Annotated in this window: 82 protein-coding genes and 1 other annotated feature (2 of these 83 cut by a window edge); of the genes, 15 read left to right on the forward strand and 67 right to left on the reverse strand. The window is 45.7% G+C overall.

What is annotated here, in order from left to right; all coding sequences use genetic code 11:
- The 7 genes from CS562_RS32545 to CS562_RS06505 form a co-directional block, all read right to left on the reverse strand.
- On the reverse strand, positions 1-3,733 hold the 5' portion of the coding sequence (locus CS562_RS32545; protein WP_125477241.1) for a discoidin domain-containing protein. It extends 575 nt beyond the left edge of the window; 3,733 of the gene's 4,308 nt are visible here — the first part of the coding sequence; it begins with the start codon at positions 3,731-3,733; its stop codon lies off the left edge, out of view.
- Positions 3,734-3,855: 122 nt separating this feature from the next.
- Positions 3,856-5,265, reverse strand: coding sequence for a glycosyl hydrolase family 28 protein (locus tag CS562_RS06480; RefSeq protein WP_257219404.1), 1,410 nt, complete (start codon positions 5,263-5,265; stop codon positions 3,856-3,858).
- 118 nt (positions 5,266-5,383) lie between these two features.
- Positions 5,384-6,943 (reverse strand): ABC transporter substrate-binding protein, encoded by a 1,560-nt coding sequence (locus CS562_RS06485; RefSeq protein WP_246318143.1) that lies wholly within the window; start codon positions 6,941-6,943, stop codon positions 5,384-5,386.
- A gap of 90 nt (positions 6,944-7,033) precedes the next feature.
- Positions 7,034-7,948, reverse strand: a complete 915-nt coding sequence (locus tag CS562_RS06490) for a carbohydrate ABC transporter permease (protein WP_076288329.1) — start codon at positions 7,946-7,948, stop codon at positions 7,034-7,036.
- A 26-nt stretch (positions 7,949-7,974) separates the two neighbouring features.
- Positions 7,975-8,937, reverse strand: a complete 963-nt coding sequence (locus CS562_RS06495) for an ABC transporter permease (protein ID WP_246318142.1) — start codon at positions 8,935-8,937, stop codon at positions 7,975-7,977.
- Between the two features lie 144 nt (positions 8,938-9,081).
- A complete protein-coding gene (locus CS562_RS06500; protein ID WP_076288328.1) occupies positions 9,082-10,848 on the reverse strand; it encodes a sensor histidine kinase in 1,767 nt (588 codons plus the stop codon).
- Positions 10,845-12,353 carry a response regulator gene (locus tag CS562_RS06505; protein WP_180287048.1) on the reverse strand — a complete coding sequence of 503 codons (1,509 nt, stop codon included), beginning with the start codon at positions 12,351-12,353 and terminating at the stop codon, positions 10,845-10,847. The genes CS562_RS06500 and CS562_RS06505 overlap by 4 nt, the downstream gene beginning before the upstream one ends.
- Positions 12,354-12,625: 272 nt before the next feature.
- On the opposite strand from CS562_RS06505, the gene CS562_RS06510 reads away from it, so the two are divergent.
- Positions 12,626-13,606, forward strand: a complete 981-nt coding sequence (locus CS562_RS06510) for an alpha/beta fold hydrolase (protein ID WP_257219405.1) — start codon at positions 12,626-12,628, stop codon at positions 13,604-13,606.
- 93 nt (positions 13,607-13,699) lie between these two features.
- Here the strand turns inward: CS562_RS06510 and CS562_RS06515 are convergent, their stop codons facing one another.
- The 3 genes from CS562_RS06515 to CS562_RS06525 form a co-directional block, all read right to left on the reverse strand.
- Entirely contained in the window at positions 13,700-14,353 is a 654-nt protein-coding gene (locus CS562_RS06515) for a serine/threonine-protein kinase (RefSeq protein WP_099854442.1), read from the reverse strand.
- 273 nt (positions 14,354-14,626) lie between these two features.
- A complete protein-coding gene (locus CS562_RS06520) occupies positions 14,627-16,108 on the reverse strand; it encodes a DHA2 family efflux MFS transporter permease subunit (protein WP_076288859.1) in 1,482 nt (493 codons plus the stop codon).
- Positions 16,109-16,171: 63 nt separating this feature from the next.
- Positions 16,172-16,759, reverse strand: a complete 588-nt coding sequence (locus tag CS562_RS06525) for a TetR/AcrR family transcriptional regulator (RefSeq protein WP_099854444.1) — start codon at positions 16,757-16,759, stop codon at positions 16,172-16,174.
- Positions 16,760-17,001: 242 nt separating this feature from the next.
- Between CS562_RS06525 and CS562_RS06530 the strand changes: the two genes are divergently transcribed.
- Positions 17,002-17,931, forward strand: a complete 930-nt coding sequence (locus CS562_RS06530; RefSeq protein ID WP_180287049.1) for a LysR family transcriptional regulator — start codon at positions 17,002-17,004, stop codon at positions 17,929-17,931.
- A 43-nt stretch (positions 17,932-17,974) separates the two neighbouring features.
- Here the strand turns inward: CS562_RS06530 and CS562_RS06535 are convergent, their stop codons facing one another.
- The 8 genes from CS562_RS06535 to CS562_RS06570 all read right to left on the reverse strand — a co-directional run bounded on the left by CS562_RS06535 (position 17,975) and on the right by CS562_RS06570 (position 27,317).
- Positions 17,975-18,739: an SDR family NAD(P)-dependent oxidoreductase gene (locus tag CS562_RS06535; protein WP_099854448.1), complete on the reverse strand. Its 765-nt coding sequence runs from the start codon at positions 18,737-18,739 to the stop codon at positions 17,975-17,977.
- A 58-nt stretch (positions 18,740-18,797) separates the two neighbouring features.
- The gene (locus tag CS562_RS06540) at positions 18,798-20,504 is read right to left on the reverse strand and encodes a M28 family metallopeptidase (RefSeq protein WP_099854450.1); all 1,707 of its coding nucleotides are present in this window, start codon (positions 20,502-20,504) and stop codon (positions 18,798-18,800) included.
- On the reverse strand, positions 20,497-21,750 hold the full coding sequence (locus tag CS562_RS06545; RefSeq protein WP_099854452.1) for a M20 metallopeptidase family protein: 1,254 nt from the start codon (positions 21,748-21,750) through the stop codon (positions 20,497-20,499). The genes CS562_RS06540 and CS562_RS06545 overlap by 8 nt, the downstream gene beginning before the upstream one ends.
- Before the next feature lie 15 nt (positions 21,751-21,765).
- Positions 21,766-22,755 (reverse strand): ABC transporter ATP-binding protein, encoded by a 990-nt coding sequence (locus CS562_RS06550; RefSeq protein ID WP_099854454.1) that lies wholly within the window; start codon positions 22,753-22,755, stop codon positions 21,766-21,768.
- Positions 22,733-23,749 carry an ABC transporter ATP-binding protein gene (locus CS562_RS06555; protein WP_099854456.1) on the reverse strand — a complete coding sequence of 339 codons (1,017 nt, stop codon included), beginning with the start codon at positions 23,747-23,749 and terminating at the stop codon, positions 22,733-22,735. Before CS562_RS06555 ends, CS562_RS06550 begins: the two co-directional genes overlap by 23 nt.
- Positions 23,727-24,650 (reverse strand): ABC transporter permease, encoded by a 924-nt coding sequence (locus CS562_RS06560; protein ID WP_246318140.1) that lies wholly within the window; start codon positions 24,648-24,650, stop codon positions 23,727-23,729. The genes CS562_RS06555 and CS562_RS06560 overlap by 23 nt, the downstream gene beginning before the upstream one ends.
- 16 nt (positions 24,651-24,666) lie before the next feature.
- Positions 24,667-25,617 (reverse strand): ABC transporter permease, encoded by a 951-nt coding sequence (locus tag CS562_RS06565; protein WP_076288318.1) that lies wholly within the window; start codon positions 25,615-25,617, stop codon positions 24,667-24,669.
- Between the two features lie 92 nt (positions 25,618-25,709).
- The gene (locus CS562_RS06570) at positions 25,710-27,317 is read right to left on the reverse strand and encodes an ABC transporter substrate-binding protein (RefSeq protein ID WP_076288317.1); all 1,608 of its coding nucleotides are present in this window, start codon (positions 27,315-27,317) and stop codon (positions 25,710-25,712) included.
- 255 nt (positions 27,318-27,572) lie between these two features.
- On the opposite strand from CS562_RS06570, the gene CS562_RS06575 reads away from it, so the two are divergent.
- On the forward strand, positions 27,573-29,075 hold the full coding sequence (locus tag CS562_RS06575) for a carboxypeptidase M32 (RefSeq protein ID WP_180287050.1): 1,503 nt from the start codon (positions 27,573-27,575) through the stop codon (positions 29,073-29,075).
- 114 nt (positions 29,076-29,189) lie between these two features.
- Here CS562_RS06575 and CS562_RS06580 read toward each other — a convergent pair whose 3' ends face one another.
- The 3 genes from CS562_RS06580 to CS562_RS06590 form a co-directional block, all read right to left on the reverse strand.
- Positions 29,190-30,407 (reverse strand): MFS transporter, encoded by a 1,218-nt coding sequence (locus tag CS562_RS06580; protein WP_099854460.1) that lies wholly within the window; start codon positions 30,405-30,407, stop codon positions 29,190-29,192.
- A 241-nt stretch (positions 30,408-30,648) separates the two neighbouring features.
- A complete protein-coding gene (locus CS562_RS06585; protein ID WP_099854462.1) occupies positions 30,649-33,891 on the reverse strand; it encodes a bifunctional cytochrome P450/NADPH--P450 reductase in 3,243 nt (1,080 codons plus the stop codon).
- A gap of 273 nt (positions 33,892-34,164) precedes the next feature.
- Positions 34,165-35,094: an NAD(P)/FAD-dependent oxidoreductase gene (locus CS562_RS06590; protein ID WP_099854464.1), complete on the reverse strand. Its 930-nt coding sequence runs from the start codon at positions 35,092-35,094 to the stop codon at positions 34,165-34,167.
- Between the two features lie 396 nt (positions 35,095-35,490).
- On the opposite strand from CS562_RS06590, the gene cyoE reads away from it, so the two are divergent.
- Positions 35,491-36,414: a heme o synthase gene (gene cyoE, locus CS562_RS06595; protein ID WP_373561693.1), complete on the forward strand. Its 924-nt coding sequence runs from the start codon at positions 35,491-35,493 to the stop codon at positions 36,412-36,414.
- A gap of 104 nt (positions 36,415-36,518) precedes the next feature.
- On the opposite strand, the gene CS562_RS06600 is transcribed toward cyoE, so the two are convergent.
- From CS562_RS06600 to CS562_RS06620, 5 genes are all read right to left on the reverse strand, one after another.
- The gene (locus CS562_RS06600) at positions 36,519-38,288 is read right to left on the reverse strand and encodes an ABC transporter ATP-binding protein (protein WP_099854466.1); all 1,770 of its coding nucleotides are present in this window, start codon (positions 38,286-38,288) and stop codon (positions 36,519-36,521) included.
- A complete protein-coding gene (locus CS562_RS06605; protein ID WP_099854468.1) occupies positions 38,285-40,030 on the reverse strand; it encodes an ABC transporter ATP-binding protein in 1,746 nt (581 codons plus the stop codon). Before CS562_RS06605 ends, CS562_RS06600 begins: the two co-directional genes overlap by 4 nt.
- A gap of 136 nt (positions 40,031-40,166) precedes the next feature.
- Complete coding sequence (locus CS562_RS06610) at positions 40,167-40,898, reverse strand: Stf0 family sulfotransferase (protein ID WP_099854470.1); 732 nt, start codon at positions 40,896-40,898, stop codon at positions 40,167-40,169.
- Between the two features lie 445 nt (positions 40,899-41,343).
- Entirely contained in the window at positions 41,344-42,168 is an 825-nt protein-coding gene (locus tag CS562_RS06615; protein ID WP_099854473.1) for a stalk domain-containing protein, read from the reverse strand.
- 115 nt (positions 42,169-42,283) lie between these two features.
- Entirely contained in the window at positions 42,284-43,519 is a 1,236-nt protein-coding gene (locus CS562_RS06620) for an MDR family MFS transporter (protein WP_076291129.1), read from the reverse strand.
- Between the two features lie 148 nt (positions 43,520-43,667).
- On the opposite strand from CS562_RS06620, the gene CS562_RS06625 reads away from it, so the two are divergent.
- Positions 43,668-45,434 carry an ABC transporter substrate-binding protein gene (locus CS562_RS06625; protein ID WP_099854478.1) on the forward strand — a complete coding sequence of 589 codons (1,767 nt, stop codon included), beginning with the start codon at positions 43,668-43,670 and terminating at the stop codon, positions 45,432-45,434.
- A gap of 105 nt (positions 45,435-45,539) precedes the next feature.
- Here the strand turns inward: CS562_RS06625 and CS562_RS06630 are convergent, their stop codons facing one another.
- From CS562_RS06630 to uvrA, 6 genes are all read right to left on the reverse strand, one after another.
- Positions 45,540-48,179: a PAS domain S-box protein gene (locus CS562_RS06630; protein ID WP_076291127.1), complete on the reverse strand. Its 2,640-nt coding sequence runs from the start codon at positions 48,177-48,179 to the stop codon at positions 45,540-45,542.
- A 202-nt stretch (positions 48,180-48,381) separates the two neighbouring features.
- On the reverse strand, positions 48,382-50,766 hold the full coding sequence (locus CS562_RS06635) for a polyprenyl synthetase family protein (protein WP_099854480.1): 2,385 nt from the start codon (positions 50,764-50,766) through the stop codon (positions 48,382-48,384).
- A gap of 189 nt (positions 50,767-50,955) precedes the next feature.
- Positions 50,956-51,753 carry a sulfite exporter TauE/SafE family protein gene (locus CS562_RS06640; RefSeq protein ID WP_099854482.1) on the reverse strand — a complete coding sequence of 266 codons (798 nt, stop codon included), beginning with the start codon at positions 51,751-51,753 and terminating at the stop codon, positions 50,956-50,958.
- A gap of 468 nt (positions 51,754-52,221) precedes the next feature.
- Positions 52,222-52,977, reverse strand: coding sequence for an SDR family NAD(P)-dependent oxidoreductase (locus CS562_RS06645; protein ID WP_099854484.1), 756 nt, complete (start codon positions 52,975-52,977; stop codon positions 52,222-52,224).
- A 66-nt stretch (positions 52,978-53,043) separates the two neighbouring features.
- Complete coding sequence (locus CS562_RS06650) at positions 53,044-54,573, reverse strand: MDR family MFS transporter (RefSeq protein ID WP_076291123.1); 1,530 nt, start codon at positions 54,571-54,573, stop codon at positions 53,044-53,046.
- 27 nt (positions 54,574-54,600) lie between these two features.
- Positions 54,601-57,105 (reverse strand): excinuclease ABC subunit UvrA, encoded by a 2,505-nt coding sequence (uvrA, locus tag CS562_RS06655; RefSeq protein ID WP_099854486.1) that lies wholly within the window; start codon positions 57,103-57,105, stop codon positions 54,601-54,603.
- Positions 57,106-57,314: 209 nt separating this feature from the next.
- On the opposite strand from uvrA, the gene CS562_RS06660 reads away from it, so the two are divergent.
- Positions 57,315-57,752 carry a MarR family winged helix-turn-helix transcriptional regulator gene (locus CS562_RS06660; protein ID WP_180287060.1) on the forward strand — a complete coding sequence of 146 codons (438 nt, stop codon included), beginning with the start codon at positions 57,315-57,317 and terminating at the stop codon, positions 57,750-57,752.
- A gap of 112 nt (positions 57,753-57,864) precedes the next feature.
- On the opposite strand, the gene CS562_RS06665 is transcribed toward CS562_RS06660, so the two are convergent.
- Complete coding sequence (locus tag CS562_RS06665) at positions 57,865-58,341, reverse strand: DUF6376 family protein (protein ID WP_099854490.1); 477 nt, start codon at positions 58,339-58,341, stop codon at positions 57,865-57,867.
- Between the two features lie 141 nt (positions 58,342-58,482).
- Between CS562_RS06665 and CS562_RS06670 the strand changes: the two genes are divergently transcribed.
- Positions 58,483-59,451: a bile acid:sodium symporter family protein gene (locus CS562_RS06670; RefSeq protein WP_063563531.1), complete on the forward strand. Its 969-nt coding sequence runs from the start codon at positions 58,483-58,485 to the stop codon at positions 59,449-59,451.
- Positions 59,452-59,556: 105 nt separating this feature from the next.
- Here CS562_RS06670 and CS562_RS06675 read toward each other — a convergent pair whose 3' ends face one another.
- The 13 genes from CS562_RS06675 to CS562_RS06735 all read right to left on the reverse strand — a co-directional run bounded on the left by CS562_RS06675 (position 59,557) and on the right by CS562_RS06735 (position 78,584).
- On the reverse strand, positions 59,557-63,255 hold the full coding sequence (locus CS562_RS06675; RefSeq protein WP_099854492.1) for a discoidin domain-containing protein: 3,699 nt from the start codon (positions 63,253-63,255) through the stop codon (positions 59,557-59,559).
- 145 nt (positions 63,256-63,400) lie between these two features.
- Positions 63,401-65,149, reverse strand: coding sequence for a sensor histidine kinase (locus CS562_RS06680; RefSeq protein WP_257219406.1), 1,749 nt, complete (start codon positions 65,147-65,149; stop codon positions 63,401-63,403).
- Positions 65,150-65,152: 3 nt separating this feature from the next.
- The gene (locus CS562_RS06685; protein WP_099854494.1) at positions 65,153-66,727 is read right to left on the reverse strand and encodes a response regulator transcription factor; all 1,575 of its coding nucleotides are present in this window, start codon (positions 66,725-66,727) and stop codon (positions 65,153-65,155) included.
- An 83-nt stretch (positions 66,728-66,810) separates the two neighbouring features.
- Positions 66,811-68,529, reverse strand: coding sequence for an extracellular solute-binding protein (locus CS562_RS06690; RefSeq protein ID WP_257219407.1), 1,719 nt, complete (start codon positions 68,527-68,529; stop codon positions 66,811-66,813).
- A gap of 89 nt (positions 68,530-68,618) precedes the next feature.
- The gene (locus CS562_RS06695) at positions 68,619-69,506 is read right to left on the reverse strand and encodes a carbohydrate ABC transporter permease (protein ID WP_076291116.1); all 888 of its coding nucleotides are present in this window, start codon (positions 69,504-69,506) and stop codon (positions 68,619-68,621) included.
- 30 nt (positions 69,507-69,536) lie between these two features.
- On the reverse strand, positions 69,537-70,433 hold the full coding sequence (locus tag CS562_RS06700) for an ABC transporter permease (protein ID WP_257219414.1): 897 nt from the start codon (positions 70,431-70,433) through the stop codon (positions 69,537-69,539).
- Positions 70,434-70,704: 271 nt separating this feature from the next.
- Positions 70,705-70,965 (reverse strand): hypothetical protein, encoded by a 261-nt coding sequence (locus CS562_RS06705; RefSeq protein ID WP_257219408.1) that lies wholly within the window; start codon positions 70,963-70,965, stop codon positions 70,705-70,707.
- 374 nt (positions 70,966-71,339) lie between these two features.
- Complete coding sequence (asd, locus tag CS562_RS06710; RefSeq protein WP_099854498.1) at positions 71,340-72,425, reverse strand: aspartate-semialdehyde dehydrogenase; 1,086 nt, start codon at positions 72,423-72,425, stop codon at positions 71,340-71,342.
- Between the two features lie 117 nt (positions 72,426-72,542).
- Positions 72,543-72,824 (reverse strand) — a binding site (T-box leader).
- Between the two features lie 191 nt (positions 72,825-73,015).
- Positions 73,016-73,861, reverse strand: coding sequence for a class I SAM-dependent methyltransferase (locus CS562_RS06715; RefSeq protein ID WP_099854500.1), 846 nt, complete (start codon positions 73,859-73,861; stop codon positions 73,016-73,018).
- Positions 73,862-74,007: 146 nt separating this feature from the next.
- On the reverse strand, positions 74,008-74,880 hold the full coding sequence (gene galU / locus CS562_RS06720) for a UTP--glucose-1-phosphate uridylyltransferase GalU (RefSeq protein ID WP_076291112.1): 873 nt from the start codon (positions 74,878-74,880) through the stop codon (positions 74,008-74,010).
- Position 74,881: 1 nt separating this feature from the next.
- Complete coding sequence (locus CS562_RS06725; RefSeq protein ID WP_099854502.1) at positions 74,882-75,319, reverse strand: GtrA family protein; 438 nt, start codon at positions 75,317-75,319, stop codon at positions 74,882-74,884.
- Positions 75,312-76,298, reverse strand: a complete 987-nt coding sequence (locus CS562_RS06730) for a glycosyltransferase family 2 protein (protein WP_099854504.1) — start codon at positions 76,296-76,298, stop codon at positions 75,312-75,314. The genes CS562_RS06725 and CS562_RS06730 overlap by 8 nt, the downstream gene beginning before the upstream one ends.
- Positions 76,299-76,331: 33 nt before the next feature.
- Positions 76,332-78,584, reverse strand: coding sequence for a glycosyltransferase family 39 protein (locus CS562_RS06735; RefSeq protein WP_099854506.1), 2,253 nt, complete (start codon positions 78,582-78,584; stop codon positions 76,332-76,334).
- 203 nt (positions 78,585-78,787) lie between these two features.
- Between CS562_RS06735 and CS562_RS06740 the strand changes: the two genes are divergently transcribed.
- Together CS562_RS06740 and CS562_RS06745 are read left to right on the forward strand one after the other, a co-directional pair.
- Positions 78,788-79,471 carry a response regulator transcription factor gene (locus CS562_RS06740; RefSeq protein WP_063563521.1) on the forward strand — a complete coding sequence of 228 codons (684 nt, stop codon included), beginning with the start codon at positions 78,788-78,790 and terminating at the stop codon, positions 79,469-79,471.
- Positions 79,471-80,988, forward strand: a complete 1,518-nt coding sequence (locus CS562_RS06745; protein ID WP_099854508.1) for a sensor histidine kinase — start codon at positions 79,471-79,473, stop codon at positions 80,986-80,988. Before CS562_RS06740 ends, CS562_RS06745 begins: the two co-directional genes overlap by 1 nt.
- 157 nt (positions 80,989-81,145) lie before the next feature.
- Here CS562_RS06745 and CS562_RS06750 read toward each other — a convergent pair whose 3' ends face one another.
- The 7 genes from CS562_RS06750 to CS562_RS06780 form a co-directional block, all read right to left on the reverse strand.
- Positions 81,146-81,736: an HAD-IA family hydrolase gene (locus CS562_RS06750; RefSeq protein ID WP_099854510.1), complete on the reverse strand. Its 591-nt coding sequence runs from the start codon at positions 81,734-81,736 to the stop codon at positions 81,146-81,148.
- A 43-nt stretch (positions 81,737-81,779) separates the two neighbouring features.
- Positions 81,780-82,367 (reverse strand): GNAT family N-acetyltransferase, encoded by a 588-nt coding sequence (locus CS562_RS06755; RefSeq protein WP_257219409.1) that lies wholly within the window; start codon positions 82,365-82,367, stop codon positions 81,780-81,782.
- A 65-nt stretch (positions 82,368-82,432) separates the two neighbouring features.
- The gene (locus CS562_RS06760; protein WP_099854512.1) at positions 82,433-82,981 is read right to left on the reverse strand and encodes a hypothetical protein; all 549 of its coding nucleotides are present in this window, start codon (positions 82,979-82,981) and stop codon (positions 82,433-82,435) included.
- Between the two features lie 82 nt (positions 82,982-83,063).
- On the reverse strand, positions 83,064-83,639 hold the full coding sequence (locus CS562_RS06765; RefSeq protein WP_099854514.1) for a GNAT family N-acetyltransferase: 576 nt from the start codon (positions 83,637-83,639) through the stop codon (positions 83,064-83,066).
- A 174-nt stretch (positions 83,640-83,813) separates the two neighbouring features.
- A complete protein-coding gene (locus CS562_RS06770) occupies positions 83,814-84,116 on the reverse strand; it encodes a hypothetical protein (protein ID WP_099854516.1) in 303 nt (100 codons plus the stop codon).
- Between the two features lie 97 nt (positions 84,117-84,213).
- Positions 84,214-85,965, reverse strand: a complete 1,752-nt coding sequence (locus CS562_RS06775) for an ATP-binding cassette domain-containing protein (RefSeq protein ID WP_099854518.1) — start codon at positions 85,963-85,965, stop codon at positions 84,214-84,216.
- On the reverse strand, positions 85,950-86,795 hold the full coding sequence (locus CS562_RS06780; protein WP_180287051.1) for an energy-coupling factor ABC transporter ATP-binding protein: 846 nt from the start codon (positions 86,793-86,795) through the stop codon (positions 85,950-85,952). The genes CS562_RS06775 and CS562_RS06780 overlap by 16 nt, the downstream gene beginning before the upstream one ends.
- A 130-nt stretch (positions 86,796-86,925) precedes the next feature.
- Here CS562_RS06780 and CS562_RS06785 point away from each other — a divergent pair, with 130 nt between their 5' ends.
- A complete protein-coding gene (locus CS562_RS06785) occupies positions 86,926-87,516 on the forward strand; it encodes a biotin transporter BioY (protein WP_090949578.1) in 591 nt (196 codons plus the stop codon).
- A gap of 103 nt (positions 87,517-87,619) precedes the next feature.
- On the opposite strand, the gene CS562_RS06790 is transcribed toward CS562_RS06785, so the two are convergent.
- The 4 genes from CS562_RS06790 to CS562_RS06805 all read right to left on the reverse strand — a co-directional run bounded on the left by CS562_RS06790 (position 87,620) and on the right by CS562_RS06805 (position 93,544).
- Complete coding sequence (locus CS562_RS06790) at positions 87,620-89,509, reverse strand: beta-glucoside-specific PTS transporter subunit IIABC (RefSeq protein WP_099854522.1); 1,890 nt, start codon at positions 89,507-89,509, stop codon at positions 87,620-87,622.
- 214 nt (positions 89,510-89,723) lie between these two features.
- Positions 89,724-90,554 (reverse strand): BglG family transcription antiterminator LicT, encoded by an 831-nt coding sequence (gene licT / locus CS562_RS06795; RefSeq protein WP_076291149.1) that lies wholly within the window; start codon positions 90,552-90,554, stop codon positions 89,724-89,726.
- Between the two features lie 286 nt (positions 90,555-90,840).
- Complete coding sequence (locus tag CS562_RS06800; protein WP_099854524.1) at positions 90,841-92,283, reverse strand: 6-phospho-beta-glucosidase; 1,443 nt, start codon at positions 92,281-92,283, stop codon at positions 90,841-90,843.
- 490 nt (positions 92,284-92,773) lie between these two features.
- Positions 92,774-93,544 (reverse strand): SDR family NAD(P)-dependent oxidoreductase, encoded by a 771-nt coding sequence (locus CS562_RS06805; RefSeq protein ID WP_076291098.1) that lies wholly within the window; start codon positions 93,542-93,544, stop codon positions 92,774-92,776.
- Positions 93,545-93,719: 175 nt separating this feature from the next.
- Here CS562_RS06805 and CS562_RS06810 point away from each other — a divergent pair, with 175 nt between their 5' ends.
- The 3 genes from CS562_RS06810 to CS562_RS06820 all read left to right on the forward strand — a co-directional run bounded on the left by CS562_RS06810 (position 93,720) and on the right by CS562_RS06820 (position 97,367).
- On the forward strand, positions 93,720-94,310 hold the full coding sequence (locus CS562_RS06810) for a TetR/AcrR family transcriptional regulator (RefSeq protein WP_076291097.1): 591 nt from the start codon (positions 93,720-93,722) through the stop codon (positions 94,308-94,310).
- A 256-nt stretch (positions 94,311-94,566) separates the two neighbouring features.
- A complete protein-coding gene (locus tag CS562_RS06815) occupies positions 94,567-96,294 on the forward strand; it encodes a cellulase family glycosylhydrolase (RefSeq protein ID WP_083679057.1) in 1,728 nt (575 codons plus the stop codon).
- A gap of 173 nt (positions 96,295-96,467) precedes the next feature.
- Positions 96,468-97,367, forward strand: a complete 900-nt coding sequence (locus CS562_RS06820) for a manganese catalase family protein (RefSeq protein ID WP_076291095.1) — start codon at positions 96,468-96,470, stop codon at positions 97,365-97,367.
- Positions 97,368-97,434: 67 nt separating this feature from the next.
- Here the strand turns inward: CS562_RS06820 and CS562_RS06825 are convergent, their stop codons facing one another.
- Positions 97,435-97,830 carry a hypothetical protein gene (locus tag CS562_RS06825; protein ID WP_218966725.1) on the reverse strand — a complete coding sequence of 132 codons (396 nt, stop codon included), beginning with the start codon at positions 97,828-97,830 and terminating at the stop codon, positions 97,435-97,437.
- Positions 97,831-98,250: 420 nt separating this feature from the next.
- Here CS562_RS06825 and CS562_RS06830 point away from each other — a divergent pair, with 420 nt between their 5' ends.
- The gene (locus tag CS562_RS06830) at positions 98,251-98,697 is read left to right on the forward strand and encodes a hypothetical protein (RefSeq protein WP_099854528.1); all 447 of its coding nucleotides are present in this window, start codon (positions 98,251-98,253) and stop codon (positions 98,695-98,697) included.
- A gap of 104 nt (positions 98,698-98,801) precedes the next feature.
- On the opposite strand, the gene CS562_RS06835 is transcribed toward CS562_RS06830, so the two are convergent.
- From CS562_RS06835 to CS562_RS06845, 3 genes are all read right to left on the reverse strand, one after another.
- Positions 98,802-100,769 (reverse strand): sucrose-specific PTS transporter subunit IIBC, encoded by a 1,968-nt coding sequence (locus CS562_RS06835; protein ID WP_099854531.1) that lies wholly within the window; start codon positions 100,767-100,769, stop codon positions 98,802-98,804.
- Between the two features lie 26 nt (positions 100,770-100,795).
- Positions 100,796-102,271, reverse strand: a complete 1,476-nt coding sequence (locus CS562_RS06840; RefSeq protein WP_099854533.1) for a glycoside hydrolase family 32 protein — start codon at positions 102,269-102,271, stop codon at positions 100,796-100,798.
- Between the two features lie 169 nt (positions 102,272-102,440).
- Complete coding sequence (locus CS562_RS06845) at positions 102,441-103,424, reverse strand: LacI family DNA-binding transcriptional regulator (protein ID WP_099854535.1); 984 nt, start codon at positions 103,422-103,424, stop codon at positions 102,441-102,443.
- Between the two features lie 578 nt (positions 103,425-104,002).
- On the opposite strand from CS562_RS06845, the gene CS562_RS06850 reads away from it, so the two are divergent.
- Positions 104,003-105,085, forward strand: a complete 1,083-nt coding sequence (locus CS562_RS06850) for a bifunctional 3-deoxy-7-phosphoheptulonate synthase/chorismate mutase (protein WP_076291089.1) — start codon at positions 104,003-104,005, stop codon at positions 105,083-105,085.
- Between the two features lie 142 nt (positions 105,086-105,227).
- Here the strand turns inward: CS562_RS06850 and CS562_RS06855 are convergent, their stop codons facing one another.
- From CS562_RS06855 to CS562_RS06880, 6 genes are all read right to left on the reverse strand, one after another.
- A complete protein-coding gene (locus CS562_RS06855) occupies positions 105,228-106,901 on the reverse strand; it encodes a ribonuclease J (RefSeq protein ID WP_099854537.1) in 1,674 nt (557 codons plus the stop codon).
- Between the two features lie 160 nt (positions 106,902-107,061).
- The gene (rhaA, locus tag CS562_RS06860) at positions 107,062-108,333 is read right to left on the reverse strand and encodes an L-rhamnose isomerase (protein ID WP_099854539.1); all 1,272 of its coding nucleotides are present in this window, start codon (positions 108,331-108,333) and stop codon (positions 107,062-107,064) included.
- Positions 108,334-108,351: 18 nt separating this feature from the next.
- Positions 108,352-110,421: a bifunctional aldolase/short-chain dehydrogenase gene (locus tag CS562_RS06865; RefSeq protein WP_099854541.1), complete on the reverse strand. Its 2,070-nt coding sequence runs from the start codon at positions 110,419-110,421 to the stop codon at positions 108,352-108,354.
- Between the two features lie 248 nt (positions 110,422-110,669).
- Positions 110,670-111,602 (reverse strand): glycoside hydrolase family 5 protein, encoded by a 933-nt coding sequence (locus CS562_RS06870; protein WP_373561694.1) that lies wholly within the window; start codon positions 111,600-111,602, stop codon positions 110,670-110,672.
- Between the two features lie 362 nt (positions 111,603-111,964).
- Entirely contained in the window at positions 111,965-112,675 is a 711-nt protein-coding gene (gene treR / locus CS562_RS06875; protein ID WP_083679056.1) for a trehalose operon repressor, read from the reverse strand.
- A 120-nt stretch (positions 112,676-112,795) separates the two neighbouring features.
- On the reverse strand, positions 112,796-115,343 hold the 3' end of the coding sequence (locus CS562_RS06880) for a fibronectin type III domain-containing protein (protein ID WP_180287053.1). It continues 4,982 nt past the right edge of the window; 2,548 of the gene's 7,530 nt are visible here — the last part of the coding sequence; its start codon lies off the right edge, out of view; the stop codon is at positions 112,796-112,798.

Genomic DNA, 115,343 nt, shown 5'->3' on the forward strand with positions numbered 1-115,343 from the left:
AGGATGCAAGCACCATCGCAGTGTCTACATGAATTGGAGGAAATGAGTCAGCGAAAGAGATTAGCAGGGTCTTGGCTGCAATTAACTCTTTAAGCAATGCCATCTTGTTTGCATCTGGTTCGGTCAATGAAGCTTTGATGTGGTTAATCTCCTGCTGATAGAGATAGTAACTTCCTTGGGTGTAACCTTCAGGCGCAACCACTTTTGAATCCACAACTTCCGCATCGTAGTCTACATCACCATAAAACTCAACTTCAGCAACGTTACCACTCCATGCTGAGTTGTTGTACAGTTTTAAATATCGATAATATCCATTATTCAGAAGCTGATCTTGTCTAATATCCGACCACGTTCCTTCTTGTGAACCTTTTAGAGGCTGTGTCAGATCCGACCAATTTGAATTATCGTTGGAACCCTGAATGACAAGCCCGTTCATTCTTGAGCTGTTGGAAGCTCTTGGCATCAGCACAATTTCGTCCAGCTTCACAGACAGTCCTTCACCGAAGTCCACCGTGTAGAAGGAACCCGAAGATGTATTCAGATCCCCATAGGTGGACGTGTCACCATCGAATAGCAGATAACCCACCTCATCCTGGAATAACCCGTTACCTGGCCATTGTTTATCCGAAGCCTTTACTTTCGCCATCATAGACACATCAATATACCTGCCGCCATCTACAAGGAACAGCTTTGAATTGTCAGTGGTTAGCACTGTCCGCTCCCCTGCTGTTCCGTCACTCTGTTCGTAATCCACCGTAAACTTGACCGCACCTGTAGGTACATCATTTCCCATAGCAGCCACCGCCGTCCAATGGATCTGATCCTGCGTCGTAACGGTTGCTGCAACTCCCTGAATGATCGCCGTTACATTCTGGATTGCTTCCTTAGCCTGAATCGTCAATTGTACGGTGTCCCCAGTTGCAATCTTGCCACTTACACTTTGATCCGAAAAGATGGAGACGGACTCCAGCTTATTACCTGTCTCATGACGTTCACCATAGATCCGGAACTCGGTCATTTCGAACAAATTCCTGACGATGCCATACAATACATCCGGCTGTGGATGAAGCAGCTGAACCTTGATGAACCGGAACGAATCGTCCTGGTATTCGGGAGCAACATCCAGGGTTTGAAAGCTCTGGGTAAATGCTGTTAACCCCGGGGTCAATCGTACCCAGTCCTCCCCATCATTGGAGCCAAAAACAGCTGACTTCGCGAGACGATCGGAAAAAATATTACTTTGGAATCCAAAGGACCTAGCCGATACTTTGAAATCCGGTCCGAAATCAATCATATGGTATAGGTTTGGCGCACGTGTATACGAAACCCCCGTCTGATTGTCCCCGTCCACCATATTGGCAATGTCTGTCCCAAAGGTCGATGACGCAACGATGTTGTGGTAATCAATACCCCCGCTCTGTTCCAGCAACGGAGTGACCAGCTTCAGCGCTTCCGCTGCTTGGGCTAGCTCATGCAGTTGCACATAGAATACTTCATCTGTAGCTGTATCAAGCTGGTCAAGGGTATCCTCATACACTGCATGAAATGAGTTGAGTGTTGCTGCTACATAAATTCGATCCTGATCATAAGCAGCTATGGCCTGCTCCACAGCGGAAGCCCGATTCGCCGAAACTACAATCTTGACATCTTTTGTCGTGATTGTTGTGCCGTCTGAAGCGGCGACATGGAAGGAATGAGTTCCAGTCTGTGACACTCCCGGCTGCCAAAGCATCTCGCCCGTGGCTTCATTCAATGCTGCTCCTTGAGGCAGATTCGGGCTGGAGTAGTTCACCACATCCGTTCCCCCAGCATCGGTTGCTTCAAACTCAACACGAATTGGCGAGCCAGGATAGGCGAATATGGAGAGATCAGAGTTTCCTGTTTTGAATTCTGGCGGAGTCAGCTGTTCACTTGCTTTGATATGAATGTGGTCGATATCTACTGTCGTATCCGAACCTGTGACCTTCATATACAGAATATCGTTCAGACTCTGGAAGCTGTCCAGCGTATAAGTCACATACCGCCACTGTCCATGCGTATCCGGCAAAGTTAATGTATCATTGATTCCAGGAGTAAGCTCCAAGTAGGCAGGCCCATTGGTACGGATGCGGAAACCAATGATCTTCTCACTGCTGGAACCGTTAAGAAATGCTATACGACTTCCCATTTGCGTCGCCTGAAACCGCACAAACGACGTATCTCCTTCCTTTAGGGTGGTTGTGTTGCCGCCAAGCTTCGTATAACGATCTTCAATGTCGATCAGTGAGCCGCTTGTCTGCTCACGCGGCAGAAATTCTGCACCTTCAGACACTGCCTCCTCTGGCATATACAGCCAGAAGTCTCCGCCTCCGTCCACATTGTCCCAGTTTTTGTTCAGAGTACCACCATAATAAAAATTGGAAGGCAACCGCTTCGTAAATGCTTCATAATAATGAGGAGCCTTCTCTGCAACATTAATGCCCCTGACATATGTGTAGTAGTAATACATATCCCAGAAATTTGCCGTATTCATTCTACCTTTGTAGGCGTTGGATATATGATTATACGTATCCCGAATCGTTCCATCTGGCGAAATGGCATAGGCCACTGGCGTCCAAGGTGTATCATAACCAAGCATGAATTGCCAGAAGAAGTCTGCGGCCGCCAATATGCGATCATCCAGGAACTCATACGGTCCGACCGCATTTGCCGCTGTTGATACGGTACCCTCCACTGGATCGACCTTTGTCCCCTGAGCAAGCAGCATACGTGATAGGATAGCAGCGTTAGTGAGGTCTCCACCCCCATGCGCCTGGTCCCTGCCCATCTCCACATGCTGAATCACCGGCTCATCCAGTGGCTCCCCAGTCAGATCATCAATATTCATTAGGCGGAACAGCTGCTTGACCGACCCATTAAAGCCTTGGTCTTGCGCAGTGCTATTGACTGTGAACCACTCAACCGCCTCGTCATATCTGCTCTGATTGTTGGTAAAAATATAACCTGCCATCGCACCCAACAAAGGATAGTTATGCTGATTCATGAAGCGATTGTTGTCACGTTGGAAGGTCTCAATGACCGGATTAATCAGGTTGGTTGTAAAATTCGTTGTATCCTGCGCTGTCCATCCCAGCTCATCCGTCTGATAACTTGTATATCTCAGAATCTCAGCTGCCGTCACCATGCGATTCAGCGGAATCCCGGTATGAATGTGCGCATCATTAAAGTAGACATATTGGGCAGGGTCCATCTGCGACCAGATCCGAATGATACGCATCGCATTGGACCGATACGTCTCATCTCCTGAAATATAATACATCAACGCTTGTGTATACGCTTTCAATCCATCGCTTATAAAACGGGAGTTGAAGCCTTGGCTGTTGAAGGCATCGCTTGCCGGTTTTGTTGGGTCCGTTTGGCTGGCATTGCTGGACGTCACTGTCTTGGAAGCCGCTGCCGAGCTAGTCATCGCCACATAGTAGGAATACCATGGTTCCTGCTGCGATAGTACCTGCTCTCTCATGTTCTCTAAGACTTCCTTGGTTAGTCCAACTCCGGGATGCGTGAAACCACCTGTGATTGTTTCATTGATCTGAACTTCATATCCTGACACAGTAACATCGTTTGAATTCGCAGCAGCTGCGATGGAATGGGTACCGACCGGTATAAGTGTTGCCAACAGACTGATTGCAGCAAGTATAGCAATCACCCGTCTCCATCTTTTCCCCTCATGAAATCCGCTATTCATTTCCATATCAAACCTCCTCATTTTCATGGAATTCGATGTCCTTCCCTTGAAGCCCACTTGTGCCAGACATTGAAATTAGACATCCCCCCTTTCCTGTTTACTCGTCGTATTTTCCTATTGAACACCCCCTAGCGGAATGTGATGCCACGTACATACTCGTTCATTTCAATCGCTGGATGATTTGGACTATCCACACGTTGACCTGCAATAGTGAGATTATTAAACGTTACTCCTTCGATACTGTGCTCTTCGTCATAACCATAGATCCGGGAAGGATGTAACGTCCCTCCTGCATACTCGATATCCTCAAATAAAATGTGTTCGATCCTCCTACCAGGAGCAGGATTATAATCCTTGTTCCTAACCACACGCAGATCGAACAGCTGACCTTGTTCAAAGGTTTCCACTCTGATTCGCGCATAGACAACGTTCCGCACAGTATTATGATCACCCGCGTTAATGGCCATGGCTCCCCAGTAGTTGGGTTGTGGCTCGTGATGTTCCAGAATGTCGATATCTTCGTACCGGATATCCTCAATCACATCACCGTTCGCCTCGTGATCCCCATGCGTGCCAATCATAAGTGGATGTGCCACGTCAGCCCACAGCACAGCATGACTAACCCGGATACGACGCGAGTTACCACGGTAACCCCATCGGCTGCCATAGATCGCAATACAATCATCCGAGTTGCGCAAGAAAACATGTTCGATCTCAATATCCGAGCTGGACATGATATCAATACCATCCGACCAGCCCCTTGTGCTGAATGACTTAATACCCTTGATGGACACGTACTGTGAGTTACCGATGTACACACTGTAGTGCGGTACGTCGATGATCATAATGCCTTCAATGGCAATCTGGCTCGCATGGATCAACCGAATTCCGCGGAATGCTGAGAATCGATGAAAGTCGGCCAGATAAACCAAGCCTCGCCCCCGGATTGTAACGTTCTGAACCCGATCACAGACTAATGAACCGGCAACAGCAGCACCGCCATCAATATAAACCGTCTTGCCCGATGGAACGCGTAGGATGGTCTCTTCAATGTAATGCATGCCTGGTGTAAAATAGAGTACTTCAGCTTCTGTCTCGAGCCATTCCGTACGATGGATGCCAGGCTGTATGACGTGAACACGTGGATCGTGCATGCTTGGAGCATCCGTCTCCAGCCCGTTTCCGAATAGATGCAGATTGCGAAACCGTTCGCCATTTACCTCGATGGACAACTTAGCAGGTTCTTTCAGTTCAAATGAGATTACATTGGCCTGAATCTGTGGTTGGATTTTATAAGATAAGGGCCGAATATCAATGGTCTGAACCTCCGTGTACCTGCATTCAATTTCCAATTCAACAGGAACACCCATATCAAAATAAGCCATACTGGCCTGCCGCACCTGGTGCATATCAACCTTTACTCCGTATACATTTACATCAGACCACGGTCCGTCGCTGCCCGCCTCACGAATACGAATAATGTAATCTTGAGATTGGGGAATTTCTTGAATCAGGGGATAACAGATGATTGGCTTCACATGCGTTCCTCCAGCTATGATATAGGTGTAGACCCCGGAGTATCGTGGGGTCTACAGGCACATTGGTACTTATATTATTGATTCGTTCAAATGTCTCCACAATTCTACTAATCCGAGTCTAGTACTTCTTGCTTGCTGCAAAAGCATCCAGTTGAACCTGTAATTCAGCCATAAACTTGTCGAATCCGGCACCCTCCAGCTGTTTCTTCACATTGGCAAGATCGGCATCAATATCCTTGGTAATACCCACTGACAGCGGAACGATATACTGCGATTTAACCGTCTCCATGCTTGCAAGCTCTGCAGCCACATTAGATGTGGCAAGCCCGAATCCGGCCAGTGGACTTTGACCATTCTCTTCCGCTTTCTTGGCACCTTCATTCTGCAATTTATCGTTAATGGCCTGCCATTCGTCCGGATATTTCTCCTGCAGGTTCATATATCCATCATATAGCCCCGTCCAGCCTGGCTTTTTGTTCTCCGATTTGATGCCTTCATAGCTAACGAATTCGCCATCCAGCTTGTAATTCTCTCCTTCAACTCCGTACTGCAACAGATTGTAATACGTTCGATCAGTATGAGCTTTTTCGATAAGCTTCAGAGCCGTTTCGACGTGTTTGGAATGAGCACCAATTGAGATCATGGTGATATTATCCGGTGCCATAAACGGCATGTAGGCCGGAATATTGTTGAAATAATAATCAAACCAGCCATACTCAAAATCAGGATGCAGCTCTTTCAGTGCACCAACATAACTGCTGCTGACAGCGCCAAAGTGGTTGTTAAATTCAAGCGGCTTTTTGTCGGCTTTCATCAATTCCAGCGTCTCACTTGTCGCATTGCCCTGAGCAGCCAAAATATCGTGGCTCACAATGCCATCTTCATACCACTTTTTGGACCGCTCCAGTACCTGCTTATACTCAGGTGTGTCGTACATGCTGATCGCCTTGTATGGCTCATCCACGGTAGCAACAACGTATCCTTTTACCAGATCCAGATAATTGGAGCCCGCAACCAGAGTCCAGACGTTATCCGCGAACCGCTTATCATTAATCATCGGCGTGTCTGGATAAGCTTCTTTGGCCTTGTAAAGATATTGTTCTACGGTATCCAGATCTGTAATTTCCGGTAATCCCCACGCTTTGCGCAGATCTTCACGGAACAACAGGCCTTCTCCGCCGCCTCCGGGCTTATTGTATTGTGGAATGCCGTAGAGACTGCCGTTAATTTTTACGGTATCCAGTGTGCCTTTATAATGCTCCACCAGATCAGGCACATCTCCCAGCAGGGGGGTCAGATTCGCAAATGCATTCTTGGTGGCAAACGATGCAAAGTCGGACCATGCGCCGCCAACATAAACGTCGTATTCCTTCGCGGCGATAGCTCTGCTGATTTGATTCTTTTCGTCTCCCCAAGGCACAAAGTCAAAACGAATCGTTGCCCCCAGATCCTTAATCGTTAGCTCATCCAGTTGCTTGTAAAAGTTGTCCATGCCACTGGCGGGAGCATTTCCCATCGTGATACCCTTCAATTGCACAATCGTCTTGCCATCGGATGTCGTTGTGCCCGAGCCTTCGGTAGCACCTTTGTCCGAACCCCCATTCGAACATGCGGAAAGGATAACCGTGAATACCATGAGACAAGACAGAAGTGATTTTCTAATATGTAGCGCTTTCAAAACAATCCCCTCCATTATGATGATATTTTGTATGTGAAGCGACCAGTGGCAGCCTTTCACCCTATCCTGATCGTGTAAACCCATTATCATTTATCCCTTCACGCCTCCAACAATCAGACCGCTGACAAAATGACGCTGCATGTACGGATACAGTAGGATAATGGGACCTGTCACCAGCATGGTCGTTGCCAGCTTCATCGTTTCACTTGGCAGCTGATCCACGACAATCTGAGCGTCTCTGACGGCATCCGTTACACGGGATAACATACGATAAAGCAGATACTGCAATCCCCATTTCTCCTGATCGGAAATCAGGTACAGACTATAACCAAACCAGTTATTCCAGTAACCCAGTCCAAGGAACAGTCCGATGGTTGCGCTAACAGGCTTCGAGAGTGGAAGAACAATCTGCCAATAGATTCTGAAATCGCCTGCCCCATCGATTCGTGCCGACTCCATTAAGGAATTTGGAATGCTTTTGACATAATTGCGGAACAGGAACACATTAAATGGAGAGAGCATACCTGGAAGGATAATCGCCCACAACGTATGATTGAGATGCAGCACATTGGCGACCACCAAGTAGGTAGGAATCAGTCCGCCGCTGAACAGCGTAGTAAAGTAGATAAAGAAGGCCACCTTGTCCCGGTGCTTAAAATCCGGACGGGATAGAATGAATCCGCTCATGGACGTTGTCAATAATCCAAGCACTGTGCCCAGCACCGTAACATAGATGGTAACGAGATACGCCCTGCCAATTTCCCCTCCCAGGGTGGTGAAAACAATCTTGTATGCATCCAATGTGAAATCCTGCGGTAGCAGTGAGTAGCCATTAACTACAATTTTGGATTCATCACTCAGTGATCCTGACAGCATCAGGATAAATGGAGCGACGCAGATTAGTGCTACCAATCCAACAATGACCACAGCCATAACATCGAATATTTTCGAGCTTGCATCCACTTTTAACTTGTTCTTGTCAGATGTTGCAGCAAGTTGTGCCATCAGGCTTCCTCCCATTCGGATAACGATTAAAATAATGAATTTTCACGATCCACTTTACGCACAATTGCGTTTACCGTCACAACAAGTACCAATCCGAACATCGATTGATATAGCCCTGCCGCCGTTCCCAGTCCGAGACTGAAATTCACGGTTAATGAACGGTACACATACGTATCGATAATGTCGGTTGCATTCAGCAGCAGTCCGTTGTTGCCGATTATGTTCCAGAACAGATCGAACTGTCCCCTCATAATTCCTCCGATAGCAAACAAAACCAGGATGATAACCGTCGGCTTCAAAAGCGGCAGTGTAATGAACCGAATCCGTTGCCACTTGCTGGCGCCATCGACATAAGCTGCTTCGTATACGCTTTCATCAATACCCATAATAGATGCTAAATAAATGACCGTACCGTACCCTAGCCCCTTCCAGATTTCGATAATGACGATGATGAATGGCCAGACCTCAGGTGACTGGTAGAAGTCAAAGCGCTCGAAACCCAATGACGTAAAAACGTTGTTAAACACACCATACTTGTAGTTGAACAGATTGTATACAATGGAACCAACTACGACCATCGAGACGAAGTAAGGCATGAACATCAGCGTCTGCGACGTTTTCATGAATTTCTTGAATGTCAGTTCCCTAAGCAGAACGGCCATGGCGATCTGACAGATGTTGCCGAGTACTATGAAGGCCACATTATAGAGCATCGTATTGCGAGTCAATTTCCAGACAATCGAATCCCAGCCTCCTTTGAACAGGAACTCAAAATTTTTCAACCCCACAAATGGACTGAACAAACCCTTGCTAAAGTCATAATCGGTAAACGCGTTGTAGAGTCCCGCCATGGGAAGGTAGTTGAATAAAGTGAAAAACACGACCAGGGGAATCAGCATAATATAATAGGTTTTGTGTTCCCTGAGGTCTGCAAAGCGACTTTTCTTCTGTTTGAGCGCTTTCGTCATTGCTATATTTGGTTCTGCCATCGTATCACCCTTTCCTTGCTTCTTATTGTAGTCCGGCACGATACCTCTCTACTATTCGAATTTCACAAGTTTTCTGGTACTTTTCGATGAAAATGCAAAACAAAAGCGACAGGTAAAAAATACCTGTCGCCATTTCCCTGATAATCAATTACTGGCTTGTTTCAATTCATGTGCATCCCGAAAAACCATCGGCACATTGATGATTACACTTGTGCCTCTACCCTGAACTGATTCATAATGTATTCCATCCGTTTCATTATAATAAAACTCCAGCCGTTTGCGGATGTTATGTACGCCGTATCCGCTGCCTTGATGGCGGTGAAGCCTAGAGGGCGGTAGCTCTAAGCCAGGGCCATCGTCAGTAACCACGATCCGTACTCGCCCTTCCTCTATGCCTCCCGTAATTGTAATAATGCCACTGCTCTCGGGCTTTTCCAGAATACCGTGTACAATCGCGTTCTCAACCAGCGGCTGGAGCGTAATCTTGGGCAACATACATTGCAATACCGCTTCATCTACGTGTACATCGAATTGGATCTTGCCTTTGAACCTCTTCTGCTGAATGCTTACATAGATCTCCGATAAGCGCAGTTCATCTCTCAAGGTTACGAAGTCTTCCCCTTTATTCAGAATCAACTTGTAATAATCAGAGAGAGCGTACACGACCTGCTGAACGTTCTGCTTCTCTTCTTTCTGAGCCATCCAGACGATCATATCAAGCGTATTGTACAGAAAATGCGGATTAATCTGGGACTGCAATGCCCGCAGTTCTGCTCCTTTCTTATCTTGCCCAAGCCTGTACTGATTGTCCATCAGTTCCCTGACACTGTTAATCATATAATTGTAGCTGGATACCAGATGACCTACTTCATCCTCCCTATTGGGAATATCCAGTGTATTTAATCTGCCTTGCCGAACCTGACTCATTCTGTTCATAAGCAAGAAGATGCGACTCGTAATAGATTTCGTCACCGGGATGATGCATACCAATAGAGCTAGGCAGACAAGCAAGTATACGAGGAGCACCTTGTTTCGCACCTTATTCACAGCTGTAGCTGCCGTATCTGGAGATATGACGGAATGCAGGAACAGATTGCTCGATCCAACTCTTGAATCTCGGACGATATAAGAGGAGTCACCCACTTTGACCTCTTCAAACTGATTTCGGTTCACCTGAGAACTGTATCCATTTCGTTGTTCCAACTCCGTATGTCCATTGCTGATGATTACTTCTCCCTCATCCGTATCCAAGTAGACCAGCTGCTCCATGGCTGAGTTCATGATATAGGGCTGAAGCTGAGGCAACTCCACACGCAGCGTTACGATGCCTACCGGTTCGGAATAGTCGTTAATATTCCAAAGCACTCTTCCCAGCGCTAAATAACTTACGGACGATGTGCTGCTCTCATCCTTCATCATCACCCACACCGCTTCGCCGCCCCCTGCAACGATCTTCCTGACCCAGGGCAATGACGACACCTGGGCGTATGGACGATACATCGTTGCATGTGGACCCGTTATGACGAAGTCATCATTAATATAATAAACGATACCGTTAATCTCAGAATTTGTCTGAAGAATACGTGTATAATCCGTGATCCGTTCAAAGGCGGATAGCTGCTCCCACACCTGCATATGCTCCGGGTCTTTAGAGAAAACCGCATTGATCTGTTCGTCAATCGTAATCATCGACGACACTTCCTCAATGTGGGAGAATTTGCTGGACAGCAGTGATAAAGTTTGGTCAAAACTTTGGTTGGCTGCATAGTTCTGTCCGGTGATTACAGAATTACGAAGTTCGCCGTATGTCGCCGAGAACGTAATCATCAGCGGAATAATGCCTGCAAGTGCCAGCAGAATGACCAGCTTTTTTTGCAGAGATAGGTTGCCCAGCCACTTCAGAAGCCTCATTGGGAAAACTTCTTTCGATATTCCACAGGCGTTACGCCCGTAGCAGCCTTAAACACTTTGGCAAAATATCCTGCACTGGCATAACCGGACATCTTCGAAATATCGATCATTTTGAAGTGCTCCTCAAGAATAAGCCTCTTGGCAAGCTCCAACCGATAGTCATTCAGATACTGCTTAATCGTAGTTCCTGTCTCCTGCTTGAACAGAACACCAAGATGGGCAGTGGATAAGTGCACATGGTCAGCAATCTCCCTCACATCCAGGTCAACATCGCTGCAATGGTCAGATATATAGTTCATTACATTACGAATCAAGCCCGAATATAGGGATACCCGGGTGAACTCCTCCTGATACGCATGACACAGCTCAAGCATGTGATCCTTCACCTCAAGCATTGTACGGCATTCGTTCAACTGCTTCTCCACATCTTGAATCTGAACCATCTTCCCCCTGCGGATTAGTACACCATTTCTCTCCTTGAACAGCGCATTGACAAACGTGACACACATGGATAGCACTCTTTCTCTTGCCTGAACCCCTTCTACCAGCACTCTGTTACAGAACGTCTCCATCCAGTCGATTAATCCATCCGGTTCCTGCTTCAGCAACTGGTAGAATTCAGGATATATGTCGCTTCTGAGCCCTTGTGGTGCGTAATTCACCGGATCATATGTGAGATAACACAGATCTGGCTTGAAAAAAACATGTTCCATGGCCAGTGCCGCTTCGCGGAAACTTCTGGATACTTCCTCCAGTCCAGCCACTACCTGACCAGCTGCAATACGAAGCCCGCTATACTCCCTGCATAGCGTTTCTGCTAGTAGCCTCACTATCTCCTCATCCGGTCGGGGCAGTGCCACGACAAGCAGCAAACGGTCATAATCCAATTGCTCGGCGATGGTAGCAAGATTATGTTGTTCCCAGTAATTCTGGATGTTGACGGCATCAAACAGTATTTCCTTGTTGAACTGGGTTACGATCAGACAGACATAGCTCGCATGTACCGGATAACCGATTTCCTGGGCTTTGCACCTAAGTTCATCAGCGGGTTGGGACTGCGTTCTCAAGGCATTAGCCAGCTTCACACGCTCCAGGTCCATCTTCTGATCCAACAATACATGCTGCGCCTTCCGCTCGGCGATATAATGCACCGTTTTCTGAATGGCGTTCTCCATCTCCGGCAACTTGATCGGCTTTTCCACATAATCGACGGCCGAGAGCTGAATCGCACTCTTCAGATATGCCACATCCATATACCCACTCATGAATAACAGCTTGCTATCTGGGCAGACTGCCACGAACCGCTCGGCAAATTCGATCCCATTAAGCTTCGGCATGCGTATATCCGTAATGACAATTTCGGGCCTTTGAGCGGTTGCAATACGTAAAGCCATGGCTCCATCCTCGACCTGAAGCACCTCATGTACACCGAAGCTCTCCCAGTCGATAGCCTCCACTAGTCCTTCTCTTGTATAATCGTCGTCATCGGCAATCAATACTTTCATCGCGATGTCCCCCTTTTTACAATGTACAGCTATGGCGTTCATTAAGATAGCGCTTACATTAATAAGCACGTTCTGCTTCCTCGCCCTTTCTATCCTTCATACCGGTATAATATATCAACAGTGCCGCCTTTGGCTATCAATCAATTCTGAGAAATATACATTTTATCCAATTTAATCGGGCAAAAATAATTAAGGTGGAATTAAGACTCTGTTTTCTCTCCAATAAGATTGGGCATATATGATAGAGAAAATACAGAGAGAGTATGTGAGAGATGATGAAAAAATTTCGCAGAAGATTATTTAAGACGTTTATATTCGGAGCAGTGGCTTTACTTCTCCTTCTGGTTACGGGCTTTATCTATCAACAAGTGAGTACCCGTCAGGATCAGAAAACATTTATTCCGCCTGGCAAGCTCTACAGCATACATGATGAAAATATGCATTTATATACGGGTGGTCAAGGAAATGCAACAGTTGTCCTTGCATCCGGGTGGGGCACCGCTAATCCTTATGTAGACTATTATCCGCTTTATGAAAAGCTTGCACCGTACACGAAATTCGCGGTTTATGATCGCTTTGGCTATGGTTATAGCGATATGACCGATAAGAAACGCGATGTGGATACTGTGGCAGATGAATTGCACGAGTTATTAGAGGTATCTGGGCAAAAGCCGCCATACGTTCTGGTGGGGCACTCCCTCGGTTCGCTGGAAACGCTCCGATTTGCGCAAAAATATCCGGATGAAGTACAAGGTATTGTCATGTTGGATGGGGGAAGTCCGGAATATTACGCCAACGACACTGACGATATGGCAAGTGTGATTGGTGGCTTCATGAACCAATTTCGGATCAAAACCGGTTTGTTTCGGTTGACTCTACAGTCTGACGCTGTTCTGGAAGCCTCCAATGCCAATCGCAACGGCCTGAAGTTTGTACCAGATGATCTGAAAAAAATAGATACCACGGCTCTATTGCTTAACTATGGGAATGCGAACACTCTGGATGAGCTGCGTGAAATGACAGCCAATGCCAAGGTAGTCGTCGATAACAAAAAGCCCTTCCCGTTTTCACTAACCATACTGACAGCGGATTACTTCGGAGCCAGTGAGCCGATATGGGATAAAACCCAAGCTGAATTTACGTCCTGGTCGGAACATTCCAAACATGTAACTGTAAAGGATACCGAGCATTATATTCATCAATATCACCCGGATCTTGTTGCCAATGAAATATTGGAACTGGTTAAGAAGTAGATTTCCTAAACAAACGCAAAATAGCGTAAAATTTCTTTCGAAAAAACCCCAACGATTCTGGTAATCGTCAGGGTTTTTATTTCGTTAAACTCGTTACTGTGCTAGTGCCATCCTCGGTGTTAGCGATCTGAAATGTGCCAATGCCTCTTGAACCTCCGTGCTCGTAAGACCGTGTCGATCAAAATAATGCACGATCTCCTCCATGTCAGTTCCATCACCGCTGTATATCCGCTCAATCTTTCGAATAATCTCTTGTTGTAATCGCTCCCGCAACCGCATACAACTGACAGGTTCACATAGCCAAAAATCAGTTCGCTTGACCTCACCTGTTGCAGTCCATAACAAATTCTCATATCGTATGACATCCCAATCACGATAACCCGCCTGAATCTGCTGAAGTTCTGTTGAAAACATATCATATATCAGATTGTGCGGTATGTGCCCGTATGTTATCCGAAACTGTCTCAGATTGAGGCCATCGATCCATTCTGTCAGCACAAAATTCCCCGAAGCGTACGCATACAATTCGGGAACATGATGGTTGTTTTGCAATGACATGAGCGCGTCACATTCAAATTCTCCATCCACTTTTCCACGAGGCGTATATACCTTAAGGCAATACTCTTGTAAACGATAGACAACCGACTGCTTTCCCATTAGTGAAGCTTGCATGGTCAGATGACCATTTTTCTCGTATCGATCTAGCAATTGTTCAATATTAACAGGAATTGATTTAACCATTCTCATAAAGACGTCTCCTTGATTATAAGATACATTCTAAAACGTTTTCCTCTATCCGTTATTATTAATCTACTCTCTATATTATCTTTAAAATTTCATATGAACATATACAATTTCGCCAGAACATGAACTATTTGCTTCCAAAATCGAGATTTATTTTATTCGACTGGCAGTTTTATTTTCACTCTAATGGATGGAACCCGTTTCATGTCAAGGTACAAAAAAACGATGCCCTCTATTAATGAGAGAGCATCGTTTCATTACTAATATGACTTTCAATTAATGCATAGGTCCTTGTTGACCCTGCTGAGCACCGACCTTAACTCGTTTCACGAAGAGTGAAATGATCAGACCAATGACAGCAAGAACCAGTGCGAAAATAAATGCATTTTGTACACCGGATGTGAAGCCAGCCAACTGATTCTCTGGACTCTCCGGATCTGTCACACCGCTCAAGAAGCGTGTCTGACCTGCGCTCAATATACTTACCGCAACAGCTGTACCAATAGCTCCTGATACCTGCTGCAATGTATTCATAATCGCCGTTCCGTGAGGATAGAAATCAGGTGGCAATTGATTCAAGCCGTTGGTTTGTGCAGGCATCATGATCATTGAAATCCCGATCATCATGAAGATATGCAGCGTAATAATCTTGCCAAGGGTCGTTGTCGGAGTGATTCCTGTGTACAAGAAGAGTACAACAGTTACGATCGCAAGACCGATAATCACAAGCCACTTCGGACCAAATTTGTCAAACAGACGCCCCATAACCGGAGACAAGAATCCATTCAGCAAGCTGCCCGGCAGCAGTACCAGACCGGCAGTCAGAGCCGTAACCGCCATACCTTGTTGCAGGTACATCGGCAGGATCAGCATGGATGACAACATCATCATCATACAAAGGAAAATCAGAATCAAGCCGACTGTAAACATTGGATATTTGAATGCCCGCAGATCCATCATCGGCTGTTTCATTCTCAGTTGACGGATGCTGAACAGCAGCAAAGATAATACTCCAATAACCAGTGTGGCTACAACGATAGGACTGGTCCAGCCACCACCACTTTCCCCATGTCCTCCTGCACTACTGAATCCGTACACGATACCACCGAAACCAAGTGTGGAAAGCACAATGGAAAGAACATCAATTTTGGGCTTGGTCAAATTCGAGATATTCGGTAAGAACAGCAAGCCGCATACCAATGAAATAATGAAGAACGGCAAGGAGATCCAGAAAATCCAGTGCCAGCTCAGATTGGCCAGAATCAGACCCGAGATACTTGGACCACTTGCTGGTGCAAACATGATAACCAGACCGATCAATCCCATGGCAGCGCCACGTTTTTCAATCGGGAAAATAACCAATATGGTGTTGAACATTAGTGGCAGTAACAGAGCTGTACCTACAGCTTGCAATACCCGTGCCACCAAGAGAATTTCAAAGCTCGGTGCAATAGCAGCAACTAGCGTTCCTGCAATCGAAAAAATCAGAGAAGTTGTGAACAACTGTCTCGTTGAAAACCATTGTAACAGCATACCGGAAACCGGAACCAAAATACCCAAAACGAGCAAATAACCTGTCGTTAACCATTGAATGGTCGTTGGTCCAACTTCGAGCAAGCCCATAAGTGGTGTCAATGCCACATTTAGTGCAGTTTCACCGAACAGACCAATAAAACCGCTAAGTAGCATAGCGAATAAAATCGGAAATACTTTATATTGTTTTGTTTCTTGTTGATCCTTTACAGAACCAGCCTTCATGGCAGCTTCCACAATCCCATCCTCCTCAAACAATCTGACGATTTCTATTTCTCTTTACGAAGCTTACTGCTTCTCTTTTGCATTTTTCGCCACAACGGACAAATAATCAGCAGCCGTCAGCAAGGGCTGTTTGTCCTGGTTGGTCAGGCTGATAATCAACGCGCCCTCCATTAAGGAAATGACGAGTAGTCCCATCTCTTGTGCTTTCATTTCGCCTATGCCATCCAAAATCAGATGTTTCGTAATGATTTGCTGCCATCCTGCAAACACGTCCTGACATGCAATTCGCAATTGATGACTGATGCACGAGGTCTCCACGGCTGCCCAGAAACTAAATGGAAGAAAACCCGTAAAACCTGCCGCCTCCGTTTCAATGGCTAAGTCATGAATAAATTGCTGAATGGCATCCCCCGTATTATCATGAGCAGCAAATACTTCTTCAAACTTCTGCAGAATGTTTTCATTGGCTTTTTGAATACACTCGTGAGCGAGCTCTTCTTTGCCATGTGGGAAATAATGATATAACGAGCCTTTTGGCGTACTGCTCTCCTTAATAATCTGATTTAGACCGGTCGCATGATATCCTTGTGAAAAAAACAGTCTGGCTGCTGTGCTGACGATTAGTTCTCTAGCATTAGACTTTTCACTCAATAAAGCCACATCCTTAAATGAATTATAACAATCGGTCTATATAATTAAAACCGTTTCGAAAAACACTGTCAACCCTTATATTTCGGCCATTTTTTGTGATAGCGCTATCAATTCAATGCACGGAAAGAACAGGAGCAAATTATCCTTGATAACATTTTAAAAACATAATATCCTATTGGGATAGTATGCATTAACCATGATATACTGATATCATTACAATAATGAATAGAAAGGTGTTTGCCATGGAAATGCGAATGATCAAGACCTTTCAAACGATTGTAAAGCTCGGGAGCTTTCAACAGGCAGCAGAAGCTTTGCAGTATTCACAACCCGCTATTACACTGCATATGCAGAAGCTTGAAGCCGATCTGGGTATGAAATTACTGGATAGAGGCAAAAAGATTAAATTGACGGAAGCGGGGAAAATTTTTTACGCCAGAGCCGATCAGCTCTTAAAGGAATACGAGTATTTGACAAATACGATCACAGACATTCAACAGGGACAAGCGGGGTTTGTACGAATTGGAGTATCCGAGCCAACAGCCAGCCATCGGCTTCCTGCTATTCTGTCTTCTTTTGTTAAACAGAATCCCAAGATTAAGCTCAGCGTGCGAATCGGGGACAGTAAGCTGCTTAATGAATTGCTAATTGATGAGCAGCTTGACTTTGCCGTCTGCCCTTCTCCTGAGACGAGTATGGAGACCGAGTTTCAACCGCTGCTTTTTGAACCGATGGCATTGCTGTTGTATGATTCACATCCATTTGCTCAGGGTGATGAAATCCATTTGGCAGATCTGAAAGGACAACAATTCCTATTCACACCCCCTAATTGCCCGATTCGCATCCGCATTGAGCAGTTATTGGCCGAGAAAATCGACAGCGATTATCAGGGAATCGAAATAAGCAATATCCGGTCTCACAAGTATTATGTACAAGCCAAATTAGGCATAACCATTGCTCCGATTGCAACAATCTGCCCAGCCATTCCCGGTACTGTTATCCAAAAAATTGCCGATCTCAAGGTTGGGCCCATTGCAGGCATTTTGCGTAAGCGAAATATACCGCTTGGTTCCGCGAGCGAAAAGCTCATGCTCGACATTCGAGCTGCGCTGCTTCAGAGCAATTTATATGTTCCTGAATTTGAACTCCCTTCCCAGCTGGCTATCCCATAAAATTGACTCACCAGCTGCCATTCTATTTTCAGGATGCGAACTGTTACTTGAGTCTGCCTGCCGTGCGTCCACCATCAACCGTTAATATGCTGCCTGTAATAAATGAAGCCTGGTCAGAGGTCAGATACAATATCGCTTGGGGAGCGTCATCTGGACCTGATGTCCGGCCTAGCGGTGTAATTTTGATCATATGTTCTGTATGCTCCTTCGTCATCACACTAACCTCGCTGCCGGGTGCATAACCCGGCACAACCGCATTTACCCGAATGCGATAGGGCGACAACTCCAGGGCAAAGGTTTTGGTCAGCATCTCGATCCCTACTTTTGAAACCGAATAATTCCCCATGCCGACACCTGCGGTGGAAGCTGCCCCAGAGCTTATATTAATGAAGGAACCTTCTACTTCGCTCGCAATCATCTGTTTGGCAAAATGCTGAGTGAGCAGGAATGGCGCTGCCAGATTTAGATCCATTGTCTCATTCCAATGTTGAAGTGTCATATTCATGAGTGTGCGGTATGGATATATTCCCGCATTATTGATGACAATATCCGGCGCTTTCCATTGCTGCTCGACCACTTGAACCAATTCATTAATGGAGTGTTCATCCACAAGATTCGTTACATGCCAGTGAACATCCACTCCCTCCTGCCTCAGCTTGTCTACTGTATTTCTTAGGGCATCCTCGCGGATATCGGACAAATAAAGGCTCGCACCTTCGGCGGCATATGCTTGTGCAATCCATTGGCCAAAAACACCTGCCGCTCCGGTAATGACTACCCTTTTCCCTGCAAATGTTCGTTCCGGCATGACAGTCGCTCCTCTATATCATGATGTTCTTGCTGTAAACAGGCTGCTTGAACTTGGGTTAATTCAAAACGAGATTCTTTTCGGCCTCCACGACAAGTCGCACTGCCTGCTTTATTTCATAACCAATCCGATTCACCTGACGTATAAGTGATGTTTGGAGTCTGAAAAAGGCTTCACTTCCTACTTCGGCTGTCGCCAGAAGCTCGATGTCTGACAGCGCAGGCACAAGTGAATGACTGCCTGCGGCGTCATGATCATAGCGGCTGCCTCGCACATAATTGATGGGCACCAGCCATCTGCTAAGTGACAATATCGTTCGGTTCGCTTCTGTAACAGAAGCATTCGGCAGGGACGTGGAGCCTATCCGGTCATAGAAATGGTCCGTGGCATTCTGTAGCTGCTGGATCCTGCTTATTAAGCGTGAAAGATCAAGCTTGTCTCCGATAAGTTCTGTGTAGTAACCAACTCGTTCGGAAAGGGTTCGGATCGCCTGTCTCTGGTCAAGTGGAATAATGGGAGAAGAGGCAGCATTATGGACAGCTGCTGCGTACACTTTGCAATCACGTGCCAGATAATCTCCGTCAATTTTGTCCAGCGTATCCTCAGTCGTATGCCACCACCAGCCAAACCAGCCCTCAGGCTGATAGGACAGCCCCATAAAAGCGGACGGAAGTCCAGCACCCCAGAAGGACTGATCTCCCGACCTTCCAAATGGAGAACCGCGAAAAGGTTCATCCGTGACGGTACGTATGGCATTTGCACAAAGTGTCCGTGTCTCTGCCATTGTATTGGCTGCACCGAGCTGACTCGCTCCCTTGGCGCCCACGGAATCAATATTGATATGCAACACCCCGTTTTCGTGCAAATCTTCCCAATGAAGATCGCTGTATAATGCAGAGCCGGCATATCTGCCGTGGGAATGGCCTGACCAAAATGCGAACCGAACGGAGCGCCGCAGCGTGTTACGATGCAATGATAATACCCGTGCCGTCTCCACTATGACTGCATTGGCGGAGCCGTTATCCATCGCCCCATAATGCCATGAATCCACATGTCCGCTAAACAACACAAAGGATTCAGGCTCTTCCGTCCCCTTTATCTCAGCAATCAAGGTCGGAATGTTCACCCAGTCTGTGCGCACTTCCGCGGTCAACGTAATCTCTACATTCTCTCTTTCTTCGGCGGCGATTAAAGACTTGATCTGCTCTCCATCTGAATGGTTGACCGACAGAACCGGAATAGACGGATAGCCATCATCCTCTGGTGTCGGATTTCCCCACACGGAGGAAACGATCATTTCATGCGTGTACGCACCACTATTGATAAATATGACCGCTACTGCACCCAACTGCTGCAAACGATAAATCGTGGGACCATTCGCAAGTCCGTGAACGACCACCGCCTGACCTGTCACTTGATTGGCCCAGTAGGTCTGGTCTGAATCCTTTAGCTCTATGAATCTCAAAAGCGTGCTCAACTGTTCCGCCTGGGCTGACATGGAGTGCGTGATAGCTGCAAAAGAAATGCTGCCGACCTTAAGTTCTGCACTGACAGGGATACTGATGTAAGCTTTGTCAAACGTAAGCTCGGTGGTCAACCCAAAATCCTCAAGCTGTTCCTTAATATAATGGAATGCCCGTAGTTCCTCTTCGGAACCCGACAAACGAATCTCCTTCGCAATCTGTCTGTTGTATTCAAGCAAGAAATCACGGTCGATCTCATGCAGTATGGAGTGCACCTCCGACTGCTGCTTCAACTCAGTCATGTCGATTCCCTCTCTCCTCATTGCCTGCTGCAACACTCAGGGCAACCCTTGTTTCATCATCACTGCTCTGGTTCAAGTAACGGATGGCTGCTTCTCCAAGAACCGATATACCTGTAACAATCGCTTGCTCTTCAAAAATAATGGAATCACTGTGAAGGGGCAGCTCTGATCGGGCATCTTCTTCTGTAACCGTGCCGAGCCGGAATATGGCACCTGGCACATATTCGAGATACGCTCCAAAATCTTCGGCGCCCATGGATGGCTCCTTCAGATACACCACAGCTTCCCGGCCAATGGTATCTGCCGCTGCCTGTTCAATCACATCGACAATATGATCATCGTTTATAACAGGAGAACCGCCGCGGTAGTAATCAAATTCCGCTTTTCCACCGAACCCTTCCGCAATGGTCTCAATGAGTCTCTTCATATATACTGGCACTGCTTCACGCGTCTCAGGATTGTGCGTACGAATGGTACCTCTGAGTTGAACCTCCCCAGCGATAACGTTATACGCATTGCTATTGCTTTGCAGTTTCGTAATCGAGATGACGGAAGAATCAAGCGGAGACAAGTTTCGGGATACTACCGTTTGTAACGCAGTGATAATCTGGGCAGCAATGATGACCGGATCAACGGTTCGATGTGGATAGGCAGCATGTCCCCCTTTTCCCGTCACTCGTATATCAAAAGCATCTGCCGCTGCCAGCATGGCCCCTTTTCTCAAACCAATCTTGCCAGCAGGCAAATCCGGCCACACGTGGAGCGCAATGATCGCATTCACTTCCGGATTATGCAATACACCTGCATCAATCAGATCCGTTGCCCCTCCTTGAACTTCCTCAGCAGGCTGGAATATGAACTTCACTGTTCCCTGGAGCTCATCCCTGTGCTCACTTAATGCGGCTGCTGTTCCAAGAAGAATGGCGGTATGAACATCATGCCCGCAAGCATGCATCACCCCTTCGCGAACGCTGGCAAACGGCAATCCTGTCTTCTCTACGATAGGCAGTGCATCCATATCAGCGCGAATTCCAATGGTTCTTCCCTCACGTCCGCCTTTCAAAAGCCCGACAACCCCTGTGCCGCCTACACCCGTCTCTACTTCGAGACCAACGTCCTCCAAAAATTGAGCAACCAGATTGGCCGTTTCAAACTCCTGGTGACCAAGCTCAGGATTCTGGTGAATATGGCGGCGAAGCCGTATAGCTTCGTCCTTCCACTTTTCGGCTGAACTACGAAAACTCATTGTTTCATTCCTCCTCTATTCATCGTATAAATGACACTGCACTTCACGGTCTGGAGCGACGAATCGTTTCTGTGGAACGACCTGTCGGCATGTCTCCATAACGTATGGGCATCGGGTATGAAAAACGCAACCGGCAGGTGGATGAAGTGGCGATGGGATCTCACCGCTTAATACAACTCTTTCCCTTTTGGCACGAGGATTCGGGATCGGTACCGCAGACAATAATGATTTGGTATAAGGATGCAAAGGATCGGCGAATAAAGCTTCCGCTGGCCCCTGCTCCACCATCTCGCCCAAATACATCACACCGATGCGGTCGGCAATATGGCGTACAACGCTAAGGTCATGTGCAATGAATAAATAGGAGATGCCCAGCTCCTCCTGAACCTCTTCCAGCAAATTAATAACCTGGGACTGAATCGATACGTCCAGCGCCGATACGGGTTCATCACATATAATGAGCTTCGGTCCAAGGGCCAACGCTTTAGCGATGCCCAGCCTTTGACGCTGACCACCTGAAAATTCATGAGGAAACCGCTCGTAATGTTCTTCACTGAATCCTACTTTGCGCAGCAACGACATGGCTGTTTCCGTTCTGTGCCGTTTGTTGCCCTTCTTGTGGATTAACAGCGGTTCTTCTATGGAGTAACCGATGCGTTTACGAGGGTCCAACGAGGTGTACGGGTCCTGAAATACCATCTGCATATGCTGCCTGTAGCTTCGCAATTCTTTTTTGCTTAACCCCAGAATATCTGTGCCCTCATAAAATGCTTCCCCTGATGTCGGCTCAACAAGTCGGAGAATCGACCGCCCGAGTGTGCTTTTACCGCAGCCGGATTCGCCCACCAGGCCAAAGGTTTGTCCTTGGTGGATGTCAAAGGATACCCCGTTGACGGCCTTGACTTGCCCCTTGGTTCTACCAAAAGAAGATCGAACAGGGAAATGTTTGTTCAGATTGCTAACCTGCAGCAGCGGCTTCGACTCATCCAATGATTTCGAGTTCATGTGTCTCCTCCTGAATCGTTGCTATTCCGGGATACCAGCAGCGTACCGAATGTTTCTCGTCCACCTGTTTCAAGGAAGGTGCTGCCCGCAAGCATTGTTCATCCGCATAAGCGCATCTTGGAGCGAATCGGCAGCCTGTTGGAACCTGATGCAGCGCGGGTACCGTTCCCTCAATAACATGAAGCTTGCTGTGCTGCTCGCCATCAATACGGGGAATGGATTTCATTAAACCTGACGTATACGGATGCTGGGGATTGAAAAATAAATCGTCCACGCTCGCCTCCTCCACGACCTGTCCAAGATACATAACGGCTACTCTCGTACACGTCTCTGCGACTACACCCAGGTCATGTGTAATCAGGATGACACCAAGTCCCGTCTGCGCTTGCAGACTTTCAATCAGCTCCAGTATTTGCGCCTGAATCGTCACATCCAGTGCCGTTGTCGGTTCATCTGCGATAAGCAGTTTCGGATTACAGGCAAGTGCCATGGCAATCATGACCCGCTGTCGCATGCCTCCCGAAATTTCATGCGGATGCTCATCCACCCTCTTTTCAGGTGAAGGGATACCTGTCATACGCAGTAGATCCACGGCAGCAAGACGCGCCTGTCTGCCATTCATGTCTTGATGCAGCTTCAAGCTCTCGGCAATTTGTTTGCCAATCGTCTGAACCGGATTCAGGGAAGACATGGGGTCTTGAAAGATCATGGAGAGTTCATTGCCACGAATACGTTCCATTTGTCTTTTGGATAAGCTTAAGAGATTGGTTCCTTCGTAGAGGACTTCACCCGAGTAATCCACGTAATCTTCGTCAAACAGTCTGAGAATGGATTCGGCGGTTACGCTTTTCCCGCAACCGGACTCACCTACGATACCCAGCGTCTCCCCGGCAAGGACATGGAAGGATACGCCTTCCACCGGGTGAATGGTTCCTTTTTCGGTTGAAATGGACACTTTCAGGTCCTTCACCTCAAGCAGCGGTTGTTTTCCCACGACGTCTCCCCCTTTTCACCTTATTCGTATGTGGGTCGAGCAGATCTCTAAGGCCATCGCCGAACAGGTTCAGACCCAGTACAACGAGCACCAAGAAAATGCCCGGGAAGACAGTCATCCACCAAGCGTTGTAGATCACTGTTTTTCCGTCAAAAAGCATATTCCCGAGACTTGGGGACGGGGAAGGAATACCCGCTCCAAGAAAACTTAGAGAGGCTTCCGTCAGGATCGATACGGCAAAAATAAAGCTGGATTGGATAATGAGCGGAGACAGCGTATTGGGCGCCATATGAATCCAAATAATGCGCCAGCTGCTTGCTCCCTGCGCATGCAACGCTTCAATATAAGTTAACTCCCGAATGACCAGCGCCTTGGAACGAATAATCCGGGCCATCGATGGAATGAAGATAATACTTAGGGCGATAATGACATTACCCGGATTTGGGCCAAGAGCCGCCATAATGGAGATGGCAAGCAAAATGGACGGAAAAGCGAACAAACCGTCACAGATGCGCATAAAGATGTGATCCAGCACCGAATAACTTGCGGATAACAGCCCAACAATCATGCCGATCAAAGAAGATACGACCGTAACAGCAAAACCTACCGCAACCGAAATACGCAAACCATATACGGCGCGAGTGAATACATCACGTCCAAAGTTATCTGTGCCAAATATGTGCTGCAAGTTGGGCCCTTTAAGTCGATTCACCGGATCAATCTGTAACGGCCCGTATGGTGTAAGCAGCGGCCCGATGATTACCAGCAGCACAACAACAAGCAGAATTCCCGCCCCTGTGGTTAACAACTGATTATGCATAAAACGTCTGAATGCGATGCGACTGCTCTTCCCTTTGTGAAGTCTTGACGCAGCGATGGTGGTATCCGGATTGGTTATCAAGTTGTCTCCACCTCCTTCATCTCTTGCTTAATCGAACTCGTGGATCGACCAAACCATACAACAAATCAACGATTAGATTTACAAACACATAAGCAACCGTAACCAGCAGCACGGAACCCTGAATAACAGAGTAATCTCTTCGGCTTATCGAATTGACGATGAGCTGTCCCACTCCCGGAATATTGAATAGCGTTTCTATTACCGCAGCACCAGTAACCAGCCCACCGAATGATTCCCCAATAACTGTGAGAATAGGGATGAATGCAACGCGTAACGCGTGTGTATACACGATCGTTTTTTCTTTGACTCCCTTGGCTTTGGCGGTTTTGATAAAATTGCCAGACATCACATCCAGGATGGAGGATCTTGTCATTCGGGTAATGAGCGCTGCCTGAATGATGCCGAGCACGATGCCAGGGAGCAACAGATACTTGATATGCTGCCACAAACCCTCTGTGAGTGGTTGATACCCTGCAACGGGAAGCCAGCGCAGCTTCACGCTAAAGAACATCACCAGCAGTGATCCCAACAGAAAGCTCGGAATGGAGATTCCCAGCATGGAGAAACCCATCACCGATTGGTCCACGATGGTCCCTCTTCGCTTGACTGCTGTAATGCCAAGGAACAAGGCGAGAAACACACCAATCACCTGTGCAATGATCGCAAGGGACAATGTAGGCGCCAGTCGTTCAAAAAAAGCCTCTGTCACAGGTTTGTCCAGAAAGATGGACTCCCCCAAATTCCCGGATAACAGCCCCAGCAACCAAATGCCGAATTGCTCATAGATCGGCCTGTCCAAGCCCAGCTTGCTTCTTAGCTCATCGATATCGGCTTTGCTTGCCTCTTCACCCAGCAGAATCGCAGCGGGGTCACCTGGTGTGACATGGATAATGGAGAACACCACAATTGCTACTACAAAAAGGACAGGTATCAAGGACAATAACCGACGAACAATATATCCACCCATATGAGGGCCACCTCACTTTCCAATGGCAAACGGAAAGGCGTATTCCTGTAGTAGCGATGCTACGCCTTTTCATCCGCTGCCTTTCCTTTTAACTATTTGTTATTGGTTGTATTCCAGAAGATCGGGCCCAAAATATTCTGGAAACCACTGATATTTTTCGATAGCGCTGTAACCTGTTTGGTGTGCCCGATCTGAGAGAATGGAACTTCGGTCCATACAAATTGCTGCAATTCGTCAATGAGCGGCCTTGCGGCCTCTACTGAATCGGACGTCCGAATTCCTTGAAGTAGCTCGCTCAGTTTCTCGCTCTTCAGCAGCCCTGCTCCGCCTCCCCAGAACGCATACTGGTAGAACGTAGGCCGGAACGCATAACTCATCGGGTAGATATCCCACCCTGTACCTGTGCCGAGTTTTTCCTGCAAAGTAGGCCAATCATAGACATCCAGCTTGACCTTGACGCCAATCGACTCCAGCTCCTGCTGCAAAACAACCGCCACGTTATATTGATCCACATAATCTCTCGTCGTGAAAATTTTGATTTCTTCGCCGTTATAGCCTGCTTCCTGAAGCAGTTGCTTTGCTTTATCCGCGTTAGCTTGGCTGTACGATTCTTTGCCTGCTTCCGAATACCAGTTCGGATATTCCGGTAGAACCAGAGAGGATGTCTTCACATAAAATTGTGGATCACGGAATGCCGATGTCAGTATGTCATCCACATTCTGAACGGCATTGACAGCCTGCCGAAGTTTGACGTTCTTGAACAAGCCGTCATTACTGTTGTAGAAATATCCAATCATGCCTCCCGGACTGAGGAAGGTTTGCAAGTCGGGATTGTCCGCAATCTGCTGTTCATTATCCACAGAGATATTCAGCGCAATGTCGTATTCCCCGGAAGTAATCCCGGCAAGACGGGTTGACTCGTCTGTTACGAAGCGGAAGTACAGGTCATCGACCAGTGCTTCCTTTTTGCCACCTGCTCCATCACTCGGCTCGGCACGGGCGGAGTAATCGTCATATTTTTTCAAATGAATATACTGATCCTGCTTCCACTCCTCCAATTGAAACGGACCTGTACCGATGAATGATTTGATACCTTTATCATCTGCTTCATCAACCACTTCTTTCGGGTAGATCGCCGCTGCTGGAATCGGATCAGCAAGAAGTTGCAGTGTTAGCAGAAATGGTGTTTTCAATTGAAGTACGACGGTATATGGGTCCGTTTCTTTGGCCTCGGCACCCACAAAGTTCGCTTTACCATGACTTGACAGTTTGATCCAGCGATTCAATGAAGCAACTACGTCCTCCGCGTGCAGTTCCTTGCCATTATGAAACTTCACACCTTGGCGCAGATGGAATGTATAGGATAACTTGTCGTCGCTAATCTCATAGGATTCTGCCAGCAGCGGAATGACCTGTGCATTTTTATCCAACGTTACCAGCTGCTCATAGATCTCGCGTGAAATATCCTTGACCGCTGTATTGGAAGACACATGTGCATCCAGTGTGACTGGTTGTGTTGGATAGCCAATGTTCAGTGCCCCGCCTGTCTTGCCTTCTGCCGATGTCTGCTGTGCTGGAGTTTCACCGGTTGTTGAAGAGGCCTGTGTACTCTGCTGGCCCTCTCCACCTGAAGCGCAACCTGCCAGAAGCAGGAATGCCAGAATCATCATTAAAGCAGGCTTGGTATGTTTTCTCATCATGTAACCCCTCTCGCTCTCATGCATAATGTTAAATCCAATTTCACTGCCCTGAATGATATACAAGTGTTCATGTCGGATTAGTGAAAATTGGTATTTTTAGGCTAAGGGAACAGAGGTCTTTTGTAAAATAAGCAATCGTAATGTGTTAATTCATTTTTTGTAATCTACGAAAAAGCGTGATTCTCTGTACTTCCAACTATTCCGATGGTAATATACAACTTAAATTTCATCCTTTATCTGGAAGGAGTCATGAACATGACAACAATACAACGCTTGGATGCTGCACTTGCGGCACATATCGAGAAGATCGAACATTATAAACAGGTACAAACCCTGCTTGCCTGGGATGCTCGCACAGGGGCACCTCCAAAGGGCGCATCCTACGCCGCACGAGCCAAAGCAACATTGGCTGGAGAACTATTCAAGTTACAGACCGATTCTGATTTCGGTTTGCGATTAGAAGAAACAGCACAACAAGAGGACCTTGATGAGCTATCCAAGCGAATTATTGCAGAGCATTGGAAAACGTATAAACGCTGGAGCGCCATTCCAATAGGGGAATATCAGGCATTTGTACAGCAGCAAGGTCTTGCAAACGCCGCTTGGCTGGAAGCCAGAGCTGCCAATGATTTTTCCATTTTCGCTCCGCATTTGAAACAGATCTTCGATGCAAGCTTGAAGTTTGCCGGATACTGGGGATACGAGCAGCATGCATACGATCCACTCGTACAGCAGTTTGATCCTGACCTGGACAAGGTAACGTTGGATCGCATTTTCAGTGAGCTGAAATCTGCTCTTATACCACTGATCCGTCGCGTCACCTCTTCCGCTAAACAACCGGACACATCCATATTCAACCATCCCTTCCCACTTGAACAGCAGCGGCAGCTTGGGATCGAGCTGTTACAAGCCATTCGCTACGACTTTGATGCCGGGCAATTCGGTTCAACCGTGCACCCATTCAGTTCTGCCATCAATCCTTACGATGCACGTCTTGCAGCCAAATTTGTTGAAAATGACGTTCGCGTTTCCTTGTGGAGTGCTTTACATGAAGGAGGGCACTCACTCTATACACAGAATATTGACCCCAACCTGATACATACTGGACTTGGGATCTTCACTTCGTACGGCATTCATGAATCCCAATCGATCTTTTTCGAGAAATTCATTGGCAGACATAAAGGCTTCTGGGAAAACAACTATTTTATTTTGCAAAAAATCAAACCTGAAACGTTTGGCCATGTGAGTTTGGATGACTTTTATTTTGCTTTAAATGCAGTAAAACCGTCGTTTAACCGTTTTGAGGCCGACGAACTTACCTACAACCTGCATCTCATTATTCGGTATGAGTTGGAGCAAGCCATTATTGCTGGAGAAGTGGATTACGAAGGATTGCCTGAAGCATGGAATGATAAATATGAGGAATATCTGGGCATTCGTCCCCCGACTCATCTGGAAGGCATTTTACAGGATGGACACTGGAGCGCCGGCTTTGGATTATTCCCTTCCTATACACTTGGGTTTGTCTATGCTGCACAAATACACAAAGTCATCCGCCGCGAACTTCCCGATTATGATCATTTGATTGAATCAGATCATATTGAGACAATTACCGGATGGCTAACAACTCATATTCATCAATTTGGTAAATCAAGATCGGCGGACGAGCTAATCAAGTCCATCACCGGAAAAAGTATTGATACCGCTCCATTAATTCATTACTTAACGGAAAAATACGAGCAGCTCTACGAGTTGTAATGACTCTGTGATTCTGCAAAATAAAAAAAGCGAGGATTGATCCTCGCTTTTTTGGTGTATCATTTTTTAAATGGAATGTTGTATGACTTGTTGCTTGTTACACCCGTAACAGCTCTACCCATTTAGAATCCTCTTTTTCAAAATACGATTCACTTGCTCTGAGCTGGCTAGCATTAGGATAAGGAAAACAAGTACAACCAGAGGGAAAAATCCGATATTGGTTTTCGCAGCAAGAACGCCAAAAAGCGGAGGAAGCAATGTAGTTCCTGTGTATGCCAGTGCCATCTGGTATCCCATCAATCGGGCAGAATTCGCTTTGCCGAATCGAGCTGGAGTTTCATGAAGAAGTCCGGGATAGATGGGTGCAAGCCCCAATCCAATTAACATAAATCCAGCCAGCGCAAACGAAATGGATAATGGAAGCAGCAAGATGATTCCGCCTACAATGGCAGTCACTTGACCCGCCAGAATTAACACCCGATTTTTTATTTTTAACGTGATAAAGCCTGTTATCAACCTGCCCATCGTAATACCACCGTAGTATAAGGAGATCCATCCCGCAGCCGTTTCTGCCGAAATGTTTCTTGCTCCTACCAGATAGCTGGCTCCCCATAAACCAACCGTCGTCTCCACGCCACAATAAAACAGAAATGCAATCAGTGAGTTTTTGACTCCCTTAATCTTCAATACATTCCGTTCGGGTCTCTCCTCATGCTGTACTAACGTGTTGTCTGCTTCCCCATGATCTGATTCGTTGTTCAGACTCGCACGCTCCCGACTTGCAGCAACACGCTTCCACAACGGCAACGTGGCAAACAAAATCAGGACGAGGCAGCACTGGACGACAGCTACAGCTGTATAGCCGCTTCTCCAGGAATGATGTTCCGCAATGTAATATGACATAATAATCGGCCCTGACGTCGCGCCAACACCCCAGAAACAGTGCAGCCAGTTCATATGGTGTGCCTTGTAGTGCTCTGCGACATAATGATTCAGTGCAGCATCAACGGCGCCGGCCCCTAGACCGAGCGGAATGGCAAGAATGACGAGCCACACCAATGAAGGGGCGAAGGAAAATCCAAGGAGTGCTCCGGCAGTCAGACAACAGCTAATTAACGTAACCTTGCCTGTTCCCCATTTTTGAATCACCGTGCCACTTGCCAAGCTTGAAACGATGGTTCCCGCTGCAACGACCATTGACAGAATTCCTGCTGACCCAAACGAAGCGCCAAGTTCAGGCCACATAACGGGCCAGGCTGAACCTAGTAGGGAGTCCGGAATCCCCAGACTGATAAACGCAAGGTAGATAATGATAAGAAACCAAGTTGCCATAAATAGATCCCTTCCCTGCATATAAATTAAAAGTAAATGAAACACAATAATGCTAGTCAATTACTTTATTTATATACTTTATAAAGTTATTTTATTATACTGCGTCAAAAATTTTTCTTTGTCAATAGATCGTATCAGCCAAATTAAAACAGCCGCAGATCTGGATTAGAAACTCCGGATCTGCGGCTGTTTTTGGACATAAGAAAAAGGCGGTTTATCGCCGCCTCCATCTTAACATTTCTCAACTTACAGGAGCCTTAGCCGAATCAACGGCTCGTTTACCTGCCCACACATCCTGGACGTAACGCCCTTCCGACTGAAGCTGATTGAGCCAATTTTTCGCCTCCTGGCGGGTTGCTCCCTTCGCCTTTTGATATGCTTGCCGCAAAGTCTCTTCCACGGCGGGAGCCATAAGGCTTCCATCCCCGCATACGTAGATTTTCCCTTTGGCATCAAGCAAATGAAGTAAATCTTCGGCTTCCTGTAACATCAGATGCTGAACATACGTTTTGGGCGTACCCTCAATACGCGAAAAAGCGGTGTGCAGCCTGACGATGCCTGCCTGTTCGTATTGTTCAAGTTCTTGACGATATATGAAATCTGAATCATTCCTGCAACCAAAGAACAAATGTGCTTCACTCAGTGGCAATCCTCTCTCTTTCAGCACAGATCTGGCCTGCAGGAAACCTCTGAACGGTGCAACCCCCGTCCCTGGACCAACCATAATAATTGGAACATCCGGCTCTTCTGACAGCTCAAATCCGGACCCTGGCGTACGTACAAACATCGAAATACTCTCTCCCGTCTGGCATTCGGCCAAATAGGATGAAGCCACACCACGGAATTCACCATTGCCGCTCCATGCAGGCTCTTTCACAACGGACACCGTGATACTGGCCTGCTTGGCATTGAAGTGTGGAGAGCTGGATATGGAATAATACCTGGGCTTGAGTGGAGGCAGCATTCCAAGGAATCTTTCAAACGGCAGCTCACAGGCTTCATACTTTTCCAGCAGTTCCAGCATGGTAGTTCTGTTTTGAAGTATATGTTCCCTGTAGTTGTTTTCTTCAAGCATCGCTTCCAGCTCGCGTTTATGAGGTGGGCACACCGTATGGTTGGCCAGCTCCTGAAGCTGCGCCCTTGTAACAGGTGCTTGCAGCTCAACACAGGAATGGAGCAATTCATTCACTTTGACAGGACGGTTTAGAGGAAGATGTGTAAACTGTATTTCGTTCGAAGTTAATTGGATTTGAACCTCTCCTTTTAATCCAAAACGATGCAGGATGCGATTCACGATTTCATCTGCATTCAGGGGCAATACGCCAAGATGATCGCCTTCTTTATAGGTCATGCCTTCAGGCAGCAGCATCTCAATGTGACGTGTACTCCGCCCACTATCCATTGCCTGAAGCTCTTCATTCACCACTATAGTGGCATAGCTGGCATTGTAGGTTCGTGTAAGTGGCAGATCGGCTTTCTCGCGAACGAATTCCATTTGAAGTGTACCTCGTGAGGAGTGCTCCATCGATTCCTCGCTGATCCCCAACGCGTTTAACATCTGAGGCCACAACACCCGCTTCCACTCTTCCACTTGTTTCTCCATATCCCCGCCTGCATCGACTTCTCCCCGAGTTATCAGCCTGTTGCCTCCCAAGCTCGCAAGCTTCTCATCGACCAATCGAGGAATGCTCTGGTAGGTACCAGACCAGCTCCGATCCCCGCAGCCCAGAACTGCATAGGTCACACCTTGCACCTTCTCTGACTCGGCTTCCTTTAACCACTCGATAAATGCCGCTGCATTTTGCGGAGGTTTACCATTATACGAAGCTGTCACGATGAGAACGATCCCCTTATTGGGCAGACGGCCAATCCATTCATTCAATGCTGCGGCTTCGCTTGGAATTCCATAGGTACGGGCTTTCTCTGCAAAAACTCTGGCAATGCCTTCTGCCGTCCCCAGATTGGAGCCATATAGTACCAGTAATGTTGGATTGGCATTTACCGGAGTTGAAGTCGTCATAGATTCCATAATAGGGCTATGACCAGTTACATTTGTATGAATACCCTGATTCGGCTTTTCATTCGAGGGTGCAACAGAAGCAATCAGTTTCGATGATACAGTACGTACTCTCACCTGAATTCGAAAATCGCCTGGTTTTAACGTTAACGTTTGTTTCACATCCAACTTATAATCACTATAGTCAACCAGTTCAAAATGTTTTAGTACCATACCGAGTACAAGGGTTGCTTCATATAGAGCAAACTGCATACCGATACATGCTCTCTCCCCATTGCCAAACGGTTTATACGCATGATGAGGCACTTGAGTCGTATCTTCAAAACGTTCCGGCCGGAATAGCTCTGCATCCTCTCCCCAGGCTCCTTTGTCACGGTGAAGCTGAGGCAGAAGAATACTACAGCTCTCCCCTTTTTTCAGCGGATATTTGCCACCGATGACAGTGTCTTCTTTGGCATAGACGTCAAATCCGGGAGCGGTTGGCCATAGACGCAGCGATTCACTGAGAATCATGCGGATATATGGGAGCTGAAGGATTTCCTCGTACTGTGGAGAGTCACTTACCAACACCCGATCCACCTCATCATGGGCCTTTTGAAGTGCTTCTGAATTGTTCAGCAAAAAATAAAGGGCAAAAGATAACAAACCACTCGTCGTTTCATGTCCGGCTATGAGGAACGTAATAATCTGATACCTAATATTCTCATCGTCCAGCGTTTCTCCGGTTTCCGGATCTTTGCCATTCAGCATACGAGCGAGCAAGTCAACCTCTTCAGGAGCAGCACTTGCTTTACGTTCCTCAATAATCTGATCGACCAATGAGAACATCGTTTGGATGTCTTCCTCGAACTGTCGCTTGGTTTTCACCATCAGCAGATTTTGGATTTTCAAGCGTGAGCTTTTTTGCATAGCCTCATTTAATGCACGAACCATACTTTCGATAAAAGGACTGTGATCCTGTCTGTAAAAGCTGTTAAATCGATAATTGAAACCACACAGTCCAATGGTATCCAGCGTAAGACGTGTCATGTCATCTGCTACATCAATGGTGTCGTTGGAATTCAAACGTGCCCATTTGTTTATCAATTGTTCGGCTATGTCGACCATCATCGGATGATAACCCTTCATCGCCTGTTTACTAAAGGTGGGAAGCAAAATATTATGTGCCTTTTTCCAGTTTGGCTCGGATGTTCTGCTTGTAAATAAACCATCACCTCCAAAGGCACGTACATTCTCGAGTTCATTGTATACAAATTTATCAAATCGAGATACGTCACATAATTCAGCTACCAGATCTGGGCCAGATACGATCAAACCGGAATAACCAGGAACAGTCAGTCGATATATCGGTCCATACTCCTCAGCTAATTTCCCAAGGGACAATGTTGGTTTCTCTTTATCAATCAAGGGCAGATTCCCGAGTGGTCCATACATTTTGGGCTGTGGAACGTTAGTTGCAATACTCATTTTAAACACCCTCTCCCAGAGTTTAAAATGATAGTATTATCTATCATTTGATACAATAATAAACCGTAAACAAATGAAAATCAAATATTGGGTTTATGACAAAAACGGTCGGAACTAGTCCACTTATCGATGGAGAAGAACTAATAAAGATCTACTAAAAGATGATTAAACACAAAAAGGGAATTGCTTTTTTGCATTCCCTTTTTGATCAGATCTATTTTGTTGACTTATCGTTTGTGCAAAGTACTGGACAAGAAATTGTACATCGTAATTCTACGGGTTTAAATGTTTACCGCGCTCATCCCAGGCTTCCATATTAAGTTCACTGTTAATCGTTACAGCGGTTAATGCACCAAGGGACGCCGCAGTAATGGCCTGGTACAACTCCGATGCTGCATCTCCAGCGCTGAACAGACCCGGTACGGTTGTTTTGCCGAAATCATCTACAACGACTGTACCCGCATCCGTAACCTCACAGCCTATCGTCTGCGGAAGTTCTGATCCAGCCGTTAGTTTCGGTCCAAAGAAAATCCCGGTGCACGAGATTTCGGTACCATCTTCTAACACCACTTGCTGCACCATACCATCGCTTGATTCAATAGATTGAATTGGAGAGTCCCATATCGGGACACCATGCTGCTTCAATTCCTCCCTCTGCTCATCCGTCAATTCATCAGGTCCATTCGTGCAAATGGTAAACTCGCTTGTCCAGCCCGAGATCGTCTTGGCCATATGAAATGCCTTGGCTCCATTCACAATGATGACAAGCCGTTGATCTCTTAATTCCCAACCATCGCAATAAGGGCAGACAAAAGCACTCTTGCCATATACCTCTTTCAACCCGTTAATATCTAGAGGAAGGTCTTTTTTTCCAACTGCAAACAAAATTTTCTTTGTGCGATAGACTTCTCCTTGGGCCGTTGTAACTTGAAAATCACCATCTGTTCCTGTCACTGAAGTCGCTGTGTCCCCTGCAAAATGAACGGACGGAAAAGCGCTAATCTGTTCTTTCGCAACCTTCCGAAATTCACGTGGACTTGCACCATCTCTTGTCAGGAAACCGTGTGTTTCACGCGTAACCCAATTACGTGGGCGTTCATCATCTATGACCACAACATGTTTGCGAGCTCGTCCTAGTACAAGTGCAGCATTAAGACCTGCTGGTCCTCCGCCTATAATTAATACATCCATCTTTTGATCCATATTTAACACCCTTTCCAGATATTTAATATCCTTTATCGTTACAAAAAAAGCCCTATACTGATTACATCTTGTCTCTGCAACTGTTCTTTAATAGAAACAATGCAAGACGAGATCACTTAATACAATTAAAGATCTCTTATATCTACAATAAACAAATAATGCTCAACATGCAAGAAAAATATGCTTCTCTTGTTATCCCTGCTATTTGGTTTCAATGACCTGTATCACAGAAAATCATTTTTAACAATTAAAAAAAACCTTGTTTTTAAATTGTTCACAATCAAATGACATTATTTTAAATACTAAATCGTTAATTAATTCACATACTGTATTGAGTGCTATAATAAAACCACGAGATATATAAGTATAGATATAGGAAGTGAGTTCTTGAAAACATTGAATAAAGGGGCACGGCCCGAAATCAGCCTGGAGTATACTAGCTCGATTCCGAAAGTATTTTTTGATACGATCAAGATCGGAATCATCAAATCCAATCTGATCGCCATGTTTGCCGGTTTAAGTTTGGCTTTGTATGTATTTGATGCATCTATTTTAGCAAATATTGTACCCATTATCCTCTCTGTTATCGGGTCTTCCCTGATTATTGGAGCGGCCGGGGTGTTTAACAATTTGTATGATCGGGATATCGATGCGATCATGGAACGCACCAAAACACGCCCAACGGTAACTGGTCGTGTAGATACCAAAACAGGTTTGATCCTCGGTATTGCTATTACGATTATCGGGGGCATCATGTTGTATATCGCTTCCCCTTCGGCAGCCGTATTCGGCATATTGGGACTGTTGTTGTACGTGTTCCCTTATACCATGTGGACCAAGCGGACAACGGTATACAATACGGAAGTAGGAAGTCTTTCAGGTGCTGTTCCTCCACTTATCGGTTGGGCAGCCATTTCACCAGAGCTGGGTCATTATGAAATTTGGGCTTTGGTTGTTACCATGCTGTTGTGGCAGATGCCTCACTTCTATGGCATTGCCATCCGGAGATTTGATGAATACAAAGCGGCTGGCGTTCCGATGCTTCCTGTTGTAAAAGGTATCAGACGAACATACATCCAGACGAATGTTTATCTGGTATTGTTGTTGTTCTCCAGCTTCTTGTTCTGGCCGATGAGTCCGTTCATTGCCATTGTTGCGTTTCTGGTAAGTTTAGCTTGGCTTATTCTTAGTGTGGCAACTTTCGATAAGAAAGAAACCAAGAAATGGTCGCATAAAATGTTTATTTTCTCCATTAATCACATCACGATTATCTTCCTGGTCATCATTGCGTATTCATTGATTGCACCGCTGATCAAATAAAGATTGACCAAATGAGCAATAATAAAAGCCGTACAGATCTCAACTCTTTCCAAAAGAGTTGTCTGTACGGCTTTTTTCATTTGTTATAAATCGTATATCTTATCCTATCCCACTTTAACCGGTGTTTGCTCACCTTGCCAAAGTAGCTGCATCTCTTCATTAGTAGCAAGCAAATCTGATAAGCTGCCCTCGGCCTCAATTCGTCCATCCTTCATGACGATGATATGATCTGCCTTCGCAAGTGCTGCTCTTCGATGAGATACCGCAATACATGTGACATCTGGCTCCTCGAATAAACCTTCCCAGACCTGTTGCTCGGTTTCCACATCCAGCGCACTGGACAGATCATCGAAGATGAAAAGGTCTGCTTCCGTCATCAGCATACGTCCGGTAGCCGCGCGCTGAATTTGACCGCCTGACAGCATGACACCTCTTGGACCTACGGACGTTTCGAGTCCTTGATCCAGGTTTTGAATATCCTTATCCATAACAGCCAATCGAATGGCTTTTGCAAGTGCGACTTCCGTACGACCCTGTTTGCCCTGAACAATATTCTCTTTCAGCGTATCACTGAACAATCGAGGTACTTGCGGCGTATATGCTGCTCTAGGCGGCATCAGAAAGGTAGCGGGATCGACATCTTTGCCATTCCAGCGAATCGTACCCTCCTGTTTGGGCAGCAGTCCCAGAAGTGTGCGGACCAGAGTCGACTTGCCAGAACCGATCCGTCCAGTGATGACCAGAAATTGTCCCCGCTGCACACGGAAGCTGATATCCTCTATTCCATTTGCAGAATGAGGATATTGGTACGCCAGATTGCTGATTTCCAGCTCTCTTAGCTTCTCTTTGGGATCTCTCTGTTCATTAGGTAGCTCAGGCGGATCTTCATTCAGATACGTCTCTCTGAAATCCATGATCCGGTCTTCCTCCCCAGGACGAAACAGGGTTCGCATGCGGTCAAAAGATACTTTGAGCCGTTTATGCTGGAATACCATATAGCCAAACAATGAAATGCTAAAGCCAATATTGGCAAGATAACTGGTGAACAAGGCAAAATTACCTACGGTGAAATTGCCGGATTTCATCTCGGCCGCACACATCAGGAGAATGAGACCTGTACAGATACTGAGCACATGCTGATTAAGTGATCTCATCCACTGTTTGAACAGATTATCCCGGAGTGCAGCTTGACGACGTTCTTCATTGAGTTTGTTAAAGCGAGTAGAGACATGCTCTTCTGCCTGCCCAAGTTTCAGTGCCTGCACAGCCCCAAAGGTTTCAGCAATGAAACTGGTGATTCGTCCTGTCGACTCACGATTGACCTGTGCATATCGACGAGCCCGATTACCAGACAAGTTATTCAGCAACGTTACGATTACCAGTGGCAACACAGCTACCAAAGTGATTTTCCAATTAATGTTCGCCATGATGACGATGGATACAATAGCGAACACGAGCCTTCCCCAAAAATCCACCCAGGATTCTACGTACTCAACTACTTCATCCACATCATCCCGAAAGCGACTCATCGCCTCCCCCGGTGAAGCCGGCAGATTACGTCCTGGCCAGCGCATAATCCCAGCGAGCATATTGGTACGCAGAATGGCTTGAATATGGTAAATGTACGTGATCCATGCATAGAATGCGGCAAAAAACGTCCCTACTCTTACCGCTCTGATCAAAGCAATGAAGATCAGCGGAGCTGCCAGCCACATATAATCACTGGAACCCGTCGTTGCCCGGTCAAAGAACCACTGCATCCCGATCCCTATTGCCAGCGGCAAAGAATGGAATATGCACCATGACAATCCGTTGATCAAAAATAGAAAAGGCCTGAATCGAAATAAACGGCCTATGAATCCTGTTACATTCACGCCAATTCCTCCTCTCGCCCTGTAATCAGCAATCTGGCATAATGTGACGCCGGATCGCTGGCGAGCTCTTCTCTGGCTCCGAATTCCAGTACCTTGCCATCACCCAGTACCATAATCTGATCGACCTTCTCCAGAGTAGCCAGGCGATGTGCAATAATAATTCCCGTACATTGCTTCATTAACTGATCAATGGCAGACTGAAGCATGCTCTCTGTAGCAGCATCCAGCCGTGAGGAAGGCTCATCGAGAATAACCAGACTTGGTTCAGTCAGAAATACTCGCGTCAAGGCAAACAATTGAGCTTCCCCAGCGGACAATGAAGAACCACCTGCCTTCAGATGGGTGTCCAACCCTGCCGGTTGTGATTCAATCCAATGACTTAATCCAAGTCGATCCGTTGTCTCCTTAATGATCTGATCCGAGACATCCTGATTGAACAGCGTTAAATTGTCTCGCAACGTACCGTCGAACAGCTGTACATCCTGAGTAACCATACCAACCCTGCGGTAAAGTGCAGGCAAGGTAAGCTCTGTAATATCTTTGCCACCCACACGAATTGTTCCGCTATCCAGATTGTACAGGCGCAGAAGTACCCGACTGAGACTTGATTTTCCGCTACCGGTACGACCGATAATGCCAAGTCGTTCGCCAGGTTTAATGGCAAAGTTAATATTCTGCAATACAGGTTTATCTTCGTTATAACTGAAGTTCACCTGTTTGAATTCCAGACCAAGCGGCCCTTCTGGCAGCTGATCTTCTCTTCCGTTCTCGATCTCGCTGCGTAAAGACAACAGTTCTCTTGATCGAAGCATACCTGATTTCGCCTTCTGAAACTCTTGAACCTGATCGCCCAGCATCTCAATCGGATCATTAAGCATCTGTGTGTATTGATATATCAGAAACAGGGTTCCGATGCTGATGATGCCTTGCATGTAATAATGAACACCGAGCAGAAGTACTGCCGTGACTGCAAGTGCGAACAGAATGACCGTCGTATTCCATGGAATTACCCGAAGCAGCCAGGCTTTCCTTCCTTTTTGAAATACAACACGCATCGTACGATAAAAGCGATTCATCACATACGGGACATGCCCGTTCGCTTGAACATCTTCAATTCCCGCAATACGCTCTTCAATTAATCCGAACAAGGATGCACTCGCTTCCCGCTCATTTTTGGAAGAGTTTACTCCTAGGTTCCGAATGAACACCATAAATAGAATCGATAATAATGTAAACACCGTCATGACGATCGCAATCGGTACGTTTACAGTGAACATAAATCCGAGAATTCCGGCAAGCAAGACAAAGCTCCCCACCACCTGCACAATGAACATCGCGAAGAAGTTGGAGATACTCGTCACATCACCATCCACCCGTTCTATCATCTCTCCCGGCGTCTTCACATTATGAAACCGCATATCCAGACGCAGACAATGCTTCAGGAGATCTCCCCGTAACCGGTTCGTTGCTCGCCAGGCCACATCATTCCCCAGATAACTCACGGCTACTGTAATCAATTGATTTACGACGGCAACAATTAGAAACAATCCGGCAAGCTGGATCAGGTTAGAAAGGATTCCCCCACTTGCCGCTGTATCAATGAATCGTTTGATAATCTGTGGATTCAGGAGCTGCAGCCCTGTTGACGTTAGCAACATCACCATAAGTATGGCCAATCGGCCTTTGACTGGTTTTAGATATTGCAGCAGCCAGGACATGGAGCGTTTCTCTGTTTTGGGCATAACCCCTCACCCCTTCGTATAACAATTCTTTTCATTGTGGTGATTCAAAGCATTTTGCTCCCTCACTAAGATGAATCATACATAACAACAATAAATGCAACATTTCCAACTCGTGGATGAATCTTACCAATTGTGTTTACCATTTGACATTCTCCCAATCCCTCTGGCATTCTTCCCGAAATCTTTGCACCCATTGTTCAGAAATCTCGTCTGCGATCGGGTCAAAGAAAGGGGGCGAAACGGTCACACCGTCAGTTTGAACATCCAAAAACGCTAGCACTTTCATGACGGTCCCTTCGTAATCCTGTATAAAATCCTCATAAACAATTGTCAACGGCACAATACCTGACTCGGACAGGAATTCTTCAATTGCTGCTTCGCACATATTACTCTCCACAAGCAGATGTTTAATCGCATCAAAGTTATATTGATCTGCAATATCTTGTAACTGAGGGCTGTCTCCGTGCTTGCGGTGCCATTCACCCGAGACAATGGCTCTCCACCATGACACAGCCAATCTGACTTTGTTGCGACGCGTCATGTAAATATGCTTGGTGCAATTAGGGAAGCCCGTACTCCATACCTCAGCCCGCGATAACGTTGTTGGCAGACTATAGAGACTTCGGAATGCGTCAATCCATCGTTGTTCAAAATTAATTTTGATTCCGAATACTCCGTTCGATGTTGTTCCCTGATCCCAGATCTGCTCCAGATCTTCACGCTTTAATGTGTCTGGGCTCTTATGCTGATAATGCAGCCACTCGCTCGGATATCCTGCCACACCCGTAGAACTTAAGGCTTCACCCAGCAGAGTACTGCCGGTTCGTTGGGAAAACCAAATGGTATAACTTTGATTAGGTCGTTTCATATCGTTGCCTCTCTTTCTCCCCTTGGGGTGATTTCCCGCCAAAAAGTACTACAACATCTCCCTTCTATGTGCAACAAATTGGGTGAAATGCATGCAAAAAAGCCATAGATGAACTAATGTCATCTACAGCTTGTAACAATAAGAGAATCATATGAAATAAGAAGCGTTTCCGGATTTCTCCTCTGCACGCAATAATGATGAGCGTCCACGACAGGGGTGCACAAACATGACTGTCTAAACGCCAACACAAAAAAACATTGGTTAAGTCACTTGCTCATGCGTATTCAGTTATCGATTCAGAATGCGCCCTGTCTGGAACATGTTCATCTTAACCACCCGTCACACATATTTGTTGTTTATTGTATTCGCTCTACTGTAATCCGTCAAGATAATATTAACTCAATTGTTATTTCCTTCATGCCACTGAACATCTTATGCGGCGATTTCAACGATCATAACCCAGATAGGGAATTTCTCTGAGATTAAACATTAACTGATTCACTTTCCATACACCATTACGGTAAACAAGTTCAATATTTCGATCATTTACATAATGAGAATCACCCGTTAATGTATTTCCGATTACGAACGATTGGGATAATGTCGCTGTTGTACTGCTTGTATAATAAACGGAAGTCTCTGGAGCATCATATACCATCCAATCACTTACTAGATCCTGTCTCTTGAGAATAAATTGGATTAAATCTTCAGTGAAATAAGGCTTGAAATACGTACTGACCTGCTTGATCTGAGACAAGCCTGAAATTTCATTCAATTTCTCTGACAAAACATTTATTCGTCCCTTTGTTATTTTCACAGAATCAGGTATTTGGATGGTCTCCTCTTGCATACTTACAATCATGTTTTGTTTATTCAAGTCGATGGTTGCCTGTTTAGTTTGTGGATTCCACTCTAGCTTGGCTCCTAACGTTTGGCTGACAAATCGCAGCGGAACATATGCTGTATTTCCAATTATTTCAACAGGAGAATCCATTTTGATTATCTGTTCATTCACTCTCGCATTTTTAAAGTTAACCACAAGCCAAATTTCTTTTTCATCCGTTTTAATTCGAATGCTCTTCCCATCCTTATACCACGTTACATCTGCCTCCAAGTTGCTGGACACAACCCTCAAAGGAATTAGCACCCGGTTATTGGACAATACGCCAGTCCCAATCTCGAGTGTGGCATTCTCAGCTAAACTCGGCGTTGAAAACGCGGCAAACATAGCACACGCCAGCAATGTTAGAGTGAACTTTTTAAATATCATTTGGAACCTCCATGATGTTTAACTAATTAAACGTTGGTTTCTCATTGAAAGTTACCTTTCTCAAAAAAAGTTAAAAAGCTGTTGCCTAAGTGCCATGCAACTGGCATCACTTAAGCTAGGCACTCACTTGTATGGGTGTGGTCTCCTTCTCCCTGATGACAAGGCGCTTATGCGCTACGATAAGAAAAGGCAGTCCAAGTGCAGTGGTCAGTGCCAGCGGTACAAAAACGAACAGACCATTCCCCGTCCCAAATTGGGTTAATAGGAGCCCTCCAAGAATCGGTGCCATGACGCTCCCCAAGTTATTGAATCCAATCGTGCCAAAGTAGGTCCCTTTCCATTCAGGTTTGGCAATACGGTCAATCAGCATATCCATCATGGTGAACATGAGCACTTCCCCAATGGTGAACAGAATGACACTGATCATCAGCAGCATAACACCTTCAGCTATGCCAAACAGGAACAGACTTGTTGCGACCAGCACGTTTCCAAGTATGAGGGGTACAACCGGCGGGAATTTGCTGGCCACTCGCACAATCGGGAATTGGATTACAAGCACAGTCAACGCATTGAGTGAAAGCATATAGGAAAACACTTGACTTCCATGTTCAAAGAGAGGATTCTGGGCCACATACTGAGCCAAGGTCGAGCTAAAGTGCCCATACCCGAGTACGCAAAACGTAGTTCCGATAAGTACTGGCAAAAATACACGGTCGCGTCCCGTAGTAGCCAGTGCATCTCGTAAACGAGGTGCTGCGACCTGAACATGTTCCGGCAGATTTGCACGCTGCAATCGAAATTGCAGGAACAAAACCAAGCCGTAAACGATATATACCAACCCGGAGATCATGAACGGAAATGTAGACTCCGCTGATCCAAGCTGAAGACCGATAATCGGTCCAAACACGACACCCAAATTAATGGCCGCATATCTGAGGTTGAAGACAAGCAGTTTATTTTGTGGTGGAGTAATATCCGATAGAAGTGCACGTGACGTGGGCTCAAACACGGCGCGGCATAAACCGTTTAACGTATTCGCCACAAAAAATACCCACAGATGCTCAGCTGCTGAAAAAATGAAGAAAACACAGGCCCAGCCAAATACGGAGACCATCATGACCACTTTGCGGCCGATTCGATCGGAAATATAACCTCCATAAAAGCTGACCATAACCCCCGCCAGAGAACTGACCGCGACGGTAATTCCAGTCTGTGTGGGTGTAGCTCCCAGTACCTGAGTCAGATAAATGGATAAAAACGGGATGCTCATGGACGTAACAAGACGTCCAAACATCGTTCCAACAATGATGGTCCAGGCTAAAGGGTGAATTTGACGTAAATGCTGCTTCATGCGTATGGTTCTCCTGTTCTAGATGTTTTTGTCTCAGATGGGCTACCTTTGCCCTATCCCTTTATGTATAATTGTATGGATCAAAGGGGGAAATAAAAGTGTAAGAAAAAATGCGCACATTTCACCTTTTATGAAGGAGCACATTCATATGGATACAGCAACAACCCACTATCTGCGTCTCGCCACAGCAAAAGAACTTTCTCTTCAATTTCATGAAGCGGTTCCGGTAACGATCGAAAGCCTTTCGGCTGCCCTATGCTGCACTCCACGAAACGTGAAGTTTATTCTGCGCAAGCTGGAAGAACAATGCTTTATTCACTGGCAGCCCGGGCGTGGCCGGGGTCATCATTCTGAGATGACATTGCTGCGCAGTGTGAATGAGGCGCTCGAAGAGAGCTTTTTGGAGCTCATGGGCAGAGGCAAAATGAAGGAAGCGATCGAGTTGATTGGCAGCACAGAGAAGAACGACGCTCTCCGGGAGCGGCTGCTGAATTCGTTAAATAAACAGATGGGATTCCACAGTCATGCCGAGAGCTCTTCCGGTCAGGACGTGCTTCGCATGGTAAGGTCACGAAGATTGGCAGAGCTGGACCCTGCTTTTGTGTATACTGCTTTTGAAACCTATCTGCTTGGACAGGTATGCAGCACGCTAATCACCTATGACGCCAAAACAGGAACTTTCCTGCCGGATCTGGCGCATATGTGGGAGTACAACGAGGATCACAGAGTTTGGGTTTTCTATCTGCGCAAAGGTGTGCGATTCCACCATGGTCGGGTAATGACATCCCAAGATGTCCAAGCTACATTAGAGCGCTTGCGCACTGTAGACAGTCCATTCATTTGGCTATACCGGGATATTGAGCGTACCGAAGTTGTCGGGGATTACTGCATTCGTTTTTATCTAAGTCGGCCTAATCGTTTTTTCCTGAACTTGCTTAGTTGTGTCTCAATGACAATTCTCCCCTATGATGTCGATGTAACCCAACAATTAATCGGTACCGGACCTTTTCGGATCAATGAAATAAATGAAACGGTGTTGATCATAAGCGCATTCGATGCCTATTATGGAATCCGTCCTCATCTGGATCGAGTAGATATCTGGTTTGTGCCCAATCTGGGTCCTTATGAACGTCATTATGAGTTACCAGGAACAGACCGACTTAAATTGGCTACAGACGATACGGGGAGCAACAGTGTTGATTATCCAGCAACAGGATGCCGATATATGCTGATTAATTTTCGTAAAGACGGTATTCACCATCAACTGGAATTTCGGCAAGCCATGCGCATTGTTTTCGATCCAGTCGCTTTGGTGAGGGAACTTGGCAGCAATCGAATTACACCGGCAAACAGCTTTCTTCCCTGGAAAAGCGCAGAGCATGCCTGGCGCGAGTCTTCACTTGAGGATGCCCGTGAGCTCCTGTACAGCAGCGGATACCGGGGAGAAAAAATCATACTTGCGTATACTGTAGCTAAAGACCAAAAAGAAGCAGAATGGCTTAAACAGCGCGGAGCCAGCATCGGTTTATGTATTGAGTTGCAACCCTTCGTTGAATTTCCCAATGTGAGAGAAACAAGCGAAGCCGACCTAATTATCGCAGAAGAAGTTTTGGAAGATGACTGGCAATTTGGCATGATTAATTTCTTCATCAACAAACGTAACTATTTTCATATTTGTTTATCACCCGATTTACAGTCCGTATTTTATCAAAAAATGGAGAATTTCCTTCAGCAAAATGAAGAGCAAAGGTCGTCGCTGCTCAATGAAGCAGAGGATTTACTTCGCGATAACTGCTGGATATTGTACGGCTGCCATATGAATAAAAAAGCATTACTTAATCAAAGTCTCTTTGGCCTTCATACCGCTGAGTTTGGGTTCATGGATATCTCCAAACTATGGATCAAAAATCAGTAGTTTAGCATTCTGAGATATGAACATGCAAAAAAAGCCGCTCCCTTATCATCGATAAGGGAGCGGCTCCATTGCCATTCAAAAATCCGTTTCTATGGAATATGGAAATCAATTGTATGCAGTGGGATATTTCTTTATTTTGTAAAACTCCTCCATCACTTGCATAATGGATTCACTTTTAATGGGTTTGCTAACATACGCATCCATTCCAGCCTTCAGACATTTGTCCATATCCCCTCTAACTGCGTTCGCAGTAACTGCAACAATATACGGGCATGCCTCTGGCCGCATTAATTCCTTAATCGCTTTGGTCGCTTCGAATCCGTTCAGCCTAGGCATGTGTACATCCATGAACACAATATCGTACGCACTTCGTTTGACAGCTTCCACTGCCTCTATTCCATCCACTACATAATCGACAAGATGTCCTTTCTTCTCAATCATCCGGCGCAGAACAAGTTGGTTCACCTCATTGTCCTCGGCAATTAGAATTCGAAGTTGATCTGTTTTATTTTTTTTCTGTTGTAGATCATATCTGTTGAATTCCTCCATGTTGCTGGCTTTAAACGATGCTGTAAACATAAATGTGGTCCCCGGATCGTCCGAATCCTCAATCCAGATATCACCCTGCATAAGTTCGACAAGCTTCTTACTGATAGCCAGTCCAAGTCCAGTACCTTGAGGCTTACGCGTCATGAAATTCTCCAATTGGTAGAAGGCTTCGAATAAATGCTTTCTTTTCTCCACTGGAATTCCTATCCCTGTATCCTTCACCTTAAACTGAAATTGAACGTCATTGTATTCTTGTCCGATAACCTTCACCTCGATCTCAATACTGCCTTCCGGGGTGAACTTTACTGCATTACCAATGATGTTGGTTAGGACCTGTTTTAGACGGTAAGCATCCCCAAACAAGGGAACAGGAATGGCGTCATCCAGGCTTAAACGAAGATCCAACTGTTTCTCCCGAATCATTGGTGTTACGATCTTAACCGTCTCTGTCACAATCTCCTTAAGATCAAACGGCTCATCCACCAGATCGGTTTTACCCGACTCTATTTTGGAAAAGTCCAGAATATCATTGATAATCGCAAGCAGTGAATCCCCGCTCTTTTGAATAATCTCAATATATTCCTTTTGTTCTCCGCTAAGTCCAGGCGTATCCAGAAGCAAATCCGTCATCCCAATTACGCCGTTCATGGGTGTACGGATCTCATGACTCATCATTGCCAAAAACTCACTTTTGGCTTTATTCATTCGTTCGGCAGTCTCTTTGGCTACAAGAAGCTTTTTCTGTTCCGTAATATCCTTGGCAATCAGGTAGAACCCTACGTTTTTCTCATTAATAATGATAGGCGCAAGCGTTGCCAAAACTTCTGTCTCAGAACCATTTACGTGCTGAATGGCATTGATTTCTTTTTCAGCCATCTCATACTGGCTATTAAGAATAAGTCCAAGATGATACGGTCCGATAAACCTGCATATACTGGTTCCGATCATTTCCACAACCGGGCATCCGGTCATTTTCATAGCTACCGGGTTGGCATTTATGATATTACCGTCCATATCAAAAGAAATGATGGCATCATGATTATATTTTTTGAGTGAAGTATATCGTTCCACCGATTCCTGAAGTTTGAATTCGACGAGTTTACGCTCTGTAATATCCTGCAAAGTTCCGTTTAACTGTATCGGTTGTTGATCTTCATCAAAGGTAATTAATCCTCGCAGATGAAGGTACTTTTCTTTACCATCAGAGCCCAGATGTCGATATTCAAAATCAAGCGGTTGACCCGTTTTCACCCATTCAATACATGCCTTCAATCGCTGCCCCTCTGTCGGTTCCATGAATGAATAGATATCGCTGGCCTTATACAGCTTGTTTTGATCTAAGCCAAAAATCTCGAATATCTGATCAGACAAGGAAACATGGCCACTCAGCATGTTCCACTCCCAACTGCCGATCATGGCTATCCGTTCAGCTTCTGCACTAATTTCCTCATGTTTCTTTCTCTCCGATATATCTCGACCAATGGCAAGGATTTGTTGTTCTTGCCCAGGCTCCCCGATAACCTTATAGGTGGTTTCAAACCAAAGACGATGTCCATCTTTATGATGAACCTGCATATTCAACATATGACCTGTGCTCAAATCGATCTGGGAGACACGTTCCAGGTCCTGCGGGTGAAAAATAGCGGTATTGTTATTGCCCACCACTTCTTCTGGCGTATAACCAAGCAGATTATAAATGGAAGGAGAACAATAGCGGCAAATACCGTCAAAAGTTGCAATATAGATGATTTCCTGTGCATTATCGGAAATAAGTTTGAACATTTCTTCCGTTTGAAGCAGCTTTAGTTCGGTTGTTTTATGTTCCGTAATATCTACAACGTGGCAGATAAAATACAACGGTTCACCGCTGACCTCGTTCCGAGCCAATGATACATGCATTGATATCCATAAAATATCTCCATTTTTCTGAATATAACGCTTTTCGTACCTGTACTCTTGCGATTTACCTTCACACAGTGCGCTTTCGTACTTCAGATCCTGTGCAAAATCATCGTGATGGGTGATCTCCTGGTAATGAAGATGGATTAATTCTTGAGCTGTATAACCCAGCATACTGCAAAAAGCAGGATTCACTTTCATCCACTGTCCTGTTGGAGCAACAAGTGCAATCCCAATAGGTGCTTGATTATAAATCTGCTCAAACAATTCGTGATGATCGACCTTTTGAACCTGCATCTTAAGCTCTCCTTTTGGTGTATAAACACAATATTTGCTTAATACCCGATTTTTCAATTGTTGAAACATATCATTTCCTAAAAGTTTGTGTCAATAAAGCAAAACAAGGCCTGGATTCTATTTGTATTCGAATCCAGGCAACTTTGTATTATTTCATATTTAACCATGCTGAACATGGGAATGGGATTAGTCAGGGAAGATTTTAACGCTCCCGTCCAATGATGTAATCCAACAAATGTCTCAGAAAAGAAATCGGCTTTGGCATTTCGTTGAGCGCCTCGGTAGCCAGACAATAGTGCTCCCACATCTCTTTCTTCGCGCCATCCTCGCCCAGAATGGATACAAAGGTTGAGCTGTTGTTCCGCACATCCTGTCCTGCCGGCTTACCGAGTACCTGATAATCCCCTTCCAGATCCAGCAGGTCATCCTTAATTTGAAAGGCGATACCTGCATGATACGCAAACTTCTTTAAGGAGGCAATCTCCACTTCCTTCACCTGAGCCAGAATAGCTGGCATCACAAGTGCAGCCTCGAAAGCAATACCCGTTTTGTAGAAACAGATCATGTTCAATTGTTCCAAAGTGAGCGTTTTTCCTTTGGCATTCAGATCCATCGCCTGCCCCATACACATATCCTCTGCTTTTTCAGCGGAATATTGAATCAGGGTAAGCACGGTTGCGGCATCAAACTGATTAAGGGAAGATTGCTCGCCAATGGCCTTTTGGATGAGAAATAATCCTGTCAACTCCGCTGTTGCGCTGTTATGCACCTGATGTAAGGTCGAACGGCCTCGGCGGGTCGAAGCATTATCCTGGGTCGGCAGATCATCAAAGATCAGTGAAGCCGTATGCATGTATTCCAGTGATCTCAGAAGAGGAATGATAGACGATTCATGTAGTCCATATTCACGTACACCCATCACCCAGGTTAGGATCGGCCTTAGCCGTTTTCCATCTCCTTGCAAACTGTAATTCGCTGCATCAATAAGCGTGCCTTTCATCTCCGGAAGTCCACCCGGTTTGGATATCTGTAATTCAATATTGATCTGTTCACGAACCGTACGAATCGTATCCAGAAAATCCTGTTTTTCACGCTTGTCATTCTGCAATTGGAGGATAACTTGATCCCGCAGCAATTTATCCAAGAAATCCACATCATCGGCTTTTCGCACCATTTGCTGAATGAGGCGATTGAATTCCGGTTGTCCGGAGGCAAAGATGTTCATCACTTCATTGTATTGTTCTTGACCCAAACGTTCTCTACAACGCTTTAAACCATTAATAGCCCGATCCAATATAACCTCCCGGGTCTTCGCATCCGAATGGTACACCTCATGAATCAGATAAGAGATAACCGCCCAGTATAGCTCATACGGATTGATCAGATCAGGCCGCAGGTCACGATACTTCAGATAGTAGGTATACGGGGTCACTGCCCCTTCCTCCATATCGTCAAACATATCAGCGAAATCGTCCGCGAGCTGATTATATATGCCATAGTAGAATGTCCGCAGATCAAAACCTTCATCCGCAGATGCACTGAGCACAGAGCGAACAATGAGTCTGGAGGATGAGGATTTAATAATAATCGGAATATAAAGTTCTTCATTGGAATAATTCGCGTTGGACAGTTTCTTGGCCCGATCTATTTCCTGAGACTGAAAGAATACATAGGATTGCTCGAAGAACGTGCGCTGCATCTCAGGGCGCTGGTAGTCCTTGATGTACTCAAACGCATCACGCAGCTCACCATGAACATATTGAATGACTTGAAGATTCGCTCCCTTCCATTCGCCGATATCCGGCACGATCCCTGTGAGAAGCGCATTCCGGATCAAGAGAGAATACTTTTCCTTCTCTTGCGCAGTCAACGCCTGCGAATCCAGCAGGTCATCAATAAATGGATAGGTCAGTCCGTAAGAATAACCAAGCCGAATCGCAGCATCCAGCCTCTCGCAACGTTCTGCCTGGGGAGTCTCATCATTCATATCATCGTTCACATGCAGAACAACGCCAAGAATGATCTTGAGCAGTTTGCGCTGCGCCTGTTCTGCATCCAGTTCTTTGGGGATATTGGAAGCAACATTTTTTAATTTGCTGATGATCCAGATAACAGCCTTTTCCACGTTCTCCTTCTGAGCCCATCGATACAAGGCGGCCAGACTAATATAATCCGGACTTCCCTTGTGATGGGTTGTATTTGAACGTATAAAATACGCTTTGGTATCCTGAGCGACACGCTGAATGCGTGCCTGGGTATCCGAGGAATCCAGTGCTTTGCCCAGATCTCGCATATAAATGTAAGAAATACTGCGATCCAGGTAATCATCCAGTTTGCCTGTAACATTAAGCCAATGGATATATCTATGAGCATCCCGGGAATCCGGTTTTCTTTGACTTGGTGATAAAAAAGATAACCAGGAAAAAGGTTGAATATGTTTCTTTTGCCACAAGTGAATATCTTGTGTAAGTGCAGTGGTATACGTGTTATTCAGAAGTTGTTCTTGAAGAGAAGTAAAATACTGAGCTGCCTTCTGCTCAGCCAGCCGATATCCTGCATCAGCCTGATCTGTGAGTACGTTATTCATAAGATGGATACCTCAACTTCTCATAATGTTAAACATGTATCCATGAAAGGAGTTTGAGGGTGCTCCATGGACGAAAACTGATGTGAATTCATGCAACAACAAATTCGCCAGCTCATGTTCATACCCTTTATACGGCATTCCATCCGTTTGGTTACGAAATCATCATGGACGCTGCAATCCTATGTGGTTTTACAAAATCGAAGACCATACCTTCACTGCTGTAATGGCGATAAGAACCATCAGTCCATACCGAAGCAGTCTCACATTAATCATTGAACTCACTTTGGAACCGAGTGAAGCACCAAGCAGACTCCCGATAACCGTATATATGATGGGCTCAAGCGGAATGTCTCCACCCATAATCTTTCCCACCACCCCACCAATGGCGGAGATGAACACGATCGCAAGCGAAGAAGCAATGGTCGTCCGGGTAGGGATCTTAAGCACGGTGAGCATGATCGGAATCAATATAAAAGCACCACCCGCACCAACAATTCCCGAGACGATTCCCACGGCAAGAGCCGATCCTGCCGCAACATATGTGTTAAATGTCAGCTGTCGAGCCGAGCCTTCTGTTCCCTTACCGGGAATCAGCATAAGTACAATCGCGATAATGGCGAGAATACCATAGATCAGATTGATGACTTCTCCATTCAAATGACCAGATATGAAGCCGCCAATCAGACTGCCGACAAGAATACTGGAGCCCATATAAGCCACCAGACCTTTATGAATAAGAGCTTCACTCTTCTCCCCTTTCCTTGTTCTCCTAATGTAGGCAATCACACCAGCGAGTGAAGCAAAAAACACCTGAAACATGCTGATCGACGACACCTCATGTGCCGAGAATGGTTCCAGCCCCATGAGAGAAGGAATATACAACAACAGCGGGTAATTAATTATGGCTCCACCTATACCCAACAAACCCGAGAAGAAGGAACCGATCAGACCCAGTATAAACATGATGACAAAAAGCAGAGTATCCATCGGTTTTTCTTCCTTTCTTGCGGTGTAAAACAGATGCAAAAAACAGTATACGCAGTTAAAATAATCGGCTATAATAAAAACCAAGTAAATTAATCCGAAATGAGTGATTAAGCATGTTTAACGTGTTGAAGACTCTTTTTGAAAATAAATGCCCACTATGCAACGAAAAATTACAAGTTCACAGTGATGCGTTATGCGCTACAAAAACATGCTCCCAATGTCACTATAAAGAAGAGAGCTATGGCTCTCTCGGTGTGCGTATTGTCTATGACACCACAAAATGATAAAAGACGCATGCCTGCTTATTGTATCATGATCTCTGAACTACCGGGATGACTATATAGAATTATTTTCATAATAAATACTCTTCTTATATGGATTGCAAAAAAAAGGTGCAGAACGATTTATTCGTTCTGCACCTTTTTTTTATTTTTCAGAGACGGACTGCACTACCTTACTGTCCAAATCTTATTTTGTTTTGAAGCTGAGGAATCCATCATCGACTGCAATCGTTGAACCATTCACTGCACTTGCAGCATCACTGAACAAGAAGGTAACCACACTCGCAACTTTCTCCGGTTGAATGAGCTCTCCCCGCATATGTTGCGTGGCAAGTGCATCCTTCATCGCTTTGTCATCACCCAGAATGGGTGTCTCAATGAAGCCTGGCGCTACACCAACCACACGAATGCCATGTTCAGCAAGTTCCAAGGCACCGGATTTGGACATCATTACGACAGCTGCCTTGGCTGCATTGTAGTTAAAGCTTCCCACCGCAGCAATACTGCCATAGATCGAAGCTGTATTAACAATGGTACCCTGTACATTCAGTTCAACCATTTTTTTGGCGCCATAATACATGCCGTAATACACACTGTGTTGGTCAACATCGATTACTCTGTGATAGGATTCCGGGTCCATCTCCAGAAATGGCTTCACGAGTCCAATGCCCGCGTTGTTGAAAATACCGCTCAATGTTCCGTATTTCTCTACGGTCCAATCGATCAGAGCTTTGATCTCGTCTCCTTTGGAAACGTCCACTTTGTATGCCCCGGCTGTGCCGCCACCTGCTTCAATCTCCGATGCAAGCTTTCTCGCACCCTCTTCGTTATAGTCTGCTATGACAATCGTTGCACCCAGATCCGAAAGCTGAAGCGCTGTTTCTTTACCAATACCACTCGCTCCGCCGGTGATAATGATTACTTTTCCATTTTGTTCAGACATAACGCAGGTCTCCTTTGATAAGAACATATTGTCATATCGTGCACACAAATCCATTACATAGTCTTGCTAGTGTGAAGCTAAATATTCATCTGACTCGGATGCAGGGTCAAATTTTTCCTTACTCATAAACCAAGCAGCCAATAGAGCAATAACGGCCGGAATGATGGCCCAGGCAAACGTATGAACGATGGATGAGGACAATGCTTCTGTAATCTTATCCAACATTGGCGCAGGAATATCAGCACGAGTGTCCGGTTTTAGGACTAAGCTAGGATCACTCAGATTCACGCCACCACCCTGCTCACTACCATTACTATTTCCAAAGAAGGAGACCAATTTACTCGTAAATACGTGACTTTGTACGATACCAAATACCGTGATTCCCAACGTCATACCGAGTTCCCTATTGAAGTTAAGTGTTGAACTGGCCGAACCACGCTGTCTTGCTGAGAAACCGTGAATGGCTGCATTGCTCAATACAGAGAACGAAGACCCAATGCCCAGACCAACCAGAATCATGAAGATAGTCACCATAAATCGGGAGGAATCTGTCGTTAACGTTGTCAGCAAGGCAATACCAATAACCAGCAGCGCGAGTGTAGGTAACATGATGGAGCGGTATCTGAGCTTGGTAAGCATGGCTCCTCCACCCGCAGCTGTCACAACCGATCCAAGCATCATCGGCAGAAGAACAAGACCGGAATTGGTGGCCGATCCACCAAGTACACCCTGAATATAAATGGGGATATAGATGGAAGCTGTAATAAAGGCTGCACCACTAAATATGGCCATCAGATTGCTGGTGGAATACAGCCGGTTTTTGAACATGCTAAATGTAATAATTGGTTCTGCCACTCGGCGCTCTATGAACACAAATGCAGTCATCAGCACGGCGAACGCAGCAAACAAACCCACGATCATGCTGGAATTCCATGCGTATTCCTTGCCTCCAAGTTCAAGTGCAAACATGAGGCATACGATGGAAGCTACCAGTGTGAATGCGCCAAAATAGTCAATTTTCTGTTTGGAATGCTCCACGGATTCTTTATAGAAGAATGCAATCATGACAAAGGCGATCAGACCAAGTGGCAGGTTGATATAGAAAATCCAGGACCAATGAATGTAATCGGTCAGATAGGCTCCGAGAAGGGGTCCGAAAATACTGGATAAACCAAAGACTGCACCGAATAGTCCCCCCACTTTACCCCGTTTGTCTGCGGGAACGACATCAAACATAATGGTAAATGCGATCGGCATCAACGCCCCGCCGCCGATTCCCTGAATCGCACGATAAATACTGAGCTGAATGATGGAATCCGCCGTCCCGCATAATGCAGAACCAATCATAAATACAATGATTCCAAAAATGAAAAATCGCTTGCGGCCATACATATCCGATAGTTTACCGAAGATCGGCATACCCGCCATCTCTGCAACCATATAGGCAGAGGTGACCCACATTAATTTATCAAATCCACCAAGATCACCTACGATGGTACCAATTGCAGTGGCAACGATGGTGTTATCCATCGAAGCCATGAGAATGGCAAGCAGCAAGCCTGCAAGAATAACGCCTAATTTATTGCTTTTTACCATGATTATTTTTCCCCTTATCCATTCTGATTAAAGCCCTTCGGCTAATATACGCTTCAAAAATTGTCCTGTATGGGAGGCTCTGACTTCCGCCACCTGCTCTGGCGTACCTTCGGCTACCAGTTCGCCACCCGCTGCGCCACCTTCTGGGCCAATGTCAATAACCCAATCGGATTCCCGAATCAATTCCAGACTGTGCTCTACAACGACAACGGTATTCCCCGACTCAACCAGCTTATCCAGCAAAATATGGAGTTGCTTGATGTCTGACGGATGAAGGCCGGTTGTTGGCTCATCCAACAGATAGAGCGTGTGTTTTTTGGTCTTTTTACTCAGCTCTTTTGCCAGCCTGATCCGTTGGCCCTCACCACCTGACAATGTTTTGACGGATTGACCCCATTGGAGGTAACCCAGTCCAACTTCACACAACATCTCTACAAGATCGGCGATTTTGGTCTGACTCTTCAGGACAGGCAGACTTTCGGCCACTGACATATTCAGTACATCAGATATCGAGAAGCCTTCGTATTGAACCTGTAACACCTCATCCACGAACCGTCTGCCCTTACAATCATGGCAAGTTACCTCCAGATCAGGCAGGAAGTTCATGTCTACAGACAATACCCCAAGACCTTGACAGGTTTCACAGCGCCCTCCGGGTGTATTAAACGAGAAGTGCTTCGCAGTTAGCTTTCGTGCCTTGGCATCTGGCAAACTAGCGAACAGCTGACGCAGGTGCGTAAATACATCGGTGTAGGTAGCAACATTCGACCGTTGCATTCTGCCCATCGGCGTTTGGTCAAAAATAACGATATCACCTACGTGCTCCAAGCCTGTTATCTCTTCACAACCTGTTGGTTTCAGACCTGACTCCATACCCTGTGCGAGGATATCAAATACAAGCGTAGATTTGCCGGACCCCGAAACACCCGTTACGGAGATCTGTGTTCCTAATGGAAAAGATACAACCGGAATATCGATGTTGCGCAAATGCGCTCCCCGAATGGCAAGATGCTGCCCCGTACCTGTTCTTCGGTTATAAGAAGGACTAGCCAAAGATTCATTTCTCAGATAAGTTCCCGTAACCGAAAGCTCACTTGCCATTAAATCTTCCAGGCTCCCTTCACCAACAACTATCCCTCCATTGACACCAGCACCAGGTCCAATGTCGATCACATGATCGGCAGCACGCATCATCTCAATATCGTGTTCAATAACGAGGATCGTATTGCCCAGATCACGAAGCTCCTGAAGTACACGAATCAGGCCAATGGTATCTTTCGGATGAAGCCCTGTTGTCGGTTCGTCCAGAATATACAATACGCCCGTTAAACCAGAGCCTAGAAGCGATGCAAGTCGTAATCGCTGAGCTTCACCACCAGATAAAGTTACGGTCTGACGATCCATGGAGAGATAGCCAAGTCCAACATCCATAATGCGCTTCAATTTGGTGGGCAGATCATGAAGAATTGGATCAAGCAAGTGATGTGCCTCGGGTGAAATCACTTCTTGTAGTCCTACTGTCCATTCCAACACTTTACTGAATGACCAGTTGGTGACGTCGGAGATGGATGCGCCAGCTACGCTTACCGAAAGAATTTCTTTTTTCAAACGAGCTCCCTGACATTCAGGACACTGCTGTTGATGAAAAAAACGTCCGTCTTTTTCCGTTCCACCACCTTCTCCTTCCTTTTCCTTATAGCGTCGCCACAATCCGGGGATTACACCTTCGAACTTGGTTCCCTGGATGGGTTTGATATTAGGGTAATGCTGCTTGAATTCTTCGCTATCGACGCCGTAGTACAGCAAATCACGCTCGATTTCACCAAGGTCCTTCAATGGCAGATCCGGATCGAATCCGAATCCAAAATGCTTTCCAGCTGCAACCAGAATTCGGATCTGAATATCCCGATGCACACCATTTAACGAAGCTACACCTCCATCCCGCACACTATGCTCAGGATTGAATACAGCAGCTTCGTTGATTGATGCCACATGACCCAGTCCACTACATATATCACAAGCACCCTCCGGTTTATTGAACGAAAAGTGTGACATACCCAGCTTCTCCAGCTCGGTATTGCAATGTGGACAAAGTATAGTCTGATGTCCCATGTATTCGTCTTCCTCAGTTAGATGACCAGCCGCTTCCCACGATGGCGAAATGGTGCCATTACAGGCTGGACAAATACGCTCTCCTAATCTGGAAAAAATGAAACGAACGTAAGTGTAAATGTCTGTCACTGTTCCTACTGTTGAGCGTGGATTCCGGTTAGTAATGTGCTGTCCTACGCTGATGGATGGAGAAAGACCTGTGATCGACTCCACCTTTGGTTTGCTGATCGAATCCGATGTTAATCCCATCGATTCCATGTATTGTCTCTGGCATTCTCGCTGAAGGGTATCCATTGCCAGCGTGGATTTGCCGGAGCCGGACGGACCCGTTAGAACAACCAATTTATACTTCGGAATCGAAAGTGAAATATTCTTCAGGTTGTTCTCCCGTGCACCTTTAATCATCATTGTGTCTCTCAAAATCGATCGTCCCCTTTGCAAATAAGTACAGAGTTCGTTAAAATAAGTTGAAATTAATCATACGTCAATCTAGTATCTCCAAAATTTATTATCTTGTTAATCTAATATCTCGATAATCAAGATATATGTCATCTTAAGAGGAGGGTTATCTTTTGTCAAGAGAACATGAACAACAATCTACCGAATTACAGGAGAATTTTACGTTGCGCATGCGGAGCCTGGGTACACGAACCGTTTTATATCAGCAGCATGTGGCTGCCTCTTTAGGCTTGTACAATAACGATTTCATATCCGTGGATATCCTGCGCGAGAAAGGTCCAATCACTGCAGGTGAGCTGTCAAAACTTACCGGTCTGGCCACAGGGAGTGTCACGACATTAATTGACAGGCTTGAGAAGAACGGCTTTGTTCGCCGGGAAAATGACCCCAATGACCGCCGTAAAGTCATCATTGTGCCTTTGTACGAAAACAAGGAAGAGGTCAGCAGCACGTACCTCACCCTTCACGCAGCTATGGTTAAACTGGCTTCCACTTACACTGAGGAAGAGCTGGAGCTTATTACAGGGTTTCTGAGTAAAGCAGGAAATGTACTGGATGAACAGATTGATGATCTAAGTTCCAAAATTCGCGGCAAATCATCATCTTAATATTGGAAAAAACAAAAAGGACGATATCCACAAGTGATCAACATCACTCCGGTATATCGTCCTTTTCCATGAGATGAACCTGCTAATGCTCAAGGCGTAGACTGTTTAAATCTTAATTGGCTTCGATTCCAAGACCGCTTAACGGATCTTTTAAACCATTAATATTGGTGATCAATTCAGGAATCCCTGTCTTCTCCCAGTTTTCTGCCGTAAAGCCCTGCTCTGCAAGCGTATTCTCAAATTGACCCACCACTTCGGTTAATTGATTGTTGTAACTGACCAGATTTGCATGAATGGTTTCCCCTATCACTGGTGCTGTAAGCTGAGAGAATTCGCTGGCTTCCGCCTGAATCTGATCTATTTTCTCCTGTACCTGAGTTGTTATTTCCGGGTTATTCACCGCTCCAGATGCAAGTTCTTGCAGTTCGGCTCCAGCGTTCGATACTTTCTCTATATAATCAGTAGCCCCACTAACGTAATTCAAACTTTGATTCGCTTGTTCTACAACAGAACAGGCGGATATCACAAGAATACTTGACGCAATGAGGCCTGCCATCATCAATGTGTGCTTTCTTTTCCCTTTAATCATGACTATCTCCCCTTCTTCAACTTGAAGTGTTTCTTCCAGATTTATGATAACTGCTCCGTATGCTACATTGCAAATGGGTCTGCACTCAGCGTTATTAACATGTATAATAAAAGAATCATACGGTAAAGGGATGTCATGAATATGCTTCAGGCCTTAAATGTACGCTTGAACCGCATCATGCCACTGATTACCCCAATCAGCATTATTATTGGCGTTCTTTGCGGGAGTCTTCTTTCTTCTTATACCTTTTTGTCGCCATGGCTTTTTGCGTTCATGACGTTTGCCGGAAGCATCAGTCTCGGGATACGGGATTTTGTGAACGTGCTGAAGAAGCCTTTTCCACTGTTTGTTTGTCTGTTTATTCTGCATCTGGCGATGCCTCTCATTGCTCTAGGCATGGGTCACCTGGTCTTCCCAACGGATGCCTACACGATAACGGGCCTTGTTCTGGCTGCCGTTATTCCGACAGGTGTGAGCAGTTTTATCTGGGTCAGCATCTATCGGGGCAATATCGCTCTGACGCTGTCGATTATCCTGATTGACACCATGCTTGCTCCTTTCGTGGTACCCGGTGTGTTATCCTTGCTGATTGGCACTAGCGTATCGTTGGATATTGCAGCCATGATGAGCAGTCTGTTCTGGATGATCGTTGTCCCCTCCTTGCTCGGAATGCTTTTGAATGAATGGACCAAAGGGGCCATTGTTCCGGTCTGGGGGCCCAGACTGAATCCGTTCTCCAAATTGTTCATGGCAGCGGTTGTCGCGATTAATGGTTCTGTTGTTGCTCCCTATTTGGCTGACTTTAACTGGCAGCTCGCTGGTCTAGCAGCCATCATTATTTTTCTGGCCTCATTTGGCTATGCTCTAAGCTACTTCGTTGCCCGATTACTCGGTTGGAATGAAGCCGATCAGGTTGCACTTGTGTTCAACGGAGGCATGCGCAATATTAGTGCGGGAGCGGTACTTGCCGTATCCTATTTCCCTCCACCGGTTGCCGTCCCGGTTGTACTCGGCATGGTATTCCAGCAGATGTTGGCCTCGCTTGCAGGCTATCTGCTTGGGCGTCGTTCGCAGACTCTTCACAATGCTGATAAGACGTCTGCAGCCTAAATGCGAATCCCCATTGTACCGTTTTATCTTAAACATGCTCTAAACACAAACAGCAGATCAGAATATACTGATCTGCTGTTCCCGTGTCTAGAACATTGTGAACGTCTAGTCTCTACCATACACTTCCACTTCATAGAGTGAGTACCCATATTGGGTGGCTCGTTTCTCTCCCGTGAGTCGCACATATTTTCCTTTTCCGTTCACCGCAAGTTCTTCCAGATCACCTTTGCCCTCTTGCGTATGATACACTTCCTTCCAAACGGTACCATCTTCCGATACGTCAATACGATAAGCTGTAGCATAGGCTGCTTCCCAATTCAGCTTGATGCGTTTTACTTGCTTGGCCTCTCCCAGATCAATCGTAATCCACTCCGGGGTATCTCCAAATCCGGAACTCCAACGTGTCTCGGGATTGCCATCGACTGCATTATTGCCAACAAAAGGCTCTTCCGTTGAAGAAACGGTCACATTTTTGTTAAGTGCAAAATTAACGTTCGTATCCCCTCCATCTTCTCCACCTTCATTTCCTCCGTTTTCTCCGTTCCAGGGAATCCAGGAATCAAAAACTTGCGTATTTTGGGTTGGATCGACTCTTACCAGAGACTTAGGCCCAACAACAGCTTTTCCAGTGGTCCCAGATGCATTTTTGAAAGTGACCGTTACACTCTCATCTGTCGGATTCCAGATTTGTGCAGTATATGTTCCATTTTTCTTGTAGACGGTTGCACTGCTCCATCCGGTGGCCCAGATGTCTTTCGTCCGTTCACCAAGTGTTGCCATACTGTTTACGAACCAGTACGTATTAAAAACTTCATTTTTTTGCATCGATGAAGCATTCCACTTGGCAAGCACTTCAGACGGATCACTTAGCGCCTGAATAGGCCATACAATATGCTGCCATTCTCGTTCAGGTCCACCGTTATCGGCAACAAATCCGTTATACAAGCCAGCAGCCTTCGTTTTGTCCAGACCATAACTGGTCAGATATTCACTGGTTGGCAGCCAGTGAATACCATAAATATGAACCGGTTCACCGCTAAAGAAGGTACCAAAGAAATACGAACTTCCATAGACTTGCCCTACAGAAGCGTGTTTCCATTCATCGAGCCAATTATCTCCATCATAGTTGAACCAGTATTGCTCAATTGCCTTCAGTTCAGTTGTGAATCCGTAAATCGCAGCATCTCGGAAATCCTGATCTTTGGTTAACAAGCTCCACATATACTGCCCTACCCAGCCAAAGAGGGATTCACCAGCAGCTTCCTGATTGTTGCCACTATCATTATCTGCATAGCCTCCTGCCCAGGAATGGCCCTGATAAGGATCAAAACTGCGGAAAGACGGATACAACGGATCGTTCTTGGACGGATTGCCATAATCCCGAATAAGATGATCCACCATATCACCATAGTCTGCCCGGAACTGTTTATCAAAAGTAGCCAACACTGCTGATGCAAATACATAATACCCATAAGTGAAATGATGATCTGTAATTCCATAGTTAGCACCAAACTCACTTGTCTTGTAGTACATCGTTCCCCAATCATCATTGTAATAGAGGAAATAATCAGGTTCACCTGCTGTGTACGTATACCAATCGACCAGAATCTCTTTCATGCGGGAAAGGAACAGGTCACGGTAGACGGTCTCTCCCATTTCGTTCGCCGCAAGTACACCCATGGCAAGAGGATGAAGTTTTTTGCCTTGCCAGTAAGCGTCAGCAGCCATCAGATTGTTGTCTGTCTCCGTTTTGAGCATTTCGAGATAGGCTACCATCTCTTCTCGGTTGTATTCTGCATTGGTAGGTTCCGTGAACTGGGGAACCATGCCGTAGAAATGATCCTCCACCGTAAACTGGTTTCCTTCCCGCACTTTCAACGTTCCTCGAATGGACGGATATGTGAGCGAAGTAAGTGGAGAATTCGTAATTTTCCATTGATGTGGATATAGGGCCTGCAATGTGTTCGGTGAGAACCCTGGACGCTTCACTTCGGTCTCGGCTTTGAAGTTGGTCGTAACGGTAGACGTTTGCTCGTTATAGTTATAAGTAACCTCTGTGTTCGTTACAAAGGCATAAGCGTGCTCATGGAATTGATTTAGATCCGTTAAAGACGGCATTGTCGCTGCGGATAGATAACCTTTCCCGCCTCCAAGCTGGAGTTTGATCTTGGCTCCCGCTTTTTTGAATACAGTTCCTTCTGGGGCAAATATTCCGTAGTACCGTTCCTCTTTTCCCCCAGCCGGATCGCCACTTTGATTCTCCAACTGAATGCCAATATGATCCCCCGTAAAGGTATCACCATCCGATTGCAATACCGTTTCTCCATTACCATTCACGACTTTGGTAATGAGTGAAGAAAAGATTTCGGCTGTGTTAGGATTGTTGAATTCCATAAATACATATGGTGAACCCTTTACAAAGGTCGTTTTCATTTTTGCTGAAGCATCGTCACTCAAAATCGTATCTACCGCATAATCGCTGTACCCGCTTACTCGGGTTTCCATATTATTGGCATTAATATTGGTGGACATAAAATACAGATCCGGGTTGCCGTCTGCATTCACTGCACTTCCATCTCCATTAATCCATCCTTCCCCTGGGTTCAAAAGCCCGAGCCCTTGGGGGTAGAACTTGGATTTGAGTGGCAGTGTAATAATGGAATCGCTGAGCGGCTTAATAAGCAGGGATTGCCACCAGTCATTAGACGCGATAGGTGCTTGAACGTTATCCGTTTTATAGGAAGGATATTTGGGCTGAGGCATACGGATGTCATTCGTCAGATAACTACCCTTCCCTACCTGAACCGTGCTGGGACTTGGCAATTCAGGGATAGGGTAGGATGGCTTCGGCGTTCCGTCTACATAGTCGTATACTTCAAAATCAAACAGAGAGTAGCCAAAATTGGTCGCTCTTCCGATGCCTTGCATTTTGACATAACGTCCGGATGCATACATCGAAATATCCTGTTTCCCTCCATTGCCATGCAGCTCCCGGTACACGGTAGTCCAGGCAGTGGCATCATCGGAGATTTGCAGATCAAAGGCACGTCCTGCAGCCCCTTCCCAGTTCAGAACCACTCGTCCAATGTTCCGCTTGCTGCCCAAATCCACATAGATCCATTCGTCATCCGTATGATTCGAACCCCATCGGGTAGAGGAATTCCCATCGACTGCATTCTCCGGAAGTGTTGCCCCAGGGGGCAGATAATCGGATTGTTCATAGGAAGAGACGGTAACCTGCTTACCCTGAGCCACATCCGGTCCATATGTAACAGGTGGTACACCGGTTCCACCCGTTCCGTATACTTCCAATTCAATGATCGAGTAACCATAGTTGGCGAGGGCCCTTTCTGTCCCTAATACACGTACGTAGCGGCCGCTTCCATTAACGGTGAGCTCATCAGTCCCGCCATTGCCTGTAGCTGTATTGTAGATGTCAGTCCAGTTCACTTCATCGGTTGAAACCTGAACTTGATAAGCCTTGGCATATGCTCCCTCCCATTGGATGCGTACTTTGTCAATCGTAGCAGTGTCACCCAGATCTACATACAGCCACTGTGGATCTTTGCCCCAGGCACTCGACCATCTCGTTCCACTGGAACCGTCAACGGCGAGATTCGCCGTATTATTCCCTTCAGTTGATGAAGCATAAGCTGGTCGATTGCTAGACAATAGATAGGATGCAGGTTCAGCCTGAGCTTTGGACGGGACAAAGCCCGGAAACAAGGTGGTAAATAATGCAGCGATCAATGCAATCGCCAATCCTTTGCCAGCAAATGCTCTTCTTTTACTTCTTGATGCCATGTCTTAAAATACCCCCTTCAATGGGTGATAGGTACCGAAGTCATGATGTGGAATATGAAGATGTATCGGCTCCTTTTCATTTTAAATTGGGTACGCTTACAAAAAATACTATACCGAGCAACGATAAGTGTAACTTTGCACGGAACTACTCCTGTCTGGAAGGCGGAGACTTAATCGGAAAAACAATCGTAACTACCGTACCTGTTCCCACTTCACTACGAATACTCACACCATAGTCCTTGCCATAATGAAGTTTGATCCTCTGGTCCACGTTGCGTATTCCGTATCCTATACCACCTGCTCCTTCGGTGAAAATTGCGTCTATAATCTCCTGTTTCATCCCAAGTCCATTGTCGTGCACTTCAATGTGTACATGTTCTGCCTGCTTTTTTACCTTAATATGAATCTTGATCTCATCGTCATACCAGGCATGTTCCAGCACATTTTCGACAAACGGTTGCAGTATGAATTTAACTGTTTCCAGCCCTAAAGTTTCCGGTTCAGCTTCTAACTGATAATGAATTCGTTCTGCATATTTAATATTTTGAATATCAAGATACGTTCTAACAATGTGAAGCTCTTTCTCGACTTGAATCAGCATTTCTCCCTTGTTTAGGGTAAGACGATAAAACTTCGCCAGCGCACGAATCATCTCATGCAGCTTATCAATTTCCCCAAGCTTTGCCATGCGGCTAATCGAAGAAAACGTGTTGTATAAAAAGTGAGGATTTATTTTTGAATGCAAAATTTGCAGTTCTGCTTCCTTCTTCTCCAGCTTGCTCGTATAGACTTCATCAATCAATTGCTCTGTAGTGGAAGCCATTTCGTTAAAAGACTCCGCAATAATGGCAAACTCATCATTACCTGTGTATTGAATTCGCCGTTGTAGTTCCCCTTCTTTGAAAGCTTCAAGTGATACTACGAGTTTGGAGAGGCGGCTGGAGAACATACGTGCCATAATGAAACTGACAAGGGTCATGACAAGAATGCTGATGGCACATATGATGATGGTCACGTTCCGAACTTTCTGAGAATTGTCCTTAAAGGATGCATTGGGGACCAGTGCAACGATCTGAACAGGAATATTGTGAATCGGTTTGGAGATTTTCAGATAATCACGGGATTCATTCAACTCCTCGGCAGTATAAGGCAAGGAACCGCCAGGCGAACTCGAATAGAGGAGCTGTTCATCCTGATCGAGTACAAACAGCTTCGTCCCTTCCCCTAATTGATTGAAGTCAACATCTTCAAAAATATCTTTCAACTTAACGGAAGCTCGAATAAGGCCAATGGACTGAAACGTTTCGTAATTAATGGCATGTCTTAACAAAGAGATATATCCGTATTCGGCATCGTTCTCAATTTGCTGCCATTTCATTTCGTCGTAACCGATGCGCAGATTTTGGTACCATGCCTTATCCACAATCCGGCTGGTATGCAAAATCTCATACTGTCTTTCTCCAGCGATCAGTGACTGCTCCGTTTCATTGTAGTAAAATTCACTGATGGTAGGTGCATGCAAATACAGGGAGAGCTTGATTTTGGATTTGGGCAGATTGGTAGCCGATTCAAGTCTTGGCATCACATATTGCGTTGTCACCTGATACTTCTCCCAGTCCAGATAATAGCCCGAAAGCAACGTTGATAACCCCTGATCCTGATAGATTTCATCTGAACTGCGAATAATCTCCCCTACCCTGTATTCCACATTGCTTTGAATCTGACTCACTGCTACCTCAAGGTTATTTCGTGTATGTTCCTCCACTGAACGTGCTGAGGATATATAGGCATAACAACCAATGACTATAATCGGGATAATTACAAGTGCCAGATTGGATATAAGTAATTTATATAAAATGGGCAGGAAGCGTCGTCGATTGCTGTGTTGTATCATGCATCAACTCTGCTTTCTAAAATCGCCGGGCTTCATGCCAAAAGTTTCCCTAAACAATCGGCTGAAATAGGTGAGACTTCGATAACCAACCTGATCGGCGATCTCATAGATTTTGAGATTAGTAGTCTGCAGCAGATGCCTGGCATGTTCAAGCCGCCGGGCAGCAACATAATCACTAAAATTGACCCCTACCTTATCCTTGAACAGAAATCCAAGGTGATTTGGAGAATACGAGAAATGGGCAGCCAGATCCTTTAGAGTTACGTCTTGTGACAGACGCTGCCCAACATAATGTTCAATATCGGAGAATAACTTCCAATTGGACTTTTGCTTGCGCAAGTAGATATGTTCCGACCATTCGAACACGGTTCGTCTTAGCCAGGATTTAATATCATCCACCGTGTCGAACTGCTGAACGGTCTCAAACCCTTCTGCTTTCCACTTTGCAAAGTGAGGAAAATCACCTTGTGCCTCTGCATTCAAATATCCTTCGAGCCGTGACAGGACATGAGTAGAGAAATGGTGTACTTTGGACGAATCGGAAAAGGCCCGCACATGCTCAAACAGCTCCTCCACGGCATCACAGATCGTGACGAGATCATATGTGGACATCGCTGTAAATAGCCGATCCAGCTGACTATTTACGTCCAGTACATCTCTTACAAGCGGAACATGCACCTCTCCTGGAGAGATAAGCCGATTTTTACCAAGAAACATTTTGCATCCGATTAAATTTCGCGCTTCATCAAAGGATACCGGCAGTTCGGTAACCCGATCCGTTTTTTGTCCAAAGCTGACCGTAATGGTAAAGCGGGACCGATCACGTATGTAATGGATAAGTTCGTTCAGATTCAATTCTATATCCCCAGCATCATAGGAATACATGAGTCCAATTCGGTCCGTAGACAATCGGCACCATGCCCCCCAATTTTTAGTTTCAATCCAGGACGTAATTTGGCGGAAAGTCAGCTCATGCCATCGTTCATATTCTTCATCTGTGAACAAGTGCTGCATATGATCCATTTCTATAATAACGGCATGGGCCGTCTCCGTTCGTGGGGGAAGTGGATAAAGCCGGGTGAAGGACTGCAAGGTTGGCGCATCAATACTACCTTCCATGAGATGCTTCAAGAAATCCTGTTTCACAAAATCAAAATGCTCAAGTGCATCGCTCCCATTGTTTGTCTCCAATCTGGCATTCTCTTCTCTCAGAACATGAACGATTTTTTGCAGAGTTGTCTTAATTTCATCGTCATCCACCGGTTTCAGGATATAGCCATCTGCTTTCAAATGAATAGCCTGTTTCGCATAATCAAAGTCCTCATAACCGCTGATAAATATGATTTTAAGCTCCGGCTGTTTCTGAAGTGCCATTCGGGCAAGCTCCAAGCCAGACATTACGGGCATTTTAATATCGGTAACGAGAATGTCCACATCATGATTCTGAAGGTAATGCAATGCGGCAAGTGGTTTGTTCCCCATGAAAGCGATCTCAATATTAAGTTCGTCCCAGGGAATAAGTTCACGCATACCGACCAGATCGTAATTTTCGTCATCGACCAACGCTGCTTTATACATGATCGTTCGACTCCTTAATAGAGAATAAAAGGGCGTGCCTCAGCACACCCACCGTTTTGACATCGTATAGCTTGGTTCTATTATCATTTCCCCATAATTTTAAGATTCTCCTGCCATTTGGCGGTTTTCCATTTCAGCACTTTGTCATATCCAAGCTTCACAGATTCCGCCTGAGCCTCCGCCAGAATACTCTTCACTTCTTCATCATTTCCGGCGAATACAAGACGAGGAATGACCTGCTTATAATAATCTTTCAACCTTTGGAGAATAATCCCTTCTTCCGAAGTTGCAAGAGGATCCAGATTGGAGAATTCAGTCATGTTTTTGGACGTTTTAAAGGAAACGGTGGACTGGGCAACCGTTGTCCAGTCTTGTGCTTCTTCGGGCAGAAGTTCTTCCCGTTTGGCTTTGACCACATCGACGTAACTTGTGTTACCGTACCAGTTAAACTCTCCAATCTTCATTTCGTCATATTTCTTCGGATCACGGTTAACATAGGCTTCATTCGGGATCGGAACGCCGTCTTTAACCTCATCATAGAACAATCCTTTCGGCCCAAAAAAGAGGACTTGCTGGCCTTCTTCACTGATCGCCCAGTTCATATAAGCAAAAATGGCTTCCGGATCCTTGGCATTCTTCGTAATGACATTCACGTTCCAGCCGAGCGTATTGTATCCACTCGGATACACCTTGTTTTTGTCCACGCCATCGGCATGCACCGGCCAGATGACATCATATCCCGCTTCCAGGTCGGCAGCTTGCAGATGGTTGTTAGCTTCACGCCCTATCCCTTCGACCACCGAATCAAAGGCACTGAATACAGCGACTTTACCATTTTTCAGTTTTTCCAAAATTTGATCACGTGTCTGGGTAAACGCATCTTTAGAAGTTAATCCCTCACGGAATAAACGACTTGCATACATGACGGTTTGTTCAAAAGCAGGATCTGTGTAAATAGAACTTAGCTGATCCCCCTGCGGTACACCAAATACACCTCCAGAACCCGGTGAAATAAATCCACCTGTGCGATCTTCCGCTGCTCCACTATAGAGCATGCTGATCATCTGAGATTCACTGTCACGCATTTCCCCAAAATCAATCGGAACGATACTGCCGTTATACCGCTCCTTTACCTGCTTCAGATAAGCCTCAAGCTCGCTCCAGGTTTCCACCTTCGGTGATCCCAATTCCTTGTAAATTTTACGATTCACAAGATAGGCTGCATTGCCATTTCCGTTATCACCACTAATAAACCAGTTCGGAATTTGGTATAACTTACCGTCCGCACTGCGGAGCATATTTATCGTCTCTTCCCCGATTGTCTTTACAAACTCGGGATACTTCTCCAGATAAGGGTCAAGCGCTACTAGCTGACCTGCACTGACTAGTCGTTCAACGTCTTTGCCTCGGTCAAGTACTATGGCATCAGGAAGTTTTTTGGCAACAATCATGGAATTGAGTTTGGTCGCAGCCGCTCCGTTGGATTGTACAGGTTCCATCACAACACCAAGCTCGTCTGTTATCCATTTGCCATGTGGGCGTTCTTCCCATGTTGGAGCTGTGTACCAGTCATAATTGACAAATTGGGTGAAGCTGACTGGTCTTACTTTTGATTTTGCATCCGCATTTGGAGAGACGGTTTCACCTGTCTTTATCTGCTCTTTGGTGTTTGCGCTTTCATTTACAGATGGACTTGCCCCCTCCTCGCCTCCTGTACATCCACTGATCATTAGTACTGCACTTAATGCCGAAAGGTGAAGCCAGCGCAGTGATTTACGTCGTTTTTGTTGTTTTCGTTCCATATTTGCCTTGCCCCTCTCTTATACATTTGTATGTTACACGTCTTCCTGTCCGTCAGACAAGAAGGCTTCATAACCATTTTGCGAGCAAACTACTCTTTAAGTGAGCCTACCAGAACACCTTTCACAAAATACTTCTGTAAAAATGGATAGATCATGAGAATAGGTAGCGTGGCCACCATCATCGTAGCCATCTGCAAGGATTTTACGGTAACTGTATTTTGCACCATACTTTGCGCATAACTGTTCAGATTGGTCATCAGCGAAGCCGTTGTTCCTGCGTTGATAATCTGGACCAGCAACGTTTGCAGAGGGATCAAATTTTGATTGCTGATGAATACCGCCGGGATAAACCAGTCATTCCACAAAAATACAGCAGTAAAAAGTCCTAGGGTCGCCATCACGGGGCCGGATACAGGTAGCACAATTCGAAAAAATACACCAAAATTGCTGCATCCGTCCATTTTGGCCGATTCCTCCAGCCCGTCCGGAAGTTCCATAAAAAAGGTACGGAAGATGATCATGTTATACACGTTAACCATGCCATGAAGCACGAGGAATAAGAACGTATCATATAATTGAAGGTGATAGACAAGGATAAAGTACGGAATAATTCCTCCGCTAAAGAACATGGTTATTACGGCAAGAATCATGTAGGTTTTCTTGAACATGATCCCTTTTTTGGACATCGCATAAGCGAATAAAGATGTAAAAAGCAGTGCACATACCGTGCCAATTACTGTCCGAAGAATCGTGATGAGATACGCATTGTAGATATTTTTTTCTTGGAACACAACTGCATAATTCTCCAACGTAAATTGTCTTGGCCAAAAGGTGATCCCACCTGAGGAGGTATCGGAACCTACGTTCAACGACAAGACAAGGGAATTCCAGAACGGATAAAAAGTAATAAATGCCAGAATGCTCAACAGCGCATAGATCACGATTTTGAGAATACGATCTCCTGCAGACAGTTTCATAGACGATCTCCCACTCTTTCACTCGCGGTTTTACCACAAGCTAGTTTTTCCGAACTTTCTTGCCAATGTGTTCGCTACAACCAACAATGTTACACTTAATAACGATTTGAATAATCCAGCCGCGGTTGCATAGGAGAATCGTTGATTAACAATTCCCATCTGATAGACATAGGTGTCGATTACATCCGCAACGGGAAGAACGATGCCATTACTCAGGTTTTTTGTCAGTACCAGAATATCTTCATACCCTGCATTTAGAATGTTACCAATCCCCAAAATCAGAAAGATCATCATAATCGGCATAATATTCGGGATTGTAATTCGAAAGATCTGTTGGAAACGGCTCGCTCCATCGATGGAAGCAGATTCATATTGGGCGGGATCAATGCCGATAATGGCCGCTAGATAGACAATCGAACCGAAGCCAATCTCTTTCCAGACATTTAAGGATACAAGGATTCCCCAGAAATACTCGGGTGTGGACATCCAGTTAACCGGCTCATGAATGAGATTTAGTGCGATCAGAAGCTCATTAACCGCCCCATTATCCACCGCAAGCATAGAGAATACGAGCCCAGAGATTACGATCCATGACATAAAATGAGGAACATAAGTGACTGTCTGAACGACTCGTTTGAACTTGCCTGCCACTTCATTTAACATCAGGGCCAAGATGATCGGCGCAGGAAAACCGATACACAGCTTGAGCAAACTGATGGCAAATGTATTTCGCATCACGCTCCAGAATTCCGGAGATTCAAAGAACATGCGAAAATGCATGAATCCAACCCACGGACTATTCTTCACGCCTGCGAACAAATTGTAATCCTGGAACGCAATAAAAATCCCCCACATGGGTCCATAGCTGAAGATCAGCAAGAATAACAGAGCAGGCCAGATCATAACCTGAAACTCCCACTGTCCCATAAACCTTTTCCACCCTGAAACCGATTTGGTCTGTGTAACTCCCTTTCCCAACAATTGTGGGTGGTCTGGCACATTTACTTTCTTCATTTTCCTCATCACCCACTTCGTCGCTTGATATTTCTATCGTAATCCCAATCTTCTTCATCGAATAGAACTACAACTAACGAAATGTGTACCTAATCAACGAACATGAGAAAAAACAAAATTAAAAAACGCCGACATTATTGTCGGCGTTCGAGTTGAAACTTTATCAAGCTACGTATTCATAAACTTAGTAATCCGAGAGCGAAATTCCAGCTCCAATGATAAGTACGAACACAAGAATATACACAACAATTCCGATCGCTGCCCACAGCAACGCTGCTTTGGCATAATTGGCTTTCGAAGGGTTGGAATCTCCAAATGCCCAAACAAACAACATAATAATGTTTACAAGCGGAATCATCATAAGGAACAATGTGAGCATCCAACTACCGAAACTTACTGGTGGTGGTCCTGGCTTATGTACTCTTTGACTAGCAACTTCTGACATAATATTTCTTCCTCCTTTCTTCTTCATTTCAATTGCTACCTGCTAAGACAATCTACTTCTACTTTATAAATAAAAGTTTTCCGTTAATAAAAATACCGGAAATCTCATGAATTTACAATGTAATATTTACCATATTGGTTTTGCCCTTCATAGAATGATGATTGTAACGACATGAGCAGATCCCTTCTTCCCTAGTAACGGATATGTTTAGTAACGATGTCATCCAAATACCGAAGCAAAACGGTTTGAATTTAAAATACCCCTCTGTTCAACAAAAATAAATTCATCTTCTCAGATGCTCATACTCTTGTCTACTAAAAGGGGTTACCTGTCAGTGATATTCTATTACTTCTATTCCTATTTACACTAACTATTTATTTCGGCTGAATATATCCTTCAGCTTTGAGCAATTCAGCGATCAATACAGCACCGCCTGCTGCTCCGCGCAGTGTGTTGTGAGACAGTCCTACAAACTTGTAATCATACAGGGAGTCCTCACGCAGTCTGCCCGTTGAAACGCCCATACCGCGCTCGATATCACGATCCAGTTTCGTCTGTGGTCTGTTCTCTTCTTCGAAGTACGTAATGAATTGTTTTGGTGCGCTTGGCAGAGCCAGCTCTTGCGGGCGACCTTTGAACTGCAACCAACGCTCCAGAATTTCGTCTTTGCTTGGTTTTTTCTCGAAGTTCACAAACACGGTTGCCAGATGCCCATCCGTTACCGGTACACGAATACATTGTGTTGTAATTAATGGAGCAGATGCTTTGACGATTTGATTATTTTCGATGCTACCCCAGATCCGCAGTGGTTCCTGCTCACTTTTCTCTTCTTCTCCACCGATGTATGGAATGACATTATCGAGCATATCTGGCCAGTCCGTAAAGTTTTTACCTGCTCCGGAGATTGCTTGATACGTGGAAGCTACAACCTGAGTCGGGTTGAACTCACGCAAGGCGTGCAGTGCTGGCACATAGCTCTGAATCGAGCAGTTGGGTTTAACTGCGATGAATCCGGTTTTCGTTCCAAGACGTTTGCGTTGAGCTTCAATCACGTCCAGATGTCCCGGGTTAATTTCCGGAATGACCATGGGTACATCCGCTGTCCAGCGGTGAGCCGAGTTGTTGGAAACAACCGGAGTTCCCGTTTTGGCATAAGCCTCTTCGAGCGCTTGAATTTCATTCTTTTTCATATCTACAGCACAGAATATAAAATCAACCTGGCTTGCAAAAGCTTCAACTTGGGAAGCATCCTGCACAACGATGTTTTTCACTGCTTCCGGGATCGCAGCAGCGAGTTTCCATCTGCCTTGTACGGATTCTTCGTATGTTTTGCCTGCCGAGTTGGCACTTGCTGAAATAGCCGTTACTTCAAACCATGGGTGTTCATTGAGCAGATCCACAAAACGCTGACCTACCATCCCCGTTCCTCCGACGATACCGACTTTCAATTTTGCTGACATAAAATCATCATTTCCTTTCGGTGTGAGTTTCCTCTTATTAAACACTATTCAGGCGTTTCCAAAGCGTGTAGCCAACATCCCGGAAAAACCAAAAAATCCCATCCCCAAGACAAAAGTCTCAGGGACGAGATTGTTACACTCGTGGTACCACCCAGATTCGCCAATATGTCGCCATACCAGCCTCTTCGAGTTATTAAGGATAACTGCATTCAATTATGCCGTAATCCGCATATACTCTCGCTCTGTAACAGGAGCTCCTGTCACACCATCCCTCAATCCTTAAAGTTCCGATGTGCTGCTCTGAGTCTTTATTCAACAAAAAATTCTTTACCCCTTTTCAGCTGCCGGAGCTCTCTGTGAAAGAAACCTTTTATCTACTCATCTCTTCATCGCATTTGATATTGCGATTATAATATCAAAATTACCATCGTGAAGTAAACACATTTTTTTAGATCATGGAATTTATACGTTCTCAGCGGAGCTGAACGATTCAATTATCGCAAGAAAAACTTCAGCTAAATGCGGTCTGTCTTCTGTGAAAGTACGTCGATAGACGTTTTTTTTATAAATTGCTGCAAATGGCTATTTTTTTACTGCTTTTTGGCAACAATCGCATACGTTCCCAGTGGACTCCCAGGCCCCGTCGCATGATGTGTCCTAAGTAATTTCAGTTCGGAAAGTAGAAGTGTTTTTACTTTGTCCGGGATCGGAAGCATTTGCAGTTCCACAGGCGCTTCTGCCAGTGTCATTTCGGTTTCCCAACGACCGTCCTGCAGTTCGGGAGAATGGATTGAAATCTCTTCCTTAATGGTCCACCCCGCCGCAGAGACAAGCTCTTGGATATCCTCCGGTGTAAAGAGCGTGCGCACATTGGAAAAGCTGTTCTCCTTGTAACATTCGACCTGGGACTGAATCAGAACGGATAACCAATGTGAGAGCTGGCTCACATCTGTAACTCGTGTATCCCATTCGGCGAAACATAGCTGATGTCCCCACGTCCTAACCTTGCTAAGAATCTGGGCGAGTTCGTCAAACGATTTCAGGTACCATGAACAATGGGAAAGCACGATCACATCAAACTCATTCTCGGCGAATTGAGCCTGATCACTTAGGATGTCAAACTCATAATCCATTCGAATTCGGTCACCCAGCGGAGATTTCAGCAGCTTGGCTGCCGCTTCCCCTACGGTCAGTGGTGCACCATAATCCTCTGGTGCAATATCTACACCATGAACGTACCCATGCTCCCCCACCAGATGTGCAAGCACGGCCGTTGTATCTCCCTGACCACAACCGATTTCCAGAACGCGGCTGCCTTCCTTGATTCCCCAGAAGAGTCCCAGTTTCAACCGATGCTCGGTCTGAATGTATTGAATGGCGGCGTTGTCCTCCACGTCCATATACTGAATAAGATCCCTGATGATAGTCTGACTCATGATTCCTCACTCCTCAAAGAGCAACTTGAACTTCTTGCTCATTGTAGCGTGACAGGCACCATTGTACAATGCTGGAGTCTATGACAGGGCCATAGCACGGAGGAGCCCCTCCTAAAAGCAGATCTAAACCTCTGCTACATATCTCCCTAGGCCCACTGCGTTGCAAGCTTCTGAAGATATGGTGTCAGCATGGGCTGTAGTTCCTTACGCATCAGTCCAATCTCTAGGATCGCCTGAATATATCCGAACTGATCACCTATATCGTAGCGGCGTCCTTCCAGTTCAAGAGCCAGCAGCTCTTCCACCTGGCTTACTTCTTTCAGCGCATCCGTTAGCTGATATTCTCCTCCAGCACCTCTCTCGATTCGATCCAGAATGGGAAAGATGGAAGGTTTCAGAATGTAACGTCCCATCACAGCTGTTCGGGAGGGCGCTTCTTCAATTGAAGGTTTTTCTACCAGATTGGTAATTCGGTGAACCCGATCATCTGCCCCTTGTGAATCGATAATCCCGTATTTACTCACGTCAGCAGGTTGCACCTGCCGCACGCCAACAATCTGGCTGCCTGTTTTTTCATATAAATGAATCATCTGTGCAAGTGCTGGTGGATCTGACACCATAATATCATCTCCAAGCAGTACGGCGAATGGATCATCTCCCACAAACTGACGAGCACATCCAATCGCATGGCCCAATCCAAGCGGTTCTTTTTGCCGGATAAAATGAATACTTGCCATTTCGCTGATCGCTTGTACCTCTTCCAGTAGTGCTTGCTTGCCCTTGGCGTACAGGGAATGCTCCAATTCAACCGATTTGTCAAAATGATCTTCGATCGATTTTTTATTGCGTCCGGTTACGATGATGATATTTTCAATACCCGATTGTACTGCTTCTTCCACAATGTATTGAATCGCCGGTTTGTCCACTATTGGCAGCATTTCTTTGGGTTGTGCTTTGGTTGCCGGTAAAAATCGGGTGCCTAGCCCCGCTGCCGGAATGACTGCTTTTTTAATTCTCATATCATGAAGCACTCCTTTCATTAGCATCAGATGAAGGGTCAGATCCTTGAACGGGCTCTGCCCGGAACACCCAATACCGACTGGCGATATAATTTATAACCATGCCCGAGAGAGTTGCCAGTATTTTACTCATTACAACGCTCCAACCTAATATGCTATTGCAGATGTACAAAATCAGAGAAGATAACGCAAGAACCACCAGATTGGTGATTACAAAACGCATGAGTTCATTTTTTTTGCCCTGTCTTCCCGCATCCTGGAAGGTCCATCTGCCGTTCCACCAGTAACTATTCACGACCCCACAGCTATACGAGATCACCTGGGCAATTAGAGCAGGTGCGCCTGCGGCAGCGAGCAACGTGAATACCAATGCATCCACTGCAGTATTCAGGACACCGACAATTCCGAACTTAAATATAGTGACCAACCGATTAGTCATGATGAGCAACTCTGCCCGTTAACCGTGACTGACTTGACTGACTCTCCACCTGATACACATCCCTTACGATATAGAGCGGACGCGCCTTCGTTTCATCATAGATTCGGCCGACATACTCGCCAAGAATGCCCAGCATGATCAATATGAAGCCGTTAAAAATCAGCATGATGCTGACCATCGAAGGCCATCCTTTGATCGTAGAATCTGTAAATATCGCTGAAGCAATGACACTAAGCATATAGATGAAGCCGCCGATGGATAGAATAGCTCCTACGTAACCTGCAAGCTTGAGCGGTTTGTGTGAGAATGAGGTAATGCCGTCCAAACTCAGCTTCAACATACGTTTCAGCGGGTATTTTGTCTCCCCTGCCAAACGCTCATCCCGTTCATACTCAATGGCCGTCTGACGGAACCCCACCCAACTGACCAGTCCGCGAACAAATCGATTTTTTTCCGGAAGACGTTTCATCTCATCACACACCTTGCGATCAATCAGTCGGAAATCCCCCGTATCCACTGGAATTTCCGTATCCGTCGACGCACGCAGTACGCGATAGAACATGCTTGCCGACCATTTCTTGAAGCGTGTCTCCCCGCTTCGTCTGGTTCGACGGGCATAGACAACCTCATAGCCCTCTTTCCACTTGGCGATCATGTCCAATATCAGCTCGGGAGGGTCCTGAAGATCCGCATCAATAATGACGACGGCATCGCCTGCTGCATAATCCATCCCTGCCGTAATTGCGATCTGGTGACCGAAGTTGCGCGCAAAATCTATCAGCTTCACACTTTCGTCCCAACGGGCGTAGTCACGGATCATCTGTGCACTTTGGTCCACGCTACCGTCGTTGACAAAGAGAAGCTCGTAACTCTCTCCTGTACTGCCCATGACTTTTTTGAGACGCCGATAGGTCTCCTCAATCACCGCTTCTTCGTTATACATCGGAATGATAATGCTGTAACGGCACTTTTGAGCCATGTTCGTTCCCTCCCTTATACCATTCGATCACGCTTATAATTTCACTTCATATAGAGTGGTTTGACCGCCGAAACCTGAACCGCTGTCCGTACCCGTCTTCCACTCTGTCGTTGGAATTTCGGTACCATGCTCCTTGATCCAGTCGCCAATATCAGAACTGCCACCTCGGCCGCCCATGCCACCTACCATGAAGTATTTCACTTGTCCACTCTTCACGAGTTGTTCCAATTTTTCCGTGCTATACACCGGATCTGAACCCGAGAACCCGCCAAGCGTAATGACTGCTTCATTTTCATCGATGATATATGGAGCTGCCTGGTTATAGTCCGTCGTTGCAAAGAGATAGGTTTCACCTGTGTTATGCTCTCTCAGATAATTCAGTGTTGTGGTGTCCACTTCTTCGTTGCGGTTTCCCGCGCCACCTCGACCACCTGTCGTCGGCATGCCTCCGCCGCCATTCATGTTTCCGCCTGAATTCGGAGGTGTTCCCATGCCCGCATTGTTCGGGTCAGCTTCATCGGACGATGGGAAAGCCTGATCGGTGTCGGTGTCATTTGATGTATTTGGCTGAGCCATACCCATACCGCCACCATTGCGATCACCTTGTCTATCTCCCATTGCCATGCCCATTCCACCGAACATTCCATTGGAACCTGTAGGCCCGGCGGCAGGGATCATGCTGTTGCCTCCATACGTGATAGGTGTGAATGCCCAATAGGTCGGACCGATCAGCATGACCATGAAGCCTGCAATTATCAAACCCTGTTTCCATGGATGTGAACGATTAAGCATCACAATCAGGATAACCGTGATCAGAATGCCTGCAATTAATTCACTTATAGACCAACCTGCCCCGATAGTTTCGTTATACACCTGCATGATATACCAGCCGAAGATGGTCGTAAGCAGCACAGATAACGGAAGCAGCCAGGCTTGCCAGCCATTGCGTTCACGATATGCCGTCCACATGGCTGCAAATCCTGCTCCGGTTAATGCAGCTACTGGAGGGGCGAGCATAATCAGATAATATTGATGGAAGAAGCCTGCCACACTAAAGAAAGCAGCTACCGGAAGCAGCCAGGCCAGCCAGAACAAGGCTTCCTTATGCTTATCGGTTATATTTCTCCGTCTTAACCCTGCAAAAATCGCGATGCAGCCCAGTAATACAATCGGCAAAAGCCAACTGGCCTGGCCGGACAGTTCGGTCTGGAATAACCGCAGAGGACCTTTCTCCCCGGTACCAAACATGCCACCCATGCCTCCGCCGCCATTACCACCTCCGAAATTTCTTCCATTAGGCATCTCGCCACCGTTTGGCATCTGACCGCCTGGAAAAGTCATTCCATTCATGCCACCCATTTCACCATTTCCCGGTGCATTGCCTGTTGGAGCCGAGCCGCTGCCCGACTGATCAGATGCTGAGGTCTGGGAAGCTGCGGTGCCACGGGCCTTGCCTTCATCGGAGGCGTTTGGCATGCCAGCATTCGCTGATCTGTTCTGTTGCCCTGTGAGACGGGATAAGCCGTTATATCCAAAAGCCAACTCCAGCACTGAATTGGTTTCACTGCTGCCGATATAAGGCCGTTCATCTGTAGGTATTGAATCCACGGTGACTGCCCAGGATAAGGAAACGACTGCCAGCACCGCCGTACTTCCGATCAGCAGGATGATTTTTCTTCTCCACTTTGCATTGAATGCAAGCAGATAGAACAAGTAGAAAGCCGGAAGAATCATATAGGCTTGCAGCATTTTCATATTAAAAGCAAGTCCAATGAGTGCAAAGGCAACCAGGATACGCCACGTACTGCCTTGCTTGCTTCCCTTGAACAAAAACCATGAGCCCAATAGCAACGTGAATACCAGCATGCTGTCAATATTGTTGGTACGGCTGACCGCTGCCACAACAGGAACAGTCGCCATCGCAAGTGCCGAGATTCGCGCTGCGGCAAGACCAAATGAAGGCTTGACCATGAAATATATAAGCAGCACCGAACCGATCCCCGCTAACGCTTGCGGTAAAATAACACTCCATCCATGCAATCCAAAAACGTAAGCAAAAGCGGTTTGAATCCAGAAGACAACCGGTGGTTTGTCTACGGTTACCGAACCAGCCGAGTCAAGCGATGCATAGAAAAAGTTATGGAAATTCCTCAGCATGCTCCCGACGGCGGTCGTATAATAGGAATTGGCATATTGGTCGTTCCAGATGCCATACCCGTTCAGAAATGCCGCCAGTAAAACAATCGGCAGAAGGACAAGGTCAATCCTTCGTTTGGCTTTATTCAATCTCAATCACTCCTTCAAGTTCTTCATGTCTACTATTGTGACAGGCCAAAGTAAAACTGGGATGAGTGCCCGCTGAATGTTGCCTGAGGATAACTTGCAAATTTTTCAGCTAATTTTCAGTTTGGCGAGCGATAATACAGCATATAGACCTCTAGATTTGAGGATATCTAATTGATGGATTTAACGGGAGGGAACGCCTGCTTATGAAGCTAAGTACTGGTATTAAAATACTATTGGCCGATGATGAACCACATATTTTGCAATTTCTGGAGCTAGGACTAAGCAACGAAGGCTTTGATGTTCGTACGGCCCCGGATGGAGCTGCTGCGCTTGAATTGGCACTCGACTTTCGTCCACATATGGCCATTCTGGATGTCATGATGCCCGAGATGGATGGGTTTGAGGTTGTTGAGCGTCTGCGCAAGAGCGGGGCCCAGGTCGGGGTGATCATGCTGACAGCCAAAGATGAAGTCGAGAATCGGGTAAAAGGCCTATGGCTTGGTGCTGACGATTATATGATTAAGCCTTTTGCGTTCGATGAACTGCTTGCACGGATTCAGGCAAGGCTGCGTAACCAGTTTCCTTTATTAATAGGGGCAGTGACTCATGGCCCATTCCGAATTGATGATCAACGCAAAGAGATTACCTATCACGATCAGATTCTGGAGTTATCTCCAACCGAATATGAACTATTAAAATTCATCGTGCTCAATCATGGTATTGTCCTGAGTAAAGCGACCATTCTGAACCGCGTGTGGGGATACGATTTTGGCGGAGAAGAGAATATTGTGGAGGTGTACGTCCGCTCCTTGCGTGACAAACTGGGGGATAAAGAACATAAGCTCATTCGTACACTTCGAGGTGTCGGATACAGGGTGGATCTCTGATGGTCTCTCTATTTAAGAAAGATAAACATCTTTGGACTTGGCTACATCAATGGATATCGCCACGTTCGCTCCGCTCTCAATTACTTGCACGCTCCCTGTTCATTCTGGCTGCTCTGCTATTGTTAATTGGCATTCTTCAATTCTGGATTATGGAAAGCTTCTTGTATCGCAACCAGGCGAAAACCATGGAAGAGCAGCTCATGTCCATGCCTCCTGTGTGGCTCGGATCGTCTTCACGAAGTGGTGCGACAAATAATCCTTTTGGCGGGCAATCCGGATCAGATCCAAGAGGATCAGGCAATCGTTTCTTATACATTCCTGATCGTTCACTGGCTTTATTTGATAATCAAAGTGGCTTTGAGGATATTTTTGGTGAAGACGGTCTGACCGCTCCTCGCTTGACGTCAGTTGAATATCAGAACATTACAGATCGGATCAACGATAAACAACATGTTCCGTACCGGATTGTAACGGATAATAAAGGCAATGAGCAGCTAATTGTCTTCTCTTCACCTGGACCGCGTAATCGCGGCTTACCCATGGTACAGATGGGTACGGCTACGAAACCGCTAAAAGATCTGATTGTGAAACAGCTTCTGATCTTCTTGATGTTATCCCTGCTGGCTATGGTGGCTGGACTCGTTCTATACGCCAAAGCACTTCGCCGGACGTTAATTCCATTGTCCAGTATGGTAGATACTGTGCAACGAATCGATGCAGGCAGCTTGGCTGAACGTCTTCCTTCTGTCCAGGGACAACAGGAAGTGGATCAGCTGGCGCTTTCATTTAACGGCATGCTTGAGAGGCTTGAAGACTCGTTTGAAGCAGAACGGGAGTCAAAAGAACAGATGCAGCGTTTTCTGTCTGATGCTTCCCATGAACTGCGTACCCCTCTTACCTCCATTCACGGATTCATTGAGGTGCTCAAGCGTGGCGCAGCTTCCAACAGCGAACAATTATATAGTGCTTTGAACAGCATGTATGGTGAATCGATGCGGATTAACAAACTTGTAGAGGACCTGCTTATGCTGACGAAGCTGGATCAGGCCCCTCAGCAAGAGCAGGAAGTCATTCAACTTGACAGTCTGCTGCTTGAAATGCAGCCACAGCTGATCATGATGGCTCAGGAAAGACAGGTTCATCTCGACCTGACCGCTGAAGTACATGTAATGGCCGATGCTCACAAATTGAAACAGGTTGTACTTAATCTGTTCCACAATGCAGTTCAGCACACCGATTCAGATCGAGGAGCCATCAGCATTACTTTATATGCCGCTCAGCATAAAGCTGAGTTAACCGTCAAAGATAACGGCTCTGGGATTGAACCGGAACATGTCCCTCATATCTTTGAACGCTTCTATCGCACAAGCTCTTCCCGTTCAAGAAAACAAGGGGGCGCGGGCCTAGGCCTTGCCATTACCCGTTCGATTGTGGAATCGTATGGCGGGAAAATCACAGTGCGCAGCCAATTAGGTGCAGGAACGGAATTTACGATTTTGCTGCCTTTGGTCAAGTGAAGGCTACGCAGATTGAGGCTCGCAAGATGCAGCTTTTTCGTTTTATTGCGGCTCTTATCATATGACAAATACCCCTATCATTTCTGCAGAGAAATGATAGGGGTATTTGTTTAGTATCGAATTGGTTTATTTGTACAAGGTCAATCTGTATCGGAAGTTATCGTTGGTCTGTGAGCCATTCGTCAATTTCAGCAATCCATTGATGCTGCTCATCCGCAAGTAATGTTTCCCATCCCAGCTCAGCAGCAGGCTTCAAATTTTTAGCCTGATCATCCACATATATAATACGTACATCCCTGGCTAGATGAGATTGTACAAGTTCATATATTTCTATATTGGGCTTGCAATATCCGACCTGATTGGAAATGGTAATGCTTTTGCAATACGGTTGGATCAACGGCAAAATGGGTTGAATCCATTCTTGACAATGATTACTTAAGAGATGAAGTTCTGCCTGCTTGCTCCATCGTTCAAGACGATGCATGGCAGGTAGCAACTCTGTTGTTTTTTCAAGCAATTCATAAGCATACATCTTATCCATATTGGGATATTGGGTTTGCATCCAGATCCAGAACTGTTCCTCTGTCATGCTTCCTGTCCACAAGTCCTTGCGTATACCACTCAATTGCTCGATTAATACAGGAAAAGGAGTACCTGCATAGCTTGCAAGCTCCTGCCAGAATGAAGAGGAAAGATTGGTGATCAGCACACCGGCCAGATCTAAAACAAGCTGGGGTTTGGAATCCATGGTATCACTCCTGTGCAGTCATCTTGAGCCAATTACAGTAGGGTTATTGTTGGTGCTTCAACAATTGGTAATGGTTGTAAGGTTCATTTTCGATTTCAATCATATTCAGATATTCAAAATTGCATTTCTGTATTACCTTGTTGGATGCCTGATTCGTTAATAAAGCAATGGCATTCAATACTTCAACGTTTGTATTTTCAAATAAATACTGTGTTATTCCTTTTACTGCCTGCGTTGTATAGCCACGGTTCCGGAAGTGTTCCGAAATGCCATACATAATCTCCCGATTGGGCGCTGGCAGTTCATCCTTGATCCCTGAGCAGCACCATCCAATAAACTCATCATTTTCTTTGAGCACGATAGCCAACCGTAAACAGAGGTCTCCGATGTCTCCTCCCTCCAAAACAGCTTGTTTAAAATTCTGATTCTCAGGGATTTCGTATTGAGTCAGCCAAAGTACTCTCTCTTCAACCGCAGCATTCCATCCTGGCAAAAATTCGTATACCTCAGGTTGCCAGGTGATTTCCTGCAATTTCTCCAAATCCTCAAGTCGATACTCGCGCAAATATATATCTTTGCAATCAATGATTAATTCATCACTTTGGTTGGTTTGTTTCATAATTTGTTTCATAATGCCTCCTGGTGTACATCTTATCTAGCCTTCTGCGTTTTACTTTAAAGCTCGATAACCAAAAATCAATTCAGATTAAAAGCTTGTTTTACGTTGTTCTCTTCATCAAGAGCATACACATTCGTGAACGTTGTCATTAACATCATTTTGTCTTCACTCTGGTAAGCTTCCGTCATTCTCATGATAAACGTATTATTGCTTGACTCAACCTCCTGAGTCTCACCGTTTGTGTATTCAATCTTAAACTTGTGTACAGGCATATCGGAATATAAAGCGCCCCATATAAAATTACCTTTGTTTTTCTTCGGTTCCGCTTGTACCAAAAAGGCGGGCCCCACATCTGAACTCGCTGTCCAACCTGATTCACTATCCGTATCATAGTGATATCTCCCATTCTTATGTTCATAAGCAGCGAAAACATATTGTGTTTGGTCCAGTGACAAAACCAGTTCATTTTGCTGATCTACATTAACCACTTGAAGGGGGTATTTCCAAGTAGACTGAACAGCCTTCTCTAACGTTTTATATCCAAAAATATCATTCCAGAAGAATGCAGTAACATTAACCAATACACATACAATAAAGCACGAACCTATCCATAACAGCTTCCTCATATTTCACCCCTTGCACATTGTCAGTTACCGAACTAACATTGGCAGATCATAAACATCGGGCCGCTCTGATTTAAAATGAGACTCACTCAAGTCCTTCCTTATCCATAAACTCGTCTTTGGTTAACCCAAACAGGATCAGATCCTGATATTTCCCATCGGTATAAATCACCTGACGACGCACGCCCTCCTGCACACATCCAAGCTTTCTCATCATGGCTGCAGAAGGCTCATTTCCTTCCAGAACATAATCATTGAATTTATTAAGCCTGCGCTCGAAAAAGGCATATTTGAGCAAAATTCGAATGGCTCTCGTCCCGTATCCTTTTCCGCGATGGTCCCTGTCGATTTGAATTCCAATGCTAAAGGTACCATTCCGCTCATCGATGCTGTTCAGGTTCACGCCCCCGACATTCTCACCATCCATATTTTCAATCGTGAACATGATTCGTCCTCTGTCTAGAGAGAAATCAGAAAAGGCTTCCGTAAATTTCTTCGCCTCAGCATTCGTAGGTGGCAGCTCTACTGCACATTCCAGTAAACGACGAGCAGGTGTATCAAACCGGTTATAATAATGATCCTCCCAATCTTCCTCACGCAAAGCACGTAATCTGACCTTATCATCCTGCCAAAAATAATCGCTATAGTTAATCTCTCTCATTCTGACATCCCCCGCTTGACCATGAATTGTTTATCATTTTAATACGAGCTACGCCTATAATAACCCATATTGTGGAATTTGAGGAGATTTGTTTTCATAAACGATACAACTAAATATAGCCCCCGGACAGGAAGATCCTGCCGAAGGCTATCATCTATTTTATATAATACGTCATTATGCTTCTTCTTCCGGGTATTGAGGCTTCGTTACATTATCGGGGACCGTTTCATCGTAGACGTCCTGACCGGGATAATCCCGAACTTCCCCTTCGTGCAGCTCATGATTTTCATAATCGAAACGGTGTGCGGTCCTTTGATCCACTCGCCACGGCGAGCTTTTGCCAAGTGATTCAGACATTAGAGATGAGCCGTAAGGACCTTCTGGGAACTCTTCGAGTGTGATATCATTTCGCTGCGACTCCACCGTGGACACATCGGTATATTCTTGTCTTTCTTCTTGCAGAAATTTATCCTTCATCGTTCGTCCCTCCATATCTGCTTCGTGGTGATCAAAGCATGTTTATTTTGAACGGAAATGTAAGGATTTATGCATGATTCATGGCAAACAATGCGTTTCAGTCTCTGATCCAGATATAAAATACAAAAACAATAAGTCCAATCATGCAAATCCATGTATCTCGTTTGGACCATACCAATAAGGAGGAACGTGCTCCAAGCAGGGAATTCTCTCTAACTTTCCGCATTTCCATTGCAATCGTCATATCTTCTGCACGCTGAAACAGCGCCATGAGCAAGGGAATGACCATTGGACCAAGATCACGCACACGTACCGTATTCGGTCGTAATGCAGCTTTGCCGCGTGCCCGGACAATTAGCGAGAATCGCTGCCATTCACTCCAGATCATCGGGATAAAACGAAAGATTAGGGACACAGCGAGTGCAAACGACGACACGGGCAGTTTGATTTTTTTGCCGACGCCCAGCACCCAATTCAGCCCCTCAACCATGCGCCCATATGGCGTAGTCAGTGAAAACCAAAGACTTGCCAACGTAACGATAAACAAACGGTATACATTCAGTAACGTCCCCTCCGCCTGCATTAGGGAGAATCCGAACTGTAGGCCGCCACCTTCTGTAGAAAGAGTTGTGCCCGACAACGCGGTTGATACGAGAAAGAACAGTACGAGCGGCTTCATTAATTTCAAGCATCCCATCAGAACCTGACGTGGCAGCACAACAAGTGCCAAGATGACTGGCATCAACGTAAGAGAGAGACCTAACCAGTGGTGTTGAAGCATCGTCGCGGTCACGAGCAAAATGTATAAAACCCATTTCAAACGCGGGTCCATGGCCCCATATAATCCTCTGTTGGATCCTGATTCTGCGTGGGTGTATATGCCCTCCTGCGTGCCTTCTCCTCTAGAAGTGTCGGAGCTTGAAAAGGCAAGCTTCGCTTCATCTCTGAATTGATCCTCATTACCAATAACATCAACCTTCTGCTCTAAAGGCTCATTGACGGACTGAACAATACCTTCAGCCATTTCCTCCGGGGTCAACGCAGTAGTAGGAAAATGAATGCCCGCAGCCGCAAATTGTTGTGCCAGTTGCATAGAGGGTGGCAGACCAATTCCGGCAAGCTCCAGCAGATCTGGTCTTGTGTGAAGCTCCCGTGGTTTGAGATCAGCAACCAGACGCCCATCCTTCAACAACAGAACCCGATCCGCATGCGGTAAAAATGTGTCCAGGTCGTGTGTAGCCACAATGGCTCCCTCACCTGCAGTTCGATGCTGGTTCAAAGCATCTAGCAGCATGAGCACACTTTGGGCTTCCAATCCAGCGCTGGGTTCATCGAGCAATAGCCATGAAGGCTGCGTAGCAGTTCCCAGGGCAAGCCCCAATCTTCTCCGTTCTCCCCCGCTTAGTGCAAAGGGGGATCTGTCCGAATGGAATCGTTCTTCCTCTCCCTGACCCGCTGGAGAGTCCCAGCGCTCAAGTGCTTCGGAAATCTGCTTTTTCTTTTGTTCATCCGGTAGCCGATACGGACGCAGAGAATAAGCAAATTCACGCCCAATACTTCGGGCAAACAGCTGCTGCTCTGGGAATTGGAAGACCAATCCCATTTGCAACAGAATGGACTGTGGCACTTTCCCGTTCTGCCAGAAAAGCTCTCCGTCCAGCTTGAGGCTACCCTCATCTGGAGGTTTTAGGCCAGCGATCGTTTGCAGCAGTGTGGTTTTGCCTGATCCTGTGCAGCCTAATAATAAAGTGATTTCGCCACGGTTCAGTCGGACAGTGATATCTTGAAGCAGCGCTTTTTTGTCAGGTTGTGATGAAGCTATACCTACATGCTCTAATTCGATTGCCAAAGGGCTACCTCCTTAACCAACTGCTCTGGTCGCAGAGGAGTTGCATGATGCAGCAAACCTTTCAGTTTCAGGAGTAGAGCCGTCTGCACTGTAAAAGGTGGAGCAAGCCCAAGCTGTTCGCAGGGTGATGGTTGTTGTGCTTCTTTTCCAGCGTCAGCCGCCGTCTCTTCCTTATCTTTTCCATAGAAGAAAGTCGATGGCGCTCCATCATAAACACAGCGTCCCTGTTCCATGGCAATAATTCGATTGCAAAGAGTCGCTTCCTCCAAATGATGCGTAATCCAGATTACCGCCGTCCCCTGCTGGACAATAGTTTGAACTACCGCTTCCATTCGATCTCTGGCTCCCGGATCAAGCATGGCCGTAGGTTCGTCCAGAATGAGTACATCCGGCTTGGCCGCCAGCGCTACCGCGATATTAAGCAACTGCTTCTGCCCTCCAGACAGCATCGATATTGCCGCCTGTGGCGGGTGTTCAAGTCCTACCGTATGTAATGCGTGCTCTCTCCGACGTAATTGTTCATCAGGAGATTCCAGCAGTGAGGATAAGGCAAAATGAAATTCCTCCTCAATGGTATCTCCAAGTACCTGGGCATCAGGCTGCTGGAGGACTCCACGCACAACCAGTTCTGGAGCAGCCTTTCTTTCTCCGCCAGATAGCGGAGTGAATCCAATCAGCAGTCCAGCTAGCGTACTTTTGCCGCTACCATTGGCTCCCACAATACTTATCCATTCACCGGGTGCTAACTCCAGCGAAACCCCATCCACTGCCTTACGAACACGTCCTGACTCGGAAGCATAATGAACACGGACATTTTCTAGTTTTATCAAAGGTGTAACGTCTTGCATCGCAAATTGGTCCTTTCCCTTTTGAATCTTTTGTGGTACGATCCAAATCGTTAACCACATTCGTTTGATCGGTTAACAATAAGATTACCAAAATTGAAAGGAATGTTCAAACATGAAATTATCTTTGCGAGGTATTGTATTCAGCGCACTGATGGCAGCCATACTTGTTCTTTTTGGTTACATAAGTATTCCCATTGGTTTCTCTCCTGTGCCGATTACACTGCAAACTCTTGCGGTTATGCTGGCAGGAGGACTGCTTGGCCCATTATATGGTTTTCTAAGTGTCGCTTTGGTCGTAGTCCTGACTGCGATTGGCTTCCCGCTTCTGCATGGCGCAGGCGGACTTGCAGTACTCCTTGGGCCTACCGGGGGATATGTCATGATGTGGCCCTTCTCCGCATTGCTCATTGGGTTATTACTCAGCAGAATCAAACTGAACGGATTCGTTGGTTATTTCCTGGCCTTTATCGTATTTGAGGTATTTGGTTCAATGTTGATCTATGTTTCGGGCGTGCCCTGGTTGGCCTATGCCTACAAAATGTCATTACCCGAAGCCATGATACAAGGGTTCTATCCCTACATCATCGGTGATCTAATCAAAGCCTTGTTCGCTGCGATCATCATCGCACCTGTGCGCATGGTCTTCCCTCCGCAACGACTGACAGGCAATATGAACTCAACGGTTGTAAAGGCTGACTCCTAATCGCTAATTGGTTAGCGTAAGCTTGAGCTGAAATTACGAATAAAGCCGTGTCCACGTAAACAGAAAACATTCTGTTCCACGTCGGACACGGCTTTTGTTATTTCTACTCTTGTTCCTGTCCCTTTCCACCATACAGGGTAAGTAAAGGCTCTTGAACCCGAACTTCTCCTGTAGTCAAAGGAACCACTTCCTCATAGTTTGCAGAATTCGTTACAATAATAGGGGTTACCGTATGATAACCAGCGGCCTTGATTGCAGCGATATCGAATTCCAGCAGCAAATCTCCTGCTTTAACCCGATCACCTTCCTGAATGTGTGATGTAAAGTGTTGACCATCGAGCTTGACGGTATCTACCCCGACATGGACCAATATCTCCGCACCTGTATCCGATACAACAGCCAGCGCATGTTTCTTTTTGAAAGCCACGGTAATGGTACCGTCAAAAGGAGCAACGACTCGGCCAATTGCCGGCTGGATCGCAATGCCTTTGCCCATCGCACCGGATGAAAATGCCGGATCTGGCACCTCAGTCAGTTCAACAATGGTCCCCTCAATCGGACTAAGAACTTCTTGATCCACGGAATCCGCTGTTCTTATTGATGGATTGGTAGATTCCGTGCTTTTTTCTTGTTCTTCCTCTTCAACCGGATCTTTGAATCCCATAATGTACGTCAATGCAGCCGAAACAACAAAGGATACACAGATCCCAAGAATCAGTCCAGGGAAGCCCTCTCCACCCGGTCCATAGAAGATCGGCAAAGTCAGTAATCCTGGAGCGCCCGAAGCGAATGCCTGAGTACCCGCCTGACCAATGATGGCCCCACCAACAGCACCCCCGATCACTCCTGCGATGAATGGACGTTTGAGTGGCAGAGTGACACCATAGATGGCCGGCTCGGTAATCCCGAACAAGGCTGTCAATGTCGATGAACCCGCCAGCGTTTTCAGCTTTTTATTTTTGGTTTTCAGCATAACGCCGAATGCAGCTCCGGTCTGTGCAAAGATGGAAGCCGTCGCAGCCGGTTTGACGCCATCACGTCCATACACTGCAACGTTGTTGATAAAAACGGGAATAAGACCCCAGTGAATTCCGAAAATAACGAGCAGCTGCCAGCTTGCACCCATAACGGCTCCTGCCAATAACGGACTGAATCCGAAGGCGGCCACAAGTCCTGATGCAATGGCATTACCTACATATACTCCAAATGGACCGAATACAAGCAAAGTAAGAGGTACCATAATGACAAGCAAAAATAATGGAGTGACAAAATTTTTCACACTTTCGTGAAGAACTTTATTGAAGAATTTCTCCAATTTGCTCATGACGATAACTGCCAGAATAATAGGGATAACGGTAGATGAATAATTCATTAAAATCACAGGAATACCGAAGAAATCAGTTGGCGTTCCCTCCGCCTTGAGCGTGACGATGGAAGGATAGATTAATGCGCCTGCAATGGTCATTGCTACAAACATGTTACCCTGGAATTTGCGAGCAGTTGTAACCGCTAACAGCAAAGGTAAGAAATAAAACAGGCTGTCTGCTGCTGCAAATAGGATCTTATACGTACTTTCCGTTGTTTCCAGCCAGCCGACATTGCTTGCAATGAGCAGCAGCCCTTTCAAGATACCTGCTCCCGCCATAACCCCTAATAGCGGTGCGAAAATACTGGAAATCACATCGATGATGCCGCCTAAGCCTTTCGCGGACTTCTTCGGCTTTTCCTTTTCGGAAGAATCATCCAAAATATTGCTGATCTGACCAATGGCGTTGTAAACCTCAGGCACCTTATTGCCAACGACCACCTGGAACTGACCCCCGTTTTCCTTGACTGCAATGATCCCTTCTGTCTTTTCCAGCTTGGCTTTGTTTGCCTTGGCATCATCCTTCAATACAAACCGCAAACGTGTTGCGCAATGTACAAGTGATACCACATTCTTTTCGCCGCCGACCAGCTCGACGATCTCTTTTGCGAGTTTTTCCTGACTCATGATGTGCACCCCCATATTTACTAAAACAGGCACCTTACCGATTTTTTTGCACGCAAAAAACCTAAGCCTTGAGTAAGGTTTGGACACATTGGTCCTGCCTTCTCATGACTTAGGTTTTGCCTGCATAACCAGTAACAATCCCAGTTAAATCGTATTCAATTCCTGTTAATCTCATAGTATTATGATTTAACCAAATTTGTCAACATTTTAATTATTATCGATTAACGACCCGTTCAATGTGGACGGTCAGATACAATTTCTCTTCGTTGGTAAGCTGATGGTTATATTCCTTGTTGACGAACATTTCGATTTTCTCCGTACATGCCGCCGCTTCCGGGTGCTTCTCTTTGATCATGTCGTAAAAGTGGTCATAATTATTGTCATAATGCGTGCCGCTTAATACCCTCTGGGAGAAGAACTTCAGATGCGTAATGAAACGAAAATAGCTGAGAGACTCTTCATCGAATTCCATCTTGAAGTGATATTTCGCTATATTAATAATCTGCTGAATAAACTTCGTGATGTTCATTGTTGTAATAACTTCTTCATTCATCTCCGCATTGACAATATGCAGGGCAATATACGCTGCTTCATCCGGTGGAAGCTCGATATGAAGTCTGGACTTGATCTGCTCCAGCGTTTTCAGACCCAGTCCGAACTCAGCCTTGTACAGCTGTTTGATTTCCCACATCAGTGCATTCTTGATTTCAACCCCTTCACGATATCGTTCAATCGCAAAGTTAATATGATCTGTCAGAGAAACATAAATATTTTCATTCAGGTTACGGCCCAGATTCTCTCTGGCGTAGGTAATAATTTCTTCCACAATTTCGATTAGTTCCATGGGTACTTCACGCAGAAGCATTTTAAAATTGTCGGATGTCTGCTTGTTTTTAAGCGCAAATACTTTCTGGATACGGGTCTCGTCTACTTTATCCCCCGGCTTTTTCTTAAAGGCAATCCCACGCCCCATCACTACAAGCTCTGCTCCATCCGCCTGATAGATGCTAATGACGTTATTGTTGATAACCTTTGCTATTTTCACTTCAATCCCCCCGTCACGATCCACTCTCTTGGCAGTCATATATCGCCTTTTGGGCATACAAAAAAAACCTGAAGCATCACAAAATAAACAAGACATGTGCGTCTGTTTTTTTGGTGCTTAGGTTTTGCCTACTTCAAGTAGTAACAATCCCAAAACGATATAATTGCGTCAAGTATAGCGCGAAGAGACACATATGTCAACGCTTTCAACGAGGGAACAATCGGAAGTTCCATGAAGAGTGGTCCTTCCGATATGATCATGGAGAATGTCCATCTTTCTCCCCTGCTTATTCCAATTCTAAATTGCTGCCATCTGATTCAATCACATTTTTGTACCAATGGAAGCTCTTTTTCTTGATCCGCTTCAAGTCACCCTTACCTTCATTGTCACGGTCGACATAGATATAACCATAGCGTTTTCTCATCTCTCCTGAAGAAGCGCTGACAATATCGATGGGCCCCCAGCTAGTATAACCGATGATCTCTACGCCATCCTGTAAAGCTTCACCCATCTCGGCAACATGGCGTTTCAGATAATCAATCCGGTACGCATCATCAACTTCACCTTCAGGGGTAACCACGTCATTGGCTCCAAATCCATTTTCTACAACAAACAGCGGTTTTTGATATCGGTCGTGCAGTTGATTGGCTGTAATACGGATGCCTTTGGGATCAATTGTCCAGCCCCACTCCGATTTTGCCAAATATGGATTGGCTACAGAACCAAACACATTGCCGCTCGTCATGTTTTTGACGACTTCCGGGTCGGTGGAGGTTGTACGACTTGAATAATAGCTAAATCCGATATAATCAACCGTATGGTTTTTCAGAATTTCCGCATCACCTGGCTGCATGTTAATATTCAATCCATGATCCTTGAAGAAACGTTTGGCATAACCTGGGTACTCTCCACGCGACTGAACATCAATGAAGAAGTAAGACTCTCTGTCTTTCTCCATGCCCTGGAACACATCATCCGGATTACAGGTATAAGGATAAAAGCTTCCTGCCGCAAGCATACAGCCGATCATTGCGCCTGGGATGATCTCATGACAAGCTTTAACCGCCAGTGCACTTGCCACGAGTTGATGGTGTGCTGCCTGATACTGAATCTCTTTCACATGATCACCATCCTTGAAGACCAAACCCGCACCAAGGAATGGCAGATGCAGCAGCATATTAATTTCGTTGAACGTCATCCAATATTTAACCTTGTCCTTGTAACGGTTGAATACGGTTTTCGCGTAGGTTTCGAACAGAGTCACTAACTCACGACTTCTCCAACTGCCATATTTCTCAATCAGATTGACCGGTACATCGAAGTGAGCAAGTGTAACCACAGGCTCGATACCGTGCTTCAACAGTTCATCGAATAATTGATCATAAAAATGCAAACCCGCTTCATTCGGCTGTGCATCTTCTCCGGTTGGGAAAATCCGCGCCCAGGCTATGGATACACGCAGCGCTTTGAATCCCATTTCGGCAAACAGCGCGATATCTTCGGGATAACGGTGATAGAAATCAATTGCTTCATGCGAAGGATAAAACTCGGTTTCCAGCGGGGTCAATGCAGGGACATTACCCTTCATGATGCTTCTACGATTCTCTCCTGTCGGCAGCAAGTCAACAATGCTCAGCCCTTTGCCATCTTCCAGATAAGCACCCTCTGCCTGATTGGCAGCAATGGCACCACCCCACAAAAAGTCTTTGGGAAACTTAAAATTAGTCATCTGTATTCTCCTTCCAAATATGTAATTCTGTTATCCGCTCAAATCGCATGAAACATTACAAGACAAAATTTTTAAGTTGAACTACACATTTACATCATAAACGGAGAGGACAGAAAAAATCTGGAAAAGCGGAGCTAAAAGCTTTCTGAAAGAAAGCTGCTTCGGAAGCATACGCTTCGCCTTTATCCCCGGATTTTCCCTTTAAAAAGGGAATCAAAAAATCTGGGGATAACAGCGATCGGAAGATTGTTCTGGCAGCGCAGGTCCAATGTAAAATCGTTTGTTCGTTCAACTTAAATACAAAAAACCCGAACCAGCCCGGATACACGTTGCAGTGTATACAAGCCAGCTCAGGTTATGCCCATATCGGTAACATTCCCAGATCACAATTATGCGGATTGGATAAAACTTTAGCAAGGAATAGCTGAATTGTCAATTTTATTGTGACTGGGTAGTCGGATTAGATCTTTCAAATTCTTCGTTTTAATAATTAACGAGATGTGTATCCTGCATCCGCGTGAATCGTAGTGCCTGTGATATAAGAAGCAGCGTCAGATGCGAGCCAGAGACTTGCTTGTGCAATTTCATTAGGTTGTCCAAAACGATTAAGCAAGCTCAACTGCGGAGCATACTCCTCTGCCGTGAAACCGAATTGATCCAAGGCACCACGCAGCATAGGTGTATCGATTGCTCCTGGAGCAACCGAGTTAACCCGAATGTTGTGTGGTCCGTTTTCCATTGCAGCTACTTTGGTCATACCAACCACGCCATGCTTGGCAGCTACATAAGCAATGTTATTGGGTTGAGGACGGAATCCACTAACCGATGAAATGTTGATAATGGAACCGCCTTTGCCTTGTTTCAGCATTTGCTGAAGTTCATATTTCATACACAATGCAGTACCTGTCAGGTCAACTGAAATCAGGCGATGCCAGTAGGCTTCGTCAAATTCAGCTGCTGGTTTGTCATCTGGCGTGAGTGCGGCATTATTAACGGCCACGTCCAGTTGTCCATAAGTCTCAACTGCAAACTTCACCATCGCTTGTACTTCTTCCGATTTGGAAATATCGACTTTCACGAAAGCGGATTCACCACCAGCCGCACGAATGGATTCAACGACAGCCTGTCCTTTCTCTTCGTTAAAATCTGCAACGATTACCTTTGCTTTGGCTGCGGCAAAAAGTTGAGCAGTTGCTTCACCCATGCCCATCGCTGCCCCTGTTACAATGGCCACTTTACCTTCCAATACGGGAAATGTCATATGAATACCTCCATTAATATTAATTTTAAACAATCCTCAATATATCTATATCATTGACCTTATTCAATCCGTAATATGCCTGGAATTGTACGTTACTGTACACTTGATCGTATTTTGTACACCAAGTTGCAGAATTAAGTGACATGAACGATACTGTAAACGAGGTGAACTATTCATGACAGATCGAATTGACAAACGCATTTTGCGTTCCAAGTCGGATATCAAAGAAACTTTTCTACGCTTGCTTTCACAAAAGCCTTTTCAACAGATCTCCATATCTGAAATTGTCCGGGAGGCCAATTATAATCGGGGCACATTTTATGCCAATTTCGCAACCAAAGAGGATTTGTTACGTGAGATTATTCAGGAGGTTCTAGTCGAATTTGTTCAACAGATCAAGAATCCATACAGATACATCACCAAAGTCAATTTAAAAGAAATGCATGCCGAAGATATCACGCTGTTTACATACTTGAAAGAACAAGCTGCACTATACAAATTGTTATTGAGTGATCATATCCAGGTGGATTTTCGCTACCAAATGGCGAGAGTCATTGAGGATCTTTTTGTAGCAGAATACGATTATGAGCTTGAGGAAGGGTCCGTAATTGATCCAAAATGGTTATACATCTATCGGGCTCATGGAGTCGCTGGTCTTTTGATTCGCTGGATTGAAGAAGATTTCCCAACGTCTCCGCAATATATGAACACACAAATTGTAGAATTAATGCTGATATCCACAGAAGTTTTTCATGTAAAAGAGTAATCCACACCACCCCCTACGATATTCCATAATTGTCATAATCACTAATTTTGACATGAATTATTATCCAATTATTATGGTATTTTCTTTGAATAAATCATGATATAGTTGCATTTCAGAAAACGTTTTCAATACTTAATTTGGTGGTGATTCCATTTAAATTAATTTAGGATCTTGTTCTATGCTGAACTTAAATCGCCAATTTTGTAAGCGCTATATTTTTAGTTCAACAATTATATTTACAAAGGAGAATATGTTAATGAACAAAAACCGCAAATCGGCCCTCTCGCTCACTATCGTAACGGCAATGATCCTATCCCTGTTCTCATCAGCCATCGCTTCTGCTGCTTCAGATGACTCGATTCAGGCAAATGCAACCGCCGCTGCTCCAACCAATATTCAGTCCTATGTTACTGCGATGGAGCCGGGCTGGAATCTGGGTAACTCGCTGGACGCTGTTGGTGCAGATGAAACGGCCTGGGGAAACCCGCTGATCACTCAGCAACTGATTCAAAATATCGCCAATCAAGGCTACAAAAGCATTCGTATTCCAGTGACCTGGCAAGCTCATATAGGAGGAGCACCCAACTACACTATTGATACCGCTTACATGAATCGCGTTCAACAGGTTGTAAACTGGGCCCTGGATGCCAATCTATATGTCATGATTAATATCCATCACGATTCATGGCAGTGGATCAGCTATATGGAGAATGACCATGCCAATGTTCTTGCTCGTTACAACTCTGCCTGGACTCAAATTGCAAACAAATTCAAAAACTCATCCACTAAGCTGATGTTCGAAAGTGTAAATGAACCACGCTTCACCGAAGGTGGTACAACGAATACCGCTACAGCATACGCTTTGCTGGAAGAGTTGAATGTATCTTTTCATAACATCGTGAGAGCATCCGGCGGTAACAATGCAACACGTCCATTGGTTCTCCCAACGATGCATACCTCTTCCGCTCAACCAGATCTCGATGCATTATCCCAGACAATCGCAAAATTGAATGACCCTAACATTATCGCTACCGTTCACTACTATGGTTTCTGGCCATTCAGCGTGAATATCGCAGGGTACACCAAATATAATGCTGAAGTGCAACAGGATATTACCGATACATTTGACCGAGTCTACAATGCATTCACAGCCAAAGGTATTCCGGTTATCGTCGGTGAGTATGGCTTGCTCGGTTTTGATCAGCACACAGGTGTCATCGAGCAAGGTGAGAAGCTGAAATTCTTCGAATTTATCGGCCAATACCTGCGTCAGAAACAGATGACCACCATGTTATGGGATAATGGACAGCATTTCGGCCGTACCAGCTTCACATGGTCTGATCAGGATCTGTATAACACAATGAAAGCAAGTTGGACAGGTCGTTCCTCCACAGCTGAATCCGATCTGGTTTATCTGAAAAAAGGTGCTGCAATCCAGGATAAAACCGTAAAACTGAATCTCAATGGCAATACATTTAGTTCTCTTGCTAATGGCAGCACTACCCTTGTTCAAGGTACAGATTACACGATCAACGGTGATGTGCTTACGTTAAAATCAAGCCTGTTAACCAGACTGACCACTTCCGGCAATCTTGGGGTTAATGCCAAGTTGACCGTCAAATTCAACAAAGGCGCAAACTGGAACCTGAATATCATCAAATATGATACACCTAAACTGAGCAATGTAACGGGCACAACGAGCTCGTTTGCGATTCCGACTACTTTTAATGGCAATCAGCTGGCCACCATGGAAGCCACTTATACAAGTGGCGGAAACGCGGGTCCGCAAAACTGGACTTCATTCAAAGAATTTTCCTACGCTTTCAGTCCGAATTATAGTAGCAACGTCATTGAACTGAAACAAAACTTCTTCAACGAAACAAATAATGGCGAAGTCATTCTCAAGTTCCACTTCTGGAGCGGAGACGTCATTACGTACAAAATTACGAAGAATGGTTCCAGTGTAGTAGGAATCTCTTCATAATTTAAATATCGTTTTTATATTATTAATGCTAAACGTTCTGTTCAGAGCACAAGCTCTGACAGAACGTTCTTTATGTTTCTATGATCAAAACAGATTATTAAATTGGAATCCCCGAATAACGTACAAGTAACCTCTCATACCTTTACAGTAATTTGGCTTGAGGAGGAAATGTAATGTTTAAACGGGTAGACCGTCTTGCTATCGAACTACCACTATCCAATAATCCGGATCCCAATGGAGCTAGCGCGGTACAGGAACTGTTAGGTGGCAAGTTTGGGGAAATGTCAACGTTGAACAATTACTTGTTTCAGTCTTTTAATTTCAGAGGAAAGTCGAAGCTGCGCCCCTTCTATGACATCGTGGCTAGCATTACGGCTGAAGAATTCGGCCACGTTGAACTTGTCGCCAATACCATTAACCTGATGCTTGTTGGCTCAACTTCACCAGGTGATCCCGACTCCACACCATTGCGCATTGGCAAGGACGCTCGTATGACTTCACACTTTATCGAATCCGCTCAAACGGCGCTTCCATACGATTCCATGGGTAGACCTTGGAATGGTTCTTATGTCGTTAGCAGTGGTAATCTGATCTTTGATCTGCTGCATAACTTCTTCCTCGAATGCGGGGCGCGAACCCACAAGATGAGAGTTTACGAGATGACTGATCATCCAACAGCCAGGGAGATGACAGGATATTTGCTCGTGCGTGGAGGCGTACATATTTTGGCTTATGCCAAGGCACTGGAAATAGCGACTGGAGTCGATGTAACCAAGTTATTTCCTATTCCGCGGCTGGACAATAAGGTGTTTGATACAACGCGCAAATGGGAAGCCATGGGTGAGCACCGTAGACTCTATACCTTTAGTGACAAGGACTATCAGCGCATTGCTCAGATCTGGAAAGGAGAACATCCAATCGATGGCGGTAAACTTGAAGCCTTTGCCGGCTTGCCGGGTCACAGTGGAGCCATCCCTGAACTTCCCGATCTGCCGGAAGAGTTCGCACCTGGTGTATCCCCAGAGGATCTGATTCAGATTGCAGAACGATTGAAACGACACGCTGGCCTATAGTCATGAATGAAGACGGCGATCCGTTATCAGGTTAACTTCGCCGTCCTGTTTTTTTGCTTTTGCCATACTACACTAAAAATGAAACATCTCCACTCCGGCTGTGAATGACATATGTTGCTCCCAGATCTTTATAAACAAGCCCAACAGGAGCCCTGTTGTTGGAAACGACATAGAGTTGTTGCGGACACAAGCTGCGACACAGCTCAATGTCCTGACAGCACTGCGGCAAGCTATTTTCGAATACAAAGGCGCTTTTTACTACAAATTCAAGCGGAAGCTGGTTACGGTCTGTCATTTCCTGAATGTAACGCACAGTAACTGCACCAAGAGATTGAAGTTGTTCCCCCTCTTCTTCACTGTGTACAAGCACGACAACTGCAAATCCCCTCTTCAGTAATACATCCACAAAATTCATTCCCGCCGCACCGTGTCCTGTCGAAACCACCATCATTGCTTCATCCATTGCCGCCAACCTCGCCTTCACATCAGATCCTGCAAATGCCATCTGGAGTACGTTATGTGCGAATCATAGTCCTCTGTCTACATCTCTGCAATTGAACGGTATTCGATTTCTGCACCGTTCTGATCGATTCCAGACAATCCAGGTGAGGATTTCTTGACTAATCTCCTCTTTACGCTGTCATGCGGCATGTTACTCGGTCTGTCATGAACGGAAGAAAAAATCGAGTTATTCGAGTCCAAAACGAAGATATATCTCTTGTTAATCGCTTACATGTATGAATTCCAAACCAATAATCGGAAAATCAGGCGTATATCCATTCCGGTAGATTTTACTTGAGCTGTGTTCAGTCGTAATATAATCGGCAGGATAACAAAAACAATAGAAACGATAAGGTGATTTTGCCTATGGAGGTTGGAGCGTGTGATTGCAGATTGTGATGTGGAAATTCGAACGGAGATTCGTGTTGATACCCGAATTAGTTCCATGGAGATTATTCGGTACGATATGCGAAAATTACCCTTCATAGCGCGGGAACATTCATCCTGTTACTGCGGATTGTTCAAAATCTCATGCGGGAATGTTCATGGTTTTGCCGAATTTGAATTGCCTATAGGCTCCCATCCCTCTGATCTGGTAAAATGGGCTTCGGTGTTCAGAGTGTTAAAAGGTATGGAGCTGTCGCAGGTCACGCAATTTATCCAGCAGCATCAAGAGCTGTGGGGAAATGAACGCATGCTGTTCCTGCATGAAGCCGTCAGCAATTTGCTTCTCAACCTGGAGCAAGGCAGCACATCTGATGTGATGTTAAACCGGGAAGAAATTCGTGCCTTTCTGATGCAATACGCGCTGACGTATTATTCTTTTTGACACCTCCGTTAAGTAGAAAAGATACATAAAAGTGCAAAGAAACCCTGGTGATATACACCGGGTCTCTTTGCATTTTCCGACCTGTCTTGTTCAAAAGTTTACGCTTATTGTGGTTCAGTAAATTTCACAACGATTAGTGCTTCTCCATTAGCTTGAACTGGGCCTGTCATAGTTGCCATCACCTGTTCGATCCTATCATTCCCATTCGGGATGAGCACAGGTGTAATCAATGGCAGCCCGGCAGCCTGGATCGCTTCCATGTCAAATTCAATCAACAGTTGTCCTGCGGTTACGGTGTCTCCGCTATTCACATATGCGGTAAAACCCTCCCCCTTCAGTCCAACGGTATTAATCCCAATATGCACAAGCATTTGAACACCGGTTTCATGTTCCAGGATTACCGCATGTTTGCTCTTATTCATCACATGAGCGATGACACCATCAAAAGGTGCAAATACTTTGCCCTCAGAAGGCTCGATAGCGATCCCTTCTCCCATATGCTTTTCCGAGAATGCAGGATCAGGAACCTGCTCCAAAGCAACAGCTGTACCAGTGATCGGTGATGCAATTTCCAATATATCTACCTTGGTGCGATGGTTAACGGCCTGGCTGGCAGATGAGTTCGATTTTTGCGACAGAACTTCCGACTTGCTCTCTTCTCCTGCATTGCTCGGAACTTCCTCCGCAACCGGCTGATCCTTATATCCGAAGAACCAGGTAAGTACAAATGCAATTCCCATTGCTACCACATTGGACAAAATGTACAAAGGCAATTGGCTATTCAAATACAGCAGCGTGCCCGGAATAACCGTCACTGCCATACCTGTACCTTGCAAATGGAACAAAGATGCGATAAATCCACCGACAGCGCCTCCGACGAGACCCATGATGAACGGTTTCATGTATCGCAAGTTAACCCCGAAGATTGCAGGTTCAGTAATCCCTAGAAATGCAGAGAATGACGAAGGCAGTGCGAGTGCTTTCAGCTTTGTATTTTTGGTCTTCAACCCCACTGCTAGACAAGCTGCTCCTTGCGCAGCCATTGCACATGTAATAATCGCGTTGAACGGATTAAAGCCCGTTTTCTCCAGCAATTGAATCTCCAGAAAGTTAAAGATGTGATGTACACCGGTAACAACAATAATTTGATGGAAGAAACCAATAATAATGCCCGCAATACCAAATGGAAGTCCCAATACGGCTGTCGTTCCATGCAGCACCCACTCCTCAAGAGAATGGAATACCGGACCAATTGCGAAGAGGCCCAGCGTAATCATAACCGTCAGTGTAATAAAAGGGGTAAGAATTAAGTCAAGCGCCTCTGGTACGCGTCTTCTCAGAAGCTTCTCAAACTTCGCTCCGATCAATCCGACGAAGAACGCAGGCAGCACGGAACCCTGATATCCGACTACCGGGATGAATCCGAACATGTGCAGCGGTTGTGCTGATCCATCGGCCACAGCGTATGCATTCGGCAGCGCCGGATTCACAAGCATCAGACCCAAAACGATGCCGAGAACCGGACTCCCGCCAAACACACGGAATGCAGACCAGGCTACGAGTGCAGGCAGAAATGCAAATGCTGTGTCCGTCAGGATCTGAGTAAATAAGAGGAAATTGGGTGAAATGTCCTCCGGTGTTGCACCAAAAAGTGATAAAATTTCATTTTGAGTGAGCAGCCCTCGCAAACCCATGAACAGCCCCGTTGCTACCAGCACAGGGATAATTGGTACAAAAACATCACCGAACGTGCGAATGACCCGTTGAAAAGCATTGCCTTCCTTCTTGCCCTGACTCTTCACATCTTCCTTGGAAGACCCTTCGATGCCCAGCTTCTCGACCTCTTCAAATATCCGGTTCACCGTTCCTGTTCCAAAAATGATCTGATACTGGCCAGAGTTGAAAAAGGCTCCTTTAACTTTGTCGATGTTCTCGACCTGCTTCTGATCGATCTTGTCCTTGTCATTCACCATGATCCGAAGACGTGTTGCACAGTGTGCAAATGATGCGATATTTTCTTTGCCCCCGATGGCACGAATAACGTCCTGGGCAATCTGCTGATTATCCGACATGGTCCTTCATTCCTCTCACGTTATATCTAATAATCCCATTTTGATGCCTTAAATCCTGCCTTACCTCCAAGTGCAAAGAAGCGAATCTCCGTACTATCCTTGCTTGGAAAGATACGGCTTGTGAATACCTCTTCTCCATCGTTGACAAAGATCTCAACAGAAGAAGAATCCACAAAGATATGGAACTTCAGCACGTCTGCATCCAATGCGCAGCGCCGTACATTCCCGTTCTGATCCGCGAGTGTGGCGCCTGACTGCGAGCGATCCAGGGTTACTTTCTGTGCCAACCGATCATACTGCAACACGGTTTTCTCCTCTACACTCGCCCGCAATTCAATGCCTACAACCTCTGCGTCAAAATCACGGATCTCACATTCCAATTCATAAGCCAATCCAGCAAAGTCTGCGAAAGACCGAGTCTCATGATTCATTGTGAATTCCATATGATTCCCCTCAGAATCCCCACGCAGCTTCACCATTTCAGAGACTGGCTGCTGAATTAACTTCCCCTCCCGGAGTGACAACTGCCGCGGAATCGTCAGGCAATGTGCCCATCCACTCTTATCTGTCGGATACTCCAAATCGGGAAGTCCCATCCAGCCCACCAAAATTCGTCTTCCATCCGACGCCTGCATCGTCTGTGGGGCATAAAAGTCGAATCCCCGATCCATCTCATGAAATGAACCATGTTCGAATTGCCTTGTCTGAAGATCCAGTGGTTCGCCAATCAGATAGCCCGACTGAAAAATATTCTGATACTCATCTTCATGACTCTCTATTCCTTGTGGCGAAAAGATCAGTACACCTTGACCCTGCATCTCCAGATAATCGGGGCACTCCCACATGTAGCCAAAGTTAGGTAGCCCAGTATGAATCTCACCAAGAAACGTCCAGTTTTTGAGATCTGACGAGCGATATAATACCGTGCATCCCGTTTCATCTACACGCTGTGCTCCAATCACACAATAATACGTGTCACCCTGCTGCCAAACCTTGGGGTCTCTGAAATGTTCCGTGTAGCCAGAAGGTACTTCTGTGATCACAGGTTGATGCACTTTGGTTATTGAACCGCTTTCATCCATAATCGCCAGACACTGATACGGATGTCTGATCCAGTCCTCATCTCTTGTATTGCCCGTGTATAGCAGATGGAGTTGGCCATCTTTTTCAATAGCACTGCCCGAATATGCCCCGTGTGAATCATATGTGTCGCCCGGCTGGATTCCGATTCCGACTTCTTCCCAATGCACCAGATCCGTTGAACGGGTATGGTACCAATACTTCATTCCATGCTCGGTGCCGAGCGGGAACCACTGATAGAACAGATGATAATATCCCTGGTAATAGGAGAATCCGTTAGGATCATTAAGCAGTCCGGTTATCGGCTGGATATGGTAATGCTGTCTCCATGGACAAGCAGAGATCAAAGCTTCCAGCTTGCCTATTTCTCCAGGCTCTGCCTGCTCGATTCGTCTGTAGCGTTGCTCTCTAGTCATTTTCATAAAAAGTGTTCTCCATCCTAGCTAAAAGTAAAACCCAAATCAGAGGAACCGGTTCCAACAAACTCAAAAAAATAATTCCATATGGCTTTTCGCCTGCCACCGTGTTCCCATATCCGTAGTGGACATCTGGTGTGGAACCGGTTCGATGGAATTATCATAAAGGATTCATTTATATCTTGTCAACGCTTTCTCGTGGAATAATCTCCACATCAAGGATCGTGCACTGCTCCACTGGCTCGCCTTTTACCAGACGAATAATGTGCTGGGCCGCCACTTGACCTGCCTCAAAATAATGATATTTTACTGTCGTTAGTGTAGGATGAATCATCTCGGTAATTTCATAACCGCCAAATCCGGTAACCGATAATTCCTGAGGAATTTGTATCTTATTGGAAAAAGCAATCTTCATCACACCCAGTGCGATGTTATCTGTTGCGCCCACAATAATGGTCGGTTTGCTTTCTTTCAAAATCGCTTCTGCGGTAATGATCGCCTCGGACATTTTGAAACTTGTCTCATAATACGTCACATCACATCCGCCACATTCGTCGATCGCACGCTTGAACCCCTGTTTGCGATGGATACCCACCGCCTGATCTCTCTCGGTAACGCCAATATAGACAATTTTCCGGTGGCCCTTTTCCACAACATGTTTACCCATCTCATACCCTGCCTGATCATCATTATGAACCAGACTGTGCAGTTGTTCATGCTGCTGTCCTACCAATAGCACCGGAATTCCGATGTCTTCAACAGCTTTCAGATGTGCATCCGTCACTTCTGCGGCAAGCAGAATAATACCGGATACCTTCTGTCTGGCAAAGTCATATATGGCGTCGATCTCGCGCTGCATATCCTGGCTCGTATTCGCGATCAGCATCTGGTACTGATTATTTCTTAATTCTTCATCGATACCGATCAATGTCTGAGAGGTTGCAAAGGAATCCAGACGAGGAACAACCGTTCCAATAATACTGGTTTTTTTGGCCTTGAGACTCTGTGCAAACGTATTGGGTACGTAATTGTATTGTTTAATAATGCGCTCAATTTTTTCCCGTGTATCGTCGCTAACAGAACCACCATTCAGGAAACGAGAGACTGTGCTCTTCGCCACGCCTGCCATTTGGGCGATATCCGAAATCGTTTTATTCATAACTTCTCCTCTTATTCTCATTCGCTTGAATTCACTTATATTACCTTATATTATACTTCGAATGGCAAACCCTTGCGAATACTATTCCCATGAAGTCATTAGTAAATCTCACAGAACACTGGAAGCACATGGATAATGCGTCACGGTAAAGCGTTATTGATGCATGGCATTAATTCAGCTTCTTGCAGACAAGGAACATGAGATGCTAGTATAACTTCAATTCATAACGTGCATCATGAAATACAGAACAGAACATCATTATTCATACAGGCTATGACGGAAAGAGTACGCGGAGTTATCGTTCATTACAGGGACGCGGTGCCAAAGACTGAGAGCACCCGAAAGGAACACGCCGCCGAAGTTCACTCCCGAGCCGATTGCTGAAGAGCTGCTCCTCTTGGATATAGCTTCTAGGACAATCCGTTCCTTGCGTTAAAAGGTCAAAGTGAGAAACAGATCAGCTGTATTCAATCAGCAGACCGTTTCTAATTAGGGTGGTACCACGGCTTCTTCGTCCCTTACGGATGAAGGGCCTTTTTGTGTTTTTTCATAAATCTAAATTGAAGGAGTAGATCAGTATGGATCAAAGCAAGAACTTGGAACAATTAAGAGGCCGATTGAGTGAAATTAATCATAACCTCCTGCACTTGTTGTCAGAACGTGCCCAAATTACACAGGAAATTGGTCAAATCAAGGAAAAACAAGGTGTACCCAAGTTTGATCCGGTTCGCGAAAAAGAAATGCTGGAGGAACTAACTGCCGCTAATCCGGGGCCTTTCCAAGACGATGCCATCAAACTTCTGTTCAAACAGATTTTCCAGGCTTCCCTGAACCTTCAGGTTGACGAACACAAGAAACAGCTGCTCGTTAGCCGCAAAAATCAGCAAGAAGATACTGTCGTTTCCATCGGAAACGTCAAGGTTGGCGCAGGCAAACCCATTATGATTGCTGGCCCATGCTCGGTTGAAAGTTATGAGCAGGTACGCGAGGTCGCAGCAGCACTGAAAGAAGCCGGCATTACGGTGATGCGCGGAGGAGCATTTAAACCTCGTACTTCTCCATATGACTTCCAGGGACTTGGAATCGAAGGATTGAAAATTCTGAAGGAAGTTGCCGACGAGTTCGGATTGAAGACCATTAGTGAGATTGTGCATCCAAGTCATATTGAACTGGCTGGCCAGTATATTGATGTCATCCAGATTGGTGCCCGTAACATGCAAAACTTTGAACTGCTCAAGGCTGCCGGGGATGTTAAGATTCCTATTCTGCTGAAACGTGGTTTGGCGGCAACCATTGATGAATTCGTTCATGCTGCGGAGTACGTTGTCTCCCGGGGAAACAAACAGGTTATGCTGATTGAACGCGGTATTCGCACCTATGAAAAAGCAACACGAAACACACTAGACATCTCTGCTGTACCGATTCTGAAACAGGAAACCCATTTGCCTGTGCTTGTGGACGTCACCCACTCGACCGGGCGTAAAGATATCCTTGCCCCATGTGCCAAGGCAGCTCTTGCAGCAGGTGCAGATGGTGTTATGGTTGAGGTTCATCCAAATCCGGCGGTAGCCCTCTCGGATAGCGCACAGCAATTAAACATTGAGCAGTTCCATCAGTTCCTCTCCTCTGTGAGACAATCTGGATTGCTTAAGGATCAATAGGTTAATTAACAATAAAAGCCTGACTGAAATGTGTGGTTCATACGAAAAACGGTATGATCCTACATTTCTCAGGCTTTTGAACATCATAATCTTAATTTTAATTCTCATCTTAATCTCTATACATCGACTCTGCTCCACTTACTCAAACCTCAATAATAATGGGCAGGATCATCGGTCTTCGCTTCGTCTGAGCGTAAATGTAATGACCGATCTCGTCTTTCAGCTTTCTTTTGATCACATTCCACTGATTCGCTCCGCTTCCGGTTAACTCATCCATCTTGTTCTGAACCAGCTCATGAATCTCTTTCATGAATTCTTCGGCATCCTTCACAAACACAAAACCTCTGGAAATAATCTCAGGTGCTGTCACCATATGTTTCTCTGTTTTGCTCAACGTAGTGACAATCACCAGCATTCCATCAGATGACAGCTGCCGTCGATCACGCAGCACGATATTCCCGACATCGCCCATGATCAGACCGTCGACCAGACTGTTGCCTGAAGCAATTTTGGGACCAGGAGAAGCCACGCCGTCTTTGTACTGAATCATATCCCCATTGTTCACGATGAATACGTGATCCCGTTCGATCCCTACGGACTCCGCCAATTGTCTATGCTGATACAGCATGCGGAACTCACCGTGAACTGGAATCAGGTAATCAGGCTTCATCAGGGTTAGCATCAGTTTGAGTTCTTCCTGGCTGCCGTGTCCTGATACATGCATACCTGCTGCGCCACTTGAACCGTAAATGACACGTGCTCCGAGCACATACAGATTATCAATGACATGCGCAAGATTGCGTTCGTTCCCCGGGATCGCCCCAGCTGCAATAATAACGGTATCTCCAGGTGCGATCTTCACATGTGGATGTTTGGAGGCGGCCAAGCGGGATAAAGCAGCCATCGTTTCACCCTGACTTCCCGTACAGAGCACAACGACCTCATCAGGTGGAAACTGGTCCGAATCAATGGCCTCAATGAGCAGCCCCTCAGGTACATCCAGATATCCCAGTTCACTGGCTACGGACACTACATTAATCATGCTTCTGCCCAGCAGAGCCAGCTTGCGTCCCGTCTCGAATGCTGCATTTACAATCTGCTGAACCCTGCTTACGTTGGACGCAAAGGTTGAAATAAACACTTTTTGTTTGGCGCGAATAAACGCATCCAATATATGGTCACCTACAACACGCTCTGAAGGGGTGAACCCGGGTCTCTCTGCATTAGTGCTCTCGGACAACAGCACATGCACACCTTGTTTGCCAATCTCGGCCATACGATGCAGATCGGGATACGGCCCATTTACAGGTGACATATCAAACTTGAAATCCCCGGTATGGACGACATTTCCCCCAGGTGTCTGAAAGAAAATACCCAGGCAATCCGGTATGCTGTGACTCGTCGCAAAAAATGAAACCTGAATTCCACCCAGCGTAATGCTGGATTTGGAATCAACCGTATGCAGATCTGCTTTGCGCAGCAGCCCATGTTCTTTCAGTTTTAGCTCAATTAATCCTCGTGTCAGTCTGGATGCATACACCGGGATATTGATTTGTTTTAACAGATAAGGAATGCCGCCAATGTGGTCTTCATGTCCATGAGTAACCACAAGCGCCCTTACCTTGTCCTGATTTTCCAGCAGATACGTCACATCTGGAATGATGAGATCAATGCCCGGCAGGGTTTCATCCGGGAATTTGGAGCCACAGTCGATGACAATGATGTCCTGATTATATTGGATAAGATACATGTTCTTGCCTATTTCATTCAAACCGCCAAGTGCCGCAATGTACAATTTGTTGTGGGCGAGATTCAAATCGGATGCATCCTCCTCTGCGTTGCAGTAATAACATTGATGCTTTACATTTTTCTATGTATTTTTAGTATGGAAATTCTGACCGCAGTTATGCATTTCTGAGCTGTTTCCTGCAAAAAAAGCCACAGCGGAGAACTTCTCCACCGTGGCCTACATAATACTATACGAAAGATTTATCTCGTTGAAGCAAAACTTCCTGCTCATAGGTTTTGATCTCAGCGATCCACTGTTCACGTACAGGTACCTTCTGCTGGGCGCAATAATAATCCCAGATCGCGCCGAAAGGATAGGTCTTAAACTCTTCTGTCAAAGCCAGGCGAAGGGTGTAATCCCCTTGCAGCTCGGCTGATTTTAGAGCATCCACAGGTTCCAACATCGCACGCAGCAGTGCTTTAATCGTGTTGCGTGTGCCAACTACCCACGCAGCAACCCGGTTGATGCTTCCATCAAAGAAATCGAGTCCGATATGTGTCGTTGGAAGCAGATCATGACGTACCAATTCGCGGGCAATTTCCAGCAACTCATCATCCATAATGACAACATGGTCACTGTCCCAACGCATTGGACGGCTGACATGCAGCAGAATGCCGTTGGTAAACAGGGCAAGTGAAGACAGTTTGTTGGAAATGACTTCCGTTGGGTGGAAATGTCCGGCATCGAGACAGATTAACGTATCATTTTGCAGTCCATATCCCATATAGAATTCATGAGAACCAACGACATACGCTTCGGAACCGAGGCCAAACAGCTTACTCTCGACCGCATCCAGATGATACTTCGGATCAAGCTTCTCGGCAAACACTTCATCAAGTGAATCTTTCAACCGCTTCCGCGGTGTCATCCGATCAACCGGATTATCCTTGAACCCGTCTGGTACCCACACATTGGTTACACAGGTCTGACCCAGCTGCTCACCAAAGTATGCGCCAATGCGGCGGGATGCTTTGCAATGATCAATCCAGAACTTGCGAATCTCCGGATCGGAATGACTTAGCGTGAAGCCGTCCCTTGATTTTTCATGTGAAAAGCAGGTTGGATTAAAATCCAGACCGAGCCCCTGTTCTTTGGCCCATTTCACCCAGTTCTCATAATGCTTCGGCTCAATTCGATCCAGCTCCACTTGTTCGTCCGTATCCGCATAGATGGCATGCAAATTGACCTTATGTTTGCCGGGAATCATCGAGAAGGCTTGCTCCAGATCTGCCCGAAGCTCTGCAGGTGTCGTTGCAGCCCCCGGATATTGACCTGTAACGGATATTCCGCCCGTAAGTTCCCCGTCTTTATTCAGAAAACCTTTCACATCGTCCCCTTGCCAACAGTGTACAGACACTTTGATCTCCGCGAGTTTCTTCAGCACTTCATCCGTATCAATTCCATGCTGGGCATATAATGATTTGGCTGCTTCATATGCTTGCTTGACCTGATTTTCCATGTGCGAGAACCCTCCTTATTATCGTGTAAATGCTGCTGGCACACCGCCATCAATCGTCATCATGCAACCTGTTGTTTTTTCCGATTTGGAAGAGGCAAAAAAGGCGATGCCTTCCGCAATATCTCTCGGATAAATATTGACGAGCAAAGTTGTACGTTTACGATAGTACTCTTCCAGTTGGTCCGGTTCGATACCATAGGCTGCTGCACGTTCATTTCTCCATGAACCGTTCCAGATCGCTGAACCTTGCAGGATGGCATCGGGGAGAATCGTATTTACACGAATACCGTATTCCCCACCTTCAGCCGCAATGCAGCGGGCCAAATGAGCCTCGAGTGCTTTGGCTGAGCTGTAAGCTGAGGCGCTTTTTCCTGCATAGACTGAGTTTTTGGATCCGATAAATACCATACTACCGCCAATCCCCTGCTGTTTCATCAACTTGAAGGCTTCACGCGCCACGAGGAAGTACCCTGTACCCAGCACGTTCATGTTCAAGTTCCACTCCTTCAACGATGTTTCGTCAAATGGACTGGAGGTAGCCAGGCCTGCATTGTTCACGATAATATCCACGCCGCCATATTGTACGGCAACTTCCGCATACGCAGATTGCACAGCTTCCTCATCCGTTACATCCATCTTCAATGCATATGCGCGATTAACACCATATTGATCGTTAATTTCCTGAGCTACCTTCTGCGCTCCTTCAAGGTTAAGATCCGCAAGAACGACATGTGCCCCTTCGGATACTAATCTGCGTGCAGTTTCACTTCCAATTCCACCGGCACCCCCAGTAATAAACGCCACTTTGCGGGAAAACTCAGTCTCCGCGGGAGCCAGCGATAATTTGTAAAGCTCAAGCGGCCAGTACTCCACATTATAGGATTCATTGGCGCTGAGGGATACGAATTGGCCCAGACTCGTCGCACCGCGCATCACGGCAATGGCTCTATGATACAATGCACCGCTTACCTGGGATAGTGCCCAGCTCTTGCCTGTGTTGATCATGCCCACACCTGGGATAAGAATGACGCGAGGTGCGGCTTCAAACATCACGTCGCCATCATTTTTGTTGCTCTCAAAATATTGTTGATATTGTTCTTTGTAGGCGGCCACGCCTTCCACCAGCTTGGATTTCAGCCCTTCAATATCCTCCGCGTCCGGTGTCCAATCGATGAATAGAGGTACCACTTTGGTATGCACCAAATGATCCGGGCACGCCGCACCTACCTGTGACAACTTCGGCGAATCCACTCCACCAACAAAGGCAAGCACATCCTCCTGATCGTCAAAGGACAAAATCATTTTTTTGCTATCGGATACCGCTCCCCGAATGGTTGGCATTACTTTTGATACGATCTGGCGACGAACTTCTGCCTCAAGCGCAGGATGCTTCTCTCCGCCAAACAGGCTTCCTTCGTCAACACGTGCTTCAATGAAGGCTTCCGCTTCATTAATAATTTTGATCGTCTGCGCGTAACATTCTTCTGATGTTTCTCCCCAAGTCACCAGTCCGTGCTTCTCCATCAAAACCAGTTCGGCATTCGGATTCGAGAATACGCTTTCAGCAATCATCTTGGATAGTGTGAATCCGGGACGCACATAAGGAACCCATACAAATCGATCCCCGTAAATCTCTTTCGCCAGTTCTTTTCCGTTATCTGCACAACACAGACTAATAATCGCATCCGGATGGGTATGGTCCACATGTTTATATGGAAGGAATGCATGCAGCAACGTCTCAATGGATGCACGCGGGTGTTTGGAATCGATCATGCAATGACCCAGGTATTCGACCATCTCTTCATCCGACATGGATTCACGTTCGATTAATGGACGAATATCTTCGAGTCCAAGGCCTGTAAAATGTTTCGCCTGCATGGAAGCCAGGTCAGATCCACTGCCTTTTACATACATCACTTCTATATCACGGCCGCGAAAATCTTTCACCGTCGTTTTGGTAGACGTGTTGCCTCCGAAAATGTTACATACACGACGATCTGACCCAATCAAATTGGATCGGTAGACCAGTTGCTCCAGTCCGGTTGTTTTCTCCGAAGCCTGTGATGAATTCCATAAACTCTGTACCATTTGTTCCCCTCCGATAATGTTTGTTTTATTCCTAATCAGAGTTTATCATCTTTGTTTTGTTTTGAAAACAAAAGATTTTAAATATAAACGGAAAAATTCAAAAGAGTTCTGTTTTAATGATTTTTCTTTCAATAAAAAACACCCTGACGTGTTGGTCAAAGTGTTTGGAAGAGATTTTTGGGTCAGAACAAGCTTAATATCGCAGTTGATTGGATGAATCTTTTTTAAAAATGCTGACCCTATAGATCCTAGTAGATCCCTGCTTTTTTTGAAGTGTTTTTAATTCCATAAGTATCGTTAACCACTGTGTTTCCAAAGGATGTCAAACTTCCGTTAGGACCCGTAGCCAAGTCCAAATAGTTCAAATCAGAGCTGTTGCCATACCAGGACCATGCGAGCCAGCCTACCCCTTTTTCCTGACCATATTTCATGATCGCATATTCATCGACGTCCCCATTCGTGTGGTATCCACCGAACTCACCGATGATCAGAGCCAGACCTTTGTTCAATACGCTTTCCATATTGGATTTAACGGTTGCCGCATCTTTACCGGCATATTCATACATGTGAATCGAGAATACGGTGTTTTTCTGCGAATCGGCTGCAAATACACTTTGTCCATAATCCACGATGGATTGCGGGTACTGCCCCCAGCCCGCTGCATCCACGATTAATGTATTGTTAATACCGGCATTTCTCAGCTTCGGAATTGCTTTTTTGTATCCGTCAGCCCAGGCACTACCATTCCATGTTCCATACCATTCGTTCGCGATATTTACGATAACTCTGTCTTCTTTACCAATGAGTGCTTCCTTGATGCTAATCCAGTAATTCACTGCTGCATCCAACGAATTATAGTCATCCTTACCTGTTGCATCATGTACTTCAAGCACCGCAATCATTTTGTTTGCGCTTACAACATTAATGATGTTCTTAACAGAGTTCAGATCGTCTTTGGTGTACTGCACGCCATTGGAGAGCACAATCCGTACGGTGTTGGCACCTGTTTTGGCAATCGCAGGAATCGCCGTGTTCAGGTCGTTCTTAAACCATGAATGTCCATGATTGACACCTCTTATAACAAATGTCTTGCCAGTGGAATCGTACAATTTGCCTCCGTTTACATAAAATCCTGTAGCAGCAGACGCTTTGGGGGCAGCACTCCCCAGAATCACCAACATAAGTGCAGCAATTACGGTAAAGACTGTACACTTTTGCAACTTGACCATTCGTTAGAACCTCCTACATTTTTTGTTTATTTCAATTAACCCTGCTCAAGGCAATAAGTTAACTAAAATCAAAAGTAAATCATAATTTTGTAAAGTTATTATTATAAATAAATAACTTTATGTAATACACATAATTTAATTTTATTTACTTAATCGTTAAGGTTATGGACATATAATAAAATGAAAACGCTTACTGGTCAAGTTATTTTTACCATGATAAGGAATTTATTTTGTTCAAAACAAAGAGAGCACCTCGTTCACCCCTAAAAGAAGTGAATAGGTACTCTCTGTTTCATATGCATGGTCAATGGATATCATCTACGCCGGGCAAAGTCCACAAATCTGAACTTGTCCGGGCGATGCCTTGCCTCTGTGAACTGGAATTGACTGGCATCCTCCAGGTAAACCTGGCTCCTAACCACAACTACATTGTGGAACCCTTCGAGATCAAGCAATTCCCTATCCTCAGCGGTAGGCTCCTCCACCAAAATTTCCTTTTTGGCAAAAGAGATGGTCAGCCCGAGCTCCTCCTCAATGTACTCAAAGATGGAGTCATTACATATTTCCTTGCTCAAACCAGGGATAAGCTTCTGGCTTATATGGTCCTTATCCAGAATGACATGTTCGCCATCCACTTTCCGTACACGTCTGATCTCCCAGACCTTTTCATTCAGACCAAAATTGATTTTCTTGAACAAGGCTTGATCAACCTTTTTCTCTTCAAAAACTTTAACGTACGTTTTGGCCCGATGTCCCATTTTTTTAGCCAGTTCCTTGAAGCTAACGAGGCCTGAAATAGGAAAATCAATTTTACGTATATCCAGCACAATGGAGCCCTTACCTTGAATTTTCTGAATATAACCTTCTTCAGACAGCATTTTCAGCGCTTTGCGAATCGTCTCTCTAGACGTTTGATAACTTTCCGATAAATCAAGTTCCGAGGGAAGCAACGTACCTGCTTCAATTTCTCCAGTCCGAATACGAGCTGCAATATCTTCATAGATTCGGATAAATTTATTATTCATCATTCATCACCACTGTCCATTACCCTTTTTTATCATATTGGCAACCTATTATAACATTAAAAGTCGAATAACGGATAATGTGGTTGCTGAGGAGAATGAAATGATGAATTAACATTTAATTCAATCTATATCGTTCACTTCCGATTTTGAAGTCTTAGTCTTAGCGTCTATACTCGGTCCGTCGTCTCCCACAATTTGGTTTTCTTCAATAATACGGATCAGTTTGTTCAGTCGGAAGATCAGGGCTGCCGCCTCGGATCTGCTCAGATGCTGCATGGGACGGAAACTGCCGTCTTCGTACCCGGTAAGCATGTACATTCCAGCAAGCTCTTCAACCTCTTCTTTGGCCCAATCGGACACATCCATCTGATCCGTAAAGGCACGACGTGAAGTTGCGGGTTCCGGCTTAATTTTGCGAATAACATTCGCAATGATCTTTGATGCCTGTTCCCGGGTTACCAGCGCATAAGGAGCAAATTTGCCATTCCCCATGCCATGTACCATACCACGACTTACGGCTGCTTCGATCTCAGGAGCAAACCAATCCTGATCGTTCACATCCCGAAAAGCATTCTGATATTCGGCAGATGTGTCTACACCCATTAATCGCACAATAAGTGCTGTGAATTCAGCTCTTGTAATGGGACGACGGGGTTCGAAGCGGGTTTCACTCACACCTTGAATGATGTTTTGCTCTGCCAGCCATATAATCTGATCTTTATTGAATGTTTGACCAATATCAATGAACTCGATCTCTTTCTTGGCTTTTTCTTCTACTTTGTCACTTTGCTCAGGCTGAGATACTCCGGACTGAACATCCTCCGGTTTGGAGGATGTTACAGGTGAACCAGCTCCACTTCCACTTGGAGGTGGATATGGCATAGTCACAGCCGTGGCCTGCTGGCTTTCACTTTTTTCCCCGGCTGAATTTTCAGTCCACAATATGACATCATAACGCTGCCCGCCCGTTAGTCCTGTCCAGATGTAGCTTCGTTCCTTTCCGCGATAAATCTCCCGTCCACTACTGGAAAGTACGATCGTTTCATTTAAAGATTCCAACTTCCAACTCAACGCAATGCTGCTTGTGCTCTGAGAGATCGCTGAAATAGTGAATTCTTCTGATGGCAATGTCTCGAACTCAGGTACATTAACTGTCTCTCCGTCTCCCGCCTCATTAAAAGGAACAATAGAAAAGTCGGAATAGTGCTGGGCACTTTTCAATTCAGTTACATGTATCGACGTTTCCATTGTTGTCGCAATCAACTCGTCTTTCTGATAGATGCGATAGCCTGCTGCCCCAGGAATCATATCCCATACAATATCTGCACCATGCTGAGTACGTTCTTCCACTTGAGGTGAAGAAGGAATTTTGCCTGGTAGTGTTACTGCTGTTAGACTGAAGCCAACCTCGCTCTTACCCGAAGCATTTACGGTTTTGATGGTAAACACATAACTCACACCTGGCTCAAGCCCATGGTCTTCGTAATAAAGCTCGTCAACAGACACTCGGCCGATCTCCGCACCGTCACGTTCAATGATGAATTGTTCGGCCCCCTTGACATGGCTCTTTTCGAATTGAAGTTGTATGCTATCCTGTGTCGAACGATATTCCACTTCCTTGGGAGCTTCCGGTTTGGTCAACAACGTATACTCAAACTTATGTGATGTATCCCCTTGCTCGTTCTCGGTATACAGTTCGATGGAGTAGTTCGTTCCACCCTGCAGTTCCTTTACGATATATTCTTTTTGTTTGCCTTTATACAGCTCGATACCATTCATTAGAACCACAAACGTTTCGTTTAAATAAGAGAAATCCCACTCCAGTCTGGCATGATCCGTCTCCGGATATAACTTCATCTCAATAGAATCGACATGAGGCAACGTGAAAAATGGAGCAACGAACATTGGAATTCCATTACCCGCTGTATTATAAGGAATGATCTGTACTTGATCATATCGAGCTGCGCTGGTAAGACCATTAAGGGTAACCTCAGTCAAATCATTCTCTGTAATGGTTGTGAATTCATCTTCCGCTATCATTACAATGTAACCCTCTGCCCCTTGAACCTTTTCCCACTTAATCACTGCCTCCGTCTCTTCAATCACATCTGGATGCAAAGTTTCCGTAATTGTTGCAGGAAGCGTGCGTAATTGAACATCAAATCCCGCATCGCTATCGCCGGAAGCATTCGAAGTCTTAACCGTATAGGTGTATCTCTCCCCCGGCGTCAGGTCATTGTCTTCATAAGAAGTACTGTCAGCCGGAATACGATCAATTTCAATACCATCTCGCAAAATGATCAGCTGTTTTGCGCCTCGTGTGGCGCTGCCACTCAGATCCAGCTTTGCGGATTGATCGGTTACTGCAGCAATACTTGCTGTTTGTGGGGATATGGGTTTGGTCATTAAAATAACCTGAACAGGAGAAGAACGGTGACCATCCTCATTCATAACAATAAGTTCAAACGCATACGTTGTGCCATCCAATAAACTGACAAGATGTACCGATGGTTCAGACACAGTCTGAACTTGCCCCGTTGTCTGATTGCGAATTTCATATGCGGTTGCTCCCTGTACTGCTTCCCACGCCAGATCAAAAAAGTGAGTTCCTTTGATCACTGTAATCCCATCTGAGGATAGTGGCAGGGTTTGAGTTGTTATTCCATAG

Source organism: Paenibacillus sp. LK1 (assembly GCF_002750415.1).
Taxonomy (GTDB): domain Bacteria; phylum Bacillota; class Bacilli; order Paenibacillales; family Paenibacillaceae; genus Paenibacillus; species Paenibacillus taichungensis.

What these genes read in the sequence shown, in the direction of transcription:
- CS562_RS06490 (WP_076288329.1), bottom strand. Translation starts at nt 7,948, where the DNA reads ATGGCACAACTTGCTGCAACATCTGACAAGAACAAGTTAAAAGTGGAT.
- CS562_RS06495 (WP_246318142.1), bottom strand. Translation starts at nt 8,937, where the DNA reads ATGGCAGAACCAAATATAGCAATGACGAAAGCGCTCAAACAGAAGAAA.
- CS562_RS06500 (WP_076288328.1), bottom strand. Translation starts at nt 10,848, where the DNA reads ATGAGGCTTCTGAAGTGGCTGGGCAACCTATCTCTGCAAAAAAAGCTG.
- CS562_RS06505 (WP_180287048.1), bottom strand. Translation starts at nt 12,353, where the DNA reads ATGAAAGTATTGATTGCCGATGACGACGATTATACAAGAGAAGGACTA.
- CS562_RS06510 (WP_257219405.1), top strand. Translation starts at nt 12,626, where the DNA reads ATGATGAAAAAATTTCGCAGAAGATTATTTAAGACGTTTATATTCGGA.
- CS562_RS06515 (WP_099854442.1), bottom strand. Translation starts at nt 14,353, where the DNA reads ATGAGAATGGTTAAATCAATTCCTGTTAATATTGAACAATTGCTAGAT.
- CS562_RS06520 (WP_076288859.1), bottom strand. Translation starts at nt 16,108, where the DNA reads ATGAAGGCTGGTTCTGTAAAGGATCAACAAGAAACAAAACAATATAAA.
- CS562_RS06530 (WP_180287049.1), top strand. Translation starts at nt 17,002, where the DNA reads ATGGAAATGCGAATGATCAAGACCTTTCAAACGATTGTAAAGCTCGGG.
- CS562_RS06535 (WP_099854448.1), bottom strand. Translation starts at nt 18,739, where the DNA reads ATGCCGGAACGAACATTTGCAGGGAAAAGGGTAGTCATTACCGGAGCG.
- CS562_RS06540 (WP_099854450.1), bottom strand. Translation starts at nt 20,504, where the DNA reads ATGACTGAGTTGAAGCAGCAGTCGGAGGTGCACTCCATACTGCATGAG.
- CS562_RS06545 (WP_099854452.1), bottom strand. Translation starts at nt 21,750, where the DNA reads ATGAGTTTTCGTAGTTCAGCCGAAAAGTGGAAGGACGAAGCTATACGG.
- CS562_RS06550 (WP_099854454.1), bottom strand. Translation starts at nt 22,755, where the DNA reads ATGAACTCGAAATCATTGGATGAGTCGAAGCCGCTGCTGCAGGTTAGC.
- CS562_RS06565 (WP_076288318.1), bottom strand. Translation starts at nt 25,617, where the DNA reads ATGGGTGGATATATTGTTCGTCGGTTATTGTCCTTGATACCTGTCCTT.
- CS562_RS06570 (WP_076288317.1), bottom strand. Translation starts at nt 27,317, where the DNA reads ATGATGAGAAAACATACCAAGCCTGCTTTAATGATGATTCTGGCATTC.
- CS562_RS06575 (WP_180287050.1), top strand. Translation starts at nt 27,573, where the DNA reads ATGACAACAATACAACGCTTGGATGCTGCACTTGCGGCACATATCGAG.
- CS562_RS06580 (WP_099854460.1), bottom strand. Translation starts at nt 30,407, where the DNA reads ATGGCAACTTGGTTTCTTATCATTATCTACCTTGCGTTTATCAGTCTG.
- CS562_RS06585 (WP_099854462.1), bottom strand. Translation starts at nt 33,891, where the DNA reads ATGAGTATTGCAACTAACGTTCCACAGCCCAAAATGTATGGACCACTC.
- CS562_RS06590 (WP_099854464.1), bottom strand. Translation starts at nt 35,094, where the DNA reads ATGGATCAAAAGATGGATGTATTAATTATAGGCGGAGGACCAGCAGGT.
- CS562_RS06605 (WP_099854468.1), bottom strand. Translation starts at nt 40,030, where the DNA reads ATGCCCAAAACAGAGAAACGCTCCATGTCCTGGCTGCTGCAATATCTA.
- CS562_RS06610 (WP_099854470.1), bottom strand. Translation starts at nt 40,898, where the DNA reads ATGAAACGACCTAATCAAAGTTATACCATTTGGTTTTCCCAACGAACC.
- CS562_RS06615 (WP_099854473.1), bottom strand. Translation starts at nt 42,168, where the DNA reads ATGATATTTAAAAAGTTCACTCTAACATTGCTGGCGTGTGCTATGTTT.
- CS562_RS06620 (WP_076291129.1), bottom strand. Translation starts at nt 43,519, where the DNA reads ATGAAGCAGCATTTACGTCAAATTCACCCTTTAGCCTGGACCATCATT.
- CS562_RS06625 (WP_099854478.1), top strand. Translation starts at nt 43,668, where the DNA reads ATGGATACAGCAACAACCCACTATCTGCGTCTCGCCACAGCAAAAGAA.
- CS562_RS06630 (WP_076291127.1), bottom strand. Translation starts at nt 48,179, where the DNA reads ATGCAGGTTCAAAAGGTCGATCATCACGAATTGTTTGAGCAGATTTAT.
- CS562_RS06635 (WP_099854480.1), bottom strand. Translation starts at nt 50,766, where the DNA reads ATGAATAACGTACTCACAGATCAGGCTGATGCAGGATATCGGCTGGCT.
- CS562_RS06640 (WP_099854482.1), bottom strand. Translation starts at nt 51,753, where the DNA reads ATGGATACTCTGCTTTTTGTCATCATGTTTATACTGGGTCTGATCGGT.
- CS562_RS06645 (WP_099854484.1), bottom strand. Translation starts at nt 52,977, where the DNA reads ATGTCTGAACAAAATGGAAAAGTAATCATTATCACCGGCGGAGCGAGT.
- CS562_RS06650 (WP_076291123.1), bottom strand. Translation starts at nt 54,573, where the DNA reads ATGGTAAAAAGCAATAAATTAGGCGTTATTCTTGCAGGCTTGCTGCTT.
- CS562_RS06660 (WP_180287060.1), top strand. Translation starts at nt 57,315, where the DNA reads ATGCGGAGCCTGGGTACACGAACCGTTTTATATCAGCAGCATGTGGCT.
- CS562_RS06665 (WP_099854490.1), bottom strand. Translation starts at nt 58,341, where the DNA reads ATGATTAAAGGGAAAAGAAAGCACACATTGATGATGGCAGGCCTCATT.
- CS562_RS06670 (WP_063563531.1), top strand. Translation starts at nt 58,483, where the DNA reads ATGCTTCAGGCCTTAAATGTACGCTTGAACCGCATCATGCCACTGATT.
- CS562_RS06675 (WP_099854492.1), bottom strand. Translation starts at nt 63,255, where the DNA reads ATGGCATCAAGAAGTAAAAGAAGAGCATTTGCTGGCAAAGGATTGGCG.
- CS562_RS06680 (WP_257219406.1), bottom strand. Translation starts at nt 65,149, where the DNA reads ATGATACAACACAGCAATCGACGACGCTTCCTGCCCATTTTATATAAA.
- CS562_RS06685 (WP_099854494.1), bottom strand. Translation starts at nt 66,727, where the DNA reads ATGTATAAAGCAGCGTTGGTCGATGACGAAAATTACGATCTGGTCGGT.
- CS562_RS06690 (WP_257219407.1), bottom strand. Translation starts at nt 68,529, where the DNA reads ATGGAACGAAAACAACAAAAACGACGTAAATCACTGCGCTGGCTTCAC.
- CS562_RS06695 (WP_076291116.1), bottom strand. Translation starts at nt 69,506, where the DNA reads ATGAAACTGTCTGCAGGAGATCGTATTCTCAAAATCGTGATCTATGCG.
- CS562_RS06700 (WP_257219414.1), bottom strand. Translation starts at nt 70,433, where the DNA reads ATGGGACAGTGGGAGTTTCAGGTTATGATCTGGCCTGCTCTGTTATTC.
- CS562_RS06705 (WP_257219408.1), bottom strand. Translation starts at nt 70,965, where the DNA reads ATGTCAGAAGTTGCTAGTCAAAGAGTACATAAGCCAGGACCACCACCA.
- asd (WP_099854498.1), bottom strand. Translation starts at nt 72,425, where the DNA reads ATGTCAGCAAAATTGAAAGTCGGTATCGTCGGAGGAACGGGGATGGTA.
- CS562_RS06715 (WP_099854500.1), bottom strand. Translation starts at nt 73,861, where the DNA reads ATGAGTCAGACTATCATCAGGGATCTTATTCAGTATATGGACGTGGAG.
- galU (WP_076291112.1), bottom strand. Translation starts at nt 74,880, where the DNA reads ATGAGAATTAAAAAAGCAGTCATTCCGGCAGCGGGGCTAGGCACCCGA.
- CS562_RS06725 (WP_099854502.1), bottom strand. Translation starts at nt 75,319, where the DNA reads ATGACTAATCGGTTGGTCACTATATTTAAGTTCGGAATTGTCGGTGTC.
- CS562_RS06730 (WP_099854504.1), bottom strand. Translation starts at nt 76,298, where the DNA reads ATGGCTCAAAAGTGCCGTTACAGCATTATCATTCCGATGTATAACGAA.
- CS562_RS06740 (WP_063563521.1), top strand. Translation starts at nt 78,788, where the DNA reads ATGAAGCTAAGTACTGGTATTAAAATACTATTGGCCGATGATGAACCA.
- CS562_RS06745 (WP_099854508.1), top strand. Translation starts at nt 79,471, where the DNA reads ATGGTCTCTCTATTTAAGAAAGATAAACATCTTTGGACTTGGCTACAT.
- CS562_RS06750 (WP_099854510.1), bottom strand. Translation starts at nt 81,736, where the DNA reads ATGGATTCCAAACCCCAGCTTGTTTTAGATCTGGCCGGTGTGCTGATC.
- CS562_RS06755 (WP_257219409.1), bottom strand. Translation starts at nt 82,367, where the DNA reads ATGAAACAAATTATGAAACAAACCAACCAAAGTGATGAATTAATCATT.
- CS562_RS06760 (WP_099854512.1), bottom strand. Translation starts at nt 82,981, where the DNA reads ATGAGGAAGCTGTTATGGATAGGTTCGTGCTTTATTGTATGTGTATTG.
- CS562_RS06765 (WP_099854514.1), bottom strand. Translation starts at nt 83,639, where the DNA reads ATGAGAGAGATTAACTATAGCGATTATTTTTGGCAGGATGATAAGGTC.
- CS562_RS06770 (WP_099854516.1), bottom strand. Translation starts at nt 84,116, where the DNA reads ATGAAGGATAAATTTCTGCAAGAAGAAAGACAAGAATATACCGATGTG.
- CS562_RS06785 (WP_090949578.1), top strand. Translation starts at nt 86,926, where the DNA reads ATGAAATTATCTTTGCGAGGTATTGTATTCAGCGCACTGATGGCAGCC.
- CS562_RS06790 (WP_099854522.1), bottom strand. Translation starts at nt 89,509, where the DNA reads ATGAGTCAGGAAAAACTCGCAAAAGAGATCGTCGAGCTGGTCGGCGGC.
- CS562_RS06800 (WP_099854524.1), bottom strand. Translation starts at nt 92,283, where the DNA reads ATGACTAATTTTAAGTTTCCCAAAGACTTTTTGTGGGGTGGTGCCATT.
- CS562_RS06805 (WP_076291098.1), bottom strand. Translation starts at nt 93,544, where the DNA reads ATGACATTTCCCGTATTGGAAGGTAAAGTGGCCATTGTAACAGGGGCA.
- CS562_RS06810 (WP_076291097.1), top strand. Translation starts at nt 93,720, where the DNA reads ATGACAGATCGAATTGACAAACGCATTTTGCGTTCCAAGTCGGATATC.
- CS562_RS06815 (WP_083679057.1), top strand. Translation starts at nt 94,567, where the DNA reads ATGAACAAAAACCGCAAATCGGCCCTCTCGCTCACTATCGTAACGGCA.
- CS562_RS06820 (WP_076291095.1), top strand. Translation starts at nt 96,468, where the DNA reads ATGTTTAAACGGGTAGACCGTCTTGCTATCGAACTACCACTATCCAAT.
- CS562_RS06825 (WP_218966725.1), bottom strand. Translation starts at nt 97,830, where the DNA reads ATGGATGAAGCAATGATGGTGGTTTCGACAGGACACGGTGCGGCGGGA.
- CS562_RS06835 (WP_099854531.1), bottom strand. Translation starts at nt 100,769, where the DNA reads ATGTCGGATAATCAGCAGATTGCCCAGGACGTTATTCGTGCCATCGGG.
- CS562_RS06840 (WP_099854533.1), bottom strand. Translation starts at nt 102,271, where the DNA reads ATGAAAATGACTAGAGAGCAACGCTACAGACGAATCGAGCAGGCAGAG.
- CS562_RS06845 (WP_099854535.1), bottom strand. Translation starts at nt 103,424, where the DNA reads ATGAATAAAACGATTTCGGATATCGCCCAAATGGCAGGCGTGGCGAAG.
- CS562_RS06850 (WP_076291089.1), top strand. Translation starts at nt 104,003, where the DNA reads ATGGATCAAAGCAAGAACTTGGAACAATTAAGAGGCCGATTGAGTGAA.
- rhaA (WP_099854539.1), bottom strand. Translation starts at nt 108,333, where the DNA reads ATGGAAAATCAGGTCAAGCAAGCATATGAAGCAGCCAAATCATTATAT.
- CS562_RS06865 (WP_099854541.1), bottom strand. Translation starts at nt 110,421, where the DNA reads ATGGTACAGAGTTTATGGAATTCATCACAGGCTTCGGAGAAAACAACC.
- CS562_RS06870 (WP_373561694.1), bottom strand. Translation starts at nt 111,602, where the DNA reads ATGTTGGTGATTCTGGGGAGTGCTGCCCCCAAAGCGTCTGCTGCTACA.
- treR (WP_083679056.1), bottom strand. Translation starts at nt 112,675, where the DNA reads ATGAATAATAAATTTATCCGAATCTATGAAGATATTGCAGCTCGTATT.